Genomic DNA, 91534 nt, shown 5'->3' on the forward strand with positions numbered 1-91534 from the left:
GCTGACTTCTCGCTATTCGTTGTTACTACAGGGAGTCCTGCTAGCGAGACCTCCCCGGGTAAGAATGATAACCTTCCACTCATGTCACTGCCTCATTTACTGCAGGAGATTCGTGCAGTATTGGACTTTGCTTTGTGATGCAAGCTCGTCCGTCTCCATACAGCCTCATATGAGATTTCTGTCCGTCAGTGCGAGTGTTTGCGTCCGACTTCCTTCAGATTCCACCTCACGGTGGACACCCTTGTCATTCGCTAACAGTTCCTACTGCAAAGCCTGTAGTGGACTTTCACCACCAAGTTATCACCCATGCCGGGCGCACACCAAGAAAGAGGCCGGGACAAAATCCCGGCCTCTTTCCTGCATCCAAACTTAATTTGCGTAAACGCAAAACAGAACGCAGCCCCTGTCACTACTTCGCGAACAATGCTCGGATGGCTTACAGCCAGCCTGCGCTTGTCCGCTCCAGTTGTCCGGGGCTAAACGCGTTCTGTCCCGCTTTCTTCTTTTATTTGTCTTTTTCGGATACAGCTTTTGTCGGCAAGGTAATCGTGAAGGTGGTTCCCTCTCCCGGGTCGCTCTCCACATCGATTGTTCCTTTATGGTTCAGCACCAAAGATTGGACCACAGCCAATCCGATCCCCGACTCGCCAAATTTCGTGTTCTTCCGGGAAACATCCACTTTATAGAATCTTTCCCAGATACTCGTGATATCCTTCTTTTCGATGCCGATGCCCGTATCCTTGACCTGGATGACTTGCTGTTCTCCGTCTGGGAAAGACGACAAGGTGATTGTGCCGTTTTTCGTGAATTGGATCGCGTTCTGCGTCAAGTTCACCATGATCTGGATAAAGCGGTCATAATCCGCATAAATCCGGTCCGCTGTCTCCGCCTGCACAATGATCCGATCCGCCCTCGCCTCTGCTTTTGACCGCATTTGCTCCGCAACATTCTCCAGTGCCTCCTTGGCGGAAAATTCTTGCTTCACTAAGACAATCTGATTGGAGCGGATTTTCTCGTAATCCAGGTTTTCGTTCACCAAACGGATGAGCCTTTTGGTTTCTTTCTGCATCAATTGCATGCTCCGGTCCCGGCTGCCTTCAGGGATCATATGGTGCTGGAGCCCTTCCAGGATACCGTTGATCGTCGTGAGCGGCGTGCGCATCTCATGGGCCACATCCATCATGAACTGACGCCGCAGATTCTCTTGGCGTTCGACCTCCTCATTGGACGCCTTCAAAGAACGCGCCATCTGATTGAAATCCTCCGACAATTCATCAAATTCATCCTTGTGGTAATTTTCCAGCGCGATATCAAAATTGCCTGATGCGATTTCATGAGTGGCCCTCCGCATACGTTTGATCCGCCTGGTCAGATAATTGGCGATCCCAAGGCTCAAAATAATCGCAATGCCGCCGGAAGTCAGCACTGCAACCAGCAGATTGTGCTCAATTTCGCTGATTTCGTCCTCGATCCCTTTCACCGGTGAGCCCACCGCAATGAAGCCGGTGAACTCGGCCGTAGTCGCATTAAAAAGCGGCAGATAGACCGTCAAAAAAGGCTTCTTCTCATTCATGAAGCCTCGGTCCCGCTCAGTCAAAGAAATCCGCTCCCCTGCTGCGAGCCTTTCAAAATCTTCGGCGCTGATTCCGCTCGTGTAAAGATCCGTCGCTTGCGGATAAACCATATGGTCTTCGGCATCGAAGATGGCAAATGAGACATCCTGGTTGGATACCAAAGCAGAACCGCTTTCCAGTTGTTGGATTGTCATGTTCTGATCGATGACAGATTCGGCATAGCCATACAGCTGCGCCTCTTTCTCATCGTAGACATTGCTGGTGACGTATTGGATGATCAGAATGCCGGTCGTGCTGACGGTCAAAAGGATCAAGGCGAAAAACGCAAGGATTTGTTGATAGACGTACTTCATTTTTCCTCTACTCCGCTGTCGTCGAATTTGTAGCCGACTCCCCAAACGGTCTGGATCACCTGCGGTCCGACCGCCTCTATTTTTTGCCTCAGCTTTTTGATGTGGGCATCGATTGTGCGCTCATCCCCGTAATAGGGATCTTCCCAAATCCGGGTCAGCAGATGTTCCCTTGAAAAGACTTGCTTCGGATGTTCGGCCAACAAGGCAAACAATTCGAATTCTTTCGGCGTCAAACTTTCGATCTGATTCCCGTCAAGGTAGGCTTCGCGCGTAATCGTGCTGATTTTGACATGATCGGTGATCACATCGAAGTCATTGCCGGACTGCATCTGCGAATGATCGACCGTGGCGCGCCGGTGCATCGCTTTGATGCGGGCGATAAGCGTCAATGGGCTGAAAGGCTTCGTGACATATTCATCCGCGCCGATTTCCAATCCGATGACCTGATCGCTTTCCGAATCGCGCGCTGTCAGCATGATGATCGGCACGAACTGGGAAATTTTCCTGATTTCGCGGCACACTTGCATCCCGTCCATGCTCGGCAAGTTCAGATCAAGGATGATCATATCCCACTTTCTGCCTGCTGCCGCGAACGTCTCCAGGCCTTCTTTCCCGTCATGTTTGAAGACAGCTTGCCAGCCCTCGTTCTCAAAAAACATCGCCATCATTTCGCAGACGGCTTCATTGTCTTCTATCATCAAAATTTCCATAGCGATTCTCCTTTTCGTTATCCCCATTATAGCTTGTTTTCTGTTAAGCGGCATCATTTCCAATCTACCATACCACATACGTTTGAAGTTTCTATGAAATAATCAGGAAATCCCTGTTTCCGACAGAAAAAAGGCGCCCCCGTTCAGAGGTCGCCCGTTCCGGTTGAAGCATCAGACTGCTTCTTGCTCTCTTTTCGCTTCCACAAAATACAATTCTTCCACGACCAATTCGACAACGTAAACGTGCTGTTCCTGCTTATTGACGTACGAGCGGGAAACCAAATGGCCGTTGACGCCGATCTGGTTCCCTTTGGCGCAGTATTGTTCCAGCAGATTGGCCGTTGCTCCCCAAAAAACGACAGGGATGAAGTCTGCCTGCGGTTGGCCTTCGTCCGCTTTCCTGATGCGCTGCACCGCTAACGTATTGTTGCAGACTTGCCTTTCCCCATTCACGTGTTGCACTTGGATCGGCCGAACCAGCCGCCCGATCAATGATACTTGATTCATGCTTGCATTCCTCCTTCAGCTTGACTTACTGTCTGTAATATCCGCAATAAAGGAGGGTTTGCTTTTAACAAAAAAAGAAACCCGAAGACTTTTCACTGTCTCCGGGCTCCGCGCACTCATCAACCGATGGCTTTTCCCATCCGCAATGAATCCGCAAAGTCATTGATTTTCCGCAGACGGTGATTGATGCCGGATTTGGAGATGGCTCCGCTCGGGATCATTTCGCCGAGTTCCTTCAGGCTGATGTCGGGGTTCTCCAAGCGGATCACGGCGATTTCCTTCAGCTTGTCCGGCAATTTTGAAAGGCCGACCGTCGCTTCGATGAATTCGATGTTGGCGATCTGTTTTGCTGCTGCATCGATCGTTTTGTTCATATTCGCGTTTTCGCAATTCACCAGCCGATTGACCGAATTGCGCATATCGCGAATGATCCGGACATCCTCAAATTTCATCATCGCATTGTGGGCACCAATCAATGCCAGAAAATCAGCGATCTTCTCGGCTTCCTTGAGATACGTGATGAAGCCGTTGCGGCGCTCGATCGTCCGCGCATTCAGATCGAAATGATTCATCATATCGCAGATGTCCTGGTTGTGGTCCTCATAATTGGAATAGATTTCCAGGTGGTAACGGCTCGTTTCCGGGCTGTTCACCGAGCCCCCTGCCATAAAGGCACCGCGCAGGTAAGACCGTTCTTTCTGGTTGTTGTTCATGATGTCTTCGGAAACTTGCGTCTTGAATGACAGTCCGTCGAAAATGTTCAGGTCGCTCAACAGTTCCCGGACGCCCTGCTTCAGTCGCACGATATAGACATTGTTTTTCTTCAGTTTCATTTTGCGGCGCACCAGCAACTCGCTTTCGAACGAGTAGTGTTCCTTCAGAAGGACATACATCCGTCTGGCGATGGCTGCATTTTCTGTCTGGACATTCAGGACAAACGCCTGATTGTAGATGCTGACCGATCCGCTCATCCGGATCAATGCGGTCAGTTCGGCTTTCGCGTGTTCGCGGTGCACTTCCAATGTCGTCAATTCTTTCTTTACTTCAGATGCAAAAGACATAATTTCCTCCTTTCCGACAACTTCTTTCGATCAGAAAAAAGGTCAACAGATAGTTTTGATATTGGAAATCAGATTCATCAGTTCCGAAACCACTTTATTGCCGTCATGGTAAACGCCGCCGTTCTTCATATCGAGGAAATCGGCAGAGATGACCCGGCAGTTTTCTTCGCGCAATCCTTTGAAATCGTGGCGCACCTGAAAAAGATACTCTTCATCGGCTTGCTGGTTGAGGTATTCATCCGGCACTTTTTCCGTGTTCACCAATACGGTGTCGATGAATTTCGCTTTCAGATGGTCATGCAATACCCGGATGTGATCGGCATCGCTGAATCCCTCCGTTTCGCCCAACTGTGTCATGATGTTGCAGATGTAGACTTTCTCGGCTTTGGTATCGATGACCGCCTGGCCCAGATCACTGATCATCAGGTTCGGCAGGATGCTCGTATAGAGGCTGCCCGGTCCGATGACGACCATATCCGCCTCCATGATACTGTTGATGACGTGACGGGAAGCGACGGCCTCCCGCGTTTCATCCAAAGGCTTGACATAAACCCGTTCGATTTTTTTGCGGCCTTTTGCGATTTTCGATTCGCCTTTGATGACCGTTCCGTCGCTGAACTCTGCATAGAGCGTGAGCGGCTCGTCGGCTGCAGCGTATATTTTTCCTTTTACGCCCATCATGACGGACAGCAACCGGATGGCATCAAAAATGTTGCCTTTCATTTCGGCCAAGGCCACGATGATCAGGTTCCCGATGGCATGACCGGAAATGAAGGAGTCCTTTGAGTCGAAGCGGTACTGGAAGATGTCCTTCTCCAACTTCGGCATATCGGAGAGCGCAATCAGACAGTTGCGGATATCCCCGGGAGGCACAATATTGACATGATTGCGGATGATGCCGCTGCTGCCGCCATCGTCGGCTACCGTAACGATGGCCGTGATGTCCGTATTGTGTTTCTTCAACTCATTCAGGATGACCGGCAAGCCCGTTCCGCCGCCGATGACGACGATTTTTTTCGTTCTGCTCGGATTTTGGCTCATGACCGATTCACCGTCTCTTTGCGTTTGTTGCGGTCACGGTGGCTCGTGTTCACCTGGTAACCTGCGCTTTTCAATTGCAGGCCGGTGCGTTCCGCCAATGCGACCGAGCGGTGTTGTCCGCCTGTACAGCCGATTGCGATATTCACGCTGGTCTTGCCTTCTTTTTTATAGCCGGGAATGATGTATTCCAACAGGTCGATAAATTTTTTGTAGAAGATTTCCGTCTCCGATTGTTGCATCACATAGTCGTAGACGGGCTTATCCAATCCCGTCAAAGGACGCAACTCGTCGATGTAGTGGGGATTCGGCAGGAAACGGACATCCATGACGATATCGGCATCGATCGGCAAGCCGTATTTGAACCCGAAGGAAACGACTTCGATATGGAAAACGTCCTTATCGTCGACTTTGAAAGTGTCCAGCAGACGCTCCCTCAATTGGCGCGGGGTGGTTTCGCTCGTGTCGATGACCAACTGTGCGCGGTTGCGGATATCCTGAAGCAGTTCCCGTTCCTTACGGATCCCTTCCAGGACGGTGCCGCCCGACTGCGTCAAAGGGTGGCTTCTTCTGGTCTCTTTGTAGCGGGAAACCAAGACATCATCCTTCGAATCAAGAAAAATGACCCGTGTCGTAATGAATGAAGTGTTGTCCAAGCTGTCAACAGCAGACATGATCTCTTCAAAAAAAGCTCGGGAGCGCAGATCGATCACCAAACAGATCCGGCTGATTTTACCCGATTCCTTTACAAGTTCCCAAAATTTCGGCAATAAACTTGGGGGCATATTGTCTATACAGAAATAACCCAAATCTTCGAATGTCTGCAAAGCCACCGTTTTGCCGGCGCCGCTCATCCCCGTTATGACTACCAATTCGAGAGTGTCTGCCATGATAATTCCTCCAGTCAAAAGTGTTTACAGCCATTATAACATACCGGGTGTATCATTTGTTTGTTTCTGAGCATTTTACGGATTTTTAAGCTTTTCCGCTTTGTGGTAGTCCTCTTAATGCTCGATTTCTACCCGGGAATCATCTCGCTCTTTTTGTTTTGTGTTTGAAGTGGCGGGCGGCGGCTACTGCGTTTTGCCAGCCGGCGTAGAGGTCATCGCGTGTTTCTGATGCCATTTGCGGATGGAATTCGCAGTCCAGTTCCCAATTTTTGATGATGTCATCGGTGTCTTCCCAGAATCCCACAGCGAGCCCGGCCAAATAGGCGGCGCCAAGTGCGGTTGTCTCCAGCACTTTGGATCTGGTCAACGTCGTGTTCAGCAGATCGCTTTGGAATTGCATCAGGAAATTATTGTGGGCCGCTCCGCCATCGACGCGCATATTCGTGATGGCCAAGCCGGAGTCTTTCTGCATCGTATCCACGACATCCTTCGTCTGATAGGCCAACGATTCGAGTGTCGCACGGATCAGGTGCGCCTTGGAAGTCCCTCTCGTCAACCCGAAGAAGGCGCCGCGCACATCCTGATCCCAGTAGGGTGCCCCCAGTCCGACGAATGCCGGAACCATATAGACATTTTCGTTCGACTCGATCATTTCGGCGTATTCCTCCGATTCCGCGGCTGTCCGGATCAATTGGGCTTCGTCCCGCAGCCATTGCAAAGCGGAGCCGGCCACAAAAATGCTGCCTTCCAGGGCATACGTCACTTTGCCGTTCAGCCCGTAGGCGATGGTGGTCAGCAGTCCGTTTTCCGATTTCACCGGTGTTGTTCCGGTGTTCATGACGATGAATGCGCCGGTGCCGTATGTGTTCTTCACCATCCCCTCTTCAAAGCCGGTCTGCCCGAAAAGTGCGGCTTGCTGGTCGCCGGCGATGCCGGCGATCGGGATGCGCGAACCGTAAAAATCATTTTCCACCGTGTACCCATATATTTCCGATGAAGAACGGACTTCCGGGAGCATCGTCCGCGGAATGTCCAGCAAACCCAGGATTTCCTCATCCCATTCCAGATCGTAAATATTGAACAGCATCGTGCGGCTGGCGTTGGAAACGTCCGTCACATGCACTTTTTTCCCTGTCAGTTTCCAGACGATCCACGTATCGATTGTGCCGAAAAGCAATTCCCCCTTTTCGGCCCGCTCCCGTGCCCCCGGGACATGTTCCAGCAGCCAGTTGATTTTCGTTGCCGAAAAATAGGAATCGATGATCAGCCCGGTTTTGTCATGGATGAATTCGTTGTGGCCTTCCCGCTTCAGTTCGTCGGCGATTTTCGAAGTCTGGCGGGATTGCCAGACGATCGCATGATGGATCGGCATTCCGGTAAGGCGGTCCCATACGACGGTTGTTTCGCGTTGGTTCGTTATCCCGATGGCGGCGATTTCCTCCGGCCGGATGGCACCCCTGATTAAGGCATCGGCTATAACCGACTGGACACTGATCCAAATCTCATTCGCGTCGTGCTCCACCCAGCCCGGCTCAGGGTAATACTGCATCAATTCGCGCTGCGAAGAAGAGATGATTGTGCCCTGCTTGTCCCAGATGATTGCCCGCGTGCTGGTTGTGCCCTGATCGATCGACATGATGTATTTTTTGTCCATTTGTGCTCCTCTTTTCTGGATTGGAAATTGTCCTTGCCCAAACAGGAAAACGTTCTCATTAATCCGGATGGGCAACTCATTGCCTCTCCCTATATCCTAGCATTCTTTTCGGATGAAGCCCACTAATTCTTTTATGCTGCGAGCCTGATCCAAAACCAGCGAGTCGATTATATTGAACAACCGTTATGTCAATTTTACAACATTACAATCGAATGAATTTTTAAATATAAAAATTTGTCGGAAATATACCGCTATCACAAAGATGAAAGCCCTACCAAAAATACGCGTTTTTCACAATCTTCCGGCCTTATCATTTGCAAAAACGCTTCCTTTCGCGGTAAGGTAAAGTCAGCTATTTGTGAAATAAAAATTAAATATGAGGTGAAACCCATGATAGAATTCAAAAACTTAACCAAAAAGTTTCCCGGCGGAAAAATCGCTGTGGATTCCATTAATCTGACGTTCAACGATGGCGAATTTATTGTCTTCATCGGCACCAGCGGCAGCGGCAAAACGACCTCCATGCGCATGATCAACCGGATGATCGAACCCTCCTTCGGCGAAATCCTGATCGACGGAAAAAACATCAAGGACATGAATGCGGTGGAACTGAGGCGCCAAATCGGCTACGTCATCCAGCAGATCGGCCTGATGCCCCACATGACGATTTTCGAAAACATCGTCATGGTCCCGAAATTGCTGAAATGGCCAATCGAAAAACAAAGACAGATCGCCGAAGAACTGATCCAAAAAGTCGATCTGCCATTGGATTTTCTGGAACGCTACCCGTCCGAACTGTCAGGCGGACAACAGCAACGGATAGGCGTCATCCGAGCTTTGGCGGCCGATCAGGACATCATTCTGATGGATGAGCCTTTCGGAGCATTGGATCCGATCACCCGCGATTCCCTCCAGGAACTCCTCAAACAACTGCAGCGCGAGCTGGGCAAAACGGTTGTCTTCGTCACCCACGATATGGATGAAGCTTTGAAACTGGCAGATCGCATCGTCATCATGCAGGACGGAAAAGTCGTCCAATTCGACACACCCGACAATATCCTGATGAATCCGGCGAACGAATTCGTCGAAAATTTCATCGGTGAAGATCGCCTGAGCCAAGCGCGCACGAATTTCCGCACAGTTGAGCAGATCATGATCCGCGGACCGGTATCCGTAGCGGCCGAGCAGAATCTTTCCGAAGCGATCAAGCTGATGCGCACGCGTCGGGTCGACAGCCTGTTCGTCACGGATGCGGACGATGTGCTGTTGGGCATGCTCAGTGTCGAAGCGATCGACCACAACCGGCGCAGACCGGTCACTGTCGGCGAGGTCATGAGTGAAGTTTCCTTTGTCCGCGAAGGCACACTCGTCCGGGATGCTTTGCAGCGGATCCTGAAATTGGGTTACAAAAATATCCCTGTCGTCGATGAAAAGAACCATCTGATCGGTTTGATCACACGCACTTCGATTGTCGACATGGTCTACAATACAATCTGGGGAGACCTGGAACCCGAGATGCCGGCTGAAGAGGTCATCGAGACGACTGCAGATTTCGAAACGGTTAAGGGGTGATGGACAATGGATTTTTTGACAACGAACGGTTCCGAGCTGCTCTTTAAAACAGGTGAGCATTTCTACATTTCTGCCTTGGCCCTGCTGCTTGGCGTTCTGGCCGCGGTTCCTCTGGGCATCATTTTGACACGCTTCAAGCGCTATTCCGGTTTCATCATCAGTTTTGTTTCGGTTCTCCAGACCGTCCCTTCTTTGGCTTTATTGGCCCTGATGATCCCTCTCTTCGGGATCGGAAAACTTCCCGCGATTGTCGCCCTGTTCATCTATTCCCTGCTGCCGATCCTGCGGAATACGTTCATCGGCATCTCGAATGTGGACAGCAATATTGTCGATTCCGCAAGAGGAATGGGAATGACCGAGAACCAGATCATCCTGCAGGTGAAATTGCCTTTGGCTGCTCCTGTCATCATGTCCGGCATCCGGTTGGCCGGTGTCTATGTGATCGCATGGGCCACGCTTGCTTCGTATATCGGAGCCGGCGGTTTAGGGGATTATATTTTTAACGGCTTGAATGTATACGATCAGGAAATGATCATTTGGGGAACTTTGCCGGTAACCTTATTGGCTTTATTGGCTGATTTCCTGCTCGGAAAGCTTGAAAAAGTCGTTTCCCCTCAGACAACATCCGCAACAAAAGGAGGCAACTGATCATGAAGAATCGTTTTAAGAAATGGTTGCTGTTTCCGCTGACATTCCTGTTGTTGGCTGCTTGCTCCCTGCCTGGCCTTGGTGCATCCGTCAATAATGAAGGCATCGTCATCACCGGTGGGACAACGACCGAGATGCAAGTATTGAGCTATATGGTCAGGGGGATGGTCGAACACTATCTGCCGGATGCTTCAGTGGATATGGTCAACAACCTTGGCTCCTCGACTCTGAACCATCAGGCCATGATCGGCGGCGATGCAAATGTATCGGCTGCCCGCTACACAGGAACTTCCCTGACCGGCGAGCTGGGTCTGGATCCCCTCACCGATCCCGTATTGGCTTTCGATACGGTTGTAAAGGGCTTCGACGAAAGATTCAATCAGGTTTGGTTCCCGTCCTACGGTTTTGCCAATACCTACGCCTTTCTGGTGACACGTGAATTCGCCGAAGAAAACAATTTGGAGACTGTCAGCGACCTCGTGGCGTTGGCACCGAAGCTGCGGGCCGGCGTGGACAACTCTTGGATGGAGCGGGAAGGCGACGGTTATGAAGCCTTCAAAGAAACATACGGTTTTGATTTCCAGCGCGTCTACCCGATGCAGGTCGGGCTCGTTTATGATGCCCTGCAGGCGGACGAAATGGATATCGTTTTGGGCTACTCCACGGACGGACGGATCGCAAGCTACGGTCTGGTCGTTCTTGAAGACGATCTGCAACTGTTCCCGCCATACGACGCCAGTCCGGTTGCCACTAAAGAGATTCTTGAGGCTTATCCCGAACTGGAGACCATCCTGCTGAAATTGGAGGGCACCGTGACAGATGAGATGATGCAGGCGATGAACTATGAAGTCGATAACGATTTGGTGGAAGCCCAAACAGTTGCGCAAACTTTCTTGGAAGAGAACAACTATTTCGAAGATAAAGAAGTCACACCCCTAAAGGAGCGAAAATGATGAACTTAAGTGAAATGAACACACTTCAGCAATTGCTCTACTATTATAGAGAGAACGCCGGCTATGTATTCGAACAATTCACACGCCATTTTCTGATTTCCATTTACGGTGTGCTTTTTGCAGCGATTGTGGCGATTCCACTCGGTTTTTGGATCGCACGCCACAAGAAATTGGCGGATTGGATCATCGGCGCCGCCAATGTCATCCAAACGATCCCTTCATTGGCGCTGTTGTCCATTCTGATGCTGGGACTCGGACTCGGATCGGACACCGTCATTGCGACCGTCTTTCTGTATTCGCTGCTGCCGATCATCAAAAACACCTATACGGGTGTGCGGAATGTCGATACCGCGCTGTTGGATACCGGTAAAGGCATGGGAATGACGCGGCTGCAGTTGACTTATATGGTCGAATTGCCGTTGTCCCTTTCCGTCATCATGGCCGGATTGCGCAATGCTTTGGTCGTTGCGATCGGCATCACCGCCATCGGTACCTTCATCGGCGCCGGCGGTTTGGGGGATATCATTTCCCGCGGTGTGAATGCGACGAACGGGACAGCCATCATCCTGGCCGGCGCTATCCCGACAGCCTTGATGGCAGTTCTGGCCGATTGGTTGCTGGGTCTTTTGGAAAAACGATTGGATCCATCCAGCAAAGTGACCAGTAAACATTGAGTGAACAAAATACATAGTGAAATCGAAAGGACAAGGCACTCCCACAAAACGTGGATTGTCTTGTTTTTTCTTTTTGGGGATTCCGCCAAGTTATGCCATCGGATATTTTCTTTTAATGATTTTCCATTTGTGATAGAATAGATTGGACTCTAGACAGAACATCTGATCTAGCAAGAGATACTTAAGGAGTGGTATAAATGTGTGGTTTTGTTGGATACATCCATGGATCGACTGCATGGAACCATCAGACTGTGATTGAAGGTATGATGAACAGGATCGTCCACCGCGGACCAGACAGCGGCGGCATGTATTCTGATGACAAGGTAACTTTAGGCTTCCGCCGCTTGAGCATCATCGATCTTTCCGATAACGGGAAACAACCGATGTACAGTGCAGACGGAAATTTGGTATTGGTTTTCAACGGCGAAATCTTCAACTTCCAGGAGTTGCGCGAAGATCTGAAGCAAAAAGGACACATCTTCCATTCCAAAACGGACAGTGAAGTCTTGATATATGGCTACAAAGAATACGGTTATGACTTCTTGAAACAGCTGCGCGGCATGTTTGCCTTCGCGATCTGGGACAAAGTCAACGATACGATGTTCATCGCCCGCGATGGCTTCGGCATCAAGCCGTTGTACTACACAACGAATACGACCGATGGCAGCTTGCTTTTCGGTTCCGAAATCAAGTCATTTTTGGCCCATCCTGCTTTCATCAAAGAAGTGAACAAGGATGCTTTGCGCCCTTACTTGACGCTGCAATACTCTTCGATGGGCGAAACCTTCTTCAAAGGCGTCCACAAATTGAAGCCGGCGCACTATATGGTACTGAAAGGCAACGACATCCATACGGTCGAATATTGGGACAAAAAATTCCATGCCGAAAACGGCACTTTGGAGAGCTACGTGGAAGAAGTCAAAGCAACAATGGCCGATTCCGTCCGCGCCCACAAAATCAGTGACGTGAAGACCGGCGCTTTCCTTTCCGGCGGCGTCGATTCCAGCTTGGTCACAGCTTTGATGAAACCGGAAAAATCCTTCTCGGTCGGCTTCTCCGAATACGAAAAAATGTTCAACGAAACCAATCAGGCTGCCGATCTTTCCGCGATCCTCGGCATCGAGAATGTCCGCAAGTACATCTCGCCGGAAGAAGCGTTCCATGCCCTGCCTACCATCCAATACCATATGGATGAACCGCAATCGAATCCGTCTTCCGTTCCGTTGTATTTCTTGGCCGAATTGGCGAAAAAAGACGTGACGGTCGTGCTTTCCGGTGAAGGCGCGGATGAGATCTTCGGCGGCTACTCCTGGTACGAGCCGTCCAAGAAGATGGAGACCTACGAAAAGATCCCTTACAGTCTGAGAAAAGGCATCGGCAAATTGGCGCACAAACTGCCGAAGAATACTTTGACGACCTTCCTGGTCAAAGGCGGCCAAAAAGTGGAAGAACGTTTCATCGGCCAAGCCATCGTCTGGGATGAGGAAGAAGCTGTGGACATCCTGAAGCCGGCCTACAAAAACGGCCCGGATATCCGCACAATCACGAAACCGATCTATGACGAAGTCAAAGGCCAGGATGATGTGACGAAGATGCAGTATCTCGATCTGAACCTTTGGATGCCTGGGGATATCCTGTTGAAAGCCGACAAGATGAGCATGGCCCATTCGTTGGAACTGCGCGTGCCGTTCCTGGATAAGGAAGTCATGGAATTGGCGAAACGCATCCCTTCGGAATACCGCGTCAACGAGATCGATACGAAATACGTGCTGCGCAGAGCCGCTGCCGATGTCCTGCCGGAAGAATGGGCGAAACGTCCGAAACTGGGCTTCCCGACTCCGATCCGCCACTGGCTGCGTGAAGAAGAATTCTACAAGGAAGTCCGGAAGGCCTTCGCATCCGACTATGCGGCCGAATTCTTCGACACCGACAAACTGGTGCAGATCCTTGACGACAACTATACGAAGAAACTGGATTACGGCCGCCAAATCTGGACAGCCTACATTTTCCTCGTCTGGTACAAACGATTCTTCATCGACGAAACACCCGTTTCCGCGGAGGCATTTGTCGCTTAACATTAATTGCATAAAACAGGGGCCGCCTCATCATGTGATATGCGAGGCGGCCCCTGTTCTTTGTTTGCGTTTGTTTGGGGATACCGGATGGCGCAGGGGTTAACCTTTCTCATCTTCGCTTCTAAATGGTATCATGTAACTATAAAAATCGGAAAGAAGGTTATTCTATGGCCAGAGTTTTAGTTGTGCGCGCGCATCCATTCGACAGCAGCGTCTCCCGTTCCATGAAAGTCCTGGATGCTTTTCTGGAGGAATATAAAGCGGTGAATCCTTACGACCGCATCAAGGACATGAATCTTTACGAAGTCGCCATCCCTGAAATCGACCGCGATCTTTTGACCGCCTGGAAAGAATTGTCCAAAGGCGTGCTCTTTGATCAGTTGACTTCCCGTCAGCAGGAAAAAGTGACGCTGTTCAACCATTACACGGATGATTTTTTGTCCATGGACAAGATCATCATCGCCAATCCTTTGTGGAACATGCATGTGCCTGGACGCCTGAAGACATGGATCGACACCATCACGGTCGCCGGCCAGACATTCCGCTACACCGATTCGGGCGCCGTCGGGATGGTCCCGGACAAAAAATTGCTGCATATCCAAGCGAACGGCGGCATTTTTGACGGTCAGGATCCGGCCAGCCAGTACATCAAGAGCATTTTCCGCTTCCTCGGAGTCGAAGACATCTCCCAATTGTTCGTTGAAGGGATGGACACTTATCCGGATCGGGCCGATGAAATCGTCGCCGAAGCGATCGAAAAAGCCAAACTGTTGGCTAAGACTTTCTGAATATAATCGCCAACGAGGCTGTCTCATTCCGAGACAGCCCGTTTCTGCTTTATCCGGTAACACTCTGTGCAACCCGCTCTGCATTGCTTAAATCTGCAACTGTTCTTCTCCGGAGAGCGCAGGGTTCGCCGGAGTTCGGCCCGCATTCTGTTTGTGTTCTCCGGTGAGAGCGGCTTCCTCGGAGTTGCATCCGATTGCTGCCGGCGTTCTCCGGTGAGTGGGCCTCCACCGGAGGAGCGCATGCCTGCCAACCCGCTCCTCCAGCCAGAGTCCGCACCAAAAAGACGGGGGCTGTCTCTTTTTTCGAGACAGCCCCCGCTTCGTATTTTAGATTATTCAGCAGTCAGGCTACGGATGCTCGCTTCGAAGGCAGCGACTTTTTCATCTACCGCAACTTGGCTGTCGGCTTTGGCACCGATGTAGAATTTGATTTTCGGCTCTGTTCCGCTTGGACGGATGGCGATCCAGCTGCCGTCCTCAAGGAAATATTTCAGCACATTCGAGCTCGGCATATCGATGCTTTCGGTGGAACCGTCAGTGAAAGTCTTCGTCGAATTGCCGAAGTCTTCCGTGATCGATACGGCGATGCCTGCAAAGTCAGCCGGTGCCTCCGAACGGAACTTGGCCATCAGCGCTTTGATTTTTTCTGCTCCAGTGATGCCGGACATCGTCACGGAAATCGTCTGCTCTTTGTAATAGCCGTGCGTTTCGAAGATTTCGACCAGGCCGTCATACAGCGTTTGGCCTTTTTTCTTGTAGTAGGCAGCCACTTCGGCGATCAGCACCAAGGCTTGGATGGCATCCTTGTCGCGGACGAAAGGTTTCGCCAAATAGCCGTAGCTTTCCTCGAAGCCGAACAAGAATTCCTTGCTGTGGTCTTCTTCGTACTGCTTGATTTTTTCGGCGATGAACTTGAATCCGGTCAGAACATCCACCATGTCCGCTCCGTAAGATTTAGCGATGGCTGTAGGCAACTCGCTGGATACGATCGATTTCAGGGCTGTTCCGTTGGCCGGCAACGTGCCTGCCGCTTTTTTAGCGCGCAGCAGATAATCCAACATCAATGAAGCGATCTGGTTACCGGTCAGGACAACGTACTCGCCTTTTGCTTTGCGGACGGCTGCACCAAGGCGGTCAGCATCCGGATCGGTCGCGACCAAAATGTCGGCATCCAGTTCCGTTCCCAGTTTGATGGCGTATTCGAATGCACCAGCTTCTTCCGGGTTCGGAGATTTCACAGTGGAGAAGTTCGGATCGGCTACTGCTTGTTCCGGAACGACATGGATGCCTTCGAAGCCGGCATTCTTCAGAGCGCGTTCCCCCAGCATCTGGCCGGTTCCGTGAAGCGGAGTGAAGACCAATTTCATCTCCTTGCTCATTTCATGGACAAGGGCGGGATCGACCGTCACGGTTTTGACCAGGTCCAGATAGGCCGCATCGACCTCTTCCCCGAGCATTTTGATCAAGCCGGCTGCTTTCAGTTCAGCTTCGTCGCCCACTTGGATCGTCAGCGGGTTTTCGATCGCTCTGACGTATTCGGTCAGCGCGTCCGCATCGGCTGGAGGCATCTGGCCGCCGTCATCGCCGTAGACTTTGTAGCCATTGTAGTCGGCTGGATTATGGCTGGCAGTGATCATGATGCCCGTTAGCGCATTCAAATGTCTGACTGCAAAGGACAATTCAGGCGTTGGGCGCAGACTCTCAAAAACGAAAGCCGGAATGCCGTGTGCACCCAATGTTTTCGCTGCCTCCATCGCGAACTCCGGAGATTGGTGTCTGGAATCGTAGGCGATTGCAACACCGCGTTTCTTCTCAGCTTCGCCTTTCGCTTCCATCAAACGGGCCAAGCCTTCGGTCGCTTGGCGGACTGTGTAGATGTTCATTCGGTTGATGCCGACTCCCAGGATACCGCGCATTCCGGCAGTCCCGAATTCCAACGGAGCAAAAAAAGCATCTTTCAGCGCTTCTTCATTTCCCTCCAAAGACTTTAATTCTTCTTTTAATGTAGATTCTAATAAGGCAAAATTATTCCATTGTGCAATGGTTTGTTGATAAGACATTTTCATCATCCTTCCCATATTAGTTTTGCTATATTATAACATTATTTGCATGCCATTTGAGCAAAAAGATGGAATCTACAAAAAAAGTTCATGCTCTGGAATCAGAACATGAACTTTTCGGATAATTGGAATCTGAACAACATTGCGATATACGCTTATTTTTTCTCAGTCCACTGTTTCGGCAGCCGCTTCGGCAGCTTCGAGGCGGTCATGCAAGTCTTCGATGTAGGCAAATGCTCGGTTCCCGGCTTCCCCGCCATCACCGACAGCAGTCGTGATTTGGCGCAGCAGTTTTTGCCGGACATCCCCGATTGCAAAAATGCCCGGTACGGCGGTCTCCATATGCTCGTTTGTGATGATCCAGCCTTCTCCATCCGTGATCCCCAGGTCGAGGAAAGCATCCGATTGCGGCAAGATGCCTACGTAGATGAAGACGCCGTCCACGGCTTTTTCTGTGATTTCATTGGTTTTCTTGTTGCGGATCACGACGCCCGTGACTTTTTGTCCGTCACCTTTGATTTCTTCCACAACGGAATCCCAGGTGATGCTGATTTTTTCATTTTTGAAAGCACGGCCTTGGATGATTTTTTGGGCACGGAATTCATCGCGGCGGTGCACGATGTTGACATCGGCGAACTGGGTCAGGTAGATCCCTTCCTCCACAGCCGAATCTCCGCCGCCGATCACAGCCAATTGTTTGCCTCTAAAGAAAGCCCCATCACAGACGGCACAATAGGACACGCCACGGCCGTTGTACTGATCTTCTCCAGGGATACCCAATTTGCGGTGGTGGGAACCGGTCGCGATGATGACGGCGCGCGCCTTGTAGGATTTTTTGCCTGCTTCGACGATGCGGTAATCCCCGTCGACCACGATGCGTTTCACATCTCCATAGGCGTGCTCGGCTCCGAATTGCATCGCGCTCTCGTACATTTTTTCGGCCAGTTCCGGTCCCAAAATTGACTTGAAGCCAGGATAATTTTCCACCTCGGCAGTATTGTTCATCTCTCCGCCCGGGATGCCGCGTTCCAGCAATAAAGTGCTTAGATTGGACCGCGATGCGTAAAGAGCTGCTGTCATCCCCCCCGGACCCGCTCCGATGACGATGACGTCATAAATTTTTTCGGTTTGCTCCATATTTATTGTATCTCCTTCTGGTGTTAGGTCTCTTCCGGCTGGATGCCGGAATAGGATTCCTATTCAGTTTACTCTGACTTTATTGTTTGTGCCACAATTCTGCTCAGAGCCCGCATTCAAGAAGAAACCGGGCCATGAATCGCAACACGATCGATGGTCCGGCTTCTTCTGTTTTTGCTTTACAAACTAAAGGTTTTGGTAAGCCTGAGTGTCTACTTGGCTTCATCTTCGGCAGCCAGCTTTTCGCCCAGCTCCACCAGATAGTCTTTCAATTTGTCTTTGATTTCCGGATGGGACAGGCCATAGGAAATGCTTGTCGTCAGGAAACCGAATTTATCTCCGACATCAAAACGCTTGCCGTCGAAGCGTTTTGCAAACACGCGTTGTGTCTGGTTCAAGGTATCGATGGCGTCGGTCAATTGGATTTCTCCGCCTGCACCCGGGTTTTGATTTTCCAGAATTTCAAAAATCTCCGGCGTCAGCAAGTAGCGGCCGATGATCGCCAAATTGCTCGGTGCGTCCTCCGGCTTCGGCTTTTCGACGAATCGGCGGACGTTGAACAAGCCTGGCTCCAGTTCCTGATCCGGATCGATGATGCCGTACTTGGAAGTTTCTTCATGGGGTACTTCCATCACAGCGATGTTCGAAGCATGGGTCCGTTCATAGGCATCCATCAACTGCTTGGTCAATGGTACCTCATCTTCCATCAGGTCATCACCAAGCATGACCACAAACGGCTCATCCCCGACAAAAGCCTTTGCCTGAAGGACCGCATGGCCCAGACCCAATGGGTAAGATTGGCGGACGAAATGGATGCGCAAACCGGTTGTTTCCTGCACCAGCTCCAGCAGTTCATTTTTGCCCTTTTCGCGCAGGTTGGCTTCCAATTCGATGTTCGAGTCGAAATGGTCCTCGATCGGACGTTTGCTTTTGCCGGTTACGATCAGGATATCCTCGATCCCGGATTCGATCGCTTCTTCAACGATGAATTGGATCGTTGGCTTATCGACGATCGGCAACATCTCTTTTGCCATCGCTTTCGTTGCCGGTAAAAAACGTGTGCCGAATCCTGCGGCTGGAATGACTGCTTTTCTGACTTTCTTCATATCTTTTGGCTCCCCTTTTCCACATTTTGAGAGGATTGTTCCGCTTTGCCTTCGCGCAGCATCAATTCCTCGATTGCTTTTTTGACATCGACGTTCTTGTACAACACCTTATAGATGGCTTCCGTGATCGGCATTTCGATGCCTTTTTCCTGAGCCAATTCATAAGCGGCTTTTGTCGTCGCGACGCCTTCAACGACCATCCCCATGTTATTCAGCACTTCATCCAGAGCATGGCCTTTGCCGATCAGATCTCCGGCCCGCCAGTTCCGCGAGTGGCGGCTTGTGCCGGTCACGATCAGATCGCCTACCCCGCTCAAGCCGATGAAGGTCAACGGGTCGGCACCGAAAGCGATCCCCAGACGGCTGATTTCTGCCAATCCACGGGTCATCAAAGCCGCCTTTGCATTATCGCCATAACCCAATCCATGGAGCGCACCTGCCCCCACAGCGATGATGTTCTTCAGGGCAGCCCCCAGTTCCACTCCGATCACATCCGTATTCCGGTATACCCGGAAATAAGGATTCATGAACAATTTTTGGACATAAGCGGCGTCCGCTTCATTCTCGGATGCGGCAGTGATCGTCGTGATGTCCTTTTTGGCGACTTCCTCCGCATGACTTGGTCCGGAAAGGACGACCAAGCTGTCGTATTTTTCAGCCGGAATCTCTTCCTTGATGATGACCGAAATCCGCTTATGGGTATCCTGCTCCAAGCCTTTGCTGGCATGGATCAGGTGCGGCTTTGTTTGCCCGTCCAAGAGCGGTGCGACTGCTTTGGCGACCGCACGGATCGCTTTTGTCGGCAACACGAATAAAAGCGCGTCCGCTCCACTGATGGCGGCTTTCAGATCGGTGTACCCCACAATCGCTTCGCTCAGCCGTGCGCCGGGCAAATAATGCTTATTCGTATGCTGCTCGTTGATTTCTTGGATCTGTTGCGGGTCATTCCCCCAAAGGCGGACTTCATGCCCATTTTCATCCAAAACCATGGATAGGGCGGTTCCCCAAGATCCTGCCCCCAATACGGCGACTTTTTGTTTCATTCTGTTCTCTCCCTCTCCCTTAAGCTCTCATGCCGGAAAGAATGTATTCTTCCAACTCCTGTGGATCCTTGACTATTTTTGTTGGCCGGTATGGCTGGATGAAAGACGTCGTTTTTTCCGACCAACCCACAAAAACGCTAGTGACGCCGGCATTATTGCCTGCGACTATGTCATGGTGATTGTCTCCGACCATCACGCTGGTTTCTCTTTCAGCATCCAGACGCTCCATGGCCAAGAAGAGCGATTCCGGATCAGGTTTCGGGTGCGAAAAACCGTCGGAACCGATGATCGTGTCAAAATATTCCGTGATGCCAAGGATCGATACACCCCGTTTCAGCACATCGCTGCGTTTTGTCGAAACGACACCCAAGCGCAGGCCCTCTTGTTTGAGGTTCTCCAGCATTTCTTTGATGCCGGGGAAAATGCCGATCATGTCGTCATGCTTCGCCAGCATCACTTCCCGGTAACGGGCGCCCAGCTCCTGTTGGCGGCTTTGATCAAGGTTGCCGTATATTTCCTCTAAACTGGGACCGTTGAACTGCGCCATTTCCTCTTTTTTGAATCTGCCCGGAAAATTTTCCTCCATGACGACAAAGTGGCTTTCACTGATGAGCCGGTTCGTGTCTGCAAGCGTACCATCAAAATCAAGTAATACCGTTTTAAAAGTCATTCTTAAGTTAGGCTTCCTTTCTGCTGATGTCCGTGTAGTAAGGATCGGGCGGATAATTGTTTCTCCGTCGGTAAGCCCAGACTGCCATCGCGCCAAGGAAGAGCAGGATGGAAAGCGCCTGGGAAACCCTGATCGGTCCGAAAAGATAGAGGCTGTCCGTGCGCATACCTTCAATGAAGAAGCGCCCAAACGAATACCACATGACATAAGTCAGCGTCACCTCGCCAGTCCGCAAAACCCGTTCTTTTCTGCGCAGGAACAGAATCAGCACAAATCCGGCCAACGACCAAAGCGATTCATACAGGAAAGTCGGATGATAGTAGGTGCCGTTGATGTTCATCTGCTCGATGATGAATTCAGGCAGGAACAATTTCTCCAAAAAAGCGCGGCTGACTTCCCCGCCATGCGCTTCCTGATTCATGAAATTGCCCCATCTGCCGATCGATTGCGCAATCAGCACTGCTGGTGCCAGTATGTCCAGTGTCAAGGCAAGCGAAATCCCTTTACTTTTCGTGTACCAATAGATCGTCAGAATACCGGCGATCAATGCACCGTAAATGGCGATGCCGCCATTCCAGATCTGGATGATTTCGCCGGGATTCTGCAGGTAATAGTCCAGCTCGAACAGCACATAATAGATGCGGGCACCGATGATTCCGATCGGTATCGCCCAGAACATCATATCGACGATGAAATCAGGATCCAATCCCTTTTTCTCCGCCTCTTTCGTCGCCAGCGCCATGGCAACAAGAATCCCTGCCGCGATGATGACGCCGTACCACCGGATTTCCAACCCACCGAACGACAATGCGATGGGGTTCAATACAGCTATCAAATTATCCATTACATCCTCCTTTGTAAAGCTTATTCACCTTTTTGGGCATTCTCTTTTATCAGGGCTTCCAGATTCCTTTCGAAAGTCTCAGCGGCGTTGTAACCCATTGTTTTCGCACGGAAATTCATGGCCGCCACTTCGATGATGATGGCAAGATTTCGTCCGGTTTTTACCGGAATTGTGATTTTAGGGATGCCGACATCGAGAATGTTCACGATTTCCTCCGTGCTGCCCAGTCTTTCGAACTTCTTGTCTTTGCTCCAAAGCTCCAGGTTGACGATCAGGTTGACTTCATTGGTCTGCTTGACGGCACCGGCCCCGAATAGCGTCATCACATCGATGATGCCGATTCCGCGGATTTCGATCAGATGGCGCAGGATGCCCGGTGCCTCGCCGATCAGCGTATTTTCGTCGTGTTGATACAGATCAACGCGATCGTCGGCAACCAGACGGTGTCCTTTTTGGATCAGTTCCAAAGCCGTTTCCGACTTCCCGACGCCGCTGTCCCCGGTTATCATGACGCCCATCCCGAAAACATCAACGAAAACCCCGTGCATCGAAACCCGTTCCGCCAATTTGCCTTCAAGGAAGTTGGTGATGTTGCTGGATACTCTTGTCGTTCTGGATTGCGCCGAAAGGATCGGAATGCCGGCTTCCTGCGCGGCTTTCATCAATTCAGCAGGGGCCGGAAGCCGGCGCCCGATGACGAAGCAAGGCGTTTCTTTACTGCAAAGACGCCTCATCACGATCAGCCGCTCTTCGGCGGTCATCCTTTCGATGAATGTCAGTTCCGTTTTCCCCAGCAATTGGATGCGGGCCGACGGGTAAAAGTTAAAAAATCCGGTCAACTCAACGCCGGGTCTGGAGATTTCGCTGGTCGTGATCTTGTTTCCCAAAAATTCTTCTCCGCTCAGTACAATATAACCTGAAGAATTCACTAATTCTCGTACAGTGACTGTATTCGCCATGCTTATCCCTCGCTCTATCCTATAATTGCCTGCACTCGATCAGGCAGGCTTTTCTTATTTTTTTCTTGCCGCAAGCACGAACCGAAGCCGCTTGTGGTTGAGTGTATTCCTATCCATCATAACATTTTATTGATGCATACGAAAGCACAAAAAGGCAGCTGAAACAATCGTTTCAACTGCCTTCCATGCTATTTTGAAGTTGGCAACGCACGGCTCAATACGAATCATCCCTGTTCAGGAACAGATGCACAGCCGACATGATCAGTGCCACCAGGAATGCCGTGCCGAAGTTTGTGAAATGGAAGCCTGGCCCCACCAACCATGACGTCAGATACAGCATGAAGCCATTGATGACGAAGCTGAACAAACCGAAAGTAAGGATCGTGATCGGGAACGAGAGGATCGAAAGCACCGGTTTGATCAAAAAGTTGACGATGCCCAGGACAATGCTGGCCCAGAATGCCGTCCAGAGACTATGCACATAAAATGAGGGTGCCATAAAATAAGCCAACGCGACGAAAACCAGCGAATTGACAGCTGCTTTCTTCCAAAATCCCATCAGAAATCACTCCAGTCGTCCTCTTCTTGTTTGTCCACTGGCTTTGCTTCCTTTACGGGTCTTGAAGCATCGGAATTGCGGCGGGAAGATGAAGAACCATATGTTCCGCCGAATGACTGGCCGCTTCCGCTTTGACCCGGTTCAGGCATCAGAATCGCCATCAGGATGTACAGCAACACGGGCGATCCAACCCCCGCAAATACGGCAATCAGGAAAATCACGCGCACAATCGTCGAGTCGATGCCGAAGTATTCGGCGATGCCTCCAAGCACCCCGCTGACTTGCCTGTCCGTAGCAGATTTCGTTAATTTTTTCATGGTCATTCTCTCCTTATGGATACTGTTTATTGCAGTTATTTTCAGTTATTTTTTAAGAATATGTTTCCTGTTGTTGTCTTTAATTCTACCATAACCGGCGATTCTTCGTCCATTCGTCTGAATTCCAGATACTTGTTCGTGCGCTCATCTTTCTGGCGGATGATTTCGATGTTCTCCATCCGGTTCATGATCTGACCCAAGGAACTGCTGGCTTTCACCTCTGCGCTTTTCGCAGCCGGCAAGGATAGTTTGACGGATCCGTTCACGGAACTGGCCTGGATCTGTTTCGCGGTTGTTACCGGATAGGACAGTTTCACATCGCCGTTCACAACGGAAACAGTCGCGCTGATGACATCGCTTTTGATCGTCAGGCTGCCGTTGATGGTCTTCGCCAGGACGTCTATGATCGTGCTTTCCGATACATCCAGATTACCGTTGACGCCGTCCGTCTCCAGCATGATGGCCTTGAGTCCCGAGATGAGCATATTGCCGTTAGTGGATTTGATGTAGAAATCTTTTCCTTCGATGTTTTTCAGGGTCGCATTCCCGTTCAGCATTTTGATTGCGACATAATCGTATTCGCGCTTCGGCAGGGAGACGATGATATCGCATTTCACCCGCTTGTTCGGAACCCGGAAGGTGAATTTGTCTTCATCCATCACCACCGTGCTTCGCGCTTCGAATGCTTCTTTTGCTGTCGCTTCTTCGGTTTTTCCGTAGATTTTCACATCAGCTGCGACCGAAATGGTTTCGTTTTCCCAGCTCTGCAGCGTCACGTTGCCGTTCGCCAATTGGAAATCCAGGATCGTAGCTGTATTTTGATCGAACGTGAACTCATGCTGGAATTTGCTGGTGATCAGCCCGGGTATTTTGATGTTGAAGTCGGTTTCTTTCCAATCGACACTCTCAACCACAGTTTGGACCGTATCGGTCAAAAATTTGCCGAGTTGCGCGCCTGCTTTGCTCAAGCGCTCCGTCAGGTTCGTGGCCGTGTCTTTCCATTCATCCTTGTTGCCCAGTTTCTCTCCAAAAGATTTCACGCTGTTCTCCACATGCTCTTTTTTGAGGCTGCGCATTTTTTGCTCCATCTCGGCTTTTTCGGCTTCGAGTGCGTCAGCTTGCCCGCGGAGCCCTTCCAGCTCTTCATCCAATCGCATCAGGGTGATTTCTTGTTCTCCGGTCAAATCGCCTAATTCATCGGCCGTGGCCAATTCTTGCCTTTTTTCGGATTTCTCGCTGATCTGTTTCTTCAGCGTCAAGAGTGCTTCGCCTTTTGCGTCGATTTGTGAAGAAAAATAGGAAATTTCGCTGGCCAGTTCATCCAAAATCTTTTCCAAATTTTTCCGGTCCTCGGTTTCCGGATCCGCTGATTGTCCGGTCTGCTCCGTGTCTTTGGCTGCAGCATCAGGTGCGTCCGTAAAATCCTGCCGCTGATTCAATTTCACAGCATCTTTCCCTTCACGTTTGGCCAAGTTCTCCAGCAGCACCAACGCTTCTTCTGTAGTGATGATGCCTTCTCTTACCAACGCCAAAATACGGTCTCTTTCATTCATGGTGGTTCCTCCTTGATGGTTATCCATTTATCTATGCACGGACATGGGACAGTTTGCCAGTTTCTGATTATCTGTAACTTATGTACTCATTATGCCCAATTTTCCGGACCTTGTCATAGGTCTAAAGATTGATTTTCCCTTCAGCAAAAATGCTTAGAGGCTCCTGAACAAAACAAAAGGCCAACCGGAAATTCGGCTGACCTTTTTGACTAGATTGTTTTTTGGTTTCTGGCTTTGTCCCGCTTCAGAATCGGTTTCAGGAATTGGCCCGTATAACTGCCCGCCACTTCGGCAATTTCTTCAGGCGTTCCCGTGGCAAGCACTGTTCCGCCGCCGGCACCGCCTTCAGGTCCCATATCGATGATGTAATCGGCGGTTTTGATCACGTCCAGATTGTGTTCGATCACGACGATCGTGTTGCCGGCTTCCACCAAACGATCCAAAACCTGCAACAATCTGGCGATGTCATGCGTGTGCAGACCGGTTGTGGGTTCATCCAATATGTAGAACGTCTTCCCGCTGGATACCCGTTGCAATTCGCTGGCGAGTTTCATCCGTTGCGCTTCGCCCCCGGATAACGTCGTGGCCGGCTGCCCCAGTTTCACATAGCCCAGACCGACATCGACGATGGTCTGCAGTTTTCTTCTGATTTTAGGGATGGCTTCAAAATACTCCAAAGCTTCCTCGATCGTCATCTCCAGGACTTGCGCGATATTCTTGCCTTTGTACTGCACTTCCAAAGTTTCCGAATTGTAGCGCGTGCCGTGGCAGACTTCGCAAGGCACATAGACATCCGGCAAGAAATGCATCTCGATCTTCAGGATGCCGTCGCCGCGGCAGGCTTCACAACGCCCGCCTTTGACATTGAAGCTGAAACGGCCTTTTTTGTAGCCGCGTATCTTGGCTTCGTTGGTGCTGGCGAAAAGATCGCGCATATCGTCGAAGACACTCGTGTAGGTCGCCGGATTGCTCCGCGGCGTCCGTCCGATCGGGCTTTGATCGATGTCGATGACTTTCTCCAGACTTTCGTAGCCGCTGATTGTCTTGAACTTGCCCGGTTTTTCTTTTGTGCGGGTCAATTCTTTGGCAAGAGCCGTCTTCAGGACATTGTTGACCAAAGAGCTCTTCCCGGAACCGGAAACGCCCGTGACCGCCACGATTTTCCCTAAAGGGAATTCCGCATCGACATTCTTCAGGTTGTTTTCGGTGGCGCCGGTCACTTTCACAGCCCCCCGGTCTTCCGTCCTGCGCGTTTCCGGAACCGGAATGAACAATTCACCCGACAGGTATTTGCCGGTCAGGGAGGTTTTATCATTCATGACTTCTTCGGGAGTACCGGCAGCAACAATTTTTCCGCCAAGCTCCCCGGCGCCCGGTCCGATATCGATCAGATAATCCGCCTGCATCATCGTATCCTCGTCGTGTTCCACAACAATGAGTGTATTCCCGAGATCGCGCATGTTTTTCATCGATTCGATCAGCCGGTTGTTGTCGCGCTGATGCAGGCCGATCGATGGCTCATCGAGGATATAGAGCACGCCTGAGAGATTGGAGCCGATTTGCGTCGCCAGACGAATCCGCTGTGCTTCCCCGCCGGAAAGCGTGCCCGCCGTCCGGCTCAGCGTCAGATAGTCCAGGCCGACATTTTTCAGGAAAACCAAGCGCGACAAAATTTCCTTCAGGATGGGCGCAGCAATCTGCTTCTCCTGTTCCGAAAGCGAAATTTTCTCGAAGAAATCGACAGCCTTATCGATGGCGAACTCCGTGACTTGGCCGATATCATGCTCGGCCACTTTAACCGAAAGGGCTTGTTCATTCAGACGGTAACCGTGGCAAGTCTGGCAAGGCAGCTCGGTCATGTATTGGCGCATCGCTTCGCGCGTGAAATCGCTCGAAGTCTCTTTGTAGCGCCGATTGACGTTGGTGATGACCCCTTCGAAGGGGATGTCGACATCCCGAACGCCGCCGAATTCATTCTGATAGTGGAAATGGAACAAATGTCCGCCATCCCCATAAAGCAATTTCCGCTGGGTTTCGTTGCTCAGCTCGCCGAACGGAACATCCGTGGCGATTCCGTTCTGATCACAGAACTGGCGCAGCATTTCCGGATAGTAATTTGAGCTGATCGGATTCCAAGGAGCCAAGGCCCCTTCATCCAAACTCAATTGTTTGTCCGGAACAATCATATCGGGATCGACTTCCAATTTCATCCCGAGCCCATCGCATTCGGAGCAGGCTCCGTAGGGCGCGTTGAAGGAGAAGAGCCGCGGTTCGATTTCCCCGATCGTAAATCCGCAGTACGGGCAGGCATGGTGCTCGCTGAAGAGAAGCTCTTCCCCGTCGACGACATCGACGATGGCGTACCCATCCGCCAGATGCAAAGCTGCTTCAATCGAATCGAAGAGCCGGGAACGGATGCCCTCCTTGATGACCACGCGATCGACAACGATGGCGATGTCATGCTTTTTGTTTTTCTCGAGTTCGATGTCATCGGAGACGTCTAAAAGCTCCCCGTTGACGCGGACGCGCACATAGCCTTGCTTTTTGATGTCCTCGAACACTTTCTTGTGCTGGCCTTTTTTCCCTTTGATGATCGGGGCCAATATCTGCAGTTTCGTGCGTTCCGGCAGCTCCAGGACCTGGTTCACCATCTGCTCGGGCGACTGGCTGCTGATCGGCGTACCGTCATTCGGGCAGATGGGATGACCGATCCGGGCAAAAAGCAGACGCAGGAAGTCATTGACTTCAGTGACTGTGCCGACGGTCGAACGCGGATTGCGGCTTGTCGTTTTCTGGTCGATCGCTATCGCCGGACTCAAGCCGTCGATGCTGTCCACATCCGGTTTGTCCATCTGGCCCAGAAACTGGCGGGCATAAGCGGAAAGGCTTTCCACATACCGCCTTTGCCCTTCTGCGTAAAGGGTATCGAAAGCCAATGAACTCTTTCCCGAACCGGAAAGGCCGGTCATCACGACAAGCTTATCCCGGGGGATGGTGACATCTATATTCTTCAAATTGTGCGAACGGGCTCCCCGTACGATGATTTGGTCTTTTGCCATAATCTCAGATCCTTCTTTGACTTATTGTTTTTCTTTGGTTGTGGTCTGTTTCCAGTTCAGTATACCATATCCCGGCCCAAAAAGAACACTAGTTCGTACGGTTGTCCGCGATTGTTTCTTGCTTGTTGCCGCTGTGCGTGCCTCACATGGACTCTTCTTTCCTGCCATGTTCCGCATGTTCGACAGCCAAGTGCAGGATTTCATAGACATGCTGGTCATCCTGGCTATAGAGGATGTTCTTCCCGTTCCTTCTGCCCTTGACCAGTTTCGCTTCGCGCAATTTCTTTAGTTGGTGGGACACCGCTGATTGCTCAAGGTCCAGTTCTTCGGCGATGGCATTGACGCTCATTTCCCGATTCTCCAGTGCATGCAGGATCAAAAAACGGGTCGGATCACCGATCAATTTGAAAATTCGTGTAACATCTTGGATGGTTTCTGTCTTCAAACCTGACATCCTTTCTTTTTGTCCCTATCCGTGCTTTCATTTCCTATTTTAGCAAACTCGTACGTTCTGTGAAAGCTATTGCCCTCGCCGTGCAGGCCGCCAGCGCACCAACAAGAAAAAGAGCCCTGCAGCACCTTTGGGTACCGCAAAGCTCTTGTCGCTCAATTATAATTTATGATGGACATTCAACTCTACGACTTTTCCGGAATCGAGGTAGATGATCCATTCGGAAATATTTGTTACATAGTCCCCGATTCTTTCCAGATAAGTCGAAATGCGCATGTAGTTTGTCCCGCCCAAAACGATATCCGGGTCTTGTTTCATTTGCTCGATGCAGCTTTCATAGATTTTCTTGGCGGCAGCGTCGATCTCTGTATCCCACGCGGCAATTTCCCGCGCGCGTTCGACATCGAGGACGACATAGGCATCCAGGACTTCTTTGACCATTGCCATGACCTTCAAAGCTGTCTCCGCGATGGCCGTTTCGATATCGGCATTATGCTTTTGGCCCTTCACTTTGATCGTCGATTTTGCGATGCTGACGGCATGATCGCCGATCCGTTCCAAGTCCGCACTGGCTTTCATCACGGTGACGATTTTGCGCAAGTCCGTAGTGACCGGCTGTTGCAAAGCAATCAATTCGAAGCATTCGATTTCCAGATCGTTCTCGAGCTTATTGATGGCAGCATCTTCGTCTATGACTAGTTGCGCCAGTTCTTTATCGTGCGTGACAAATGCGTCGATTGACTTATGGATCGCTGCATTCACCAATACACCCATCTTCAAAAAGTGAGCGTGCAAACTCTCTAATTCCTCTTCAAACACTCGTCTCATCACAAACCAACCCCTTTGTAAATATATTTCATTATGCAACGGATCAGCCGAAACGTCCAGAAATATAATCTTCCGTTTGTTTTTCTTTCGGATTCGTGAAAATTTGGCTTGTTTCACCAAACTCGATCAATTCGCCGCTCAAGAAAAAGGCGGTATTGTCAGAGATCCGCGACGCTTGCTGCATATTGTGCGTGACAATGATCATCGTGTAGTCTTCTTTCAATTCCATCAGCATGCGTTCGATCTGCGCACTGGAAATCGGATCCAATGCGCTCGTCGGCTCGTCCAATAGGATGACTTCGGGTTCGATAGCCAATACCCGCGCGATGCAGACGCGTTGCTGTTGCCCTCCTGACAAGGACAAAGCGCTCTGATCCAATTTATCCTTGACGTCATCCCAAACCGCAGCTTTCTTCAGGCTTTCTTCCACGATCCGGGCGATTTTTTCCTTGTCCTTCATTCCGGCGATGCGCAAGCCGTAGGCCACGTTGTCGAATACCGAAAAAGGGAATGGATTTGGCTGTTGGAAAACCATGCCGACCTTTTTCCGCAACTCTACCGTGTCCATTTGCGGACTGTAGATATCCTGGCCGTTGAAGCTGATTTTCCCGGTGACCGTCACATCCGGAATCAGGTCGTTCATGCGATTGAGGGTCCGCAAATACGTGGATTTGCCGCATCCGCTCGGCCCGATCAACGCCGTGATTTCTTTTTTGTAAAAATCAAGCGAAATACCCTTCAGCGCCTCGTTCTTACCGTAATATAGATGTACATCACGCGTTTCAATAATGGGTTTTGTGCTGTTCACGTTGCTTTCCTCCTAGCCGAAATGCCCAGAAACATAATCTTCCGTCTGTTGGATTTTCGGACGGGTAAAGATTTTTCTGGTCTCATCATATTCAATGACATTGCCCAAATAGAAGAACGCCGTATAGTCACTGATTCGGGATGCTTGTTGCATATTGTGCGTTACAATGATGATCGTATATTTTTCCTTCAGTTCCAGCAATGTTTCTTCGACTTGGGAAGTCGAAATCGGATCCAATGCGCTGGCCGGTTCATCCAAGAGCAGGATATCCGGCTTCAAGGCGATCGCCCGTGCGATGCAAAGTCGCTGCTGTTGGCCCCCGGAAAGCGCTAAGGCGCTCTTGTTCAGCTGATCCTTCACTTGGTCCCAGAGGGCAGCTTGTTTCAGGCTGGTTTCAACGATTTCGTCCAACGCCGCTTTGTCCTTCAGGCCATGCCTTTTCAATGCGAAAGCGATGTTCTCATAGATCGATTTGCTGAAAGGATTCGGTCGTTGGAACACCATGCCGATGTTTTTGCGCATCTCGAACACATCGATTTCAGGCACATTCACATCGATGCCTTGATAAATGATTTCCCCGGTCACCCTTGCTCCCGCCACAGTGTCATTCATCCGGTTCAGCGAACGCAGATAGGTGGACTTGCCGCACCCGCTCGGCCCGATCAGCGAGGTGATCTTATTCTTTTCAAATTCCATGGAAACGCCTTTGATCGCTTCAAAGTCACCGTAAAAAACATGCAGATCATTTGTTTTGAGGGCAACATCAGCATCCGGACGCATCCGGATGATATTCGTTTCCAGTGTTTTTCCATTTCCCATCAAGGGTTCCTCCTTCAAGTCAATTTTCCGGTTTTATGCAGAAGTAGCCTTTTTCTGCAATCTTCTGCCCAAGCTTCTTGCAGTCAGATTGAAGATGAGGACAGCCAATACCAATACTGCCGAAGCTCCGGCCGATACTTCCGCTCCATCCGGCTTCACGCCTTCACTGTTGATCTTCCAGATGTGCACAGCCAATGTTTCGGCAGGTCGGAAAATGTTTAAAGGACTTGTGATGGACCGCGGATTCCAGTTTGTGAAATCCAAAGCCGGCGCGCTCTGCCCGGCTGTATAGATCAAGGCGGCGGCTTCACCGAATATCCGCCCCGCAGCCAGAATCATCCCCGTCAGAATGCCCGGCAAGGCAGCCGGCAGAATGATCCGCGTCACGGTCTCCCAACGCGAAAGGCCCAACGCCAACCCGGCCTCGCGTTGCGAAGTAGGGATCGCCCGCAAGGAGTCTTCGATTGTCCGCGTCAGAAGCGGCAGATTGAAGATGGTCAATGACAAAGCACCCGAAAGGATCGAGAAGCCAAAATCATACTGGATGACGAAAATCAGGAATCCGAAGAGACCGACGACGACGGACGGCAAAGAGCTCAAAACTTCGATAGCCGTACGGATGATATCCGTGAACCAATTTTGGGGAGCATATTCCGAAAGGTAAATCGCAGCCCCCAGCGCAAGCGGTGTACTGATCAGCAATGTCAGGACCAAAAGATAAAAGGAATTGAATAATTGCACTCCGATTCCGCCGCCGATTTGGAAGGATTTCGCCGGTGCCGTCAAAAATTCCCATGAAAACTGAGGCAGGCCGCGCCACAGGATGAAAAGCAGCAAGCTTGCCAAAATAAGGATGATCGTGCCGGAAAACAAGTAAATCAGGCCGACCATGAATTTGTCTACTTTTTTGGGATTCAGGTTCATTTTTTTACGGCTCCTTTCTTACCGATGTAACGCGTTAAAATGTTGAAGAACAGAGCCATCAATAATAGGATGGTCGCCAATGACCAGAGCACATTGTTTTCCAACGTCCCCATCACCGTGTTCCCCATGCTCATCGTCAAAATACTGGTCAATGTCGATGCGGGGGTGACCAGGCTGGTCGGCATCAAAGTCGCATTTCCGATGACCATCTGAACGGCCAAGGCTTCACCGAACGCACGCGCCATTCCGAATACGACTGCCGTCAGCAGGCCCGGGGTCGCTGCCCGCAGCACCACTTTATAAATGGTCTGCCAGCGCGTTCCTCCCATAGCCAGGGAAGCTTCGCGGTAATGACGGGGGACCGCATTTAAAGCATCCACCGACATGCTGGTCACAGTCGGCAAAATCATGACGAACAGAACCAGGGTGGATGATAAGATACCGAACCCAGTGCCGCCGAACAAAGAACGGACCAACGGCACGACGACGGTCAGGCCGATGAAGCCGTATACGACCGACGGGATACCGACAAGCAGTTCGATGACCGGCTGCAGAATTTTTTTGCCGGATTTCGGCGAAATTTCCGTCATGAACAGCGCTGCCGCCACAGCAAACGGCGTCGCCAAAGCTGCGGAAATCAGCGTGACCAAAAATGAGCCCGCAATCATCGGCAGGGCGCCGACCAATGGCGTGCCGTCTTTAGCGACGGTGCCGGGATTCCAGATGCTCTTCGTCAAAAAATCCCCCAGTGATATGCCATCCGTGACAAAAGTGGATATCCCTTTGCTGGTGACAAAATAGAGAATGGACAGCACGATGAAGACGATGACTGTCGTGCTGATCAGACTGATGGTACGTCCAAATGATTCCAATCTGCGTTTACTAGACTTTTTCATTAAGTTTCCTGGTGTCATTTCCAAGAGAAACCCTCCTCTTAAACTTTGAGCCGCAACGAAAAGCGCCGTCCTTCGAAAAGGCGGCCGCCTTCCATCGCAATGATATTTCAGTTGCCTGCTATTCGATCGGCGTCACATTTCCTTCGATGTCCCTGTCGACCTTCATTTGCGTTGAAGGAATGTAGCCCAGTGCTTCGATCAGATTGCCTTGCACATCTTCCGACAGCATGTAATCCAGGAATTCTTTCGTCAATCCCGTAGGTTCACCCTTCGTGTACATATGTTCATAAGCCCAGATGACCCAAGCATTTGTCGCCACGTTCTCCGGAGTAGGTTCCACGCCGTCGATCGACAGCGGCTTGACATCCTCATTCACATATGAGAACGAGACATAGCTGATGGTGCCTGGTGTTGAAGCAACAATCTGACGGACGGTTCCGTTCGATTCCTGCTCCTGCGTGATGATGCTTTCTTCCCCTGCCAGAACCCACTTATCAAAGGTCGCCCGGGTTCCGCTGCCCTTCGCGCGGTTCAAAACAACGATCGGCAGATCCTTTCCGCCCAGCTCGGACCAATTGCTGTATTTGCCGGTAAAGATGCCGCGCAGCTCTTCCATGGAAAGATCGGTTACGCCGACTCCCGGCGTCACGATCGGCGTGATGCCGACGACAGCGACGCGGTGATCCACCAATTGGCTGGCATCGATCCCTTCCCTCTCTTCAGCAAAAATATCCGAATTTCCGATATCGACTGCACCTGCGGCAATCTGACTCAAGCCGGTTCCGGTTCCGCCGCCTTGGACATTGATGAATTTGCCCAGATTTTCCGCGCTGAATTGTTCCCCTGCGGCTTCCACCAACGGTTGCAGCGCCGAAGAGCCTACCGCCGTGATCGATTCCTCATCGACTACAGGTCCGCATGCGGACAACGAAAATGCGGCAGCAAGACTGACTATGGCCGTAACGTATTTTAATTTCATTGTGTACCTCCCATGTATTTGCACTGAACACATACTTATCCATCGTAACGAAAGTTTGTAAATGTTTCGTATCACTTTTGTAAATTTTATGTAAATCCATCATGTATTTTATTGACGGAGCATTGTCATGTTGATTTTGGGTTATTTTTCCGTAAATTCCCCCAATAATCATCCATATTATAACAAATTGCCTGAACGCTTGTCTTATATCTCGTACAGAAATAAATATTACATTTTCATGAGTATTTTCAATACTGCCATACGGCAGTCCTCATTCCGGAAAGCGCAAAAAAGCCGGGAGGGCTGCGCGATCAGTTCCGATCGCGCAGCCCTCCCGGCTTGATTTTTTTGACTCAATAAGCATAAATCTTTTAGTCTTCGAATTTGTTGTTTGTGTTCAATTCGATTATTTTCCCTGTCCCCAGATAAATGATCCATTCGCAGATGTTCGTTACATAATCGCCGATCCGTTCCAGATAACCGGTGACCATGATGTAATCGGTGGCACCCAGAACGAGTTCAGGGTCCAGCTTCATTTCTTCGATAGCGCGCTCATAGATCCGTTCGGCATCCTGATCGACCAATTTATCGCTCAAAGCTACTTCTTTGGCCTTCTCGATATCCGTTTTGATATAGGCGGTCAGAACTTCCTCCACCATGATTTTAACCTTCTCCGACTGCTCGGCGATGGCTGTTTCGATATCGGAATTGCGCTTGTTCCCTTTAACCCGGATGGTGGATTTCGCGATACTGACGGCATGATCCGCCATCCGTTCCAGATCCGCGCATGCCTTCATGATGGTAACGATTCTGCGGAGGTTACCGGTGACCGGTTGGTGCAACGCGATCAATTCAAAGCATCTTTTCTCGATTTCTGCTTCTCTTTGGTTGATGGCGGCATCATGCGCGATCACTTCTGCGGCAAGCTCTTTATCATGATTCACAAAACCTTTAACGGAAATATAGATCGCTTCGTTCACCATTTTCCCCATTTCAGAGAAAAGTACGTGCAGATCCTGCAATTCTTCTTCAAAAATTTTTCTCATTTTTTCGCCCCCTGTTACCTATCGTTATGCATCACAGTGCATCATTGACTCCATTATAGCCCAGTCTTAACCGAATTTGCCAGAGATATAATCATCTGTGCGTTTATCATTCGGATTGGAATAAATGATTTCCGTCTTATCATATTCTACCACTTCTCCATTCAAAAAGAAGGCCGTTTGGTCCGAAATGCGGGCTGCCTGCTGCATATTATGGGTCACGATGATGATGCTGTAGTCTTTTTTCAGAGTCTGGATCAGGTCTTCCACTTTGGAAGTCGAAATCGGATCCAAAGCGGAAGTAGGCTCATCCATCAGAAGGACTTCCGGTTCCACCGCCAAACTTCTGGCGATGCACAGCCGCTGCTGCTGCCCACCGGACAGTCCGAAGGCATTTTCCTTCAGACGGTCTTTCACTTCGTCCCAAAGAGCGGCGCCCTTCAAGCTTTTTTCGACGACCTCATCCAGTACCGTCTTATCTTTTACGCCGTGGATTTTAGGACCATAAGCGATATTCTCGTATATCGATTTCGGGAATGGGTTCGGTTTCTGGAAGACCATCCCGACATCCGTCCGCAGTTGCTCCACTTTGTAACGCGGATCAAAAATATTCTGCTCATTGTAATTGATCGATCCGGTCATCTTTACGCTGGGAACCAGTTCGACCATCCGGTTCAAAGTCTTGATGAAAGTGGATTTTCCGCAGCCGGACGGTCCGATGATCGCCGTGACTTCCTTCGTGGGAATATCCAGTTGGATATTTTTCAATGCATGTGTGTTGCCGTACCATAAATTAAAATCCTTCACTGTGTATATCATTTTTTTGTCTTTTAAGCTCACTTCTGGATTCAAATGAGTACCCTCCTAATTTAATAACGCTTCGAAAATTTATTGCGGATGTAGATCGCCAATGAATTCATAATGACCAACATCAGCATCAAGACAATGCTTCCGGCTGCAGCGACCGCCTGGAATTCTTCTTGCGGCCGCCCTGCCCAGTTGAAGATTTGGATCGGCATGGCCGTGAACCCGGACCAGATGCTTTCCGGTACATAGGCAATGAAAGTCATCGCTCCGATCATCAACAGCGGTGCCGTCTCTCCGACTGCCCTTGATAGAGCCAAAATCGATCCGGTAAGGATACCGGGCACGGCTGCCGGAAGAACGACAGTCCGGATTGTCTGCCATTTGGTGGCGCCCATCGCATAAGAGGCTTCATACTGCTCCTTCGGGATGGCACGGATAGCTTCCTGGCTCGAAACGACAATGACCGGCAAAATCATCAAACTCATCGTCAGACCGCCCGCCAGGACGCTCCGGCCCATTTCCAACAAACGGACGAATACAGTCAGTCCCAAGAGCCCGAAAACAATCGACGGGACCCCGGAAAGGTTCGAGATATTCAACTCGATGAAATGCGTGAATTTGTTGTCAGGAGCATATTCCTCCAGATAGATCGCCGTTCCGACGCCCAGAAGGAGCGACAACGGGGCGACGATGGCCATGATCCTGACTGTTCCGTAGATGGCAGCCTTAATGCCGGCATCCTCCGGTTTTCTGGAGGCATAGTTTTTCAGAAAGTCCCAATCAAGATAGCCGGTCCCTTGCGAAACAATCCGCATGACCAGAATGGCCAAGACGACGATACCGAAGAAAGTCGCCAAAAAAAAGAGCCCTTTGATTACGCTGTTCAGCAATAACCGATTGTTGATTCTGTTGTTGTTCTTTTCCACTAATTTCATCAATATTCCTCCCTAAAGCGACGGGACATGTAATTCGCCAGCAGGTTCATCAACAAGGTGAAGAGGAACAACGTCATCCCTACCGCATAGATACTGTAGTAGATCGTGGATCCGTAGGTTGCATCCCCCATGCTGACCTGAACGATGTAGGATGTCATCGTCTGGATGGATTCTGTCACATCAAGCGTGAATTTGGGTGTCGATCCGGCTGCCGTGGATACGATCATCGTTTCGCCTACCGCACGGGAAATCCCCAAAACGATGGAAGAGATGATTCCCGACAAGGATCCCGGCAAAATGACTTTCAGCGCCACTTCCAGGCGGGTAGCCCCAAGCGCCAAGGCGCCTTCACGCATCGCATTCGGTACGGCACCCATCGCTTCTTCGGACAAGGAAGTGATTTGCGGGATGATCATGATCCCCACGACAATTCCCGGGCTGAGCGCGTTGAAAATCGGCAGATTCGGTATGAAGGTCTGCAACATCGGTGTCACGAACGTCAACGCAAACAGCCCGTAGACGACTGTCGGCACCCCGGCCAGCACTTCCAGAACCGGCTTGACGATTTTGCGCGTCCGTTCCGATGCGTATTCGCTCAAATAGATGGCTGAGCTCAGGCCGAGCGGTACGGCAACGAGCATCGCAACGCCGGCTATCAAGAAGGTTCCGCTCAACAGCGGCAGAATCCCAAAACTTGGATTATTTTTGAAGAAAGGATACCACTCTTTTCCGGTAAGGAATTCCAGAATCGGAACGTCACTGAAAAACGTGAACGTTTCCTTTGCCAGCGTGAAGACGATCCCGAATGTCGTCAGGATCGAAATGATCGCACAGAGCAGAAAAAAAAGCGGCATGGCTTTTTCCGCGAAGTGCAAAGATTTTTGTCGTGAACTTTTTTCGTTCATGAAGTCTTTGACAGATTTTGACATATTGATTCTCCTCTAATAAAGATGAGATGTAAGGAAAGCAAAACAGCCGCTTTCCTCACATCCCTAAGTCATTTATGAAATTTTGTTTATTTCAAGCCTTCCAGTGTAGTCAAAGCTGCTTCGTAAGTTTCAGCCGGTAATGCTACATAGCCGACTTCAGCTGCCATTTCGGCTGCATTTTCCAATGTGTATTTCGTGAACGCATAGACATTCTCGTTTTGCAGGGACTCGTTCTTCACATAGATGAACAATGGGCGGGAAAGCGGCTCATAAGATCCGTCTTGGACTGTTGTGTCATTAGGTGTGACTGCAACGCCCTCACCGTTTACAATCGGAACAGCTTTAACGATGTCGCTGTTTTCCAGGTAATAGGCATAGCCGAAGTAGCCGATCGCATTTGCAGAACCGGAAACACCTTGAACCAAAACGTTGTCATCTTCAGATAGTGAAGCGGCTTTGTTGATTTGTTCGCCATCCAAGATCACTTCATCGAAGTAATCGTAAGTTCCTGAGTCGGTACCCGGGCTGAACAACTCGATCGGTTCTTCCGGCCAGCCTTCGCGGACATCCGCCCAAGTTTCAACGCCAGTGCCTTCTGTCCAGATCATAGCCAATTCTTCGATGGTCAATTGATCCACCCAGTCGTTGTCGCTGTTCACAACTACCGTCAAACCATCCAAGGCAATTTGGAACTCTGTATACTCAATGCCGGCTTCTTCCAACAAAGCGATTTCTTCGTCTTTGATCGGACGTGAAGCATTGCTGATGTCCGTTTCGCCTGCGATGAATTTCTCAAATCCGCCGCCTGTACCGGATACACCGATTGTCGCTCTTACGTCTGGATTAGCGATTGAAAATTCTTCAGCCACTGCTTCCATGATCGGGAATACTGTGGAAGAGCCATCCACCAAGATATCATTGCTTCCGGTTGCGGTTGTGCTTTCAGTTGCCGCACCGCTCTCAGCAGTTGTGCCGTCTCCGTTGCCGCAAGCCGCCAATGTAGCGCCGATGCTCAAAGCCAATGCGAATTTAGATAATTTACCAAAGTTCATTTTCTACCATCCTTTATGTTGAGGTTATTTGAACGTCATTGCCTGTTCACATTCCTAATATTAACGGTCCATTGTTAATTTCCTTGCGGTTTCGTGTAAAGTTTTTGTTTAGTTGCCTCCTTTTTTGTAAATCTTTTGTAAACGCACCCTCTCTGAACCAACAAAAAAAGCTCTACAGACGCGTTTTCCGCCTGTAAAGCTTTTTTGTATGCAGCCTATCGGATTAACGAAGGGGTAAGGTTACGGTGAAAGTGGTGCCTTTGCCTTGCTTGCTTGCCACGGTAACCGTCCCGTTCATGTTTTCGACCAAATATTTCACGATCGATAAGCCCAATCCGGTACCTCCCGAGTTTCTGCTCCGCGCCCTGTCGACGCGATAGAAGCGTTCAAAGACTCTCCCCAGGTCGGCTTCCGGTATTCCGATGCCGTTATCGGCAACATGCAGAAGCACGTGCTCTGCTGTTTTCTCGACAGTGACCGTTATATGCCCTCCCGCTTGTGTATAAACAACAGCATTATTGATCAGATTTGCCAAGATTTGTTTCAACCGATTCGGATCCGTATGGATGGTGGCAAAATCCTTTTCCACCAGTTCCAGCGTCATTCCTTTCTCTTTCACTTTCTGACCGACCAGCTGGAATGTCGCCAAAACGACTTCGGACACGTTCACTTCCTGGAGAGTGAGCGGGACTTGCCGCTGCTCCAACTTGGATAATTCCAGTATGTCATTCACCAACAGATTCAACCGGGTACTCTCCGCCAGGATAATCTCCAAGAATTGCTTCAGGATGATGGGGTCTTCCATCGCGCCGTCCAACAAGGTTTCAGCGAATCCCTTCAAGGCCGTGACGGGCGTGCGCAATTCATGGGAGGCATTGGCCACGAAATCGGACCGGACCTTTTCCAGGCGTCGAATTTCGCTGATGTCATACAGCAGAACGATCAAGTTCAGTTCGCCTGGCCTCTTGCCGATTATCGGAACGATATTGGCATCCACGATTTTATCTTTCGGATAGTAAAAATAGATTTCGTCATTCTGCGGCTCGCGATATGTGTAAGCTTGCTCGATCATATGGCTTAGCCCGTAGCTGCTGACTGCCTCGACATAGGATTGGCCGATCAAAGATTCTTCGCTTTCGCTCAGTATTTCCTGCATCGCGGCATTGACCATCGTGATTTCCTTCTGGTCATCCAACAACATCACGCCGATGACCAAATGGTTGATCAGTCCTGTCAGCCGTTCATCGTTTTGTTTGATTTCGTTCATTTGGTTATCCAGGCTCTCGGCCAGTTCATTGATGGTTTCGCCCAATTTTTGGAAATCGCCGAACCCTTGGCCTTTGTAGCGCGCATCATATTGGTGGTCGGAGAGCTTTTTGGCGACATCCATCACGGCATCGATAGGTCGGCCGATGCGCTTCGTCAAAGCATAGGTCAGTATGAAAGCTGCAACCAAAGCCAAAAGAATGAAAACGTAAAGGGACTGTTCGATGCGCTGGCTGACCGTCAACGCGCTCAGCGGCCTTGACAATCGGATCACGGCAGCGATGGTTCCATCCTCAGCATAGATCGGGACAGCGACATAATACAACTCCTGATTGGTGCTTTCGCTCTTCCGTTGCCCCGTACCGTACGGTTCACCGGACAGGACCTCCTGAATCTCTTCCCGGCGCAGATGATTTTCGAGATTCACCGCAGTGATCTGCGAATCATACAGCACAACTCCGTCGGTATCGATCAAAGTGATCCTGTCTTCCGTGAAAGCATCGATCTTTTCCAACTCTTCTTCAACCGATACCCAATCGCCGCTGTCCGTACTGTTTTGGAGCAGGGTCCCGACTATTTGAGTCTGTTCAACAAGCAGATCGCTGTGCAAATTGCGCGTGTAATTGCCCAGTATGGTCTCCAGGAATATCCCGAACGCCACACTGAACAATGCAAAAATCAGCACAAAAGTGGCAAGCATCCGCAACTGCAGTTGTTTCATGCCTTGGCTACCTCGAATTTATACCCAAACCCCCGCACTGTCCGGATGTATTGCGGATTTTTGGTATCTTTTTCGATTTTTTCGCGGAGATGGCTGATGTGCACATCGACGATGCGGGTTTCCCCAGCATAATCAAAATTCCAAATGGCATTCAGCAACTGTTCCCGGCTCAAAATGCGGTTGGCACGCTTCGCCATGTAAAGCAACAGTTCGAATTCTTTCGGCGTCACTTCGATCAGTTCCCCATCGACATGGACTTCATACAGCTGCGGAAAGATGGTGATTTCACCCACTTCGATTTTTTCGGTCTCTGCTGCAGGCAATTCTGGTTGTACTGGCGCAATCGGCTCAGCCGGAACCTTTTTGCTTGTCCTTCTTAAGATCGCCTTCATCCTGGCCAATACTTCGCGCGGGCTGAACGGTTTTGTCATATAGTCGTCCGCTCCCAGCTCCAGTCCGATGATTTTTTCCAGTTCATCGTCTTTCGCTGTCAAAATCATGATGGGTGTATCAAATTTTTCCTGCCTCAGACGCTTGCAGATGTCCATTCCGTCCATGGACGGCAGCATCAGGTCCAATATGATGAAGTCAAAAGGATTGGAGATGGCCAAACGGTAGCCTTCCGCTCCGTCGGTGGCAGTTGTCACCTCGTAGCCGTCCTTTTCCAAGTTGAAAGCCAACAATGTAACGATGGATGGTTCATCATCCACTAGCAAAACCTTTTTCATGTATCCTCCTCTGACCGATTGGGGTCCGGTATGGATCGCTCCATCCCATGTAATTTACGAATGCCCGTATTTTGGGGCCTCAGCTTCCTGAACGGCTCGCTTCCTTTTTTAGCATACTAAAAATGTTGAAAAACGGCAATTCAGATTTCAGCTGACGATTCGGGCTTTTCAAGCGACAGCTTTCCGGAAAGCTTGCTGTACAGCAGATTGCATCCGCTCCAGAAACACATTCCGCACCCGAAAATAATCGGCGCACGTTGTCATTTTTCAGACTGCATCCCGGCCGTTGGCGCAAAAAAAGGTTCCGGCCATACGCTTTGTATGGCTGGGACCTTTTGAGGATAAAAATTGTTTTTTAAACTTTCAGGAAGCGGCGCATCGAGAATACGGAACCGAACGCTCCGATAAAGATCCCGATCCCGACCATCAGGAGGCTGATGTAGATGAGGAACGGATTCGGATTCAGAAGCGCGAAATTTGTGCCGGCCAAATAGTCCCCGCTCACGTCAAAGATGAACTGATAAAGGAACACAAGGAAAGTCGTAGGGATCAAAGCCCCGATCAAACCGATCATGGCCCCTTCGATCAGGAAAGGCCATCTGATGAAGCTGTTTTTTGCCCCCACCAAGCGCATGATTTCGATCTCGGTGCTGCGGGAAAAGATGGTGATGCGGATTGTGTTGGAGATCAGGAAGACAGCAACCAACAGCAAGCCGATGATGATGACAAGCCCGATGGTACGGATCGTCGCAATCGTTTCGAACAGCTTATCGGCTGTGGCACCGCCGTATTCGACCTGCGCCACATACTGCATGGCTGATGCTGCTTCAGCTACCGCTTTCGTCTGCTCTGGGGCTGTCGTATTCAGGACATAGGCATCATACAATGGATTGGCATCTCCGCCGAAAAGGTCAAACTCTTCGCCGTAGCTCCCGATGATTTTGTCCAGTTCCTCATCCCGGCTGGAGAAAGTGATCGATTCCACATTGGCGATGTTCTCCAGTTCCGTCTTCAGGGTTTCCTGGGCAGCCTGATCAGCCGCCAGATCGATGTAAACTTTTACGCTGACATCATTTTCGACATCGGAAGCCAACTTGTTCACGTTCAAAAGAATTCCGGTGAAGGATCCAACCAGCAACAAAGTCAATGCCACCGCACTGATCGAGGCGACCGACATCCAGCCATTCCGGAACAGACTTTTGAAGGCGTCTCTTATGTGTCTGGCAAATGTTCTAACTTTCATATCCATATTCTCCTTCTTGTTGGTCCCGGACAATACGGCCATTCTCTATTGCTAATACGCGGTGCTTGATGTCATTAACGATTTGGCTGTTATGTGTTGCCATCAGGATGGTTGTCCCTTGGTTGTTGATTTCTTCCAGAATGCGCATGATTTCCATGGACGTATCCGGATCCAAGTTCCCTGTCGGCTCATCCGCGATCAGCACACCCGGCATATTCGCAATCGCACGCGCAATCGCAATCCGTTGCTGTTCCCCGCCGGAAAGTTCGTTCGGGAACATCCGCACTTTATGCTTCAGTCCGACCAAATCAAGCACTTCCAATACGCGCTTTTGGATGACTTTTGGACTTTTCTCGACCACTTCCATCGCGTAAGCGATGTTCTCGTAGACGGTCAGTTTAGGTAATAGTTTGAAATCCTGGAAGACCACGCCCACAAAACGGCGCAGCAACGGGACATCCCGCTCCTTCATGGTCGATAAATTATATTTGCCTACTTGGACTGTTCCTGAGGTTGGTTTTACTTCACGATACATCATTTTGATGAAGGTTGATTTGCCGGCTCCGCTGGGGCCCACGATATAGACAAATTCTCCTTGCTCGATTTTCACGCTCAGATTATTGACCGCCGTAATGCCGTTGGAATATTTCTTAGAGACATTCAGCATTTCAATCATTTTATCACCTGTCTTTTCTTTTTTTCCTTGCTTCCGCTCCGGGGACGCCGGAGGCTGCAAGAATGCTTCCCTATTATAGCACGTTGTGCAAATATGTCTGTTTTAGTTTCTTTACAAGTATGTGTCAATAGCTTTTCTGAGGCTTACTGTTCTTCCTGATCCATCGTCATTTTCAGATAGGCATCGATGAAGGCATCCAGATCCCCATCCATGACGGCCTGGACGTTGCCCGTTTCATAGCTGCTTCTGTGGTCTTTGACCATGGAATACGGATGGAACACGTAGGAGCGGATCTGTGAGCCCCAACCGATTTCTTTTTGCTCCCCGCGGATCGCCGCCAGTTCCTTCTCGCGCTCTTCCTCTTGCAGCTGGTACAGCTTCGCTTTCAGCATCCCCATGGCGGTGTCCCTGTTCTGGAATTGGGAACGTTGCGCCTGACTCGCCACAACGATGCCGGTCGGGATATGGGTAATCCGGATTGCCGAAGAGGTTTTGTTGATGTGCTGTCCACCCGCTCCGCTGGCACGATAGGTATCGACACGGATATCATCCGGGCTCACTTCAATCTCGGCATCATCCGCAGCGATCTCCGGCATCACGTCGATCGAGCAGAAGGATGTATGCCTTCTGCCGGCCGAGTCGAACGGCGAAATCCGGACCAAACGGTGCACGCCGCGCTCGGAACGCAGATAGCCATAGGCGTTCACTCCTTTGATCAGGATCGTCACACTCTTGATGCCGGCTTCATCGCCGCTCTGGTAATCCAGCGTCTCCACCTCAAAACCTTTTTTGTCCGCCCAACGCGTGTACATGCGGAAAAGCATGCTTCCCCAGTCCTGGGATTCCGTTCCGCCTGCGCCGGGATGAATCTCAAGGATAGCGTTCGATTTGTCGTGCGGGCCGTTCAGCAGCATCGTCAATTCATATTTCTCGAGCGCTTCCGTGAATTCTGTTGTCTTTTCTGTCAATTCCTCCAGATAATCCGGATCCTCATCTTCCTTCACCAGTTCATACAATACTTCGAGGTCTTCATACTTCGCTTCCAGATCCTTGAAAGTGTTATAGACGGCTTTCAGTTGGTTCGATTGGTTGATGACTGCTTGCGCTGCTTCGGCATTGTTCCAGAACTCAGGATCCAACATGCGATCATCGCATTCCGCGATGTCCGTTTCCAGGCCATCTAAGTCAAAGAGACCTCCTGAAGCTTGAGATTTTTGATTCTGAGTTTTCCAATATTGCTTTGATTTCGCTTAATTCCATTTGATTTCCTCCTAGATTCGACAAAGAAGGATGGGTCGGGATAAAAACAAGCGACTGTTTTTTTCCCGACCCTCCCCGATTGACGCTGTATCCGATTGTTGTGTGTGTTTTGCTGCCGACCCGGTCTATTTTTCCGTGGACGACTCTTGTTTTTCTGCCGCTTCAGCGGCATTTGCGGCCTGTTTGGCTTTCTGGATTTCCATCAGTTTCTGCATTCTCATCGCCGCGATCTGCGCCCGGCGCGCTTGTTCCAATTGCTCCGTTTGGGAAGCGACTGTCTCGCGCTTCGGCATGATGTTGGAACCTTGGCCAACCGACTGACGCTGCAGATTTTGGCGGATTTCCGATTTCATCACGATGCGGGTGACGTCATAGTCGATGGTTGCGATCATCTCCTGGAAACGATCATAGCCTTCCGTTTGGTACTCGGTCAACGGATTGTTCTGCGCGTAAGAACGCAGGCCGATTCCTTGGCGAAGTTCGTCCATGTTATCGATATGATCGGTCCATTTGTTGTCCACGACGCGCAGGATGACGACTTTTTCGAACTCCAGCATCTGTTCCGGACTCAATTGCGATTCTTTCGTCCGGTAGACTTCCATTGCGCGTTCCACCAAGTATTCCTCGATTTCATGCGCTGTTTTGCCTTCGAGATCCGCCAAGCTGATGCTGTCGGGATGCACCAAAGCAGCTCCGGCGAAGTCGCGGATCCCCTGCAGGTTCCAAGTTGTCTTTTCACCGATGGTATGCGTTTCGACGACACGTGCGATTGCCCGTTTGATCATGGCTGTCGTGACATACTTCAACGACCCGGTCTCATTGATGACTTCCAAACGCTGTCCATAAATGATTTCACGCTGTTCGCGCATGACTTCATCGTATTCCAATACGTTTTTCCGGGTATCGTAGTTGTTGCCTTCCACCCGTTTCTGGGCGGATTCGACTTGTTTGGAGAGCATTTTGCTTTGGATGACCACGTCTTCAGCTTCATCGTCCAAATTCAATTTGCTCCAGACCTGTTGGATCCGTTCCGATCCGAAACGTCTCATCAAGTCATCTTCCAGCGACAAGTAAAATTGCGTTTCGCCCGGATCCCCTTGACGGCCTGAACGTCCTCTTAACTGATTGTCGATCCGGCGTGACTCATGGCGTTCGGTTCCGATCACGCAAAGCCCGCCCAATTCCTTGACGCCTTTGCCCAATTTGATGTCGGTTCCGCGACCGGCCATGTTTGTGGCGATTGTGACGGCTCCGGGTTGTCCGGCCCCGACGATGATTTCCGCTTCCCGGAAATGGTTTTTCGCATTCAGCACTTGGTGCGGAATGTTTTCCTGGCGCAGCATCTGTGAAAGCAATTCGGATGTTTCGACCGCCACGGTACCGACCAGGATCGGCTGCCCTTTCGCATGGCGCTCTCCGATATCGGCCACTACCGCCCTGAATTTGCTCTTCAAGGATGGGTACAGCAAATCCGGATAGTCATGACGGACGATCGGTCTGTTCGTCGGAATCGAGATGACGTTCATGTTGTAGATTTCCCGGAATTCCTCTTCCTCCGTTTTGGCCGTACCGGTCATACCGGACAGTTTTTTGTACATGCGGAAATAGTTCTGGAAAGTGATGGTGGCCATCGTTTTCGATTCATTTTCGATCTCGACGTTCTCTTTTGCTTCGATGGCTTGATGAAGCCCGTCCGAGTAGCGGCGGCCTTCCATGATCCGGCCGGTGAATTGGTCAACGATTTTCACTTTGCCGTCTTCCACCACGTAATCGATGTCCAAAAGCATGATGTAGTTCGCGCGCAAAGCTTGATCCAAGTGGTGCACCAAGCGGGTATTATCCACATCGTACAGGTTCGGCAAATGGAACGTTTTTTCGGCTTTCTCGATGCCTTCGTCCGTCAGGGAAATCGATTTGGATGTCAGGTCGATCGTGTAGTCTTCATTTTCTTTCAGGCTTTTGATGAAGAAATCGGCTCGGTTATAGAGTGCCGTCGACTTTTCGGCTTGTCCGGAAATGATCAACGGTGTGCGGGCTTCATCGATCAGGATCGAGTCGACCTCATCGACGACCGCAAAATTCAGCGGGCGCTGCACCATCTGATTTTTGTAGACGACCATATTGTCGCGCAAATAATCAAAGCCCAGTTCATTGTTGGTGCTGTAGGTGATGTCGCAGTTGTAGGCTTCCCTTTTTTCCTCTGAAGACTTGCCGTTGGTGTTCAGGCCGACAGTCAATCCCAGGAAACGGTACAGTTCGCCCATCTCGACCGCATCACGGCTTGCCAGGTACTCATTGACCGTGACGACATGGACGCCTTCGCCGGAAAGGGCATTCAGGTAGACCGGCATCGTGGCGGTCAAGGTTTTCCCTTCACCTGTCTTCATTTCCGCGATATTGCCTTTATGCAAGGTGATCCCGCCCATGATCTGCACTTTGTACGGATACAAGCCAAGCACGCGTTTTGCCCCTTCGCGGACTACCGCAAAAGCTTCCGGAAGCAGATCATCCAATGACTCTCCCTTTTTGTAGCGTTCTTTATAGGATTCGGTCAATGCGCGCAATTCTTCATCATCCAAAGCGGCCATTCGATCCGCGTAGGAGATGACTTTATCCGCTACACTGTCCAGGGAACGTAGCTCTTTCTTATCATTCTCGATGAGTTTCTTTAAAAAGTTGGCCATTCTATATCTCCTCTTGCTGTCTGATTTCATTCCAGCAATCATTTTTACTGGGTATGCATGCGTGTATATGCCGTTCGTTGCTGCTGCAAAAATAATTCTTATATCTCTACTATTCTATCATTACTTTTAATTAATGTGAACTACTCACCATCAACAAAACCTTGCGCAAGGTGCCGATCGACGTTTGCGGATTCAGCGCTGCAGCCCGGGTGAGACGGCAAAAATCGAATAATACAAAAAAAGCCCCCCGCCTTCTCTGGGCGGGGGACGTTATTTTCGGATTTAGTCAGTTTCGATCAGACCGAATTTGCCGTCTTTCCGGCGGTACACAATACTTGTGCCGTTCGTTTCAGCATCTTCGAAGATAAAGAAGTTGTGTCCAAGCATGTTCATCTGCAATACAGCTTCTTCACTATCCATCGGTTTAAGGGAAAGACGTTTAGTGCGGACGATTTCAAGCGGATTCTCATCGGTTTCCATTTTTTCTTCGATCAGATTCGGCTCGTTTCCGATATCAAACCCTCTCTCTCTGGATTTGCGGTGAATCTTCGTCTTGTATTTACGGACTTGGCGTTCAAGTTTGTCCACGACCAAATCGATGCTTCCGTAAAGATCATTGGAAGTCTCTTCGGCTCTTAAAACCAGGAAAGGCAGCGGAACCGTAACTTCCACCTTGGCAGATTTTTCGGCTGGGAATGGATAAACTTTCAGATTGACATGCGCAGTTGTTTCAGGCACGTTGCCAAAATATTTTTCCAATCTGCCTAATTTTTTCTCGGCGTAATTACGAATCGGTTCTGTTACCTCAATATTTTCTCCTCGGACATTATACTTAAACATAGCACTCTCTCCTTTCGTCTGACGCATCGTCAGATAAAGACAACCCTCACCTATGGACCACTCATAGGGGGTTTCTTTAACTATATTATAATGTAAGCGCCTTAACATTTCAACGTTTATGATTGATTATCTTGCGATTGTGATCGAATGCACCGACCTGAATCCATGCCTGTGCAGGAGCGCTTTCGCGTGGTAGAGCGTTCTTCCGGTCGTGTATACGTCGTCAAAAAGAATCATTTCCTGCTGAATATATTTTTTGTGTTCGGGCAACACCGAAAATGGTTGGGCTGTCGCCAGCCGTTCCTGCCGGTTTTTTTCAGATTGCTTTTCCCCGGCGTGATTGTTGGACAGCAGCTGCACATAACGGATACCCGCCTGTTTCAGCATTTCCTCGCATTGGCTGAACCCCCTTTGCTCAAAACTGGCGCAAGCGATCGGCAGCGGAAGGAACAGCGCTCCGGGGTGTTCTTTTTGGAAAGCCTGCAGATCGGCCGCGAAAACCCCGGCAAGGCGATAATCCCCTTGAAATTTATAGCGTTGCAGCCAGTCCTTCACGATTCCCGAGTAGCTGTAGCAGGCCTGATGCGCGATCGGCAGCTGCGGATAGCGGCGACTCCATTTCCGGCAGTCTTCGCATAAAGCAGCGGATTCTTGCGGGCGCATGCAGCCCGGGCAACACAATCGCCCGGCCAAACGCGGCAATTTTGCATGGCAGGAACGGCAGACGGTTCCGTCCACTTTTTTCCCGAAACTGAACAGCTCCTGGAGAGTCAATATTTCCCGGATCTCATTTTGGCAAAACAGACACTGGCCCATGCAGCAGCCCCCTTCCCTTTGCCTCCCGGTTCATCGATCGGATTTGCCGGATTGCCCCCTGGATGGCTTTCGTTTCGCCGGCATGGGCAAAACAGACCCAGCCTGAAGGAAAGTCCTTGTGCCTGCCCGCCCTGCCGGCTATCTGCACCAGTGAAGCTTCCGTGAAAACCCGGTCTTCCGCGCCGAGCACAATGACGTCGATATCCCGGAAGGTCACGCCACGCTCCAGTATGGTCGTCGTCATCAAAAAATCATACTCCTCCGCCCGCATTTTTTTCACTTTCTCCTCGCGGTCGGGATCGCCCGCCGAAACGCAAGTAAAGCGCCTTTCCGGATAAAGTTCCCGCAACCATGCGTCCAGTTCCTCCATCAGTTGGATGTGCGGAAGGAAGAGCAGAAAACGCCTCTTTTTTTGGAGCTGCCGCCCGATCAGCCGGAGAAAACGGTTCTTCTTTTTCTTGCTGATGGCGCTGCGCCAGTTCCCGATCCACACCCGCTCTGGTTCGGGCAACGGATACCCGTGATAACGGGCCGGCAAAATCGTTGCCGCCAGATTGCCGCGCTTGATGTCATGCTGCATCCTCCGTGAAGGGGTTGCCGTCAGATATACGAGCGCGCTCGCTTTTTTCCTGGACTTTTGGGCGCCGAACTGCAGGCCCGCATCATCATGATACGGGAAGGAATCGATCTCATCGATGATCAGAAGGTCGAAAGCTTCACGGAAACGCAGCAACTGATGGGTCGTGGCGATGACAAGCGGCGTATAGCGGTAACCTTCCTGATTGCCTCCGTAAAGCAAAGCCAAGGGAACGGCCGGGAAGGCTTGGCTGATCCGGGGAGACAATTCAAGGCAAACATCCACCCGCGGCGATGCCAGACAAACCCTCCCGCCCTTGCGCAGGCAGGCTGCTATTCCTTCAAAAATCATCTCGGTCTTCCCGGCACCGGCGACGGCCCAAATCAGGCGTGTCTCTTCCGAATGCACCGTCGCCACGATTTCAGCTGAAGCCCGTTGCTGTTCCGTGGACAGTCGGCCCTGCCAGCGCAGAATCGGCTCAGCCAGCCTTGCAAAGGAATTGGTCTCCGGCAGATGATGGAGCACTGTGCAGCTTTTGATTTTCCCCATATTGAGACAATGCAGGCAGTAATGGCACGCATTCCCGCAGGAACAAGGCGTTGCCTGCATTTTGCGCCAGTCCTGGTTTCCGCAGCGGGAACAGGTAAGCTTCCCGTTTGCGCGGACCAAACCGGGACGCTTCTCAGCCAAAGCGAGCAGCCTTTCGTCTGCGCCTCTGCACTCGCTCAGCATCAATTCTCTGCCGAACAGTCCCTCTTTGTCCATCTCATCCTCCCTCTCCTATTCCTTGATAACATACGCAGGAAAAGCCGCCCCGCTTCCGCTGATCAGCGAAGAGGGGCGGCTTATTATCATTCCGTTTCCGTACAGGAATCGCTTTGGTCGGCTGATGCCTTCCGGCCGGCGAACGGGAAGTCAGCAATCGGGCGATAGACCAGCTTTCCGTTCAGCCGTACACTTTCGAACAGCGTCAGTGCGGTAATCGGCATTTGCCTGGCAGGAGGCAAATGCACCTTGCATAAGCTTTCCCAGTCTTGCGACAAAACGATTCCCCTGCCGAGCGTGAGATGCGGAATGAAGCCAACCTCATCCGCAACCGTTATTTTTTGCTTCAGCAAAGCTGCATTCAGTTGATCGTAGAGCTGATGGAGTCGACTGTTTTCTTTGATGCCCAGCCAGATGATCCGCTTGTTTTTCTTGAAAAAATTACCCAGCTCCGCGGTTTCGATCAGAAATGGCGCTTGCCCTTCAGCACATCGGGCCAAAACTGCTTCAATCGCACTTTTCTCCTCCGCATCCACTGCTCCGATGAACCGCATCGTCAAATGGAAATTTTCCGGATCCGTGAATGAGCCCTTAAGGCTGGCGCGTTTCACTTCTTCCTGCACGGCGATAAGTTGTTTTTGGATGGCATCAGGTAGTCTGAAGCCGATGAACACTCTCATGACAGTCCCCCCACAATCTTTAAAAGAAGTTGCCCCTCATTTGTCCCGGTAAAAAAACAGGAAGGACAGAACTTCAGCGTCCCTTCCTTCCAAATGGATGTATGATTGCCGCAACACCTTGTTGCCTAAATCGGATAACTCAATTCAGTGTCTTCCGTCCAGGTCAGCCCCAACGCACCTTCGCCCAGATGCGTGCCGATGACCGGTCCGAAATAACTCAATTCGAAGCGGATGTCAGGAAACGCTTGTTGCAGATGTTCCAGCCAATCTTGCCCCTTTTCGGGAATGTTGCCATGGATGACCGTGGCGACGATCGGATATTCCGCCTGCGAAGCTGCTTGACCCAACAATTCTTCGATCCGTCGCAAAGCTCTTGTATTAGTCCTGATCTTTTCAAAAACAACAATTTTTTTGTCCGAAAAATGCAGCACCGGTTTGATCTTCATAATCGAGCCGATGACAGCCGCACCGCCGGAAAGCCTTCCGCCGCGCTGCAGGTTCATCAGATCGTCCACCATAAAATAAGCACGGGAACGTTTTTTCATATGGTCCAATCGCGCGATGATCCGCTCCGGTTCAGCGCCGGCGGCAGCCAGTCGGGCAGCTTCCAACACGAAGCGGGCCTGCACATAGCAACTGATTTCAGAATCGAAAGGATGGAGATTGAACTCAGGATATTCCCTGCTCAAAGCAGCAACGTTTTGGTAAGTTCCGCTGATGCCGCTCGAGAGATGGATGCTGATGATCGCATCATGCTCCTGCGCCAATTTTTCATACAGTTGCTGCATGGCTCCGATTGATGGTTGCGAACTCTTCGGGAAGTCTTCCGATGCTTTCATCAAAGGATAGAATTCCTCGGCAACCAGATCGACTTCTTCCTGGTACGATTTGTCTCCGATAGTCACGACCAACGGCAGCATATGAATCTGATGCCGTTGGCGTGTTTCAGCCGTCAGATAAGCGGTACTGTCCGTAACTACTGCAATTTTCATGGGAATCCTCAAACTTTCTGCTCGTTATTTAACGCAGCCACTCTCTATTTTACGGTAAATCTCTGCTTTTAGGCGTTGTCAGCAAGCCTTTGATTGCGCGATGCGATCGCTTCCGCCGCTACCTCACTGTCCAGCAAGCGGATCATGCTGCCTCTGTCGTTATAATCCGCCTCATGCCCGCGCCCCAGCAGGATGACCGTATCCCCCGGTTCCGCGATGGCGATCGCATGCTGGATGGCTTCCCTGCGGTTTTCGATGTATTCATAGTTGTCCTTTTCGATGCCGGCAAGCATCATCGCGATGATTTCTTCCTGCGGTTCTTTACCGGTATCGTCCGTCGTCAGCACGACATGATCTGACAGTTCCGTACCGATGCGGGCCATGATCGGGCGTTTTTCATGCTCCCTTTCGCCTGCCCCGCCGAAAACTGAGATGACCCTGCCTTTGGTGAACTCCCGCACCACGCTCAAGACTTTTTCCATCGCATCCGGCGAATGGGCAAAATCGACATAGACACCGATATCGCCAGCGCCGGGAACGATTTCCAACCTGCCGGTGACACCAGTCAATGATGTTACGGCTTTCGCTGCATCCTCCAACGGGATGCCCACAGCATAAACAGCCGCCAGCGCCGCCAAGGTATTCGAGACATTATAGAGCCCCACCAGATTCGTCACGACCGGATAGCGTTCCCCGTTCACGACCAGATCGAAGCGCGTCTGTGTCCGGGTATAAGCAATATCCGCCGCAAAGAAATCAGCCGTTTCGTCCTTCACGCTGTAGGAAATGACTTCAGCAGCCGTAGCGATGCGATAGCTGTGGATCGTTTCGTCATCCGCATTCAGCACCGCCGTTTTCGTCCTGCCGTTTTTACGGCCGTTCCCCAATTGGGAGAAGAGCAGCTTTTTCGCTTCCGCGTAGGCTTCCATCGTGTGATGGAATTCCATGTGTTCATGCGTCAGATTGGTCATGACGGCGACGTCCAAATCCAATCCCCAAGCCCTGCCCATCTCCAAAGCGATGGAGGACAACTCCAGAGTGAAGTAGGCCGTTTCTCTCTCTGCCATCAGGCGCAACGCTTTTTGCATCGTGATGCTGTCGGGCGTTGTGTTTTTCGTTTTGTGCACTTCATCTCCGATATGCATTTCGATGGTGCCCATCAGTCCGGTTTTTTTGCCCATCGCCTTCAGGATGGCTTCGACCAGATACGTCACTGTCGTCTTTCCGTTTGTCCCCGTGACGCCGATGACGTTCATCGCCTCGCTCGGGTAACCGTAGAAGTGATTCGCAAGCAGGCTCATCGCCTTGCCTGTGTCCGGAACATACACAACCGGGACGGCGGCTGCCGCATTTTGGATATCTTTGCGGGCCACAATCAAGCCCGCACCATTCGCGACTGCCTTCGCTACGTAATTGTGCCCATCCACTTGCGTACCGTCGATGCAGATGAACAGATCCCCCGATCGGATGTCGCGGGAATCCTGACTGATTTTTCCAATATTCAAATCGGGATTCAAATTCCCGACAATTCTTTTCATTTTGAGTACATCGATTAAATCTGTAGCTTTCACGCAGATCACCTTTCCATCGACCCTTGTGGCCGTTCGGTCTATTCCACTTAACAATACCACAAATGGAAATGTTCGGAAAGTCCCTTTGCCGGTTGGCGGCCTGCCATTCGAACCTCACTGTGGTAAAATGGGACTGAATAACATAATGGAGGACAAAGTCTATGCTGACAACCTATCACACAATCGCAGAAAATGGCGTTTCCGAAATCATCATCAAGAGTTCCCGCTTCATCTGCAGCCTTAAACGTGTCCATTCCGAGGACGAGGCCAAAGAATTCATCCAAGCCGTCAAAAAAGAACATTGGAAAGCGACGCACAACTGTTCCGCCTATCTGATCGGTGACCAGAACGAAATCCAGCGTGCCCACGACGATGGGGAGCCCTCCGGTACGGCCGGCGTACCGATGTTGGAGGTGCTCAAAAAGAACGACCTGCGGTATGTCGCTGCCGTCGTCACCCGTTACTTCGGCGGGACAAAGCTGGGCGCAGGCGGACTGATCCGTGCCTACAGCCGGTCCGTGTCGACTGCATTGAAGGACATCGGAATCGTCGTGCGCAGCCTGCAGACTAAAATCGGCTGCACCGTATCCTATTCCGCATCCGGAAAGCTGGAGAATTACTTGGCGCAATCCCCCTACACCCTGATCGAGGTTCAATACACCGACCAGGTTTGTTTCCTGTGCGGCATCCCGACAGAAGGCATCGACGCTTTCCAGGAAACAATCACCGATGTCATGAACGGCCGTGTTGTCTTTGAAGTCGGTGAAGAGGAGTATGTGGAGCGTCCATATTCCATCGCTTATGATGAAGCTGATGAGGAAGAAATCGAATAGATCCTGAACAAAAAAATGAACAGGCACACGATAGCCCGGCAGGCTTTCATGGCTTGTTCATTTCTTTTTGCCGTCCTTTTCCCTCAAAAGGCGGTACAATATCCTGCGCAACCTGGAACGTTTGCTGTCCAACAGATTGAAGGAGGCGATGAAGAGAATCACGCCGAAAACCAAACCCGCAACCAAAACTACCGTCCCCCAGAAGGAGGAAATCGGGAACAGAATGGCAGTCAGGGAAAAGATGATCGCCAAAGCATAAATGACCAAAACCGTCTGCCGGTGGGTAAATCCCAGCCGCAGCAAGCGATGGTGCAGATGGCTTTTGTCTTTCGCACTGATGGAACGCTTGTGCAAGGTCCGGCGAAGGACGGCAGCAATCGTGTCCGTCAGCGGAACCCCCAGGATGGCCACTGGTATCAGGAGCGATACGAAGGTGGCATGTTTCAGGCCGTACAAGGACAGCACCGCAATCATGAAACCCACGAAAAGCGATCCCGTATCCCCCAGGAAGATGGAGGCCGGATAGAAATTGAAAGGCAAAAAACCCAGCAAGCTCGCAACCAAAAGGAAAATCATGACGACAGTGGCCACATCCATGTAATCGGTGAAGAAGTAGCTGACGAATCCCATCGTCGAAAGCGAAATGACCGAAGTGCCCGTCGCCAAACCGTCCAGCCCATCCATCAGATTCACTGCATTCGTGATGACCGCAATCCAAAGCATCATCACCAAATACCCCGCTTCATGGAATTCGATCGTTCCGAAATAATCCAGCGTAAGGCTGTCGATTTTGATGCCTGTATAGAAATACAGGACGTTCGCCGCGGCAAGTATCCCGATCATTTTTTGCCAAGGCCTCAGGTCATAGCGATCATCGATGATGCCGGTCACCAGGATGATCAAGGAGCTCAAAAACATGATGCCGGCATAACCGGTCCGATTATTCAGAGGAACTCCAAGGAAAAAAGCTCCCCAGTAAGCCAAGAAGATGGCCACGCCGCCCATCGTCGGCGTTTCCTTGACATGCACTTTTGCCTCGGAGGGCTTATCCGTCCAGCCGAAGCGCCGCGCTGCGCCGCGGAAAAGATAGGTGAGCAGCATGCTCGCCACAATCGTCGCGCCGAAAAGCAGCATAAAGCGTATAAAGAAATTCACCGGATCCCTCCTTTCACCGTCGTTTCCTTAATCATAGGCGATTCCGGACTTACATGCAAATCCATTGCTGCAACAGTCGCACAAAAGATGCAGCGGTCCGGCTCAATCATCCAGGCGGAAGAACCCGTTTGCTGCTGCGTACCGGTTTCCGGCGGTCGTGTCGTACTGGATCAGATCATAATCCGCCAAAAGACTTCTCGCCTGCTCGGACAATTCCTCGCGGCTCGAGACATATTCACCGGTGTCGCCGTTCCGGTACAGCGCCTTTTCGAAAGCCGGCACCTGTTCCTGAAGCGTCATCAGCAAGGCCTCAAAAGCTGTCACTTTGCTGCCGCTGAGCTCCAACACTTCCGGCAAGAAGTAGACAGGACTGGTGATCCCCAAATCCTTTTGGGCTTCCGCTGTGTTGCTGTAGATGAACATCGGCGTTTCATGCATGTTTTGGACCGTGTTCAGCGCATAAAGGTCCTCGCCGAAGACACTGGGCCAATGATCACCCCAAAACACTACGACGGTCGGTTCGCCCCACTCCTTGAGGTCGGTAAAAAAGCGCTCCAAAGCTTGATCGCTGTACTGCAGATCCTGCAGATAGTTCCGGATTGTTTGGCTGGCTACGCCCGTTTCCGCAGCCGAGGGGGTGATCGTATATTTATTTTGATAAGGCGTATGGTTCTGCATTGTCACCAAGTGGATAAAATCCTTTTCCGCGCTTGCTTTCAGGACAGCCTCAATCTCAGCGTAGGCCGCTGCATCCGAAATGTACGGATTGGTATCCAGCTTGTCCGTGTTTGCCATCGTATCCTCGTAAAGGAACGTATCGAACCCCAAAGCTTGATAGTTCTCCCGCCGTTTATACATGGTCGTATTGTACGGGTGGATGGCCGTCGTCCGGAAACCGGCCGCTTCCAAACGGGATACGACGGATGGAAATGCTTCCTGGGAGGAAAGGAATTGCGTATACGGTGTGGTGATGTTCGCAGCGAAAGGTTCCATCGAAAAACCCGTCAAAGCTTCGAATTCGATATTGGCGGTTCCGCCGCCATAGCCTTGGGACAACATCTCGCCGCTGTAGCTCGTTTCCATCACCCCTCGCGTGAACGGGATCGGATCACGCAGCAGATCCAGTCCTTCCAATTCAAGCGGATCGGCAAAGCTTTCATTCATGATGTAGATGACATTCGTTTCAGGCAAGGCTGCCGTTCTTTCCGCATTGATTTCGTCAGCAAGTCGCTGATAGGTCGCCTTCAGCTCATCGATTTTCTTCTCCGAATAGCCATCCGGCATTTCCATCGGTGCGGCTGAAAGGTTATAAAGGAATCCGGCCACAAAGCCGGTGTTGTAGTAATTCATCTGCTGGCTGTAGGGAATCCAATAGGCCGTCCGGTCGTAGGCTTGCTTCAGCAGATTGCCTTCCTGCTGGAACTGTCCGGCATAGGCGAGTGCGACGCTTGTCGAAACCAACAGCAACACCCGTGCGCGCCATCCCAGTTTCACGGCTTTTTGGGACTTTTGCTGACGAACGGAAAAGAACGCAAATGCCAGAAACAGGGCCAAAGTCAGGCTCAATGCCGCCAGCGTCCGTGCGTTCAGCATTTCCAAAAGGAACGGAACCTCCGTCAGCATTTTCAGATCGCTCGGATAAACGGGCTCGTTGCGTTGCAGCATCTTTTCATAAGTCGCCATTCCGAGGATCCCTCCCGCCAGCAACAGCAGGGCGTTGGTCCAGCGGATATTCCCCAACAGTGCCCAAAGCCAGAGACCGAGCGTCAGCAATACGCCGGTACTGATCAGAAACTTCTCGGTATGCCAGGCAAATGCAAAATTCACGACCAAGCCTGGATCCAGCCCATTTTGAGTCCACTGGAGATAGAGATGGACCAATACTACGGTCGCCAACAAACTGAAGCAGTGCAGGAGCAGGAGATGCCTCCTGCTCCTGCACTGCAACTCTTGTTTGTCGTTCATCATTTTATTCTTTTTGCTGATTTTCACTGCAACCCCCCGCTATCTGAACAGATTAGCCTTCTTTCCAAAAGCTGTCATAGACCGTTATCGGCAAGTGCCGTTTGTGCTCTGTCTTCGTGTACCAGCCTTCGATGACTTCAGCGTCCTTATCCGGTACATCCTTGCCTTCCAGATAAGCGTCGATCAGCTCGTACGTCACGCCGAGCGCCACTTCATCAGGCAAGGCAGGACGATTTTCTTCCAAGTCGGCTGTCGGAACTTTTTCATAGAGCTGTGTCGGTGCGCCCAATTCCTTCAGCAATTGGCGGCCCTGCCGTTTGTTCAAACGCCAGATCGGCAACAGGTCGGCTGCGCCATCCCCGAATTTCGTGAAGAAACCGGTCACGGATTCGGCCGCATGGTCCGTACCCAAGACTGCCCCGCTGCTGTCGCCCGCGATCGCGAACTGGACGATCATGCGCTGACGGGCTTTGATGTTGCCCTTGTTGAAGTCGGTGATGGTGAGCCCGGCTTCTTCCAGGGCATCAAGTGCGGCATCCGCCATTTCCTTGATGTTGACGACCAATCTTTGGTCCGGGGCGATGAAGGCCAATGCCGCCTGGGCATCGTGTTCATCAAATTGGATGCCGTACGGAAGGCGGACAGCAATGAACTGATAGCTGTCATCGCCTGTCTCATCGCGCATTTCCTGGATCGCCAACTGGGCTAACCGCCCAGTCAAAGTGGAGTCCTGGCCTCCGCTGATCCCCAAAACAAATGTCTTCAAAAATGGGTGTGCCGCCAAATAATCTTTCATGAAATCGATGCTGGTGCGGATTTCCTCTTTTGGATCGATTTCCGGTTTCACTTTTAATGCAGCAATAATTTCTTTTTGTAATGGACGCATGCCTATTCCCCCTGGATTGATCTATTTGGTTATTTCGTGCTTTCCAATAATGCGGCTTCTTCCTTGATCTGTTTCTTGATGGCTTTGATGGTGCTCATCTTGTGGTCGTAGGTCTTCTGCGACAAATCGACCGGGTAGTCTTCCGGATTGAGGATACGTTTGTATTCATCCCATAAGCCGCTCATCTGCGCTTCAGAGAAGGCTTTAATGTCCTGGAGCGACGGCAAGGCATAAACCAATTCACCGTCCACGATGATGTCCTGCAGAACGGGACGCGCCTCAAAGTCAGTGATGGTCTTGTTGATGTAGGTGAAGACCGGATGGAACATGTACAGCTCCGTTTCCTGATCGGGCTTCTCTTCCCAAAGCGCAATGTAATCCCCTTCCGACTTGCCGTCGCGTTTGCGTGTGATCCGCCATACTTGTTTCTTGCCTGGTGTGGAGACTTTTTCGGCGTTGCTGGATATCTTCATCGTGTCGACCATCTTGCCGTTCTCATCCGCGATCGAAACCAATTTGTAGACCGCTCCAAGCGCCGGTTGGTCATAGGCGGTGATCAGTTTCGTGCCAACCCCCCAGACATCTATTTTTGCTCCCTGCATCTTCAGGTTCAGGATGGTCAATTCATCCAGATCGTTCGATGCGTAGATTTTTGCATCGGTAAAGCCTGCATCGTCCAATTGTTGGCGGACTTTTTTGGAAATGTAGGCCATGTCCCCGCTGTCCAAGCGCACGCCGAGGAAGTTGATCTTGTCGCCCATTTCCTTCGCCACTTTGATGGCATTCGGCACGCCCGATTTCAACGTATCATAAGTATCCACCAGGAAGACACAGTCCTTGTGGGAACGCGCGTAAGCCATGAAGGCATCATAGTCGTTGCGGTAGACCTGGACCATCGAATGGGCATGGGTACCCGAAGCCGGAATGCCGAACATTTTGGCGGCACGGACATTGCTGGTGGCATTGAATCCTGCGATATAGGCTGCGCGTGTGCCCCAAATGGCGGCGTCCATTTCCTGCGCTCTTCTGGAACCGAATTCCATCAGCGGCTCATCATCACAGACATAGCGCAGCCGTGCGGCTTTTGTCGCTATCAGCGTCTGGAAATTAACGACATTCAACAGGGCCGTTTCGATCAATTGGCATTCCGCCAAAGGGCCTTCCACTTGGACGATCGGTTCATTCGCGAATACGAGATCCCCTTCCTGAGCGGAACGGATCGTGCCGGAGAAACGGAAATTTTTCAGGTACTCCAAAAAACCTTCCTCGTAGCCGACATGCTCACGCAAATAGGCGATGTCCGTATCCGTAAAGCGCAAATTCTGAAGGTAGGACACAAAGCGCTCAAGCCCTGCATAGACTGCGTATCCATTATTGAAAGGATACTTCCGGAAGTACAGTTCAAAAATTGCATGTTTTTCGGTAATGCCTTCATCCCAATAAGTCTTCATCATGTTAATTTGGTACAAATCAGTATGCAAAGCTAAACTATCATCGTTATAATCAAAACTCATCCAACTCACTCATTTCATCTTTGATCGTACGCCTCCGCATTCTGTCACGGTGCAGCAGAAGGAAGTGCTCTATTCATCCATTGTATCGCAATTCCTTATACATTTCCGCTTTTTTGTCCAAAATCGATCAGATTGATTATAGTGATCCGGCTGTATTCTCGCAAACACAACCGGCATTCCCGTGTAAACAAAAACCATCCCACCGGGCGAATTTCTGCCCGGTGGGATGGTTTTTGTGTGCGATTGAAAAATAAGGGTTTCATGCATCCAAAAATGATGGCTAGCTTCACGGGTTAGCCCTTCTTTTATCAGTAGATGACGCGGATGCCGCGGGCTTCGATTTCTTGCTCGGTCAGAATCGCCCGTTCGCTTTCATCCACTCCGCGGGAAGAGACTTTATCGAACAAGATCTTGACGGTCTGCAGCATGATTTTCAGATCCAGTATCAAGGAGTACTTCTTGATGTAGATCAGATCGAAGTTCAGCTTGCTGTTGAAATCGGAAGCGTACTTCCCGTAGACTTGCGCATAGCCGGTGATTCCGGCACGAACGTTGTGGCGCAGGTAATAATGCGGGTTCAATTCTTTGAATTGATCAACGAAGAAGGGGCGTTCCGGCCGGGGACCGACCAACGACATATCCCCCAGCAGTACGTTGAACAGCTGCGGCAATTCATCGATACGCAGGGAGCGCAGATATTTGCCGACTTTCGTTACGCGCACATCGTTGCTTGTGGCCAATACCGGTCCTGACTCTTTTTCGGCTGTCACACCCATGCTGCGGAACTTCAGGATTTCGAATTCCTTGCCGTCTTTGGTGATGCGGGTCTGCTTGTAGAACACGGGACCCTCGGAACTCTTCTTCACCAGGATCGCCGTAACGGCCATGATCGGCGAAGTGATGACGATGCCGATCAGCGCAACCACAATATCGATGATCCGCTTCATCAATCCGTCTTCTGCCGGGATGCGGAACGGCGAAACTTCGATGATGCTCTCGTCCTCGATATTCATCATGTTCGGATTGACCATGATCAGGTTCTCGAAGCTGGTATTCAAGAACATTTTCTTCTCCTTGCTCGTCAACAGATCGTAAATCTTCAACTTTTCGGATTCTTCGATCTGGCTCGCCAAGTAGACGATATCGATCTCTTCCAGGTGCCTCAGAACATTTTCGTAGTAGTCGGACAGGACGACATGCGTCACGACATGACGGATGCTTTTTGTGTTTGTGAAGTTATCGACGGCAGCAAACACTTCCTTTTCCATCCCTACGATCATGACCCGCTTGCTGCCGCTCATGCGTTGGTACATTTTGAAAACCAAAACGCGGAAAAGGAACAAAAGGATCGTTCCCACAAAAAAGTTGATCAGGATGACCGACCGCGGAAACGCCAACCAACGGCCGGCAAAAGTCAGCGCCATGATGATCAACGAAAGGACAAACTGCCCGATGACCGTGATGAACAAGAAGTCGCTGATGGACTTATTGTAAAATATATAGGTACCGAACAGGATGTTTACGATGATGAAAATCAAGGAAACATAGCCAATGCTTCCCTGGAAGGCATCGAAGTTTATCAACGGTATGTTTCTTCCGAATTTCAAATAAAAAGATAACAGCAATGATCCTATGAACAACAGCATATCAATGATGCCGATGACAATTTTACGGGCTTTATTCCATTCACCTGTTTGATTCACGCTTAATCTCCTCCTCCTTAAACTTGCTTAATATGAATGCATTCATTTTATCATAGTTTATAATTTTAGGATATGAAAGATTAGGCCTGTGCGGGGTTCCGGCAGGCTTCTGCCGGAAAACGACAAAAAAACCGCCTGCACCTGGTCATTTCGCAGGTGCGGGCGGTCAGGAGCGGATCAGCTTCGGTCCAACCGGCTGTTTCGGCTCATTGCTTTTTACTTCAGCAAATCCTTCAATTCTTCATGTGTTGCTTGGCCTTCAGCTTGCTCTTTCATGACGCGGATGGATGTAGGCAATCCGAACAGACGGATAAAGCCGGCTGCATCCGTATGGTTGTAGACATCGTCGCTCTCGAACGTCGCAAAGCTTTCGCTGTACAATGATTTCGCGCTGACCACACCTGCATCCGTGATGTTGCCTTTATACAGCTTCATTTTCACGAAACCTTCAACATTCTGTTGCGTTTCGTCAACGAAGGCGCCCAAAGCTTTGCGCAATGGAGTGTACCATAATCCATTGTAGACAAGTTCCGCATATTTGTTGGCAACCAATTGTTTGTATTGGTAAGTGTCTTTGTCCAAGCAAAGTTGTTCCAATTTGTCATGGGCATGGTAAAGCACAGTTCCGGCCGGCGTTTCATAAACGCCTCTTGACTTCATGCCGACCAAGCGGTTCTCCACGATATCAATGATGCCGACGCCATTCGCGCCAGCGATCACGTTCAATTTCTCGATCAGGGCGATGCCGTCCATTGCTTCACCATTCAGGCTGACCGGGATGCCTTGTTTGAATTCCAACGTGACATAGGTTGCTTCGTCAGGCGCTTTCTCAGGCGTCACGCACATTTCCAGGATTTTATCGTAATCAGGCTCGTTGGCTGTCATCTCCAGATCAAGGCCTTCATGCGACAGATGCCACAAGTTTTTGTCTTTTGAGTAGTTTGTTTCCAATGTAATCGGAAGCGGCACATTGTGTGCAGCAGCATACGCAAATTCATCTTCTCTGGAAGTCAGTTCCCATTCTCTCCAAGGGGCGATGATCGTGATGTTCGGATCGAATTCTCTGATGCCTACTTCAAAACGGACTTGGTCGTTCCCTTTCCCTGTTGCACCGTGAACGATTGCGTCAGCATTTTCCAAGTGTGCGATTTCCACCATTCTTTTGGCGATGATCGGACGAGCGAAAGAAGTCCCCAATAAATATTGTCCTTCGTACTTAGCGCTTGCCTGCAATGTCGGCCAAATGAACTCTTCGACGAATTCCTTCTTCAAGTCTGCAACATACAACTTCGATGCGCCGCAGTTGATCGCTTTTTCTTCCAGCTTACTGTAATCATCACCTTGTCCTACGTCTCCTACTACGGCGATTACTTCACAGTTGTTGTAATTTTCTTTTAGCCAAGGGATGATGACGGACGTATCCAATCCACCTGAGTAAGCCAAAACCACTTTTTTGATTGATTCCTTTGCTGCCATGCTTTTACCTCCTTATACAGATTTCAATATCCGTTGCTTTCGTGCATGAACCGATATCTACATTTTCGTTTGTTTAACAATATGCATTATAGCATATCTGCCATGAAAATCATCCCATTTTTTTACATTATTCTCATTTAGCTGTCATAGTCTTTTCATTTATGCAGATTGCTCGCAGAACAGCAAAAAAGAGAGAACAGAAACGGTCCATTCCGTCTGTTCTCTCAATGGTTTTTTCAGTTTATTTTGCGGCTTCTTGCGGCTTGGCTTTCTTCCATACACCCAATGTGAAGGCAGAAACGACAGTTCCGATCAACAGTGCCAGCAGGAACATCAACGGACGGTTAGCCAATGTGATAACGAACAATCCACCGTGTGGTGCAGGAATCGAAACGCCCCATAATTGCGTCAATCCGCCGGCGATGGCTGAACCAAGGATTGATGAAGTGATGACACGCATCGGATCCGCTGCCGCGAATGGAATCGCACCTTCAGTGATGAAGGACAGACCCAGCAAGATATTTGAAAGTCCTGATTTTTGCTCGATATCAGTAAATTTATTCTTGAAGAGCAATGTTGCGATACCGATAGCCAATGGAGGGATCATCCCGCCGGCCATTACAGCAGCCATCAATTTGCCGTCGCCTGTATCCGTAAAGATACCGATCGAGAATGCGTAAGCAGCTTTGTTGAATGGACCACCCATGTCGATCGCCATCATGCCGCCAAGAACAGCACCCAACACGACTGCGTTACCTGTGCCCAAGTTTTCCAGGAATGTGATCATCGCTGTATTGATATTGGAGAAGACAGGCCCGATCAAGAAATACATCAGCAAACCAGTGATCAACAGACCGAACACAGGGTACAACAGGATCGTTTTCAGACCGTCCAAAGCGCGAGGCAGGCCTTTGAAGGCTTTTTTCAGGTAAACCATGATGTAACCAGCCATGAAACCGGCAATCAAACCGCCCAAGAATCCGGCGTTCGCTTGCACAGCCAAGTAACCGCCAGCCATACCGGGAAGCAAGCCTGGGCGGTCAGCAATACTCATTGCAATGTAACCGGCCAAAATCGGAATCAGGAAGCTGAATGCCGCTCCACCGATTGCCATGAAGGAAATGAACAACGGACTTTCTGCACCGAATGACGTTTCGAACAGGAAGGAAATCGCGATCAGAATCCCCCCGCCGACAACAAATGGCAACATGTGTGAAATACCGTTCATCAAGTCTTTATAAACTTTTCCGATGATGGATTGTTTTTCATCGCTGTCGCTGGCTGCCACTTCATCGCCTTTTACATTCAGGATCGGTGCTTCTTGGCGCATCGCTTTTGTGATCAGTTCTTCCGCTTTGTTGATGCCGTCAGCTACCGGTCTTTGCAGCACGTGCTTCCCGTTGAAGCGAGCCATTTCGACTTTTTTGTCCGCTGCCACGATGACACCATCGGCACGGCGGATTTCATCGGCCGTCAAAGCATTTTTGACGCCATCAGATCCGTTCGTTTCGACGCGGATATCGACGCCCATTTTTTCAGCCATCTGTTTCAAGGAATCTTCAGCCATGTACGTGTGCGCAATACCGGTAGGGCATGCTGTCACGGCAATGACGAAAGGTCTTTTCGTTTCGGTTGCTGCGACTGGAGCTGCCTTTGCAGCTGCCTCAGCTTGTTCTTTCGCTTCACGCGCAGCTTCTGCTGCTGCAAACAGAGCTTGCACTTCTTCAGGGGTCTCAGCCTTCTTCAATGATGCAATGAAATCAGGATTGATCAATAAACGGGATAAGGACGCCAATACTTCCAAGTGGACATTGTTTGCGCCTTCCGGAGCAGCGATCATAAAGAACAAGTGTGCCGGTTGGCCATCCAATGAAGCATAATCAACGCCGGCGGCACTTTTTGCAAAAACGACAGCCGCTTTATTGACCGCTTTGTTTTTGGCGTGCGGCATTGCGATGCCATCGCCCAAACCAGTGGATGTTTGCGATTCGCGCTTCATAATGCCTTCCTTATAAACCGCAACATCATTGATGATGCCGTTAGCGGAAAAACTTGCGATCATTTCGTCGATGACGCCTTCTTTGGTTGTGCCTTGTAAATCCATAATCATCAATTCTTTTAGTAAGATATCATTGATTTTCATATTCTTAGGTTCTCCTCCCTAAAGCTGACTGATAGTGACTTGTTTGACTAAAGCATCGATTTCTTCACGTTTGGCTAAATCGTCTGCAAAAGCGGTCGCGCTTCCGCAAGCGATACTGACTTTGAATGCTTCCAACGGGTCATGCGTTTTCGTGTATGTACCTACAAATCCGGCGATCATCGAATCTCCGGAGCCGACGGAATTCTTAAGGACTCCCTTTGGCACTGTCCCATGGTAGACGCCTTCCGGAGTGAACAGGATCGCTCCTTTAGCGGCCATGGAGATGATTGCGTATTGGGCGCCCGCTTCAAGCAGCTTCTTCCCGTATGGCAAAATATCCTCATCCGTTTCGAAGGTCGTCTCGAACAATTCCGCCAGTTCGTGATGGTTCGGTTTCACCAACAACGGATGGTATGGCAGCGCATTTTTCAATTCTTCCCCGGTCGTGTCGATCAGGAAGGGAATGCCTTTATCCGTCAGTCTGCGGATGATGGTCTGGTAATAATCGTCCGGCAAGCTCGCAGGTTTGCTTCCCGCCAACACAACGATGTCGTTTTCGGGATCAAGCCCATCGAATTGTTTCAGGAATTCTTCGGCTACTGCAGGCTCGATGTTCGGCCCCGGACCGTTCATTTCCGTCTCCAGTCCTGACTTGATTTTCACGTTGATGCGGGTCGCTTCATCCACATGGGTAAAGTGCGTTTTGCTGTTTTCAGCTTCCAACCAGTCTTCGATGTATTTTCCGGTGAATCCGCCCAGGAACCCCAAAGCGGTGTTCTCCACTTCCAGTTCATTCAGGATGCGGGAAACGTTGATGCCTTTGCCGCCCGGCAGTTTGAAGTCTTGCTGGATCCGGTTGACCTCGCCCAACTGGATAGTGGGCAAATGGACGATGTAGTCGATGGACGGATTTAATGTTACTGTATAAATCATTATTCAGCCTCCCAAATAGTTGTACTGTTTTTCAGGTTACGTTTGATTTCCGAAGGGACATTGTGGCTGATGATGCCGCAATCTTCAATATCGCAGACTTTCACGAAACTGACGCGTTTGAACTTCGAAGCATCCGCTACGACATAGCTTTGCGCCGCATTCTCGATGGCTATCCGTTTGACGGCTGCCTCTTCGGTATCGGGCGTCGTAAAGCCATATTGTTTATCGATGCCATTGATGCCCAGAAAGGCTTTGCTGAAGCGGTAATTCTTCATTTGCATTTGGCTGACCGGTCCGATGACTGCTTTTGTCTCCATCTTGATTTTGCCGCCGATAAGGATTGTCTCAATCTGCAGATCCGATAAAAAACTGGCATGCGGAACACCGTTGGTTACGACCAGAATGCTCTTGCCCTTCAGGAAGGGAATCATTTCGTAAGTGGTGGATCCGGCATCCAAAAAGATGATGTCCTGATCGCTCACCAGCTGGGCCGCTTTTTCAGCGATCCGTTGTTTGTCCTGAACGTTTTTGGAAGTTTTATCTTCCATCCTGTCTTCAGCAGAAACATTATAGTTCCTCTTTGCTCCACCGTGGACACGGATCAGGAACCCAGCCTCTTCGAGCGTGCTTAAATCCCGCCTGATCGTTGATTCTGAGCTTCCTGTCTGATCGACAAGATCCTGCAGTTTCACGATATTGTCTTTGGCTAAAGTGTCTAGAATGATTTTATGCCGCTCTTCTGTAAGCACTTTCCATCACCTCTCGAACAAAAATATACCACCTATGCGTAAATAAAGCAATCATTTTCATCCAAAAACATTAACTTTCATCCAAAAGCTTTCAGAGGGACTTGGTCTGTAATCAGCCGCAACTGTTTTCATCAATAAATTGGGCAATCCCATGTTCTATATGAGAACAAAACAAATCCGGTCCTCCATTCGAGCAGAATGGAGGACCGGATTTGTTTTTTCGCGTACAACGGGACGGCTGTTTTCACAGCGAGATGTTTTTGTTGAATCTGTGGACCGGAAACAGTGAACGCATGCAGAGAGCGCTCCCGACTGAAATCCAACCGCCGACGATGCGCAAACGCCACATGCCAAATGCCGTGCTGTATAATGAACCAGCAAAAAAAGACCGGATGACCATTTCTGGCTATCCGGTCCTTTTTGGGTGGCTTTGTGCTCAAACTCTGAGCTCAGGATTCGTCACACACTGTTTAGTTGAACTCTGAATTGCAGGGGGTTCCGCCTAAGAGGATATTACGTCACGGTCAAAGAGCGACCGTTCTCGTAATATCCTCTTAGTGCTCACCCCCTACCGCAATTCATCGTATCCTTTATAGTTGAGTTCTGATTCGCAGATACCACTCCCGTTTCACACCCAGCGTAGTGAACAAAAGAGGTTCACTTCGCTGGGTGTTCCAACGTCCGGGTATCTAAACGCGAATCATCACATCCTGTTTTTTTACATCATGCCCATTCCTGGGTCCATGGCTGGGGCTGCTGCTGGAGCCGGACGGTCTGCTACTACTGCTTCTGTTGACAGGATCAACGAAGCGACACTGGCTGCATTCTGCAAAGCGGAACGCGTCACTTTCGTAGGATCGACGATTCCGGCATCGATCATATTGACCCATTCGTCGGTTGCGGCATTGTAGCCCATGCCGACTTCCATGCCTTTGATCTTATCGGCTACAACAGAGCCTTCTTTGCCGGCATTTTCAGCGATTTGCCTTACTGGCTCTTCCAATGAACGCGCTACGATACGGGCACCGGTCGCTTCATCACCGGTCAGTTCCAACGCTTCAACGCGATTTTGGACGTTGATCAAAGCAGTACCCCCACCGGATACGATACCTTCCTCAACCGCGGCGCGGGTTGCGTTCAAGGCATCTTCGATACGCAGTTTGCGCTCTTTCAATTCTGTTTCTGTAGCGGCTCCGACTTTGATGACGCCGACGCCACCGGATAATTTCGCAAGGCGTTCCTGCAGTTTTTCGCGGTCAAATTCAGAAGTTGTTTCTGCAGCTTGGGCACGGATGATCGCCACACGTTGCTCGATGGCTTCTTTTTCGCCGGCGCCTTCCACGATTGTTGTGGAATCTTTGGTTACGACAACTTTGCCTGCGCGTCCCAGATGTTCGACGGTAGCATCCTTCAATTCCAAGCCCAAATCTTCCGCGATGACAGTACCGCCTGTCAGGATCGCGATGTCCTGCAGCATTTCTTTACGGCGGTCACCGAAACCTGGTGCTTTGACTGCAGCTACGTTGAACGTTCCGCGCAATTTGTTCAACACCAGTGTTGGCAAGGCTTCTCCATCGACATCATCCGCAACGATCAACAACGGACGGCCTTGTTGCAGGATCTGTTCCAATAAAGGCAGGATATCTTGGATATTGGATAATTTGCGGTCTGTGATCAGGATGTAAGGCGTTTCCAATTCCGCTTCCATCTTGTCATTGTTGGTGACCATGTATTGGGACAGGTAACCACGGTCGAACTGCATTCCTTCCACAACATCCAACTCGGTTTCGATCCCTTTCGATTCTTCGATTGTGATAACGCCGTCGTTGCCGACTTTCTCCATCGCTTCCGCAATCAATTCACCGATTTCCTTCGATCCGGATGATACGGCAGCAACTTGTGCGATCGATTCTTTCGAATTTACGGTTTGGGAAATTTCAGCCAAGCCTTTTACAGCCGCTTGCGTCGCCAACTCGATACCGCGGCGGATGCCGACCGGGTTCGCGCCGGCTGTGACATTTTTCAAACCTTCGCGAACGATGGCTTGCGTCAATACAGTCGCAGTCGTCGTTCCGTCACCGGCAATATCGTTCGTTTTGGAAGCAACCTCGGAAACCAGTTTCGCTCCCATATTTTCGAAGCGGTCTTCCAATTCGATTTCTTTGGCGATCGTCACGCCATCATTCGTGATCAAAGGAGAACCGTATGCTTTTTCTAAAACAACGTTGCGTCCTTTAGGTCCCAAAGTCACTTTTACGGTATCTGCTAAGATGTCCACGCCACGCAGCATCGCTGCTCTTGCGTCTTCTGAAAATTTGATGTCTTTTGCCATTTGTCGATTCACCTCATGAATTATATTTTTAGTCCAGGATTGCTACGATGTCGCTTTCCTTGATCACCAAGTATTCTGTGCCACCGTATTTCACTTCTGTGCCTGCATATTTTTCGAAAAGGACAGTATCCCCTGCCTTAACGGTCATTTCGATTGTTACGCCGTTATCGGTGACGCGGCCTGGGCCTGCTGCAATAACGGTCCCGGTTTGAGATTTTTCTTTGGCGGATGACGGTAAAACGATGCCGCCTATAGATTTCTCTTCCTCTTTGGCAACTTCAACAATAACGCGATTTCCTAATGGTTTTAACAAGATGATCCCTCCAAAAAAATAATATCATTTTAGCACTCGGTAACCCAGAGTGCTAAGTTACATTTCTATATTAATCAATCTCAAATTAATTTGCAAGGGGGAAGCAGAATTTTTCCGATTCTATTTTTTTGCGCTCTTATGCTATACTGTTTATCGAGCGCAACAAAGTAAGTTCTCTCAGAAAGGTACTATATATGGATAATAAAAAACGTTCCCGATTGACGTTGGCAATACAGATCATTCTTGTTTATCTTGCTTCTCAACTTCTGCCCGTCTTCGTGATCCCGTTCCTTCCCGAAGCGGATCGCATCCCATCCGGCATGAATCTCTCTTTATTCTCTGCTTTTCTGGGGTCTGTCCTTATGGTAGCATGGAATGGAAGAAAGAAATGGACACCAATAAACAGTCTCACGGACCACCCCTCTGCCCCGATCGGCAAAACAATCCGTAACGGAATCTTCGGTTTCGTCGGAGCTGTCCTGATTCAGATCATCGCGATGAACGTGGAGTACCTCTTGTTCAGGCTGCCCGTCGCTTCCGAAAATACGGAAGTGCTGCTCGACTTGACAAACCGTTACCCGTTCTTTATTTTGAATATCATCCTCTTTTCCCCTGTGATGGAGGAATTTGTGTTCCGGAAAGCGATCGTCACACATCTGGTGGACGCAATCGGGATAGTCGGTGCCGCCACAATCAGCGCCTTGCTTTTTGCGGTTGCGCATAACGACGGGCACTATTTGGTCTATGGCGCGCTTGGGCTCTGGTTTTCTTTCCTTTATTACAGGACAAGAAACATTGCGACTCCGATGATTGCGCATGCGTTGATGAACGCCGTGTCCGCTTTGCCGATTCTCTCCCAACTCGTTTCGTAAGGCTCCTGAAGCCCGCTATTTTAGGAAAAAGAAAGGAATGCCATGACTTTAAAAAATCTATTAATTCAAGTGATCATCCGATTCGTTTTCGCCATCCTCTTCATTTCACTGGCCGTCGATGCCGTGAATACTGCAGGTTGGGGATTCATGGCCATCATCAGCGTGCTGTTCGCAACAGGTGATGTCGTGAAAGGGATCCGCATGTTCAACGCCTACTTGAAGATCAAAGACAGCATCGACAAAAACTAGGAAAAAAGAAGGATGAGGGCCGCCTCATCCTTCTTTTACTTTTCCTTATCATCGGCTACCGACTTTGCTCAGCCGATATCATTGTCCAGGAAATAGATCAATGTCTGCAATTCATTCGTCAAGTCCACGTTCTGCACGCGGACATTTTCCGGAACGGAAAGACGGATCGGAGTGAAGTTCATGATGCCGCGAACGCCTGCTTCAGTCAACCGGTTGGTGGCATCCTGAGCTACTTCCTGCGGAACGGTCAAGATGGCCACATCAATCTGCTGGATACGCAATTGCTCAACCATGTCCGACATCGGATAGACGGGCACCCCGCTGAGGATCTTGCCGACGATGCCTTCATTGACGTCAAATGCGGCACTGATGCGCACGTTATTGCTGACATGGAAGTTGTAGTTCAGCAAGGCGTGACCCAAATTACCCACACCTATCAAAGCCACATTCGTCAAACGGTCCTGGTTCAGTGTTTTGCTGAAGAAATCCAACAAATACTCGACATCATAACCGTAACCTCTTTTGCCCAGTGCTCCAAAATAGGAAAAATCCCTGCGGATTGTAGCACTGTCCACTTTCACTGCTTCGCTCAATTCAGTGGATGAAACACGTTTCTTACCCGCGTTATGCAAAAAACGCAAATAACGGTGGTAAATCGGCAACCTCCTTGCCGTGGCTTTTGGAATTTCATTCGTCGTCATGCTTATTCTCCTCTTCTTTCTTCTTTCTTCTTTCTTCTTTCTTCTCTTGCCTCGTATCGTTTGGCCGAAACGCACAAACCGTTAAAAAGTATGTTCACATACTTTTGCTTTCATTTTACACTAGCTATTATATCATCTGATTGTGAAAAATCTACAAATTTGTTCGAAATGGGACTTGATTGTGAAGCCATTTTTGAACAACATGTGAAACACAATACTAATTGTAAGCGGAATCAGCATCATTTTTCACATGCACACATACGTGAATATAGCAATAACTCTGCTTCTCCCTATCGAATCGGGGCTTGCTGTGATAAAATGAAAAGGATAAACACCAGTATTTGCTCAGAAAGAGGACACTACATATGATTTTACTGCAAGGACAAAATTTGGCGCGCCTTTTTGGGGCGACCGTTTTATTCGATAATATTCAGATCACCGTTCAGGACCACTCACGTATTGCGCTTGTCGGCCGAAACGGTGCGGGGAAATCGACCCTGTTGAAAATTTTGGCGGGCATCGAAGCGACGGATGCCGGTTCTGTGTCAAAAAGCAAGGATGTTACGATCGGCTACCTGGATCAGCATAGTGCAGTCGATTCTTCCAATACGATTTGGCAGGAAATGCTGACCATTTTTACTCCCCTCATCCAATTGACCCAAGAGGCCGAAAAAGCCGCTTTCGCCTTGGGGGATCCGGACCTGCTCGAAGATGAAGAGGCGTATCAGAAAGCGTTGGAGCGCTATGATCAGCTTCAGCATACCCTTCACGAAAAGAACGCCTACGGTTACGAGTCCGAGATCCGTTCGGTGCTGCACGGCTTCCAGTTCTACGAAGAGGATTACGATCGCCCGATTTCCCAATTGTCCGGAGGCCAAAAAACCAGGCTTGCTTTGGCCAAAATCCTGCTTGAGAAGAACGACCTGCTCATCTTGGATGAGCCCACCAACCATCTGGACATCGACACGCTGGCTTGGCTGGAAAATTATCTGATCGGTTACAACGGCTCGCTCCTGATCGTTTCCCATGACCGCTATTTCCTGGACAAAGTCGCCACTGAAGTCTACGAAATCAGCCGCCACAAAATCCAGCACTACAAAGGGAACTATTCCTATTACCTTACGGAAAAAGCCGCCCGCCTGGAACAGGATCTGAAAGCATACGAGAAGCAGCGGGACGAAATCGCGAAACTGGAGGATTATGTCGCCCGCAATCTGGCGCGCGCCTCGACGACCAAGATGGCGCAAAGCCGACGCAAACGCTTGGAGAAGATGGACCGGATGGAGAAACCGAAAGGCGATGAACGCTCCGCCCGCTTCTCCTTCGAGATCGCGAAGGAAAGCGGCAATGTCGTCTTGACTCTGGAAAATGGCGCTGTCGGTTATGGAGATACGATTTTGGCTGATCCGATCAACCTGGACATCCGCAAACAGCAAGCGATCGCGATCGTCGGGCCGAACGGGATCGGAAAATCCACATTGCTGAAGTCGATCATTTCCGAGATTCCGCTTTTGAAAGGCCGCGTCCAACTCGGTGCCAATGTGGACCTCGGTTACTATGACCAAGAGTTGGGCAATCTTTCCAACAACAAGACCGTCCTTGCCGAAATCTGGGATCTGCACCCCACTCTGAACGAAAAAGATGTGCGCAGCATCTTGGGCAGCTTCCTTTTTTCCGGAGCCGATGTCGAAAAAACGATTCCGGCACTTAGCGGTGGCGAAAAGGCGAGGCTCTCGCTCTGCAAATTGGCCTTGGATCAAAAGAACTTCCTCGTCCTCGATGAACCCACGAACCATTTGGACATCGACAGCAAGGAAGTGCTTGAAAATGCCTTGATCGATTATGATGGCACCTTGCTTTTCGTTTCCCATGACCGTTACTTCATCAACCGGATCGCGACCAGCATTGTCGAACTTTCCGCCGAGGGCAGCAAAGTCTACCTCGGGGACTACGATTATTATATCGAAAAGAAACAGCAAGAAGCGGCGCTGGCAGCACTGCAGCAAGCCGAGAAAGCGGCTGAAGCAACTGCAGCAGCAGAGACTGTTTCGAAAGCCAAGGGGGATTACGTTTCCTCCAAGGAGAAACTGAAATTGGAAAGAAGACTGGCACGGCAGGTGGAAGCTTTGGAGGATGAGTTGGCGACTGTCGAGGAGTCCATCGCTGCGATCGAACTGCAGTTGACGGACCCTGAAGTCTTCGGCGACCACGAAAAAGTCCAGCAGTTCAACCAGCACCTGCTTGCTCTCCAAGCGCAACAGGACCAGCTGATGCAGGATTGGGAAGAGCAGACCACCGCACTTGAGGAATTGAGCGAATAACCGTTTCCGGCCCTTCGCTTCCTTTTTGGTTGAGCACTGCCATTGCTTTTGTTAAGATCCACTGGAACAAGTACGCACAATATGGAGGTCAGAGTATGTTGGAAGCCGTTTTATTTGATATGGATGGTGTCATCATCGATACGGAACCATTCTTTTTGCGATCAGAAAGTATGTTGTTGAAGGAATTCGGTGTGGACACCGAATTGGAATACCATTTCCGCTATCAAGGAACCACGCACGAATATATGTGGGAGACAATGAAGAATGAATTCGATCTGGATGCCCCGGTCGCCGAGTTGGTGGAACGGGCGAACGTCATCCGCAACCGTCTGATGGAGGAGGACGGCCTGCAAGCAATACCGGGTGTGATCCCCTTCATTTCACGCCTGCATGCTGCCGGCATCCCTTTGGCGATCGCGTCTTCTTCTCCTTTGAAGGATATCCATAAGGCTGTAAAAGCATTGGAAATCGAAACCTATTTCAGTTACTTTGTGTCCGGGGAAAGCGTTGCGCACCCCAAGCCTGCGCCCGATATCTTCCTGGATGCCGCCGCGAACCTGAACGCCAAACCGGAAAACTGCGTCGTCATCGAGGATTCCCGGAACGGCGTTGCATCTGCGCACGCAGCGGGCTGCAAATGCATCGGTTTCCGCAATCCCGCGTTCCCTCCGCAGGATCTGTCCTTGGCAACCGTCATCGTCACTGATTTCTCGGGTCTCGATGCCGCTTACTGCAGCGCCCTGATTGACCGATAAATGTGAACTACAAAAGAAGAGGAAGCTTGCGTCGCTCCAATCGACCAGCTTCCTCTTCTTTTCTTATTCTCCGAGCACCAGGCCGGGATGGGCATTCAGATCATACCCAGCAAAATGTTTTTGCTGGTACTCGGTAAAGGCTGCCGCCCCGATCATCGCCGCATTATCCCCGCAAAGCGACAGCGGCGGGATGACGAATTCTACTTCCGGAAGTTCCTGCGCCATTTTTTCGGAAAGCGTCTCGCGCAACCCTCTGTTGGCGGCAACCCCTCCGGCCAACAACAGCTGCTTGATGTTCTTTTCCTTGGCTGCACGTATCGTTTTGTGCACCAAAACCTCAACAACGCTGGCCTGAAAACTGGCGGCCAAATCGCAGGGATTGATGTCATCCCCTTTTTGGCGCGCATTGTGGACGGTATTGATGACAGCGCTCTTCAATCCGCTGAAGCTGAAATCGTAGTTGTCCTCCTTGATCATTGCGCGCGGGAAATGCATCGTTTCCTTGCCTTCATGAGCCATTTCATCCATTTTTTTCCCGCCCGGATAAGGCAATCCCAAAATGCGGCCGATTTTGTCGTAAGCTTCTCCGGCAGCATCATCCCTCGTTTCGCCGATGATATCGAAAGAGCCGTCTTTTTCCATATACACCAATTCCGTGTGCCCGCCGCTGACCACCAAGGACAACAACGGATAGCGCATCGGCGTCACCAACTGGTTTGCATAGATATGGCCGGCCATATGGTTGACCGGAATCAGCGGTTTCTGGTGCGCAAAAGCCAGTGCTTTCGCTGCACTGACGCCGATCAGCAAGGATCCGACCAAACCAGGGCCGTCCGTTACCGCAACCGCATCGATAGCTTCGAAAGTGAGTTGGGCTTCATCCAAAGCCGTCTCAACGATTTGGGTGATCTGCTCGACATGATGGCGGCTCGCCACTTCCGGGACGACCCCGCCAAAACGCATATGGCTTTTGATCTGCGAAGCCACCACATTCGAAAGCACCGTATCCCCATTTTTCACCACAGCCGCACTCGTTTCATCGCAACTGCTCTCTATCGCGAGTATGGTCACATCTGTTTCCGTCAACAGCTTCCCGCCTCCTCTTTATTATCCGATAGCAGCGCCAATTCCATGATGAAGGCATCCTCTACCGGATTCTGATAATAATCTTTTCTTCGGAATATTTCTGTAAAGCCCGTTTTCTTGTAAAGGTTATAGGCAGCATGATTGGATACCCGGACTTCGAGCCAAAGCCGTTCCATGCCCTTGGCTTTCAGCAAGGCGATCATCTCCAGAAGCAATTTTTTACCGATTCCTTTTCCTTGATGGGCAGGCGATACCGCAAAATTATTGATCGACGCTTCATCCAAGACCGCCATGCAACAGATGTAGCCCACTAACTTGTTTTCCTCCATGCAGCCTGTATACAGGGAATGCTTATCCTTCAGTTCGGACAGGAACGAGGAAACCTTCCAACTGGAATGCCCTTCATTAGCCAGCAATGTAAGTTCATACAAAGCCTGTGCATATTGCTCCAACTTGCCCGCGTCCTCCTTCAGGTCGCAGATTTCAAACGTGCGTTGCATGAACATCTTCCTTTTCTTCCGATTGTTTTTCCTTCAATGGCCACACCATCTCCAAGGCATCTTCCCCATCACCGTGATAATAATGCTGCTTGATCCGCTCCGGCAGAAAACCCATTTTCGTATACAAGGCTTTTGCCCGATGGTTTGAGACCCGTACTTCCAGACTGATGCTGGCCGCGCCTTTTTCGTCGGCAAAACCTTTCAGTACTTGCAACAACAACGTGGCCGCACCGATCTGCTGGAATTCGGGAACCACCGCCAGATTGGTGATATGGATATCTTTCCCGTCCAATCTTGCACCCAAAAAGGCAATCGGCATATGCCCCTCATACAAAACATAATACAACGACTTGGGATTCTGCAGCATATCACTCTCAAGTGCCGCCCTTCCCCAAGGCGTCGCACCATTGTAACTCATCCGTTCGATATAGAGAATATCCGGAACGTGCTGTTTCTTGCCGATCATCAATCTGACCGGTACCTGGTTCCGCAACAAATAGGCTTTCTCATCGGAGCGGCAGCGCCGCGACCTGAATTCGGGCAGGATATGCGGCAGGACAGTGGTTTTCACTTCCTGGTACACGGCTCTAAATCGACGCATCCACTCTTTCAACGTAGTCTTCCCTCCGATTGCTGTGATGCTTTTCTTCCCATTTTTCTTCAGCCTCCGGATTTTTCAAGTAGGCCGGCACAAAAGTATGCGGATCTTCCGCGGCTCCTGAATCCGAAAGAGCGGCCAGAACACTCGCTCGCGGCAAGTCCTGGGATTCCCCCGCAAAAAGAGCACGTCCCTTGAATAATTCACCGATGCGTTCGCGGTACTTGCTTACATCCTCTCCCACGAACAGATAGGTGCCTTCTTCCGCCAACAAACGCTGGAACCAATCTTCACTGGCGGTGTGCAAGTCTGCTGTCCGTTCCACCAACAGTCCATCTTCAAATTGATAGACCGCTGTATAACAGTTTCCCCGGCGCGCGTCAATCATAGGGACAATCTTCTCCGCCGCTCCTTCACAGTTGCCGGCAAGGACCTTCAGGCTGGAAACCGGCACTAGCGGAAGCGCCAATGTCCAAGCCAATGTTTTGGCGATGGTCGCTCCGATCCGGACCCCTGTGTACGATCCCGGACCCTTAGCGACAGCGATGCGCTCCAAATCAGCAGGTTTCCATCCGGCAAGCCGGATGACATGATCCACCGCGGGCATCAACTGGGTGCTGTGCTGAAGATTCCCGTTGGTGGTCACTTCTGCGATCAGACGGCCATTTTCGCATACAGCCGCGCTCATAGTCTGGTTCGAAGACTCAATGGCTAATATTTTCATCTGGTTAGCCTCCTTTCACTGATAGTTCTGCTCATCTAGTATAGCATTTAATCAAAGAGAGAAAAAGCATGCATCCTTCCAAATGCTTTCGGCAGGACACGGGCTGCATCCGACCGCAAGGGCTATCGCTTGATTCTGACATTAAATAAGTTAAAATAGATTATAGTAAGCGAAACCAATCAGCTTGAAACCAAAGGAGGAAACATCATGGATTCAGATATGGGCGATAAATTAAAAGGCATGAAGGACAAAGTTGTCGGCAAAATCAAAGAAGAATACGGCGACTTGGTGAACGACCCAGAAAAAGAACTCGAAGGAAAACTCCAACAAGCACGCGGGGAAGCACGCGAAAAAGCGGGCGAAATCAAAGAAGATCTCAGTGAAAAAGCTGAGGAGTTGGCAGACAAGGCAAACGATAAAATCGATGAGTGGAAAAAATAAAACTCATTTTTGACGGAAAGGGAAGAGGCCACCTCGCGATGAGGCAGCCCCTTCCCTTTCGTGTTCACCCGCTGGCCGGAGGAGAGCGGGTGAAGCGGTGCTCTCCTCCGGTTAAGCTTCCGCTCACCGTTGAACGCCGGCAAAAATCGGTCTTAACTCCGATGAAGCCAGCCTCATCGGGGAACACAAGCAGAATGTCGGTCGAACTTCGACGAAGCCTCCGTTCACCGGAGCATCCGGCGTTTTGCCTGACCCGAAAAAGTCACTTTGTCGATGCGCGCTTGATCCATTCCGTGGACAAACTGATTTTTTTGGCTATTTTCCGCGGATAGGCAATCCGGTCCAGCAACAAGGACACCCCTGTGTTTCCCATCTCGCGCGTATCGACCCGGATTGTCGATAAGGGCGGGTAGACGTATTTGGCGACCTTGCTGTCGTTGAATCCGACTACCGAGATTTGATCCGGAACGGTGATTTCCGCTTCCTGAAGGGCCCGCAAAGCCCCTATCGCGATCGCATCGTTTTCGGCAAACAGGAATGTCGGCAATTGCCCCGGGTTATCATTGAGCAACTGGTTCATCATCTCGTATCCTGAGGACGTGCTGAAGCTCCCGATCCGGTGATACTTGTCCCGGTACCACCCTCTTTTGCGCAGCTCGGCCAGAAACAGCTCCGAGCGCAGATCGCGTACCAGCATTTCTTTGTCGTTCGTCAGTTCCTTGCCTTCCAAAAAGGCGATTCTGGAATGCTCGCCTCTGTCCATTTCGGCAATGACTTGTTCCATCGCAAAGGCAAAATCCACTACGACGCAATCTTGTTTCCATTTGAATTGATCCGAATCGATGAAACACAAGGGTTTCCCTATCTCCATCAAGCGTTGCACTTGCCGTTCCCCGAACTTGCCGATTGCGACGATGCCGATGACATCCTTTTCGATTTCGAAGCTCACATCATGGAAGACCCGCACGACATCATATCCTTCCGCTTCGGCGCGTTCTTCGGCGCCTAAACGGATTCCTTGGTAATAGAGGTCATCCAATTCTTCTTCCTGGGTATACCATTGCAGCAGCAGAATCTTCTCCCTGCTTTGTTTTCTTTTCGTTTTTGTGTAATTCAGCTCTTTTGCGGCTTCAAAAATCCGGTCTTTCGTTTCCTTCCCGACAGAAAGCGTCTCGTCGTGGTTCAGCACCCGCGAGACAGTCGCTGTCGAGACGCCTGCCTTTTCGGCGATGTCCTTCATGGTCGCCATACTAGTCCCCCTCCATCGTTCTCCTGTATATACTCATTACTGATTTTCAAGTGTGCGCAAAAAGCGATCAAAGCCGGCCTGCCCTTCCGGTGTTTGCTTATAAACGCCTGCATCCTCCATGGCGCGCAGGAATTTTTCCCCGACCGCCTCCTGGATCATTTCCATGACGGAATCCTCCTCGAAAGGCCCTTGTTGCTTCAGCTCTTCGGCCCACTCCCGATGGCAAGGGGCGACATCATTGGATATGCCCAGCAGATAGTCGGCCACTTCGCTGAGCTCTGTTTCCAATCGCGGCGGCAGAATGGCCAGCCCGAGCACCTCGATCAAGCCGATGTTTTCTTTTTTGATATGTTGGACATCGGGATGCGCATGAAAGATGCCGTCCGGGAACGCAGCGGTTGTCCCGTTATTCCGCAGCACCACATCCAACTCGTAAGCTTCTCCGACGCGGCGGGCAATCAGCGTCACCGCATTCTGCTTTATGCCTGCTGCTTCCGCAAAAATTTCGGCTTGCGGATCACTGTAGTTTTGCCATTCTTCCAAGATGGCGCGCGCAGCTTCAGAAATTTCCTCACGCTCCTCAGAACGGAGACGGATGACCGAAAGCGGCCAATAAAGCAGCTCCGCTTCGACTTCCGGGAAACCGTTCAGTTCCAGGCTCCGGATAACTTTTGCAGCTTCCAGCGGAAAATGATAGCGCCCGCCTTGGTAATGTTCGTGGTTGAGGATGGAACCTCCGATAATCGGCAAGCCCGCATTGGATCCGATGAAGTAGTGCGGAAAGATCGTCACGATTTCCAATAAGTTCGCGATTGTTTCTGCATTTACGTCCATGGGCACATGTTCTTCGGAAAGGACGAGGCAATGCTCGTTATAATAGGAATAGGGCGAATACTGAAAACCCCAATTCTCACCGGATAAAGGCAGGCGCACAATCCGGTGGTTGCTTCTTGCGGGCGCACCCGCTCTGCCTTTGTATCCTTCATTCTCCATGCAGAGCGCACAAACAGGATATTTGCCGCCTTCCGCTTCACGGGCAGCTTCCATTTGTGGACGCGTTTTTTCCGGTTTGGAAAGATTGATCGTAATTTCCAGCTTGCCGTACTTGGAATCGATGGGAAAATGTTTATTTTTTGCGATTTTCCGCGTTTTGATGTAGTCGTTGTCCTGACACAAGCGATAAAATTCATCGGTTGCCCGCATCGGTGCTTCCTCATAATGCATCCAGAAACGCTTGTTCACTTCCGAAGGCAAAGGTGTGATCAACTCCATGATTTGCGCTTCCAGAATTTCGATTTCCTCGGCAACATCGGCGACCAGTTGTTTTTCCACTGCGTAACCGACCAGCCGATCAAGCGAATCCAGTAGATCGGGCAAAGGAATGGAAGGTTTTTTGTGGACATCATAAGCGTCCAGATCTAATTGACTCAATAAGTGATTGATGGCATAGCGCTCATCCAAGCTGTGGATGCGATGGGTCGCGATGCCTTTGCTGACAAAATCCCGTATGACTTGACCGATGCTGTTATCCTGCAAAATTACCCCTCATTCCTCTGTTGTTGTAGGTTTCATTATAGCATATGCGCCGCGGTAAATTTTACTTCTGTCTTAACTTTTTATTTACCTCAGGCTTCAAAGCTTACTAATTGACAGTGTGTTTTCCCCATGATATTATTATTTCGAATTCGAGATAAAAGAGCAATTGAAACCCACAATAATCCAAAAGGAGCGTCCATTAAAATGAAAAAAACAGCAGGAATCCACCATATTACGGCCATCGTAGGCCATCCGCAGGAAAATGTCGACTTTTACGCCGGCGTGCTCGGGATGCGCATGATCAAACAGACCGTCAATTTCGACGATCCGGAAACCTATCATCTGTACTTCGGCAATGCGGAAGGCGAGACCGGAACCGTCATCACTTTCTTTCCGTGGCCCAACTCCCGCCAAGGCAGCATCGGCGACGGCCAAGTCGGCATCACCGCCTATGCGGTTCCTGCAGGTTCCCTGTCATTCTGGGAAAAGCGCCTGACCGAATACAACGTGCCGTTCGATAAGACAATCCGCTTCGGGGAAACCTATCTGGACTTCGATGATCCGCATGGCTTGCATCTGGAATTGGTGGAACGCAAAGAAGGGAAAAACAACCCGTATGCATTCAACGGCGTCCCCGCCGAGCATGCCATCAAGGGCTTTTCCGGGGCTGTCCTCTTGACCGGGGCGCCTGAGGAAACTGCAGCTGTCATCGAAAAAGTGATGGGCTTGGAACGCTTTGCGCAGGAAGGTGATCTGATCCGCTTCCGTTCCGAAGCTACTGTCGGCAATACCGTGGATATCAAAATGACTTCCGTCGGTGCCGGCGTCATGGGGGTCCGGACTGTCCATCATATCGCATGGCGCGCCAAGGACGAAGCGGATCATCTGGATTGGCTGAGACATGTCACTTCCCTTGGTCAGCACGCCACGCCTGTCCGCGACCGCAAGTATTTCAAGGCCCTTTACTTCAGGGAAAAAGGTGGCATCCTTTTCGAGATCGCTTCGGATACGCCAGGATTCGCTGTCGATGAGCCGCGCGAAAAGATGGGCCAAAAATTGATGTTGCCGCCGCAGTACGAAGGCAGACGCGATGAACTGACGGCAGGACTCATTCCGTTTGAAGTCCGCAACGTTTAACTGAGAGGAATGATCTAGATGAATCACCAACATATTTTCAAGCACGGCAAGCCGGAAAGGCCTTTGCTGCTGTTGCTGCATGGCACAGGCGGAACCGAACATGACCTGTTTTTCCTCGGGGAGGCCATCGATCCGGAAGCTTCCCTGCTGGGTGTGCGCGGAAACGTGACCGAATCCGGAATGAACCGCTATTTCCGCCGTTTGGCAGAAGGCGTATTCGATGAAAACGACTTGGATTACCGCACGAAGGAATTGATCGCATTCCTGGACGCTGCCTCAGCAGCGTATGGATTTGACCGGAACAACATCGTCGCGATCGGATACTCAAATGGTGCAAATATCGCCGGGAGTATGATATACTCTTTCAAAGATGCGGTCAAAGGGGCCATGCTTCACCATCCGATGGTGCCGTTCCGCAATCGTCAATTGCCTGATCTGCATTCCCTTCCTGTCTTTATCGGTGCCGGCACAAATGATCCGCTTTGCGCACCGGAAGAAAGTCTGGAATTGAAGGCAACACTAGAAGGAGCCGGCAGTGATGTATCCATTTATTGGGGGAACGCTGGACACTCACTGACGAATGAAGAAGTTGTTGCAGCGAAAGCTTGGTACAACAAACACTTCTGACATCTCCTTCGACACGAGAGGAGAACTATATATGGATAAATTATTGAACAGGATCAATGAATTGGCGCGCAAAGCCAAGACAACGGAAGGTCTGACGGAAACCGAAAAAATTGAGCAGAAAGAATTGCGCCAACAATACCTCAAATCTTTCCGCAGCTCTTTTGACGACATCCTTTTGAATTCAAAAGTCTACGATCCCGAGGGCAAAGACATCACTCCGAAAAAACTGGTCGAGGCCCAAAAAGAAAAGCGCCGTAATGAAGTGAAAAACATTTTGGGCGGGAACAAAATCGTGCACCTGAACCCAGAGGATGCCGATAAAAAATAGCAATGAAAAAGAAGGGAGCGCCTCCGAATTGAATGAGGCGTTCCCTTCTTTTTGTACATTATTCGACGTGGGGATAGGCTTATCGTCTCAGCATGCCCAAGGATCACCCAGGACTCCGTTCGCAGGAGGAAAGCTGGGGCAGCTTCCTTCAGCTCCGGTGAAGCTCTTCCCGCCGGACAACACCGCTAACAATTGGCCGCTGCTCCGATGAAACTCCCCTGATCGGAGAACGGACGCTTCATGCTGGCCGAACTCCGGTGAAGCCTGCGTTCGCCGGAGGACGGGATTTGTCACGCTCTTAGTCGAACTCTGAATTGCAGGGTGTTTCGCCTAAGCTGAAATCCGGAGCGGGATTCATCGTATCCTGTTTAATATGCTCGTGCTAGCCAGACTGTGTGTTTGGCTGGTTTGCCGGACACGATGCAGGTTGTTTTTTCGACTGGCGGGTTGAACGGGATGTTGCGGGTCGTGAAGCCGGTTTCTTCCTTGATTTTCGCTTCCGTTTCCAGTTCGCCGTCCCATCCTGCCAATACGAAGCCAGGCACTTCGCCGGCTGCTCGCTTGGATTCGATGTGGGCTTTCAGTTCATCCAAAGTATCGATGTTGGTGTATTCATTGGCTTTGCGGTTTTCGCGGGCCGTTTCCAACAGGCGGACTTGCATTTCGTCCATCGCTTTCGGAACGTAAGACAGAATCTCATCCAAGGACACGGCTTCTTTTTCGCCAAGATCGCGCATCTTGACCATGACTTGGTTGTTCTCCATGTCGCGCGGTCCGAATTCGACGCGCATCGGCACACCTTTCAATTCCCACTCGTTGAATTTGAAGCCAGGCGAATTGTCGCTGTCGTCCAGGACGACGCGGAAGCCGGCAGCCTTCAGTTCTTTCTGCAGGACTTCCAGACGTGCAACGATCTCCTCTTTCTTTTTCTTAGGTCCGACCGGAATCAGCACGACTTGGTTCGCTGCCACTTTTGGAGGCAGGACCAACCCTTGCTCGTCGCCGTGGACCATGATCAATGCGCCGATCAGGCGGGTCGAAACGCCCCATGAAGTCGTGTGCGCATAAACGTGCTCGTTATCGCGGTTCAAGTATTTGATGTCGAATGCTTCCGCAAATTTAGTGCCCATATAGTGGGAAGTTCCCGCTTGGACCGCTTTTCCGTCCTTCATCATCGCTTCCACGGAGTAGGTATCCACCGCGCCGGCAAAACGTTCGGAAGGCGTTTTTTGGCCTTCATAGACAGGCACCGCCAGCAAACCTTCGATGACTTCTTTGTAGACTTGCAGCATGCGCATCGTACGGCGGCGTGCGTCCGCTTCGTCTTCGTGGGCAGTATGCCCTTCTTGCCAAAGGAATTCAGAAGTGCGCAGGAACGGCAAAGTTTTCTTTTCCCAACGGAACACGTTCGCCCATTGGTTGATTTCCATCGGCAGGTCGCGGTAGGAATTGATCCAGTCCCCGAAAGCCGTACCGATCATCGTTTCTGAAGTTGGACGCAATGCCAAACGCTCTTCCAAAATTTCTCCGGCTGCTTCGGTAACCCAAGGTAATTCCGGGCTGAAGCCTTCGATATGGTCTTTTTCCTTCGTGAAGAATGATTCCGGGATCAGCATCGGGAAGTAGGCGTTGCGGATGCCTTCTTCCTTGAAGCGCGCGTTGAATGCCTCCTGGATATGTTCCCAGATTTCATAGCCGTCCGGTTTGAAGATCATGCAGCCGCGGACCGGCGAATAATCCATCAATCCTGCCTGCTTGATGGTTTGGATATACCAAGCCGAAAAATCTTCCTTTTGTAAATTACTCATGTTTTTCCTCCTAATTTGTGGATCCTGATCGTATTCGAATGCAAAAAAATAAGCATACTCCATCCTTAACAAGGACGAAACATACTTTCTGACGTATTTCCGCGGTACCACCTTTATTGGCCTTCATTATTGGTGAAAGCCCAACTCAACATCTGGTAACGGCAGAAAACCGGCCATATTTCTATGGCTATTTGTCAGGTAGGTTCAACGGATCAGCGGGGGTCCTTCTTCCAGCCCTGGAAAGACTCTCTTTGCCCATCATCCATCTACTGTTCCTTACATCCAATCACTAATCATTGTATGAGAAAAGTTCCGAAATAGCAATGCTTTTTTCCCGTTCAGGCTTCGCTTGCTTGGTGGAAATGCTCTTCCTTCAGAATGCCATAGTATACCATGTCGCAGTTGCGCCCTTTTAAGACTTTATGCTTGCGCAATACGCCTTCCTGCTGCATCCCGAGCCGCTTCATCACTTCGCCTGATGCCGGATTCAGAATGTCATGCATCGCAAAGACTTTCTCCATTCCCAAAACTCCAAAAGCCAGCGCTGTGATGAGCTTTCCGGCTTCGGTCATATAGCCTTTTCCGCGGTAAACCTTGTTCAGCGTATAGCCAATTTCCGCAATGCGGTCGGCCGGGTTCGGACGGATATCGATCGTCCCGATCATCTTTTTGGTGTCCTTCACCACGATCGCATATTTTCCCGCTGGCGCCGCCATGAAATAGTTCGCGATGGCTTCTTCCGTCATCGCCAGATCAAGGTGCCTTTCGAAGACAAAACGGGTTGTTTCCTCATCAGAGGCATACTCGAACATATCCGCAGCATCCGCCAGCCCGACCGGACGCAGCAAAATTCGTTCGCCTTCCAAAACGCTGTGCTTCATCAATTCCAACATAATATCCATGACTGAACCCCCTGTACTCGTTCTTCGATAAACTACAAAAAAAGCCGGACCGACTGCATTTGGCTGTCGCTGTCGATCCGCGCTTAATCAAAAAATATCAGACCATCTTCATCGGATCGACGTACTGATCGAACTCTTCAGCAGTGACATGCCCCATCGCGACAGCGGCCTCTTTCAAGGAAGTACCGTCCACGAAAGCCTTCTGGGCGATTTTGGCTGCCTTCTCGTAGCCGATGTATGGGTTCAATGCTGTCACCAGCATCAGGGAATTGGTCAGGTTATGGTTGATTTTTTCCTGTTCCGCCTTGATTCCGCTGGCACAGTTTTCGTCAAAGCTGATCAGTGCATCCGCAAGCAGACGGACCGATTGCATGAAACTGTTCACGATGAGCGGCATGTAGGTGTTCAGCTGGAAAGAACCTTGTGAAGCTGCAAAGCCGATGGCGCCATCGTTGCCCATCACTTGGATGCAGGCCATCGTTACGGCTTCGGATTGGGTCGGATTGACTTTTCCGGGCATGATCGAACTTCCCGGTTCGTTCATCGGGATGCTGATTTCGCCGATTCCGCTTCTCGGACCGCTCGCCAGCCAACGGACATCATTGGCGATCTTGTAGAAATTGGCCGCCAAGGCTTTGACTGCCCCGTGCGTATGCACAAAAGCATCCTTGCTGGTCAAAGCGTGGAACTTGTTCTCAGCCCCAACGAAGGGTTCGCCCGTGCGTTCCGCAACCTTTTCGATCGTTTTTTGGATGAAGACAGGATCGGCGTTCAAGCCGGTTCCTACCGCCGTACCGCCCAAGGCTACTTGGCGCATATATTTCAGGGAATCCGCAATCATTGATTTCGTTTCCTGCAGCATGACGCGCCATGCGCTGATTTCCTGGCCCAGCGTCAACGGCGTCGCATCCTGCAGATGGGTACGGCCCAGTTTGACGATCGCCGCATTTTCCTGCTCCAAGCGGGTCAGCGTCCCGATCAATTGCTCGATTGCCGGATACAGTTTATTTTTTATGTACAGCACGCCGGCAATATGCATGGCAGCCGGAAAAGTATCATTGGAGCTCTGGCCCTTGTTCACGTGGTCGTTGGGATGGATGCCGCCGTCGACAAGCTGATTGCCGCGGTTCGCCAACACTTCGTTGACGTTCATGTTCGATTGCGTGCCGCTTCCTGTCTGCCAAACGGATAGGGGAAACTGATCGTCCCATTTCCCCTCCAGCACTTCATCCGCCGCCAGAAGGATCCCTTTTGCCACGGTCTCGTCCAGAAGGCCGACTTCCATGTTCGCCTCCGCAGCGGCACGTTTGATTTCCACCAATGCATAGATGACTTCCATCGGGATCTTTTCGTTCCCGATTTTGAAGTTCTCCAGGCTGCGCTGTGTCTGCGCCCCCCATAGTTTGTCCGCTGCTACTTTTACTTCCCCTAATGAGTCGTGTTCAATCCGATAATCCATCCATCCCGTTCCTTTCTGTCGCTTCTTTCCGTTTCCGGACACGTTTTTGTATTAGTATTCCGCTTTCCAGATGGCGTCTTCGACAGCTGCCATCGGGTCGTTTATTTCAACGCCATTCACGCCGTCTTCGATGGCTGCTTGGATGACGGCTGCCGCCACCAATTTCGATGCTTCGCGCAGCTGGGAAACCGGCGGCAAAATCGCCGCCCCCGCTTCATCCAAATTCTGCAGGGAAGTGATGCCGTGCGCGGCAGCGGACAGCATCCGATCCGTTACGGTTTTGGCTTTTGCGATGACGATCCCGAAGCCTAAACCAGGATACAACAAAGCGTTGTTCGCTTGGCCGATTTTATAGTCCACGCCATTGTATGCGATCGGATCGGATGGGCTGCCGGTGACGACCAAGGCTCTACCCTCGGACCAAGCGATCACGTCGGAAGCCTTCGCTTCGCATAAGCGGGTCGGATTGGAGATCGGCATGATGGCCGGCCGTTCATTGTATGCCGCCATCTTTCGCACGACCTCTTCCGTAAAGGCGCCGGCTTGTCCGGAAGTCCCGATCAGGACGGTCGGTTTTACCGCATCGATGATGTCAGCCAAATCGGCCAGCGGAGCGGAAAATTCAGCTGCTGATCGCGCATATTTTTGCTGTCCCGGCGTCAAATCTGCCATGTCGTCGGTGACCAGACCGTAGCGGTCCACCATGTAAAACTGTTTGCGGGCTTCTTCACTGTCAGCGCCTTGCAGCGTCATCTCCAGTAGAATCTGGTCGGAAACGCCGACACCGGCAGTCCCGCCTCCGAAAACAAGGACCTTGTGTTCCGTGATCGGCTTGTCGGTGATCCGCACGACCGAGTCCATTGCCGCGGACATCATCACGCCGGTACCTTGGATATCGTCATTGAACGTGCAGATTTTATCGCGGTACTGCTCCAATATGTTGGCGGCGTTGTCGCGGCCGAAATCTTCCCAGTGGAACAACACATCCGGGAACAGCGCAGAAGCTTCTTCGACGAACGTTTCGATGAACGGGTAATAAGCCTCCCCGGTCACGCGCTTGTGCTTGTTGCCGAGATAGAAAGGATCTTCCAGCAGCTGCTCATTGTTTGTGCCCGCATCGATCACGATCGGCAACACCTGTTGCGGATTCAGCCCCGAAGCGACGGTATAGACAGCCAGCTTGCCGATCGAGATTGCGACGCCCTGGATGCCCCAGTCGCCGATGCCCAGCACGCCTTCGCCATCCGTGATGACCATCATTTTGATTTCAGCCATATCCTTGCTGCCGTTCAGCAGAGCCTCCCGGATAGCTTCCGGACGATTCACATCCAGATAAACCGCATCCTGGGGAAGCTGGTAATCCCGCGAATAATTCATGACCGTATCGGCGATGGTCGGCGTATAGATGACCGGCAACAATTCCGTCACGTGTTTCCCGATGACATGGTAAAAAAGCACACGATTTTGGTCATAGATCCCCATCAGGTGCTTTTGCTTGGAATAGGCATCGTCCAGTTGTCCCAATTGCGCATAGACAATCTCACTCTGTTCCTCCAAGGTGCGGACGGCTGTCGGCAAGAGGCCGTCCAAACCCAGCTCTGCCCGTTCTTCCAAAGTAAATGCGGTTCCCTTGTTCAAAAATGGCTGACGCAATAAATCTTTCCCGTTTGTTTTCGACACGTTGACACACTCCTGCTCCATCATTTGTATATAATTATTTCCATGCTATTCAAATCAAGACTTGCTGCGGCATTGTTGCCTAAAATCTTCAATCCGCCCAAGGTATTTCAATTGTGAGATGCTCATGCAGCTGCTTTTGGTATTCCAGATCGGCTCTGCGTTTCTGCCGTCTTTCTTCATAGCCGCTGTTGATGAATTTTTCCTCGACCGTTTCCGGTACGATTTTCGGAAGGGACACTTTTTGTCCATTTTCATCCGGAAGCGCGACAAAGGTCAGAAAGCAAGTTGCAGCCAAGTAGCGTTCCCCCGTCCGGAGATTTTCCCCGGTGACTTTTGTGAAAATTTCCATGGAGGTCTTTCCCGCTCCGGATACAAAGGTATCGATGCAGACCGAATGCCCTGTCGGAAGCGGCCTGATGAAGTTCAATGTGTCAACCGACGCGGTCACATTGGTCGTACGACCGAATCGCTCTCCGGAAATTGCCGCACAATCATCGATCATGCTCATCAGTTTGCCGCCGAACAAAGTACCGTGGTAATTTGAATCGAACGGAAAGACATGGTGTGTCTGGATCACCTTCGTCTGCCTGCAATATCTGATCTCCCGCTCTTGGTTCGCTTCCGTCATGTACGTCTTCATTCCTTTCGTTTTGCGTAAATTCATTTTAGCATGCTTCATTTCTTTTTAATAGTTCTGCCACCCAAACAATTCTCTTCCCTTTCCCATGTTTCCCCAGTGTTTTTCCCATGTTTTTCCCATGTGCCCCGCTTTCCTTTCAAACGGTGTTGTTGTAAAATTAACTTAGGAAGCGTTTTCTGAACAAAATAAAAAAAGGAGCGGGTAGAAATGTTAGCCGAATACAAAAATATTTTGGTTCCCGTTGACGGTTCAGGCCAGTCCGAAGACTCGTTCAAAAAAGCTGTTGCCATTGCCAAACGCAATAACGCCGCGTTGCATCTTATCTACGTCAAGGACACACGCAATGTTCCGCTTAGCCCTGAATATGAATCCAGATTGACGGAAGCATACAAGGACATGGAATATGAATTCCTGGATGAAATGATGACATTCGCCACCAATGAAGGCATTGAAATCAAAAAGTCTGTGACCAACGGCAATCCGATGACCTTGATCGCTGAAGCATTCCCTAAAGAATACAACATCGATCTGATCGTCATCGGAGCGACCGGCAAAGGCGCGATCACAAGGGCTTTCGTTGGATCTGTCTCCAACTATGTCGTCCGTCATGCACCGTGTGATGTTTTGGTTGTCCGTACCTAAAAGTAGCGCACAATTTTTGCAGCCGTACCTCAGAAAACGTAAGAACAGCCCTGCAGAGCTTTCGCTTTGCAAGGCTGTTTCCTTTTGCTGCCGTTCACTCAACTAAATGTCATTGATTGTCCCGCCCGTTTCCTCGCTGTCGATCCAAGCCCCATCAAAAAACTGGATGGAGTACGGGCCTTCGCTCGTGAGATCGAAATAAGCCGTATCCGTAAAAGACTCGCCGGGTGCGACCGTATGCAGCCAGAAATGGGTATAGCGCAACGGCAGATTTTTCCCCTCGCCATCCAATGCAGAAAAGTAGTTGGGTGCGATATAGGTGTTGACGCTGCCGTTATTGACATACTGTATTTGCACTTCCAACATCTTTTCCCCAAGCGGGTTGAGTTCCTCCAGCGCTGCAATTTCCCGGATTTCCGTTACCGTGACCAGTTCATTGATCCCGGAATCCTCGCTCAAAAAGTTTTGCGCTTCGCCTTCATTGACCGTAAAAGCAGGCGGGGTTATCGTTGGGTTCGCATTGGGCAGAAAACTTATCGTGACATAGCTCCCAGGGGCAAGTTCAGCCAAATCGATTCCGGTATCGCCATAAATGACGGATGTATCCGTCGTGAAGGTGATTTCCGTTTCGACGCCGGGGCCTTGGTACGGATAATCGAACTCCCACACATTGTTCGTTTCGCGGTAGTCGACAGCCGTTCCTTCGATGATGGTCGTCACCTGATCGTACCCCTCGGCTGTGCCCTTTATCGCAAAATAATTATATTTGTCGCCGCGGGTGACCCCGTCTTTTACGCCGCTTGAAAAAATGATTGTTTTGGCGACACTGTCCTCAGCTTCGGGTACAGCGGAAGCTGCTTCTTCGCTCATCACAGACTCTACGGTTGAACTTTCGGTTGCATTTTGGCAAGCGGCAAAGACACCTACACAGAAAATAAGCAACAATCCCACTTTCTTACGCACAGGAATTCCCCCTTCAGCTATCCGCCCCTAACAGGTTGCAGTCTTACGATTCTCACACTCATTTTAGCAAAAAACCGGCCAAAAAACGAATCCCAGACATTCTTCAGGACATTGCCCAAATAATTGACTATAATGGAAACATGCTTGATACCGCAATGGCTTCCTCAGGGATCCACTAATCGAAAACAAGAAAGGAGCACTGCGGATGCGCTTTATAAAAGGCCTGCTGTTCATCGGCCTCGCTGCACTATTGGTCGGATACGGAATGAACCGCACCGCCTTCAACGAAAATTTCCCCTTTTTGGAGCAGGCAGCCCAATCGGATGTGGCCGAAAAAATCCAAGTGCTGACGAGTCCCGGCGGTGTCGATCTGCTAACAGCGCCCTTCACCCGACCCGATGAAATCGACTATACTTTGGTGGAAGAAAGGATCATGACCTTGCTGAATGAACTCCGCCAGGAGCAAGGCTTGCTTCCCCTCACGAAAAATGACACTCTGAAAGCGGCCGCCGATCACCGGGCCATCGAAACCCAGACAAGCTTTTCGCATACCAGACCGGACGGAAGCGATTTCTACACGATCATCCTGACCGAAGATTACCGGTATCCTTATCAAATGGTCGGAGAAAATCTGGCGATGGCGACTTATTTCAAAGATGAAGAAGGCATGGCCGAATTTTTGTTCAATGGCTGGGTGGAAAGCGAAGGGCATTACGCCAATATGATCCAGCCCGATTTCCTCGAGGTGGGCATCGGCGTCCATTATGACGGGGAATTCCTGTATGCCGTCCAGCTGTTTGGAAAGCAAAGCCCATAATTGAAAACAATGTCAACAAACAAAAAAAGCAAGCATCAGGAATATCCTGCATGCTTGCTTTTCGTTTGCGCGGCAACGTCCTAGTCTCACAAAGGGAAACCCTTCACTACAATCGGCGCTAAGAAGCTTAACTTCTGTGTTCGGGATGGGAACAGGTGTGACCTTCTTGCCATCGTCACCGCACATTTTTAATTGGAGAACGTTGTTCTCTCAAAACTGAATCTACAAAAACAAAGGGATTCCGAAAACACCGCTTGAGTTTTCTTCTTCTTAAAAATTGGTTAAGTCCTCGACCGATTAGTATTGGTCCGCTCCATACATCGCTGTACTTCCACTCCCAACCTATCTACCTGATCATCTCTCAGGGGTCTTACTCACTTGAAGTGATGGGAAATCTCATCTT

83 protein-coding genes and 2 rRNA genes are annotated in these 91534 nt (G+C 50.4%); 17 read left to right on the plus strand and 68 right to left on the minus strand.

Features of this window, described 5'->3' with window-relative positions; translation table 11 throughout:
• Positions 1-505: 505 nt before the first annotated feature.
• From BMX58_RS06740 to glpK, 7 genes are all read right to left on the minus strand, one after another.
• Positions 506-1927, minus strand: a complete 1422-nt coding sequence (locus BMX58_RS06740; RefSeq protein ID WP_068620948.1) for a sensor histidine kinase — start codon at positions 1925-1927, stop codon at positions 506-508.
• A complete protein-coding gene (locus BMX58_RS06745) occupies positions 1924-2637 on the minus strand; it encodes a response regulator transcription factor (RefSeq protein WP_068620946.1) in 714 nt (237 codons plus the stop codon). Before BMX58_RS06745 ends, BMX58_RS06740 begins: the two co-directional genes overlap by 4 nt.
• A gap of 171 nt (positions 2638-2808) precedes the next feature.
• A complete protein-coding gene (locus BMX58_RS06750) occupies positions 2809-3144 on the minus strand; it encodes a single-stranded DNA-binding protein (RefSeq protein ID WP_068620945.1) in 336 nt (111 codons plus the stop codon).
• A 119-nt stretch (positions 3145-3263) separates the two neighbouring features.
• On the minus strand, positions 3264-4205 hold the full coding sequence (gene whiA / locus BMX58_RS06755; RefSeq protein ID WP_068620943.1) for a DNA-binding protein WhiA: 942 nt from the start codon (positions 4203-4205) through the stop codon (positions 3264-3266).
• A gap of 42 nt (positions 4206-4247) precedes the next feature.
• Positions 4248-5246, minus strand: a complete 999-nt coding sequence (locus BMX58_RS06760; RefSeq protein ID WP_068620941.1) for a gluconeogenesis factor YvcK family protein — start codon at positions 5244-5246, stop codon at positions 4248-4250.
• The gene (gene rapZ, locus BMX58_RS06765; protein ID WP_068620938.1) at positions 5243-6133 is read right to left on the minus strand and encodes an RNase adapter RapZ; all 891 of its coding nucleotides are present in this window, start codon (positions 6131-6133) and stop codon (positions 5243-5245) included. The genes BMX58_RS06760 and rapZ overlap by 4 nt, the downstream gene beginning before the upstream one ends.
• Before the next feature lie 139 nt (positions 6134-6272).
• Positions 6273-7787: a glycerol kinase GlpK gene (gene glpK, locus BMX58_RS06770; protein ID WP_068620936.1), complete on the minus strand. Its 1515-nt coding sequence runs from the start codon at positions 7785-7787 to the stop codon at positions 6273-6275.
• 390 nt (positions 7788-8177) lie between these two features.
• Between glpK and BMX58_RS06775 the strand changes: the two genes are divergently transcribed.
• From BMX58_RS06775 to BMX58_RS06800, 6 genes are all read left to right on the plus strand, one after another.
• Entirely contained in the window at positions 8178-9359 is a 1182-nt protein-coding gene (locus tag BMX58_RS06775) for a betaine/proline/choline family ABC transporter ATP-binding protein (protein WP_068620934.1), read from the plus strand.
• 6 nt (positions 9360-9365) lie between these two features.
• Entirely contained in the window at positions 9366-10007 is a 642-nt protein-coding gene (locus BMX58_RS06780; RefSeq protein ID WP_068620933.1) for an ABC transporter permease, read from the plus strand.
• A gap of 2 nt (positions 10008-10009) precedes the next feature.
• Entirely contained in the window at positions 10010-10960 is a 951-nt protein-coding gene (locus BMX58_RS06785) for an osmoprotectant ABC transporter substrate-binding protein (protein WP_068620932.1), read from the plus strand.
• Positions 10957-11634 (plus strand): ABC transporter permease, encoded by a 678-nt coding sequence (locus BMX58_RS06790; protein WP_275425207.1) that lies wholly within the window; start codon positions 10957-10959, stop codon positions 11632-11634. Before BMX58_RS06785 ends, BMX58_RS06790 begins: the two co-directional genes overlap by 4 nt.
• A gap of 197 nt (positions 11635-11831) precedes the next feature.
• Positions 11832-13709, plus strand: coding sequence for an asparagine synthase (glutamine-hydrolyzing) (gene asnB, locus BMX58_RS06795; RefSeq protein WP_068620930.1), 1878 nt, complete (start codon positions 11832-11834; stop codon positions 13707-13709).
• 167 nt (positions 13710-13876) lie between these two features.
• A complete protein-coding gene (locus tag BMX58_RS06800) occupies positions 13877-14497 on the plus strand; it encodes an NAD(P)H-dependent oxidoreductase (RefSeq protein WP_068620928.1) in 621 nt (206 codons plus the stop codon).
• A gap of 332 nt (positions 14498-14829) precedes the next feature.
• Here the strand turns inward: BMX58_RS06800 and BMX58_RS06805 are convergent, their stop codons facing one another.
• From BMX58_RS06805 to BMX58_RS06975, 35 genes are all read right to left on the minus strand, one after another.
• Positions 14830-16557, minus strand: coding sequence for a phospho-sugar mutase (locus BMX58_RS06805; RefSeq protein ID WP_068620926.1), 1728 nt, complete (start codon positions 16555-16557; stop codon positions 14830-14832).
• A gap of 165 nt (positions 16558-16722) precedes the next feature.
• Positions 16723-17694, minus strand: coding sequence for a thioredoxin-disulfide reductase (gene trxB / locus BMX58_RS06810; RefSeq protein ID WP_068620924.1), 972 nt, complete (start codon positions 17692-17694; stop codon positions 16723-16725).
• Positions 17695-17906: 212 nt separating this feature from the next.
• Entirely contained in the window at positions 17907-18800 is an 894-nt protein-coding gene (galU, locus tag BMX58_RS06815) for a UTP--glucose-1-phosphate uridylyltransferase GalU (RefSeq protein ID WP_068620922.1), read from the minus strand.
• Complete coding sequence (locus tag BMX58_RS06820) at positions 18797-19843, minus strand: NAD(P)H-dependent glycerol-3-phosphate dehydrogenase (protein ID WP_068620920.1); 1047 nt, start codon at positions 19841-19843, stop codon at positions 18797-18799. Before BMX58_RS06820 ends, galU begins: the two co-directional genes overlap by 4 nt.
• A 19-nt stretch (positions 19844-19862) precedes the next feature.
• A complete protein-coding gene (locus BMX58_RS06825; protein ID WP_068620918.1) occupies positions 19863-20513 on the minus strand; it encodes an HAD-IA family hydrolase in 651 nt (216 codons plus the stop codon).
• A gap of 7 nt (positions 20514-20520) precedes the next feature.
• Positions 20521-21357 (minus strand): prolipoprotein diacylglyceryl transferase, encoded by an 837-nt coding sequence (gene lgt / locus BMX58_RS06830; protein ID WP_068620917.1) that lies wholly within the window; start codon positions 21355-21357, stop codon positions 20521-20523.
• 20 nt (positions 21358-21377) lie between these two features.
• Entirely contained in the window at positions 21378-22316 is a 939-nt protein-coding gene (hprK, locus tag BMX58_RS06835; RefSeq protein ID WP_068620915.1) for an HPr(Ser) kinase/phosphatase, read from the minus strand.
• 214 nt (positions 22317-22530) lie between these two features.
• Positions 22531-22875 (minus strand): phage holin family protein, encoded by a 345-nt coding sequence (locus tag BMX58_RS06840; protein ID WP_068620913.1) that lies wholly within the window; start codon positions 22873-22875, stop codon positions 22531-22533.
• Positions 22875-23192: a PspC domain-containing protein gene (locus tag BMX58_RS06845; protein ID WP_068620912.1), complete on the minus strand. Its 318-nt coding sequence runs from the start codon at positions 23190-23192 to the stop codon at positions 22875-22877. Before BMX58_RS06845 ends, BMX58_RS06840 begins: the two co-directional genes overlap by 1 nt.
• A 41-nt stretch (positions 23193-23233) precedes the next feature.
• Entirely contained in the window at positions 23234-24745 is a 1512-nt protein-coding gene (gene liaX / locus BMX58_RS06850) for a daptomycin-sensing surface protein LiaX (RefSeq protein WP_068620910.1), read from the minus strand.
• Between the two features lie 209 nt (positions 24746-24954).
• Entirely contained in the window at positions 24955-27804 is a 2850-nt protein-coding gene (gene uvrA, locus BMX58_RS06855) for an excinuclease ABC subunit UvrA (RefSeq protein ID WP_068620908.1), read from the minus strand.
• A 142-nt stretch (positions 27805-27946) separates the two neighbouring features.
• The gene (locus BMX58_RS06860; protein WP_068620906.1) at positions 27947-28258 is read right to left on the minus strand and encodes an ArsR/SmtB family transcription factor; all 312 of its coding nucleotides are present in this window, start codon (positions 28256-28258) and stop codon (positions 27947-27949) included.
• Positions 28259-28414: 156 nt separating this feature from the next.
• Positions 28415-29083: a phosphate signaling complex protein PhoU gene (gene phoU, locus BMX58_RS06865; protein WP_068620904.1), complete on the minus strand. Its 669-nt coding sequence runs from the start codon at positions 29081-29083 to the stop codon at positions 28415-28417.
• Between the two features lie 43 nt (positions 29084-29126).
• A complete protein-coding gene (gene pstB / locus BMX58_RS06870; RefSeq protein WP_068620902.1) occupies positions 29127-29891 on the minus strand; it encodes a phosphate ABC transporter ATP-binding protein PstB in 765 nt (254 codons plus the stop codon).
• A gap of 12 nt (positions 29892-29903) precedes the next feature.
• Complete coding sequence (gene pstB, locus BMX58_RS06875) at positions 29904-30710, minus strand: phosphate ABC transporter ATP-binding protein PstB (protein WP_068620900.1); 807 nt, start codon at positions 30708-30710, stop codon at positions 29904-29906.
• 33 nt (positions 30711-30743) lie between these two features.
• A complete protein-coding gene (gene pstA / locus BMX58_RS06880; protein WP_068621257.1) occupies positions 30744-31628 on the minus strand; it encodes a phosphate ABC transporter permease PstA in 885 nt (294 codons plus the stop codon).
• Between the two features lie 2 nt (positions 31629-31630).
• Entirely contained in the window at positions 31631-32548 is a 918-nt protein-coding gene (gene pstC / locus BMX58_RS06885) for a phosphate ABC transporter permease subunit PstC (RefSeq protein WP_068621255.1), read from the minus strand.
• 100 nt (positions 32549-32648) lie between these two features.
• A complete protein-coding gene (locus BMX58_RS06890; protein WP_068620898.1) occupies positions 32649-33509 on the minus strand; it encodes a phosphate ABC transporter substrate-binding protein PstS family protein in 861 nt (286 codons plus the stop codon).
• Between the two features lie 371 nt (positions 33510-33880).
• Positions 33881-34555 carry a phosphate signaling complex protein PhoU gene (phoU, locus tag BMX58_RS06895; RefSeq protein ID WP_068620896.1) on the minus strand — a complete coding sequence of 225 codons (675 nt, stop codon included), beginning with the start codon at positions 34553-34555 and terminating at the stop codon, positions 33881-33883.
• Positions 34556-34621: 66 nt separating this feature from the next.
• Complete coding sequence (gene pstB / locus BMX58_RS06900; protein ID WP_084253759.1) at positions 34622-35371, minus strand: phosphate ABC transporter ATP-binding protein PstB; 750 nt, start codon at positions 35369-35371, stop codon at positions 34622-34624.
• Between the two features lie 50 nt (positions 35372-35421).
• Positions 35422-36294: a phosphate ABC transporter permease PstA gene (gene pstA / locus BMX58_RS06905; RefSeq protein WP_093088813.1), complete on the minus strand. Its 873-nt coding sequence runs from the start codon at positions 36292-36294 to the stop codon at positions 35422-35424.
• Positions 36294-37223, minus strand: a complete 930-nt coding sequence (gene pstC, locus BMX58_RS06910) for a phosphate ABC transporter permease subunit PstC (protein ID WP_068620890.1) — start codon at positions 37221-37223, stop codon at positions 36294-36296. Before pstC (BMX58_RS06910) ends, pstA (BMX58_RS06905) begins: the two co-directional genes overlap by 1 nt.
• Before the next feature lie 86 nt (positions 37224-37309).
• Positions 37310-38275, minus strand: coding sequence for a PstS family phosphate ABC transporter substrate-binding protein (locus BMX58_RS06915; protein WP_068620888.1), 966 nt, complete (start codon positions 38273-38275; stop codon positions 37310-37312).
• A 223-nt stretch (positions 38276-38498) separates the two neighbouring features.
• A complete protein-coding gene (pnpS, locus tag BMX58_RS06920; protein WP_068620886.1) occupies positions 38499-40262 on the minus strand; it encodes a two-component system histidine kinase PnpS in 1764 nt (587 codons plus the stop codon).
• Complete coding sequence (locus BMX58_RS06925) at positions 40259-40990, minus strand: response regulator transcription factor (RefSeq protein WP_068620884.1); 732 nt, start codon at positions 40988-40990, stop codon at positions 40259-40261. Before BMX58_RS06925 ends, pnpS begins: the two co-directional genes overlap by 4 nt.
• Before the next feature lie 355 nt (positions 40991-41345).
• Complete coding sequence (ftsX, locus tag BMX58_RS06930; RefSeq protein ID WP_068620882.1) at positions 41346-42233, minus strand: permease-like cell division protein FtsX; 888 nt, start codon at positions 42231-42233, stop codon at positions 41346-41348.
• Positions 42223-42909, minus strand: a complete 687-nt coding sequence (gene ftsE, locus BMX58_RS06935; protein ID WP_068621253.1) for a cell division ATP-binding protein FtsE — start codon at positions 42907-42909, stop codon at positions 42223-42225. Before ftsE ends, ftsX begins: the two co-directional genes overlap by 11 nt.
• A 143-nt stretch (positions 42910-43052) precedes the next feature.
• Positions 43053-44169 (minus strand): peptide chain release factor 2 gene (gene prfB / locus BMX58_RS06940; protein WP_165605750.1). Its coding sequence is split into 2 segments (ribosomal slippage): positions 43053-44096 and positions 44098-44169, totalling 1116 coding nucleotides; the frame shifts between segments, so codons are not numbered across the junction.
• A gap of 125 nt (positions 44170-44294) precedes the next feature.
• Positions 44295-46853, minus strand: a complete 2559-nt coding sequence (gene secA, locus BMX58_RS06945) for a preprotein translocase subunit SecA (RefSeq protein WP_084253741.1) — start codon at positions 46851-46853, stop codon at positions 44295-44297.
• Positions 46854-47135: 282 nt separating this feature from the next.
• Entirely contained in the window at positions 47136-47693 is a 558-nt protein-coding gene (hpf, locus tag BMX58_RS06950; RefSeq protein ID WP_068620878.1) for a ribosome hibernation-promoting factor, HPF/YfiA family, read from the minus strand.
• 126 nt (positions 47694-47819) lie between these two features.
• Positions 47820-48509, minus strand: a complete 690-nt coding sequence (locus tag BMX58_RS06955) for a ComF family protein (protein WP_068620876.1) — start codon at positions 48507-48509, stop codon at positions 47820-47822.
• On the minus strand, positions 48481-49851 hold the full coding sequence (locus BMX58_RS06960; protein WP_068620874.1) for an ATP-dependent helicase ComFA: 1371 nt from the start codon (positions 49849-49851) through the stop codon (positions 48481-48483). Before BMX58_RS06960 ends, BMX58_RS06955 begins: the two co-directional genes overlap by 29 nt.
• Before the next feature lie 86 nt (positions 49852-49937).
• Entirely contained in the window at positions 49938-50531 is a 594-nt protein-coding gene (gene thpR, locus BMX58_RS06965) for an RNA 2',3'-cyclic phosphodiesterase (protein WP_068620873.1), read from the minus strand.
• Between the two features lie 125 nt (positions 50532-50656).
• On the minus strand, positions 50657-51523 hold the full coding sequence (locus tag BMX58_RS06970) for a DegV family protein (protein ID WP_068620871.1): 867 nt from the start codon (positions 51521-51523) through the stop codon (positions 50657-50659).
• Between the two features lie 68 nt (positions 51524-51591).
• Positions 51592-53061: a UDP-N-acetylmuramoyl-L-alanyl-D-glutamate--2,6-diaminopimelate ligase gene (locus tag BMX58_RS06975; RefSeq protein ID WP_131814055.1), complete on the minus strand. Its 1470-nt coding sequence runs from the start codon at positions 53059-53061 to the stop codon at positions 51592-51594.
• 194 nt (positions 53062-53255) lie between these two features.
• Here BMX58_RS06975 and BMX58_RS06980 point away from each other — a divergent pair, with 194 nt between their 5' ends.
• Positions 53256-53927: a YigZ family protein gene (locus BMX58_RS06980; RefSeq protein WP_068620867.1), complete on the plus strand. Its 672-nt coding sequence runs from the start codon at positions 53256-53258 to the stop codon at positions 53925-53927.
• Positions 53928-53984: 57 nt separating this feature from the next.
• Here BMX58_RS06980 and BMX58_RS06985 read toward each other — a convergent pair whose 3' ends face one another.
• The 11 genes from BMX58_RS06985 to groES form a co-directional block, all read right to left on the minus strand.
• On the minus strand, positions 53985-55082 hold the full coding sequence (locus tag BMX58_RS06985) for a glycosyltransferase family 4 protein (protein WP_239420500.1): 1098 nt from the start codon (positions 55080-55082) through the stop codon (positions 53985-53987).
• A 102-nt stretch (positions 55083-55184) separates the two neighbouring features.
• On the minus strand, positions 55185-57074 hold the full coding sequence (locus BMX58_RS06990) for an LTA synthase family protein (RefSeq protein WP_084253740.1): 1890 nt from the start codon (positions 57072-57074) through the stop codon (positions 55185-55187).
• Between the two features lie 25 nt (positions 57075-57099).
• Positions 57100-57933 carry an ammonia-dependent NAD(+) synthetase gene (gene nadE / locus BMX58_RS06995; RefSeq protein WP_068620863.1) on the minus strand — a complete coding sequence of 278 codons (834 nt, stop codon included), beginning with the start codon at positions 57931-57933 and terminating at the stop codon, positions 57100-57102.
• A 29-nt stretch (positions 57934-57962) separates the two neighbouring features.
• On the minus strand, positions 57963-59447 hold the full coding sequence (locus BMX58_RS07000) for a nicotinate phosphoribosyltransferase (RefSeq protein ID WP_068620861.1): 1485 nt from the start codon (positions 59445-59447) through the stop codon (positions 57963-57965).
• 308 nt (positions 59448-59755) lie between these two features.
• Entirely contained in the window at positions 59756-61150 is a 1395-nt protein-coding gene (locus BMX58_RS07005) for a sugar transferase (RefSeq protein ID WP_068620859.1), read from the minus strand.
• A 216-nt stretch (positions 61151-61366) separates the two neighbouring features.
• Complete coding sequence (locus BMX58_RS07010; protein WP_068620856.1) at positions 61367-62626, minus strand: argininosuccinate synthase; 1260 nt, start codon at positions 62624-62626, stop codon at positions 61367-61369.
• A gap of 241 nt (positions 62627-62867) precedes the next feature.
• Positions 62868-64769 (minus strand): PTS fructose transporter subunit IIABC, encoded by a 1902-nt coding sequence (locus tag BMX58_RS07015; RefSeq protein ID WP_068620854.1) that lies wholly within the window; start codon positions 64767-64769, stop codon positions 62868-62870.
• A gap of 18 nt (positions 64770-64787) precedes the next feature.
• Complete coding sequence (gene pfkB, locus BMX58_RS07020) at positions 64788-65702, minus strand: 1-phosphofructokinase (protein ID WP_068620852.1); 915 nt, start codon at positions 65700-65702, stop codon at positions 64788-64790.
• A complete protein-coding gene (locus BMX58_RS07025) occupies positions 65702-66451 on the minus strand; it encodes a DeoR/GlpR family DNA-binding transcription regulator (RefSeq protein ID WP_068620850.1) in 750 nt (249 codons plus the stop codon). Before BMX58_RS07025 ends, pfkB begins: the two co-directional genes overlap by 1 nt.
• Before the next feature lie 718 nt (positions 66452-67169).
• Positions 67170-68783, minus strand: a complete 1614-nt coding sequence (groL, locus tag BMX58_RS07030) for a chaperonin GroEL (RefSeq protein ID WP_068620848.1) — start codon at positions 68781-68783, stop codon at positions 67170-67172.
• Between the two features lie 28 nt (positions 68784-68811).
• Positions 68812-69096 (minus strand): co-chaperone GroES, encoded by a 285-nt coding sequence (gene groES, locus BMX58_RS07035; RefSeq protein WP_068620846.1) that lies wholly within the window; start codon positions 69094-69096, stop codon positions 68812-68814.
• A 194-nt stretch (positions 69097-69290) separates the two neighbouring features.
• On the opposite strand from groES, the gene BMX58_RS07040 reads away from it, so the two are divergent.
• Together BMX58_RS07040 and BMX58_RS07045 are read left to right on the plus strand one after the other, a co-directional pair.
• Complete coding sequence (locus tag BMX58_RS07040) at positions 69291-69968, plus strand: CPBP family intramembrane glutamic endopeptidase (protein ID WP_068620844.1); 678 nt, start codon at positions 69291-69293, stop codon at positions 69966-69968.
• Positions 69969-70010: 42 nt separating this feature from the next.
• The gene (locus BMX58_RS07045; RefSeq protein ID WP_068620842.1) at positions 70011-70217 is read left to right on the plus strand and encodes a DUF4305 domain-containing protein; all 207 of its coding nucleotides are present in this window, start codon (positions 70011-70013) and stop codon (positions 70215-70217) included.
• Positions 70218-70285: 68 nt separating this feature from the next.
• Here the strand turns inward: BMX58_RS07045 and BMX58_RS07050 are convergent, their stop codons facing one another.
• The gene (locus tag BMX58_RS07050; protein ID WP_068620840.1) at positions 70286-70918 is read right to left on the minus strand and encodes a redox-sensing transcriptional repressor Rex; all 633 of its coding nucleotides are present in this window, start codon (positions 70916-70918) and stop codon (positions 70286-70288) included.
• Between the two features lie 365 nt (positions 70919-71283).
• Here BMX58_RS07050 and BMX58_RS07055 point away from each other — a divergent pair, with 365 nt between their 5' ends.
• Both BMX58_RS07055 and BMX58_RS07060 read left to right on the plus strand, forming a co-directional pair.
• Positions 71284-73239 (plus strand): ABC-F family ATP-binding cassette domain-containing protein, encoded by a 1956-nt coding sequence (locus BMX58_RS07055; protein ID WP_068620838.1) that lies wholly within the window; start codon positions 71284-71286, stop codon positions 73237-73239.
• A gap of 95 nt (positions 73240-73334) precedes the next feature.
• Positions 73335-73994, plus strand: coding sequence for an HAD family hydrolase (locus BMX58_RS07060; RefSeq protein WP_068620835.1), 660 nt, complete (start codon positions 73335-73337; stop codon positions 73992-73994).
• A 63-nt stretch (positions 73995-74057) separates the two neighbouring features.
• Here BMX58_RS07060 and tsaD read toward each other — a convergent pair whose 3' ends face one another.
• The 4 genes from tsaD to tsaB are packed head-to-tail and all read right to left on the minus strand — an operon-like array spanning position 74058 to position 76902.
• The gene (tsaD, locus tag BMX58_RS07065) at positions 74058-75083 is read right to left on the minus strand and encodes a tRNA (adenosine(37)-N6)-threonylcarbamoyltransferase complex transferase subunit TsaD (RefSeq protein WP_093088814.1); all 1026 of its coding nucleotides are present in this window, start codon (positions 75081-75083) and stop codon (positions 74058-74060) included.
• Positions 75077-75580 carry a ribosomal protein S18-alanine N-acetyltransferase gene (gene rimI, locus BMX58_RS07070; RefSeq protein ID WP_068620831.1) on the minus strand — a complete coding sequence of 168 codons (504 nt, stop codon included), beginning with the start codon at positions 75578-75580 and terminating at the stop codon, positions 75077-75079. Before rimI (BMX58_RS07070) ends, tsaD begins: the two co-directional genes overlap by 7 nt.
• Entirely contained in the window at positions 75564-76181 is a 618-nt protein-coding gene (gene rimI / locus BMX58_RS07075) for a ribosomal protein S18-alanine N-acetyltransferase (protein ID WP_068620829.1), read from the minus strand. Before rimI (BMX58_RS07075) ends, rimI (BMX58_RS07070) begins: the two co-directional genes overlap by 17 nt.
• Positions 76168-76902 (minus strand): tRNA (adenosine(37)-N6)-threonylcarbamoyltransferase complex dimerization subunit type 1 TsaB, encoded by a 735-nt coding sequence (gene tsaB / locus BMX58_RS07080; protein WP_068620828.1) that lies wholly within the window; start codon positions 76900-76902, stop codon positions 76168-76170. The genes rimI (BMX58_RS07075) and tsaB overlap by 14 nt, the downstream gene beginning before the upstream one ends.
• A gap of 207 nt (positions 76903-77109) precedes the next feature.
• On the opposite strand from tsaB, the gene BMX58_RS07085 reads away from it, so the two are divergent.
• On the plus strand, positions 77110-77343 hold the full coding sequence (locus tag BMX58_RS07085) for a CsbD family protein (protein WP_068620826.1): 234 nt from the start codon (positions 77110-77112) through the stop codon (positions 77341-77343).
• A gap of 262 nt (positions 77344-77605) precedes the next feature.
• On the opposite strand, the gene BMX58_RS07090 is transcribed toward BMX58_RS07085, so the two are convergent.
• Positions 77606-78592, minus strand: a complete 987-nt coding sequence (locus BMX58_RS07090; RefSeq protein ID WP_068620824.1) for a LacI family DNA-binding transcriptional regulator — start codon at positions 78590-78592, stop codon at positions 77606-77608.
• A 36-nt stretch (positions 78593-78628) separates the two neighbouring features.
• Complete coding sequence (locus tag BMX58_RS07095) at positions 78629-80128, minus strand: UDP-glucose--hexose-1-phosphate uridylyltransferase (protein ID WP_068620822.1); 1500 nt, start codon at positions 80126-80128, stop codon at positions 78629-78631.
• A 204-nt stretch (positions 80129-80332) separates the two neighbouring features.
• Between BMX58_RS07095 and BMX58_RS07100 the strand changes: the two genes are divergently transcribed.
• From BMX58_RS07100 to BMX58_RS07110, 3 genes are read left to right on the plus strand one after another with little or no spacing between them, the layout of a single operon-like run.
• Positions 80333-81265 (plus strand): ring-cleaving dioxygenase, encoded by a 933-nt coding sequence (locus tag BMX58_RS07100; protein WP_068620820.1) that lies wholly within the window; start codon positions 80333-80335, stop codon positions 81263-81265.
• Between the two features lie 18 nt (positions 81266-81283).
• A complete protein-coding gene (locus BMX58_RS07105; RefSeq protein WP_068620818.1) occupies positions 81284-81892 on the plus strand; it encodes an alpha/beta hydrolase in 609 nt (202 codons plus the stop codon).
• Between the two features lie 31 nt (positions 81893-81923).
• The gene (locus BMX58_RS07110; RefSeq protein WP_068620816.1) at positions 81924-82220 is read left to right on the plus strand and encodes a DUF896 domain-containing protein; all 297 of its coding nucleotides are present in this window, start codon (positions 81924-81926) and stop codon (positions 82218-82220) included.
• 368 nt (positions 82221-82588) lie between these two features.
• Here BMX58_RS07110 and proS read toward each other — a convergent pair whose 3' ends face one another.
• The 5 genes from proS to BMX58_RS07135 form a co-directional block, all read right to left on the minus strand.
• Positions 82589-84028 carry a proline--tRNA ligase gene (gene proS, locus BMX58_RS07115; RefSeq protein WP_068620814.1) on the minus strand — a complete coding sequence of 480 codons (1440 nt, stop codon included), beginning with the start codon at positions 84026-84028 and terminating at the stop codon, positions 82589-82591.
• A 338-nt stretch (positions 84029-84366) separates the two neighbouring features.
• Complete coding sequence (locus BMX58_RS07120) at positions 84367-84930, minus strand: GNAT family N-acetyltransferase (protein ID WP_068620812.1); 564 nt, start codon at positions 84928-84930, stop codon at positions 84367-84369.
• Between the two features lie 97 nt (positions 84931-85027).
• Positions 85028-86389: a class II fumarate hydratase gene (fumC, locus tag BMX58_RS07125; protein WP_068620810.1), complete on the minus strand. Its 1362-nt coding sequence runs from the start codon at positions 86387-86389 to the stop codon at positions 85028-85030.
• Between the two features lie 51 nt (positions 86390-86440).
• On the minus strand, positions 86441-88069 hold the full coding sequence (locus BMX58_RS07130) for an NAD-dependent malic enzyme (RefSeq protein WP_068620808.1): 1629 nt from the start codon (positions 88067-88069) through the stop codon (positions 86441-86443).
• Between the two features lie 88 nt (positions 88070-88157).
• A complete protein-coding gene (locus BMX58_RS07135; protein ID WP_068621248.1) occupies positions 88158-88697 on the minus strand; it encodes an acyl-CoA thioesterase in 540 nt (179 codons plus the stop codon).
• Between the two features lie 219 nt (positions 88698-88916).
• Here BMX58_RS07135 and BMX58_RS07140 point away from each other — a divergent pair, with 219 nt between their 5' ends.
• Complete coding sequence (locus tag BMX58_RS07140) at positions 88917-89351, plus strand: universal stress protein (protein WP_068620806.1); 435 nt, start codon at positions 88917-88919, stop codon at positions 89349-89351.
• A 102-nt stretch (positions 89352-89453) separates the two neighbouring features.
• On the opposite strand, the gene BMX58_RS07145 is transcribed toward BMX58_RS07140, so the two are convergent.
• Positions 89454-90314: a hypothetical protein gene (locus BMX58_RS07145; protein WP_068620802.1), complete on the minus strand. Its 861-nt coding sequence runs from the start codon at positions 90312-90314 to the stop codon at positions 89454-89456.
• Between the two features lie 205 nt (positions 90315-90519).
• Between BMX58_RS07145 and BMX58_RS07150 the strand changes: the two genes are divergently transcribed.
• The gene (locus tag BMX58_RS07150) at positions 90520-91131 is read left to right on the plus strand and encodes a CAP domain-containing protein (RefSeq protein WP_068620800.1); all 612 of its coding nucleotides are present in this window, start codon (positions 90520-90522) and stop codon (positions 91129-91131) included.
• 67 nt (positions 91132-91198) lie between these two features.
• Here BMX58_RS07150 and rrf read toward each other — a convergent pair.
• Together rrf and BMX58_RS07160 are read right to left on the minus strand one after the other, a co-directional pair.
• Positions 91199-91314, minus strand: a 5S ribosomal RNA gene (gene rrf, locus BMX58_RS07155).
• 94 nt (positions 91315-91408) lie between these two features.
• Positions 91409-91534 (minus strand): 23S ribosomal RNA (locus BMX58_RS07160); the annotation flags it as partial.

Origin of the sequence: Trichococcus ilyis, assembly GCF_900109135.1 — a bacterium.
GTDB lineage: Bacteria > Bacillota > Bacilli > Lactobacillales > Aerococcaceae > Trichococcus > Trichococcus ilyis.

Coding starts and splice junctions, on each gene's coding strand:
- BMX58_RS06740 (WP_068620948.1), bottom strand. CDS start 1,927: ATGAAGTACGTCTATCAACAAATCCTTGCGTTTTTCGCCTTGATCCTT.
- BMX58_RS06745 (WP_068620946.1), bottom strand. CDS start 2,637: ATGGAAATTTTGATGATAGAAGACAATGAAGCCGTCTGCGAAATGATG.
- BMX58_RS06750 (WP_068620945.1), bottom strand. CDS start 3,144: ATGAATCAAGTATCATTGATCGGGCGGCTGGTTCGGCCGATCCAAGTG.
- whiA (WP_068620943.1), bottom strand. CDS start 4,205: ATGTCTTTTGCATCTGAAGTAAAGAAAGAATTGACGACATTGGAAGTG.
- BMX58_RS06760 (WP_068620941.1), bottom strand. CDS start 5,246: ATGAGCCAAAATCCGAGCAGAACGAAAAAAATCGTCGTCATCGGCGGC.
- rapZ (WP_068620938.1), bottom strand. CDS start 6,133: ATGGCAGACACTCTCGAATTGGTAGTCATAACGGGGATGAGCGGCGCC.
- glpK (WP_068620936.1), bottom strand. CDS start 7,787: ATGGACAAAAAATACATCATGTCGATCGATCAGGGCACAACCAGCACG.
- BMX58_RS06775 (WP_068620934.1), top strand. CDS start 8,178: ATGATAGAATTCAAAAACTTAACCAAAAAGTTTCCCGGCGGAAAAATC.
- BMX58_RS06780 (WP_068620933.1), top strand. CDS start 9,366: ATGGATTTTTTGACAACGAACGGTTCCGAGCTGCTCTTTAAAACAGGT.
- BMX58_RS06785 (WP_068620932.1), top strand. CDS start 10,010: ATGAAGAATCGTTTTAAGAAATGGTTGCTGTTTCCGCTGACATTCCTG.
- BMX58_RS06790 (WP_275425207.1), top strand. CDS start 10,957: ATGATGAACTTAAGTGAAATGAACACACTTCAGCAATTGCTCTACTAT.
- asnB (WP_068620930.1), top strand. CDS start 11,832: ATGTGTGGTTTTGTTGGATACATCCATGGATCGACTGCATGGAACCAT.
- BMX58_RS06800 (WP_068620928.1), top strand. CDS start 13,877: ATGGCCAGAGTTTTAGTTGTGCGCGCGCATCCATTCGACAGCAGCGTC.
- BMX58_RS06805 (WP_068620926.1), bottom strand. CDS start 16,557: ATGTCTTATCAACAAACCATTGCACAATGGAATAATTTTGCCTTATTA.
- trxB (WP_068620924.1), bottom strand. CDS start 17,694: ATGGAGCAAACCGAAAAAATTTATGACGTCATCGTCATCGGAGCGGGT.
- galU (WP_068620922.1), bottom strand. CDS start 18,800: ATGAAGAAAGTCAGAAAAGCAGTCATTCCAGCCGCAGGATTCGGCACA.
- BMX58_RS06820 (WP_068620920.1), bottom strand. CDS start 19,843: ATGAAACAAAAAGTCGCCGTATTGGGGGCAGGATCTTGGGGAACCGCC.
- BMX58_RS06825 (WP_068620918.1), bottom strand. CDS start 20,513: ATGACTTTTAAAACGGTATTACTTGATTTTGATGGTACGCTTGCAGAC.
- lgt (WP_068620917.1), bottom strand. CDS start 21,357: ATGGATAATTTGATAGCTGTATTGAACCCCATCGCATTGTCGTTCGGT.
- hprK (WP_068620915.1), bottom strand. CDS start 22,316: ATGGCGAATACAGTCACTGTACGAGAATTAGTGAATTCTTCAGGTTAT.
- BMX58_RS06840 (WP_068620913.1), bottom strand. CDS start 22,875: ATGGGATTTTGGAAGAAAGCAGCTGTCAATTCGCTGGTTTTCGTCGCG.
- BMX58_RS06845 (WP_068620912.1), bottom strand. CDS start 23,192: ATGAAAAAATTAACGAAATCTGCTACGGACAGGCAAGTCAGCGGGGTG.
- liaX (WP_068620910.1), bottom strand. CDS start 24,745: ATGAATGAAAGAGACCGTATTTTGGCGTTGGTAAGAGAAGGCATCATC.
- uvrA (WP_068620908.1), bottom strand. CDS start 27,804: ATGGCAAAAGACCAAATCATCGTACGGGGAGCCCGTTCGCACAATTTG.
- BMX58_RS06860 (WP_068620906.1), bottom strand. CDS start 28,258: ATGTCAGGTTTGAAGACAGAAACCATCCAAGATGTTACACGAATTTTC.
- phoU (WP_068620904.1), bottom strand. CDS start 29,083: ATGAGACGAGTGTTTGAAGAGGAATTAGAGAGTTTGCACGCTCACTTT.
- pstB (WP_068620900.1), bottom strand. CDS start 30,710: ATGGGAAATGGAAAAACACTGGAAACGAATATCATCCGGATGCGTCCG.
- pstC (WP_068621255.1), bottom strand. CDS start 32,548: ATGACACCAGGAAACTTAATGAAAAAGTCTAGTAAACGCAGATTGGAA.
- BMX58_RS06890 (WP_068620898.1), bottom strand. CDS start 33,509: ATGAAATTAAAATACGTTACGGCCATAGTCAGTCTTGCTGCCGCATTT.
- phoU (WP_068620896.1), bottom strand. CDS start 34,555: ATGAGAAAAATTTTTGAAGAAGAATTGCAGGATCTGCACGTACTTTTC.
- pstB (WP_084253759.1), bottom strand. CDS start 35,371: ATGATATACACAGTGAAGGATTTTAATTTATGGTACGGCAACACACAT.
- pstA (WP_093088813.1), bottom strand. CDS start 36,294: ATGAAATTAGTGGAAAAGAACAACAACAGAATCAACAATCGGTTATTG.
- pstC (WP_068620890.1), bottom strand. CDS start 37,223: ATGTCAAAATCTGTCAAAGACTTCATGAACGAAAAAAGTTCACGACAA.
- BMX58_RS06915 (WP_068620888.1), bottom strand. CDS start 38,275: ATGAACTTTGGTAAATTATCTAAATTCGCATTGGCTTTGAGCATCGGC.
- pnpS (WP_068620886.1), bottom strand. CDS start 40,262: ATGAAACAACTGCAGTTGCGGATGCTTGCCACTTTTGTGCTGATTTTT.
- BMX58_RS06925 (WP_068620884.1), bottom strand. CDS start 40,990: ATGAAAAAGGTTTTGCTAGTGGATGATGAACCATCCATCGTTACATTG.
- ftsX (WP_068620882.1), bottom strand. CDS start 42,233: ATGAAAGTTAGAACATTTGCCAGACACATAAGAGACGCCTTCAAAAGT.
- ftsE (WP_068621253.1), bottom strand. CDS start 42,909: ATGATTGAAATGCTGAATGTCTCTAAGAAATATTCCAACGGCATTACG.
- secA (WP_084253741.1), bottom strand. CDS start 46,853: ATGGCCAACTTTTTAAAGAAACTCATCGAGAATGATAAGAAAGAGCTA.
- hpf (WP_068620878.1), bottom strand. CDS start 47,693: ATGTTTAAGTATAATGTCCGAGGAGAAAATATTGAGGTAACAGAACCG.
- BMX58_RS06955 (WP_068620876.1), bottom strand. CDS start 48,509: ATGGGCCAGTGTCTGTTTTGCCAAAATGAGATCCGGGAAATATTGACT.
- BMX58_RS06960 (WP_068620874.1), bottom strand. CDS start 49,851: ATGGACAAAGAGGGACTGTTCGGCAGAGAATTGATGCTGAGCGAGTGC.
- thpR (WP_068620873.1), bottom strand. CDS start 50,531: ATGAGAGTGTTCATCGGCTTCAGACTACCTGATGCCATCCAAAAACAA.
- BMX58_RS06970 (WP_068620871.1), bottom strand. CDS start 51,523: ATGAAAATTGCAGTAGTTACGGACAGTACCGCTTATCTGACGGCTGAA.
- BMX58_RS06975 (WP_131814055.1), bottom strand. CDS start 53,061: ATGAAAAGAATTGTCGGGAATTTGAATCCCGATTTGAATATTGGAAAA.
- BMX58_RS06980 (WP_068620867.1), top strand. CDS start 53,256: ATGCTGACAACCTATCACACAATCGCAGAAAATGGCGTTTCCGAAATC.
- nadE (WP_068620863.1), bottom strand. CDS start 57,933: ATGCGTCCATTACAAAAAGAAATTATTGCTGCATTAAAAGTGAAACCG.
- BMX58_RS07000 (WP_068620861.1), bottom strand. CDS start 59,447: ATGAGTTTTGATTATAACGATGATAGTTTAGCTTTGCATACTGATTTG.
- BMX58_RS07010 (WP_068620856.1), bottom strand. CDS start 62,626: ATGGCAGCAAAGGAATCAATCAAAAAAGTGGTTTTGGCTTACTCAGGT.
- BMX58_RS07015 (WP_068620854.1), bottom strand. CDS start 64,769: ATGAAAATCAATGATATCTTACTAAAAGAATTGATGATTATGGATTTA.
- pfkB (WP_068620852.1), bottom strand. CDS start 65,702: ATGATTTATACAGTAACATTAAATCCGTCCATCGACTACATCGTCCAT.
- groL (WP_068620848.1), bottom strand. CDS start 68,783: ATGGCAAAAGACATCAAATTTTCAGAAGACGCAAGAGCAGCGATGCTG.
- BMX58_RS07040 (WP_068620844.1), top strand. CDS start 69,291: ATGGATAATAAAAAACGTTCCCGATTGACGTTGGCAATACAGATCATT.
- BMX58_RS07045 (WP_068620842.1), top strand. CDS start 70,011: ATGACTTTAAAAAATCTATTAATTCAAGTGATCATCCGATTCGTTTTC.
- BMX58_RS07050 (WP_068620840.1), bottom strand. CDS start 70,918: ATGACGACGAATGAAATTCCAAAAGCCACGGCAAGGAGGTTGCCGATT.
- BMX58_RS07055 (WP_068620838.1), top strand. CDS start 71,284: ATGATTTTACTGCAAGGACAAAATTTGGCGCGCCTTTTTGGGGCGACC.
- BMX58_RS07060 (WP_068620835.1), top strand. CDS start 73,335: ATGTTGGAAGCCGTTTTATTTGATATGGATGGTGTCATCATCGATACG.
- rimI (WP_068620831.1), bottom strand. CDS start 75,580: ATGCAACGCACGTTTGAAATCTGCGACCTGAAGGAGGACGCGGGCAAG.
- rimI (WP_068620829.1), bottom strand. CDS start 76,181: ATGCGTCGATTTAGAGCCGTGTACCAGGAAGTGAAAACCACTGTCCTG.
- tsaB (WP_068620828.1), bottom strand. CDS start 76,902: ATGAAAATATTAGCCATTGAGTCTTCGAACCAGACTATGAGCGCGGCT.
- BMX58_RS07085 (WP_068620826.1), top strand. CDS start 77,110: ATGGATTCAGATATGGGCGATAAATTAAAAGGCATGAAGGACAAAGTT.
- BMX58_RS07090 (WP_068620824.1), bottom strand. CDS start 78,592: ATGGCGACCATGAAGGACATCGCCGAAAAGGCAGGCGTCTCGACAGCG.
- BMX58_RS07100 (WP_068620820.1), top strand. CDS start 80,333: ATGAAAAAAACAGCAGGAATCCACCATATTACGGCCATCGTAGGCCAT.
- BMX58_RS07105 (WP_068620818.1), top strand. CDS start 81,284: ATGAATCACCAACATATTTTCAAGCACGGCAAGCCGGAAAGGCCTTTG.
- BMX58_RS07110 (WP_068620816.1), top strand. CDS start 81,924: ATGGATAAATTATTGAACAGGATCAATGAATTGGCGCGCAAAGCCAAG.
- proS (WP_068620814.1), bottom strand. CDS start 84,028: ATGAGTAATTTACAAAAGGAAGATTTTTCGGCTTGGTATATCCAAACC.
- BMX58_RS07120 (WP_068620812.1), bottom strand. CDS start 84,930: ATGGATATTATGTTGGAATTGATGAAGCACAGCGTTTTGGAAGGCGAA.
- fumC (WP_068620810.1), bottom strand. CDS start 86,389: ATGGATTATCGGATTGAACACGACTCATTAGGGGAAGTAAAAGTAGCA.
- BMX58_RS07135 (WP_068621248.1), bottom strand. CDS start 88,697: ATGACGGAAGCGAACCAAGAGCGGGAGATCAGATATTGCAGGCAGACG.
- BMX58_RS07140 (WP_068620806.1), top strand. CDS start 88,917: ATGTTAGCCGAATACAAAAATATTTTGGTTCCCGTTGACGGTTCAGGC.
- BMX58_RS07150 (WP_068620800.1), top strand. CDS start 90,520: ATGCGCTTTATAAAAGGCCTGCTGTTCATCGGCCTCGCTGCACTATTG.